Source organism: Mesorhizobium sp. WSM4307 (assembly GCF_007003945.1).
Taxonomy (GTDB): domain Bacteria; phylum Pseudomonadota; class Alphaproteobacteria; order Rhizobiales; family Rhizobiaceae; genus Mesorhizobium.
Map to the genome: position 1 here is coordinate 280,989 of NZ_VFTB01000008.1, position 114,957 is coordinate 395,945.

At 63.8% G+C, this 114,957-nt stretch carries 106 protein-coding genes and 2 pseudogenes (2 of these 108 running past the window's edge); 46 read left to right on the top strand and 62 right to left on the bottom strand.

Annotated features, from left to right (window positions below; translation table 11 throughout):
- From FJV83_RS21085 to FJV83_RS21100, 4 genes are all read right to left on the bottom strand, one after another.
- Positions 1-92 carry the 5' end (the start) of an aminotransferase class IV family protein gene (locus tag FJV83_RS21085; RefSeq protein WP_142884495.1) on the bottom strand. 571 nt of this gene lie to the left of the window's left edge, so only the first 92 of its 663 coding nucleotides appear in the window; it begins with the start codon at positions 90-92; its stop codon lies beyond the left edge, outside the window.
- On the bottom strand, positions 41-1,186 hold the full coding sequence (locus FJV83_RS21090; RefSeq protein ID WP_142884494.1) for an aminodeoxychorismate synthase component I: 1,146 nt from the start codon (positions 1,184-1,186) through the stop codon (positions 41-43). Before FJV83_RS21090 ends, FJV83_RS21085 begins: the two co-directional genes overlap by 52 nt.
- Before the next feature lie 171 nt (positions 1,187-1,357).
- Positions 1,358-2,110: a proton-conducting membrane transporter gene (locus FJV83_RS21095; protein ID WP_142884493.1), complete on the bottom strand. Its 753-nt coding sequence runs from the start codon at positions 2,108-2,110 to the stop codon at positions 1,358-1,360.
- 361 nt (positions 2,111-2,471) lie between these two features.
- On the bottom strand, positions 2,472-4,310 hold the full coding sequence (locus FJV83_RS21100; protein ID WP_185973270.1) for a M3 family oligoendopeptidase: 1,839 nt from the start codon (positions 4,308-4,310) through the stop codon (positions 2,472-2,474).
- A gap of 159 nt (positions 4,311-4,469) precedes the next feature.
- On the opposite strand from FJV83_RS21100, the gene FJV83_RS21105 reads away from it, so the two are divergent.
- Positions 4,470-6,005 carry a sigma-54 dependent transcriptional regulator gene (locus FJV83_RS21105; RefSeq protein ID WP_142884492.1) on the top strand — a complete coding sequence of 512 codons (1,536 nt, stop codon included), beginning with the start codon at positions 4,470-4,472 and terminating at the stop codon, positions 6,003-6,005.
- A 460-nt stretch (positions 6,006-6,465) separates the two neighbouring features.
- Positions 6,466-8,307 (top strand): DUF882 domain-containing protein, encoded by a 1,842-nt coding sequence (locus FJV83_RS21110; protein ID WP_142884491.1) that lies wholly within the window; start codon positions 6,466-6,468, stop codon positions 8,305-8,307.
- Between the two features lie 455 nt (positions 8,308-8,762).
- On the opposite strand, the gene FJV83_RS21115 is transcribed toward FJV83_RS21110, so the two are convergent.
- Positions 8,763-9,656: an AraC family transcriptional regulator gene (locus FJV83_RS21115; protein WP_142884490.1), complete on the bottom strand. Its 894-nt coding sequence runs from the start codon at positions 9,654-9,656 to the stop codon at positions 8,763-8,765.
- A 130-nt stretch (positions 9,657-9,786) separates the two neighbouring features.
- On the opposite strand from FJV83_RS21115, the gene FJV83_RS21120 reads away from it, so the two are divergent.
- A complete protein-coding gene (locus FJV83_RS21120; RefSeq protein ID WP_142884489.1) occupies positions 9,787-10,536 on the top strand; it encodes an SDR family NAD(P)-dependent oxidoreductase in 750 nt (249 codons plus the stop codon).
- Positions 10,537-10,547: 11 nt separating this feature from the next.
- Here the strand turns inward: FJV83_RS21120 and FJV83_RS21125 are convergent, their stop codons facing one another.
- Positions 10,548-11,186 (bottom strand): 2-dehydro-3-deoxy-phosphogluconate aldolase, encoded by a 639-nt coding sequence (locus tag FJV83_RS21125; RefSeq protein WP_095792734.1) that lies wholly within the window; start codon positions 11,184-11,186, stop codon positions 10,548-10,550.
- Between the two features lie 191 nt (positions 11,187-11,377).
- Here FJV83_RS21125 and FJV83_RS21130 point away from each other — a divergent pair, with 191 nt between their 5' ends.
- The 3 genes from FJV83_RS21130 (at position 11,378) to FJV83_RS21140 (ending at position 14,219) form a co-directional block, all read left to right on the top strand.
- Positions 11,378-12,307, top strand: coding sequence for a rhodanese-related sulfurtransferase (locus FJV83_RS21130; RefSeq protein ID WP_095786979.1), 930 nt, complete (start codon positions 11,378-11,380; stop codon positions 12,305-12,307).
- Positions 12,308-12,423: 116 nt separating this feature from the next.
- On the top strand, positions 12,424-13,164 hold the full coding sequence (locus FJV83_RS21135) for a tellurite resistance TerB family protein (RefSeq protein ID WP_095786978.1): 741 nt from the start codon (positions 12,424-12,426) through the stop codon (positions 13,162-13,164).
- Between the two features lie 299 nt (positions 13,165-13,463).
- Positions 13,464-14,219 (top strand): SDR family oxidoreductase, encoded by a 756-nt coding sequence (locus tag FJV83_RS21140; protein WP_010911332.1) that lies wholly within the window; start codon positions 13,464-13,466, stop codon positions 14,217-14,219.
- A 33-nt stretch (positions 14,220-14,252) separates the two neighbouring features.
- On the opposite strand, the gene FJV83_RS21145 is transcribed toward FJV83_RS21140, so the two are convergent.
- Positions 14,253-14,627, bottom strand: a complete 375-nt coding sequence (locus FJV83_RS21145; protein WP_095786977.1) for a YciI family protein — start codon at positions 14,625-14,627, stop codon at positions 14,253-14,255.
- A gap of 152 nt (positions 14,628-14,779) precedes the next feature.
- Positions 14,780-15,964 carry a pyridoxal phosphate-dependent aminotransferase gene (locus tag FJV83_RS21150; protein WP_095772621.1) on the bottom strand — a complete coding sequence of 395 codons (1,185 nt, stop codon included), beginning with the start codon at positions 15,962-15,964 and terminating at the stop codon, positions 14,780-14,782.
- An 83-nt stretch (positions 15,965-16,047) separates the two neighbouring features.
- Here FJV83_RS21150 and FJV83_RS21155 point away from each other — a divergent pair, with 83 nt between their 5' ends.
- From FJV83_RS21155 to denD, 4 genes are all read left to right on the top strand, one after another.
- Positions 16,048-16,734, top strand: a complete 687-nt coding sequence (locus FJV83_RS21155; protein ID WP_142884488.1) for a GNAT family protein — start codon at positions 16,048-16,050, stop codon at positions 16,732-16,734.
- Between the two features lie 32 nt (positions 16,735-16,766).
- Positions 16,767-17,750 carry a cation diffusion facilitator family transporter gene (locus FJV83_RS21160; RefSeq protein WP_142884487.1) on the top strand — a complete coding sequence of 328 codons (984 nt, stop codon included), beginning with the start codon at positions 16,767-16,769 and terminating at the stop codon, positions 17,748-17,750.
- An 82-nt stretch (positions 17,751-17,832) separates the two neighbouring features.
- The gene (locus tag FJV83_RS21165) at positions 17,833-18,045 is read left to right on the top strand and encodes a hypothetical protein (protein ID WP_081295203.1); all 213 of its coding nucleotides are present in this window, start codon (positions 17,833-17,835) and stop codon (positions 18,043-18,045) included.
- Positions 18,046-18,057: 12 nt separating this feature from the next.
- Positions 18,058-19,035, top strand: a complete 978-nt coding sequence (denD, locus tag FJV83_RS21170) for a D-erythronate dehydrogenase (protein ID WP_142884486.1) — start codon at positions 18,058-18,060, stop codon at positions 19,033-19,035.
- A 43-nt stretch (positions 19,036-19,078) separates the two neighbouring features.
- On the opposite strand, the gene FJV83_RS21175 is transcribed toward denD, so the two are convergent.
- From FJV83_RS21175 to FJV83_RS21190, 4 genes are all read right to left on the bottom strand, one after another.
- Complete coding sequence (locus FJV83_RS21175) at positions 19,079-20,317, bottom strand: nickel/cobalt transporter (RefSeq protein ID WP_142884485.1); 1,239 nt, start codon at positions 20,315-20,317, stop codon at positions 19,079-19,081.
- Positions 20,314-20,982: a DUF1007 family protein gene (locus FJV83_RS21180; RefSeq protein WP_095772625.1), complete on the bottom strand. Its 669-nt coding sequence runs from the start codon at positions 20,980-20,982 to the stop codon at positions 20,314-20,316. Before FJV83_RS21180 ends, FJV83_RS21175 begins: the two co-directional genes overlap by 4 nt.
- Before the next feature lie 200 nt (positions 20,983-21,182).
- Positions 21,183-22,082 carry a LysR family transcriptional regulator gene (locus FJV83_RS21185; RefSeq protein ID WP_095772626.1) on the bottom strand — a complete coding sequence of 300 codons (900 nt, stop codon included), beginning with the start codon at positions 22,080-22,082 and terminating at the stop codon, positions 21,183-21,185.
- 3 nt (positions 22,083-22,085) lie between these two features.
- Positions 22,086-23,282, bottom strand: coding sequence for an amidase (locus FJV83_RS21190; protein WP_142884484.1), 1,197 nt, complete (start codon positions 23,280-23,282; stop codon positions 22,086-22,088).
- Positions 23,283-23,823: 541 nt separating this feature from the next.
- On the opposite strand from FJV83_RS21190, the gene odc2 reads away from it, so the two are divergent.
- Both odc2 and FJV83_RS21200 read left to right on the top strand, forming a co-directional pair.
- A complete protein-coding gene (gene odc2 / locus FJV83_RS21195; RefSeq protein ID WP_095772628.1) occupies positions 23,824-24,957 on the top strand; it encodes an ornithine/lysine decarboxylase in 1,134 nt (377 codons plus the stop codon).
- Between the two features lie 152 nt (positions 24,958-25,109).
- Complete coding sequence (locus tag FJV83_RS21200; protein WP_095786968.1) at positions 25,110-25,679, top strand: N-acetyltransferase; 570 nt, start codon at positions 25,110-25,112, stop codon at positions 25,677-25,679.
- Between the two features lie 86 nt (positions 25,680-25,765).
- Here FJV83_RS21200 and FJV83_RS21205 read toward each other — a convergent pair whose 3' ends face one another.
- The 4 genes from FJV83_RS21205 to FJV83_RS21220 all read right to left on the bottom strand — a co-directional run bounded on the left by FJV83_RS21205 (position 25,766) and on the right by FJV83_RS21220 (position 27,865).
- Complete coding sequence (locus FJV83_RS21205; RefSeq protein ID WP_019861010.1) at positions 25,766-26,050, bottom strand: SCP2 sterol-binding domain-containing protein; 285 nt, start codon at positions 26,048-26,050, stop codon at positions 25,766-25,768.
- Between the two features lie 182 nt (positions 26,051-26,232).
- Entirely contained in the window at positions 26,233-26,769 is a 537-nt protein-coding gene (locus FJV83_RS21210) for a hypothetical protein (protein ID WP_095772630.1), read from the bottom strand.
- A gap of 27 nt (positions 26,770-26,796) precedes the next feature.
- Positions 26,797-27,222, bottom strand: a complete 426-nt coding sequence (locus FJV83_RS21215) for a hypothetical protein (protein ID WP_095786967.1) — start codon at positions 27,220-27,222, stop codon at positions 26,797-26,799.
- Between the two features lie 13 nt (positions 27,223-27,235).
- Entirely contained in the window at positions 27,236-27,865 is a 630-nt protein-coding gene (locus tag FJV83_RS21220) for a rod-binding protein (protein ID WP_185973269.1), read from the bottom strand.
- Between the two features lie 322 nt (positions 27,866-28,187).
- Here FJV83_RS21220 and FJV83_RS21225 point away from each other — a divergent pair, with 322 nt between their 5' ends.
- Entirely contained in the window at positions 28,188-29,228 is a 1,041-nt protein-coding gene (locus FJV83_RS21225; RefSeq protein ID WP_095786966.1) for an aminopeptidase, read from the top strand.
- 18 nt (positions 29,229-29,246) lie between these two features.
- Here the strand turns inward: FJV83_RS21225 and FJV83_RS21230 are convergent, their stop codons facing one another.
- Together FJV83_RS21230 and FJV83_RS21235 are read right to left on the bottom strand one after the other, a co-directional pair.
- The gene (locus FJV83_RS21230; protein WP_179301081.1) at positions 29,247-29,804 is read right to left on the bottom strand and encodes a GNAT family N-acetyltransferase; all 558 of its coding nucleotides are present in this window, start codon (positions 29,802-29,804) and stop codon (positions 29,247-29,249) included.
- A gap of 86 nt (positions 29,805-29,890) precedes the next feature.
- A pseudogene (locus tag FJV83_RS21235) lies at positions 29,891-30,271 on the bottom strand (VOC family protein); the annotation flags it as partial.
- Positions 30,272-30,529: 258 nt separating this feature from the next.
- On the opposite strand from FJV83_RS21235, the gene FJV83_RS21240 reads away from it, so the two are divergent.
- Positions 30,530-32,269 (top strand): peroxidase family protein, encoded by a 1,740-nt coding sequence (locus FJV83_RS21240; protein ID WP_142884483.1) that lies wholly within the window; start codon positions 30,530-30,532, stop codon positions 32,267-32,269.
- A gap of 2 nt (positions 32,270-32,271) precedes the next feature.
- Entirely contained in the window at positions 32,272-32,673 is a 402-nt protein-coding gene (locus FJV83_RS21245) for a hypothetical protein (protein ID WP_095772636.1), read from the top strand.
- Here FJV83_RS21245 and FJV83_RS21250 read toward each other — a convergent pair.
- Positions 32,635-34,701 (bottom strand): BTAD domain-containing putative transcriptional regulator, encoded by a 2,067-nt coding sequence (locus FJV83_RS21250; RefSeq protein WP_142884482.1) that lies wholly within the window; start codon positions 34,699-34,701, stop codon positions 32,635-32,637. The two genes, FJV83_RS21245 and FJV83_RS21250, sit on opposite strands and share 39 nt — an antisense overlap.
- A gap of 23 nt (positions 34,702-34,724) precedes the next feature.
- On the bottom strand, positions 34,725-36,035 hold the full coding sequence (locus FJV83_RS21255; RefSeq protein ID WP_246691901.1) for a YcaO-like family protein: 1,311 nt from the start codon (positions 36,033-36,035) through the stop codon (positions 34,725-34,727).
- Between the two features lie 503 nt (positions 36,036-36,538).
- On the opposite strand from FJV83_RS21255, the gene FJV83_RS21260 reads away from it, so the two are divergent.
- From FJV83_RS21260 to FJV83_RS21270, 3 genes are all read left to right on the top strand, one after another.
- Positions 36,539-38,092 (top strand): heme peroxidase family protein, encoded by a 1,554-nt coding sequence (locus tag FJV83_RS21260; RefSeq protein WP_185973268.1) that lies wholly within the window; start codon positions 36,539-36,541, stop codon positions 38,090-38,092.
- Between the two features lie 206 nt (positions 38,093-38,298).
- Complete coding sequence (locus tag FJV83_RS21265; RefSeq protein ID WP_142884481.1) at positions 38,299-39,693, top strand: peptidoglycan-binding protein; 1,395 nt, start codon at positions 38,299-38,301, stop codon at positions 39,691-39,693.
- Between the two features lie 181 nt (positions 39,694-39,874).
- Positions 39,875-42,790 carry a patatin-like phospholipase family protein gene (locus FJV83_RS21270; RefSeq protein WP_095772739.1) on the top strand — a complete coding sequence of 972 codons (2,916 nt, stop codon included), beginning with the start codon at positions 39,875-39,877 and terminating at the stop codon, positions 42,788-42,790.
- 81 nt (positions 42,791-42,871) lie between these two features.
- Here FJV83_RS21270 and FJV83_RS21275 read toward each other — a convergent pair whose 3' ends face one another.
- The 3 genes from FJV83_RS21275 to flhA are packed head-to-tail and all read right to left on the bottom strand — an operon-like array spanning position 42,872 to position 46,093.
- On the bottom strand, positions 42,872-43,255 hold the full coding sequence (locus FJV83_RS21275; protein WP_095786959.1) for a hypothetical protein: 384 nt from the start codon (positions 43,253-43,255) through the stop codon (positions 42,872-42,874).
- 1 nt (position 43,256) lies between these two features.
- Entirely contained in the window at positions 43,257-44,009 is a 753-nt protein-coding gene (gene fliR / locus FJV83_RS21280; protein WP_038649353.1) for a flagellar biosynthetic protein FliR, read from the bottom strand.
- A complete protein-coding gene (gene flhA, locus FJV83_RS21285; RefSeq protein WP_095786957.1) occupies positions 44,006-46,093 on the bottom strand; it encodes a flagellar biosynthesis protein FlhA in 2,088 nt (695 codons plus the stop codon). The genes fliR and flhA overlap by 4 nt, the downstream gene beginning before the upstream one ends.
- Before the next feature lie 116 nt (positions 46,094-46,209).
- Here flhA and FJV83_RS21290 point away from each other — a divergent pair, with 116 nt between their 5' ends.
- Entirely contained in the window at positions 46,210-46,509 is a 300-nt protein-coding gene (locus FJV83_RS21290) for a putative quinol monooxygenase (protein WP_095786956.1), read from the top strand.
- A 25-nt stretch (positions 46,510-46,534) separates the two neighbouring features.
- On the opposite strand, the gene FJV83_RS21295 is transcribed toward FJV83_RS21290, so the two are convergent.
- Positions 46,535-47,014, bottom strand: coding sequence for a MarR family transcriptional regulator (locus tag FJV83_RS21295; RefSeq protein WP_142884480.1), 480 nt, complete (start codon positions 47,012-47,014; stop codon positions 46,535-46,537).
- Positions 47,015-47,076: 62 nt separating this feature from the next.
- On the opposite strand from FJV83_RS21295, the gene FJV83_RS21300 reads away from it, so the two are divergent.
- The 9 genes from FJV83_RS21300 (at position 47,077) to FJV83_RS21340 (ending at position 56,763) form a co-directional block, all read left to right on the top strand.
- Entirely contained in the window at positions 47,077-47,805 is a 729-nt protein-coding gene (locus FJV83_RS21300; RefSeq protein ID WP_095792686.1) for an NAD(P)H-binding protein, read from the top strand.
- A 655-nt stretch (positions 47,806-48,460) separates the two neighbouring features.
- Positions 48,461-50,242 (top strand): chloride channel protein, encoded by a 1,782-nt coding sequence (locus FJV83_RS21305; RefSeq protein WP_142884479.1) that lies wholly within the window; start codon positions 48,461-48,463, stop codon positions 50,240-50,242.
- A gap of 165 nt (positions 50,243-50,407) precedes the next feature.
- The gene (locus tag FJV83_RS21310) at positions 50,408-51,067 is read left to right on the top strand and encodes an XRE family transcriptional regulator (protein ID WP_142875558.1); all 660 of its coding nucleotides are present in this window, start codon (positions 50,408-50,410) and stop codon (positions 51,065-51,067) included.
- 39 nt (positions 51,068-51,106) lie between these two features.
- Positions 51,107-52,183, top strand: a complete 1,077-nt coding sequence (locus tag FJV83_RS21315) for a PotD/PotF family extracellular solute-binding protein (protein ID WP_095792737.1) — start codon at positions 51,107-51,109, stop codon at positions 52,181-52,183.
- A 22-nt stretch (positions 52,184-52,205) separates the two neighbouring features.
- Entirely contained in the window at positions 52,206-53,072 is an 867-nt protein-coding gene (locus FJV83_RS21320; protein WP_142884478.1) for an ABC transporter permease, read from the top strand.
- On the top strand, positions 53,072-53,869 hold the full coding sequence (locus FJV83_RS21325; RefSeq protein WP_095792687.1) for an ABC transporter permease: 798 nt from the start codon (positions 53,072-53,074) through the stop codon (positions 53,867-53,869). Before FJV83_RS21320 ends, FJV83_RS21325 begins: the two co-directional genes overlap by 1 nt.
- Positions 53,866-54,981: an ABC transporter ATP-binding protein gene (locus FJV83_RS21330; protein ID WP_095792688.1), complete on the top strand. Its 1,116-nt coding sequence runs from the start codon at positions 53,866-53,868 to the stop codon at positions 54,979-54,981. Before FJV83_RS21325 ends, FJV83_RS21330 begins: the two co-directional genes overlap by 4 nt.
- A 24-nt stretch (positions 54,982-55,005) precedes the next feature.
- Positions 55,006-56,391: an FAD-binding oxidoreductase gene (locus tag FJV83_RS21335; protein WP_095772650.1), complete on the top strand. Its 1,386-nt coding sequence runs from the start codon at positions 55,006-55,008 to the stop codon at positions 56,389-56,391.
- Positions 56,392-56,394: 3 nt separating this feature from the next.
- Entirely contained in the window at positions 56,395-56,763 is a 369-nt protein-coding gene (locus tag FJV83_RS21340; protein ID WP_095786952.1) for a cupin domain-containing protein, read from the top strand.
- A 24-nt stretch (positions 56,764-56,787) separates the two neighbouring features.
- Here FJV83_RS21340 and FJV83_RS21345 read toward each other — a convergent pair whose 3' ends face one another.
- The 31 genes from FJV83_RS21345 to FJV83_RS21495 form a co-directional block, all read right to left on the bottom strand.
- Positions 56,788-58,431 carry an MFS transporter gene (locus FJV83_RS21345; RefSeq protein WP_142884477.1) on the bottom strand — a complete coding sequence of 548 codons (1,644 nt, stop codon included), beginning with the start codon at positions 58,429-58,431 and terminating at the stop codon, positions 56,788-56,790.
- A 259-nt stretch (positions 58,432-58,690) separates the two neighbouring features.
- Positions 58,691-58,957 (bottom strand): flagellar biosynthesis protein FliQ, encoded by a 267-nt coding sequence (gene fliQ, locus FJV83_RS21350; protein WP_010911298.1) that lies wholly within the window; start codon positions 58,955-58,957, stop codon positions 58,691-58,693.
- Between the two features lie 13 nt (positions 58,958-58,970).
- Positions 58,971-59,378: a flagellar hook assembly protein FlgD gene (gene flgD, locus FJV83_RS21355; RefSeq protein ID WP_095772653.1), complete on the bottom strand. Its 408-nt coding sequence runs from the start codon at positions 59,376-59,378 to the stop codon at positions 58,971-58,973.
- Positions 59,378-59,821, bottom strand: a complete 444-nt coding sequence (gene flbT / locus FJV83_RS21360) for a flagellar biosynthesis repressor FlbT (protein ID WP_095786950.1) — start codon at positions 59,819-59,821, stop codon at positions 59,378-59,380. The genes flgD and flbT overlap by 1 nt, the downstream gene beginning before the upstream one ends.
- Positions 59,818-60,165, bottom strand: a complete 348-nt coding sequence (gene flaF, locus FJV83_RS21365; RefSeq protein ID WP_019860973.1) for a flagellar biosynthesis regulator FlaF — start codon at positions 60,163-60,165, stop codon at positions 59,818-59,820. Before flaF ends, flbT begins: the two co-directional genes overlap by 4 nt.
- A gap of 29 nt (positions 60,166-60,194) precedes the next feature.
- Positions 60,195-61,238, bottom strand: coding sequence for a flagellar hook-associated family protein (locus FJV83_RS21370; RefSeq protein ID WP_142884476.1), 1,044 nt, complete (start codon positions 61,236-61,238; stop codon positions 60,195-60,197).
- A 3-nt stretch (positions 61,239-61,241) separates the two neighbouring features.
- A complete protein-coding gene (gene flgK, locus FJV83_RS21375; RefSeq protein ID WP_095772656.1) occupies positions 61,242-62,696 on the bottom strand; it encodes a flagellar hook-associated protein FlgK in 1,455 nt (484 codons plus the stop codon).
- A gap of 27 nt (positions 62,697-62,723) precedes the next feature.
- On the bottom strand, positions 62,724-63,980 hold the full coding sequence (locus tag FJV83_RS21380) for a flagellar hook protein FlgE (protein ID WP_095772657.1): 1,257 nt from the start codon (positions 63,978-63,980) through the stop codon (positions 62,724-62,726).
- A 79-nt stretch (positions 63,981-64,059) separates the two neighbouring features.
- Complete coding sequence (locus tag FJV83_RS21385) at positions 64,060-64,728, bottom strand: response regulator transcription factor (RefSeq protein ID WP_142884613.1); 669 nt, start codon at positions 64,726-64,728, stop codon at positions 64,060-64,062.
- 223 nt (positions 64,729-64,951) lie between these two features.
- Complete coding sequence (locus FJV83_RS21390) at positions 64,952-65,539, bottom strand: transglycosylase SLT domain-containing protein (protein ID WP_179301078.1); 588 nt, start codon at positions 65,537-65,539, stop codon at positions 64,952-64,954.
- Complete coding sequence (locus tag FJV83_RS21395) at positions 65,469-66,848, bottom strand: flagellar hook-length control protein FliK (RefSeq protein ID WP_142884475.1); 1,380 nt, start codon at positions 66,846-66,848, stop codon at positions 65,469-65,471. Before FJV83_RS21395 ends, FJV83_RS21390 begins: the two co-directional genes overlap by 71 nt.
- Complete coding sequence (locus FJV83_RS21400; RefSeq protein ID WP_142884474.1) at positions 66,845-68,224, bottom strand: chemotaxis protein MotC; 1,380 nt, start codon at positions 68,222-68,224, stop codon at positions 66,845-66,847. Before FJV83_RS21400 ends, FJV83_RS21395 begins: the two co-directional genes overlap by 4 nt.
- A complete protein-coding gene (locus FJV83_RS21405) occupies positions 68,221-69,630 on the bottom strand; it encodes a MotB family protein (RefSeq protein WP_142884473.1) in 1,410 nt (469 codons plus the stop codon). Before FJV83_RS21405 ends, FJV83_RS21400 begins: the two co-directional genes overlap by 4 nt.
- Positions 69,627-70,247, bottom strand: a complete 621-nt coding sequence (locus FJV83_RS21410; protein ID WP_142884472.1) for a hypothetical protein — start codon at positions 70,245-70,247, stop codon at positions 69,627-69,629. Before FJV83_RS21410 ends, FJV83_RS21405 begins: the two co-directional genes overlap by 4 nt.
- Positions 70,248-70,250: 3 nt before the next feature.
- The gene (gene fliF, locus FJV83_RS21415; RefSeq protein WP_142875551.1) at positions 70,251-71,900 is read right to left on the bottom strand and encodes a flagellar basal-body MS-ring/collar protein FliF; all 1,650 of its coding nucleotides are present in this window, start codon (positions 71,898-71,900) and stop codon (positions 70,251-70,253) included.
- A 131-nt stretch (positions 71,901-72,031) separates the two neighbouring features.
- A complete protein-coding gene (locus tag FJV83_RS21420) occupies positions 72,032-73,102 on the bottom strand; it encodes a flagellin (protein WP_095772663.1) in 1,071 nt (356 codons plus the stop codon).
- A 276-nt stretch (positions 73,103-73,378) separates the two neighbouring features.
- On the bottom strand, positions 73,379-74,365 hold the full coding sequence (locus tag FJV83_RS21425) for a flagellin (protein WP_032931520.1): 987 nt from the start codon (positions 74,363-74,365) through the stop codon (positions 73,379-73,381).
- 244 nt (positions 74,366-74,609) lie between these two features.
- Complete coding sequence (gene fliP / locus FJV83_RS21430) at positions 74,610-75,341, bottom strand: flagellar type III secretion system pore protein FliP (RefSeq protein WP_019860957.1); 732 nt, start codon at positions 75,339-75,341, stop codon at positions 74,610-74,612.
- Positions 75,338-75,832 (bottom strand): flagellar basal body-associated FliL family protein, encoded by a 495-nt coding sequence (locus FJV83_RS21435; protein WP_095772664.1) that lies wholly within the window; start codon positions 75,830-75,832, stop codon positions 75,338-75,340. The genes fliP and FJV83_RS21435 overlap by 4 nt, the downstream gene beginning before the upstream one ends.
- Before the next feature lie 20 nt (positions 75,833-75,852).
- Positions 75,853-76,560, bottom strand: a complete 708-nt coding sequence (gene flgH / locus FJV83_RS21440; protein WP_095786944.1) for a flagellar basal body L-ring protein FlgH — start codon at positions 76,558-76,560, stop codon at positions 75,853-75,855.
- Entirely contained in the window at positions 76,557-77,144 is a 588-nt protein-coding gene (locus tag FJV83_RS21445; protein ID WP_185973267.1) for a MotE family protein, read from the bottom strand. Before FJV83_RS21445 ends, flgH begins: the two co-directional genes overlap by 4 nt.
- Before the next feature lie 3 nt (positions 77,145-77,147).
- A complete protein-coding gene (locus FJV83_RS21450) occupies positions 77,148-78,236 on the bottom strand; it encodes a flagellar basal body P-ring protein FlgI (protein WP_245318115.1) in 1,089 nt (362 codons plus the stop codon).
- 149 nt (positions 78,237-78,385) lie between these two features.
- Positions 78,386-78,922, bottom strand: a complete 537-nt coding sequence (gene flgA / locus FJV83_RS21455; RefSeq protein WP_185973266.1) for a flagellar basal body P-ring formation chaperone FlgA — start codon at positions 78,920-78,922, stop codon at positions 78,386-78,388.
- 6 nt (positions 78,923-78,928) lie between these two features.
- On the bottom strand, positions 78,929-79,717 hold the full coding sequence (flgG, locus tag FJV83_RS21460; RefSeq protein WP_019860950.1) for a flagellar basal-body rod protein FlgG: 789 nt from the start codon (positions 79,715-79,717) through the stop codon (positions 78,929-78,931).
- A gap of 10 nt (positions 79,718-79,727) precedes the next feature.
- On the bottom strand, positions 79,728-80,051 hold the full coding sequence (locus FJV83_RS21465) for a flagellar hook-basal body complex protein FliE (protein WP_185973265.1): 324 nt from the start codon (positions 80,049-80,051) through the stop codon (positions 79,728-79,730).
- Positions 80,048-80,464 carry a flagellar basal body rod protein FlgC gene (gene flgC / locus FJV83_RS21470; RefSeq protein WP_095772668.1) on the bottom strand — a complete coding sequence of 139 codons (417 nt, stop codon included), beginning with the start codon at positions 80,462-80,464 and terminating at the stop codon, positions 80,048-80,050. Before flgC ends, FJV83_RS21465 begins: the two co-directional genes overlap by 4 nt.
- 1 nt (position 80,465) lies before the next feature.
- Positions 80,466-80,846: a flagellar basal body rod protein FlgB gene (flgB, locus tag FJV83_RS21475; protein ID WP_019860948.1), complete on the bottom strand. Its 381-nt coding sequence runs from the start codon at positions 80,844-80,846 to the stop codon at positions 80,466-80,468.
- A gap of 65 nt (positions 80,847-80,911) precedes the next feature.
- Positions 80,912-81,736: a hypothetical protein gene (locus FJV83_RS21480; protein ID WP_095792695.1), complete on the bottom strand. Its 825-nt coding sequence runs from the start codon at positions 81,734-81,736 to the stop codon at positions 80,912-80,914.
- A complete protein-coding gene (fliI, locus tag FJV83_RS21485) occupies positions 81,717-83,117 on the bottom strand; it encodes a flagellar protein export ATPase FliI (protein ID WP_095772670.1) in 1,401 nt (466 codons plus the stop codon). The genes FJV83_RS21480 and fliI overlap by 20 nt, the downstream gene beginning before the upstream one ends.
- Before the next feature lies 1 nt (position 83,118).
- Positions 83,119-83,844, bottom strand: coding sequence for a flagellar basal-body rod protein FlgF (gene flgF, locus FJV83_RS21490; protein WP_019860945.1), 726 nt, complete (start codon positions 83,842-83,844; stop codon positions 83,119-83,121).
- A gap of 2 nt (positions 83,845-83,846) precedes the next feature.
- Complete coding sequence (locus FJV83_RS21495) at positions 83,847-84,968, bottom strand: DUF1217 domain-containing protein (RefSeq protein WP_142884470.1); 1,122 nt, start codon at positions 84,966-84,968, stop codon at positions 83,847-83,849.
- Positions 84,969-85,130: 162 nt separating this feature from the next.
- Between FJV83_RS21495 and motA the strand changes: the two genes are divergently transcribed.
- From motA to FJV83_RS21525, 6 genes are read left to right on the top strand one after another with little or no spacing between them, the layout of a single operon-like run.
- On the top strand, positions 85,131-86,006 hold the full coding sequence (motA, locus tag FJV83_RS21500; protein ID WP_095772671.1) for a flagellar motor stator protein MotA: 876 nt from the start codon (positions 85,131-85,133) through the stop codon (positions 86,004-86,006).
- A 32-nt stretch (positions 86,007-86,038) separates the two neighbouring features.
- A complete protein-coding gene (locus FJV83_RS21505; RefSeq protein WP_142875686.1) occupies positions 86,039-86,986 on the top strand; it encodes a FliM/FliN family flagellar motor switch protein in 948 nt (315 codons plus the stop codon).
- Between the two features lie 17 nt (positions 86,987-87,003).
- Positions 87,004-87,390, top strand: coding sequence for a flagellar motor switch protein FliN (gene fliN, locus FJV83_RS21510; protein ID WP_019860938.1), 387 nt, complete (start codon positions 87,004-87,006; stop codon positions 87,388-87,390).
- A 46-nt stretch (positions 87,391-87,436) separates the two neighbouring features.
- A complete protein-coding gene (locus FJV83_RS21515) occupies positions 87,437-88,447 on the top strand; it encodes a flagellar motor switch protein FliG (RefSeq protein ID WP_095772672.1) in 1,011 nt (336 codons plus the stop codon).
- A gap of 3 nt (positions 88,448-88,450) precedes the next feature.
- The gene (gene flhB, locus FJV83_RS21520; RefSeq protein ID WP_019860936.1) at positions 88,451-89,533 is read left to right on the top strand and encodes a flagellar biosynthesis protein FlhB; all 1,083 of its coding nucleotides are present in this window, start codon (positions 88,451-88,453) and stop codon (positions 89,531-89,533) included.
- A complete protein-coding gene (locus FJV83_RS21525) occupies positions 89,530-89,964 on the top strand; it encodes a hypothetical protein (protein ID WP_095772673.1) in 435 nt (144 codons plus the stop codon). The genes flhB and FJV83_RS21525 overlap by 4 nt, the downstream gene beginning before the upstream one ends.
- 159 nt (positions 89,965-90,123) lie before the next feature.
- Here FJV83_RS21525 and FJV83_RS21530 read toward each other — a convergent pair whose 3' ends face one another.
- A complete protein-coding gene (locus tag FJV83_RS21530) occupies positions 90,124-90,894 on the bottom strand; it encodes a helix-turn-helix transcriptional regulator (protein ID WP_095786940.1) in 771 nt (256 codons plus the stop codon).
- On the bottom strand, positions 90,891-91,601 hold the full coding sequence (locus tag FJV83_RS21535) for a helix-turn-helix transcriptional regulator (RefSeq protein WP_095772675.1): 711 nt from the start codon (positions 91,599-91,601) through the stop codon (positions 90,891-90,893). The genes FJV83_RS21530 and FJV83_RS21535 overlap by 4 nt, the downstream gene beginning before the upstream one ends.
- Before the next feature lie 504 nt (positions 91,602-92,105).
- Here FJV83_RS21535 and FJV83_RS21540 point away from each other — a divergent pair.
- Positions 92,106-93,299 (top strand): TMEM43 family protein, encoded by a 1,194-nt coding sequence (locus FJV83_RS21540; RefSeq protein WP_142884469.1) that lies wholly within the window; start codon positions 92,106-92,108, stop codon positions 93,297-93,299.
- Between the two features lie 70 nt (positions 93,300-93,369).
- On the opposite strand, the gene FJV83_RS21545 is transcribed toward FJV83_RS21540, so the two are convergent.
- The 4 genes from FJV83_RS21545 to FJV83_RS21560 form a co-directional block, all read right to left on the bottom strand.
- Positions 93,370-93,876 (bottom strand): DUF4411 family protein, encoded by a 507-nt coding sequence (locus tag FJV83_RS21545; RefSeq protein ID WP_185973264.1) that lies wholly within the window; start codon positions 93,874-93,876, stop codon positions 93,370-93,372.
- A gap of 1 nt (position 93,877) precedes the next feature.
- Positions 93,878-95,062: an XRE family transcriptional regulator gene (locus FJV83_RS21550; RefSeq protein WP_185973263.1), complete on the bottom strand. Its 1,185-nt coding sequence runs from the start codon at positions 95,060-95,062 to the stop codon at positions 93,878-93,880.
- A gap of 103 nt (positions 95,063-95,165) precedes the next feature.
- Positions 95,166-96,197, bottom strand: coding sequence for a histone deacetylase family protein (locus FJV83_RS21555; RefSeq protein ID WP_142884466.1), 1,032 nt, complete (start codon positions 96,195-96,197; stop codon positions 95,166-95,168).
- Between the two features lie 23 nt (positions 96,198-96,220).
- Positions 96,221-96,874, bottom strand: a complete 654-nt coding sequence (locus FJV83_RS21560; protein WP_142884465.1) for a TetR/AcrR family transcriptional regulator — start codon at positions 96,872-96,874, stop codon at positions 96,221-96,223.
- A gap of 260 nt (positions 96,875-97,134) precedes the next feature.
- On the opposite strand from FJV83_RS21560, the gene FJV83_RS21565 reads away from it, so the two are divergent.
- The 8 genes and pseudogenes from FJV83_RS21565 (at position 97,135) to FJV83_RS21600 (ending at position 107,747) form a co-directional block, all read left to right on the top strand.
- On the top strand, positions 97,135-98,814 hold the full coding sequence (locus FJV83_RS21565) for an amidohydrolase (RefSeq protein ID WP_142884464.1): 1,680 nt from the start codon (positions 97,135-97,137) through the stop codon (positions 98,812-98,814).
- A 139-nt stretch (positions 98,815-98,953) separates the two neighbouring features.
- Positions 98,954-100,048, top strand: coding sequence for an ABC transporter ATP-binding protein (locus FJV83_RS21570; protein WP_095792701.1), 1,095 nt, complete (start codon positions 98,954-98,956; stop codon positions 100,046-100,048).
- A complete protein-coding gene (locus tag FJV83_RS21575) occupies positions 100,048-100,968 on the top strand; it encodes an ABC transporter permease (RefSeq protein ID WP_095772681.1) in 921 nt (306 codons plus the stop codon). The genes FJV83_RS21570 and FJV83_RS21575 overlap by 1 nt, the downstream gene beginning before the upstream one ends.
- Positions 100,961-101,761, top strand: a complete 801-nt coding sequence (locus FJV83_RS21580; protein WP_095772682.1) for an ABC transporter permease — start codon at positions 100,961-100,963, stop codon at positions 101,759-101,761. The genes FJV83_RS21575 and FJV83_RS21580 overlap by 8 nt, the downstream gene beginning before the upstream one ends.
- Positions 101,762-101,784: 23 nt before the next feature.
- Positions 101,785-102,819: an extracellular solute-binding protein gene (locus FJV83_RS21585; RefSeq protein ID WP_095772683.1), complete on the top strand. Its 1,035-nt coding sequence runs from the start codon at positions 101,785-101,787 to the stop codon at positions 102,817-102,819.
- Between the two features lie 63 nt (positions 102,820-102,882).
- Positions 102,883-104,079 carry a serine hydrolase gene (locus tag FJV83_RS21590; RefSeq protein ID WP_142884463.1) on the top strand — a complete coding sequence of 399 codons (1,197 nt, stop codon included), beginning with the start codon at positions 102,883-102,885 and terminating at the stop codon, positions 104,077-104,079.
- Between the two features lie 34 nt (positions 104,080-104,113).
- Positions 104,114-105,294, top strand: a pseudogene (locus tag FJV83_RS21595) (serine hydrolase).
- A 128-nt stretch (positions 105,295-105,422) separates the two neighbouring features.
- A complete protein-coding gene (locus FJV83_RS21600; RefSeq protein ID WP_095787123.1) occupies positions 105,423-107,747 on the top strand; it encodes a Tex family protein in 2,325 nt (774 codons plus the stop codon).
- On the opposite strand, the gene FJV83_RS21605 is transcribed toward FJV83_RS21600, so the two are convergent.
- Positions 107,748-108,659: a LysR family transcriptional regulator gene (locus FJV83_RS21605; protein WP_142884462.1), complete on the bottom strand. Its 912-nt coding sequence runs from the start codon at positions 108,657-108,659 to the stop codon at positions 107,748-107,750.
- 102 nt (positions 108,660-108,761) lie between these two features.
- Here FJV83_RS21605 and FJV83_RS21610 point away from each other — a divergent pair, with 102 nt between their 5' ends.
- The 3 genes from FJV83_RS21610 to FJV83_RS21620 form a co-directional block, all read left to right on the top strand.
- Positions 108,762-109,958, top strand: coding sequence for an acyl-CoA dehydrogenase (locus FJV83_RS21610; protein ID WP_142884461.1), 1,197 nt, complete (start codon positions 108,762-108,764; stop codon positions 109,956-109,958).
- Positions 109,959-110,082: 124 nt separating this feature from the next.
- Entirely contained in the window at positions 110,083-113,442 is a 3,360-nt protein-coding gene (locus FJV83_RS21615) for a transglutaminase family protein (protein WP_142884460.1), read from the top strand.
- A gap of 6 nt (positions 113,443-113,448) precedes the next feature.
- Positions 113,449-114,957: the 5' portion of a circularly permuted type 2 ATP-grasp protein gene (locus FJV83_RS21620; RefSeq protein ID WP_142884459.1), read on the top strand. The gene runs 903 nt beyond the window's last position; 1,509 of the gene's 2,412 nt are visible here — the first part of the coding sequence; it begins with the start codon at positions 113,449-113,451; its stop codon lies off the right edge, out of view.

The following is a 114,957-nucleotide window of genomic DNA, read 5'->3' on the forward strand; positions in this document are numbered from 1 at the left end:
CGCACGAAGCCCGTCTCGGGCTGCCAGCGCATGGTCTCGATCAGCTCGAAATCGGCGGTGTCCCCGTCGCGAAGCGGGCTTTGAGCAGACACTCCTGATACTCCTCCTCAGGCGTCGAATCGAAGACGATGCCGCCGCCGACATTGTAGACGGCCTCGCCGCTGGCAAAGAGCGAGATGGTGCGGATCGCCACGGAAAAGCGCATCGTGCCCCCGGGTGCGATCCAGCCGATGGCGCCGCAATAGACGTCGCGCGGCGTGCCCTCCAGGTCGTGCAGGATCTCCATGGCGCGGATCTTCGGTGCGCCGGTGATCGAGCCGCAGGGAAACAGTGCTGCAAACACCTGGCGGATGGTAAGGCCCGGCAGCAGCTTCGCCCTGACGTCGCTCACCATCTGGTGGACGGTCGGGTAGCTCTCGATGCGGAACAGTTCCGGCACTTCCAGCGTGCCGACCTCGCTGATCAGCGAGATGTCGTTGCGCAGGAGATCGACGATCATCCGGTTCTCGGCCTGGTTCTTCTCGTCATTGCGCAGGAAGGTTTTCTGCCGCTCGTCCTCGGTCTTGGTCGCGCCGCGCGGGGCCGTGCCTTTCATCGGATGCGTCTCGATCATCCCAGCCGCATTGATCTCGAAGAACAGTTCGGGCGAGCGCGACAGCACGATCGGATCGCCCAGCGCCACCAGTGCGCCGTACTTCACCGGCTGGCGTTCGGTCAGCGCATCGAAGGCGGCAAGCGGGTCGCCGGACCATTGCGCCTGCACCGGAAAGGTCAGGTTGCCCTGGTAGCAGTCGCCTTGCCTGATGTGTTGGTGCAGCCGCGAGAAGCGTTTCTCATAATCCTCGAATGACCAGGCCGCCCGCGCATCGAAGATCGGGCCGTTCGGGGTTGCCGCATCGCGCGGCGGCACCGCTTCTTCGACCGGAGCATCGAAGACACCGAGGCAGATCAGCGGCGCGCGACGTCCCCGCGGCAGCAAGGGAACGAGTTTCGCTTCGAGCAGATAACCGGCCTCGTAGGAGAAATAGCCGGCCAGCCATTTGCCGGCGTCGTGCGCGGCCTGTGCCGCTTCCAGCGCCGGCCCGAAATCCCTGGCCTCATGCGCGACGATGATATCGGCCGGCCGGTCGAACACGAGCTGACGCGCGCTTTCGTCGTTGCGGAAAATGGCGGCGGGCAGGGACATGGGGACCGGGATCGATGAAGCCGTCGATCGCTCTATATGGGGGGCCGCTCGCGTGCAATCGAGGGAACGGCACCTTGCCCCTCAAAGCCGACCTCGTGGCGGCCTTGCCTGCCAAAAAAAGAAATCGGCGAGGCCTGTGACCCCGCCGGCTTGATGATCTGACTCTGGCGCTCAGGTGTTGCTGGCGGTTCCGGCTGTCGGAAACTGCTTGGCGAATTCCTTCTCGTCGCCGGCGGCGAGCAGCCTGGCTTGGTCGATCCAGCGTTCGCGGGCGATGCGGCCGTCGAAATTCATCACGTCCTCGATCCGCTTGATGTCGGCTGCGGTCCAGGCGGCGATCTGGGCGAAGGTGGTGACGCCCTGCGCCTTGAGCAGCTTCTCGTTGACCGGGCCGATACCGATCAGCCGGCGCAGATTGTCTGATTTGCCAGCCGCAGGCTTGGCTGCCGCCGGTGCGGCCTTCTTGGCGGCTGCCGGCTTGGGCGCGGCCGAACTCTTTGCCGAGGAAGCGGCGGAGGCCGCGGGTTTGGCGGCGGCGGGCTTCGGTGCAGCCGACTTGGTGGCGGTGGCTTTCGCCGGTGCAGCCTTGGCTGCTGGTTTGGCAGGCGCGGCCTTGGCCGCTGTCGGAGCGGATTTGGCGGCCGCCGGCGTTGACATCAGGGCGGCCGGCGGCTGACTGGCGGCCTTTGCTCCACCCGTCTGCGCGTCGCGCAACTGGCGCTCGAGGTCGGCGCGGGTCTTGCCGCATGCATTGAGTTCGCCGGTCAGGCGGTCGCTGTCGGCACGCAGCTTGTCGCGCTCGCCGCGGGTGCGGTCGAGGTCGCCGCGCAAACCGTCGAGCTCACCACGCAGGCGACCCCAGATGAACCAGCCAACCAAAACGCCTACAAGGAACGCCAGGATCACGTAGAAAAAAGTGCCCATTGTCTCTCTCCAGTCAGATCCGTCTGCCGTGGGTCATGACCTTCGGCGATGGACTACTCGGTGAAGGTTCCGCGGGTTCGCAGAACAGCCGGCTTCGGTTCGAGCTGTCGGCGATCGGCTTCTCAAGCCCATGGCCAACGGCCGTTGTCGCGTTCGCCTGAGCGTCACGGCCGGCTGAGATCTTCCCTCGCCGATCCGCGTAGGCTCCGGCTGAGCTTGCGGCGAAGGCTATCATAGAGCTTGTGGAAAGCTATGGGAAAAACTTCCGCCTAGAGTTCTTCAAGAACAAATATTTAGCGAAAGAACAGTGCCGTCCCAACATGCATTGCGGCTAAACTGTTCTTTGCAGGCGAGAGGCGTCTCAGCCGTCGAGCGTTTCCAGTTCATCGATCAGGCCGCTGATGACACCGAGCCCGATCTGCCAGAAGGCAGGGTCGGTGGCGTCGAGGCCGAAGGGCGCCAGAAGCTGCGAATGATGCTTGGTGCCGCCGGCGCGTAGCATCTCGAAATACTTGTCCTGAAAACCGCGCTCGGCATTCTGGTAGACGGCGTAGAGCGAGTTCACCAGGCAGTCGCCGAAGGCATAGGCATAGACGTAGAACGGCGAATGGATGAAGTGCGGGATGTAGGTCCAGAACACCTCGTAACCCTCGCGCAGCTTGATCGCCGGGCCGAGGCTTTCGGCCTGCACTTCCAGCCAGAACTGGCCGAGCCTGTCGGATGTCAGTTCGCCGTTGCGACGCTCGGCATGCACCTTTCGCTCGAATTCGTAGAAGGCGATCTGGCGCACCACCGTGTTGATCATGTCCTCGACCTTCTGGGCGAGCATGGCCTTTCGCTCGCGCCGGTCGGTGGTCTGCTCGAGCAGCGAGCGGAAGGTCAGCATCTCGCCGAAGACCGACGCCGTCTCGGCCAGCGTCAGCGGCGTCGAGGCCATCAGCGCGCCCTGGCCGGCGGCCAGCACCTGGTGCACGCCGTGGCCGAGTTCATGCGCCAGCGTCATCACGTCGCGCGGCTTGCCCATGTAGTTGAGCAGCACATAGGGGTGGGCCGACGGCACGGTCGGATGGGCAAAGGCGCCTGGCGACTTGCCCGGGCGCACCGGCGCGTCGATCCAGTTGCGGTCGAAGAAGGTGCGCGCGATCTCGGCCATCTCGGGCGAGAAGCGCTGATAGGCGGACAGCACGGTGTTGCGCGCTTCGTCCCATCCGATCACCGATTGCGGGGTCTCCGGCAGCGGCGCGTTGCGGTCCCAATGGTTCATGACGTCCATGCCGAGCCAGCGCGCCTTCATCGCGTAGTAGCGATGCGACAGGCGCGGATAGGCCTCGCGCACCGCGGTGGCGAGCGCGTCGACCACGCCGCGCTCGACGCGGTTGGCGAGATGGCGGGAATCGGCAATGTCCTCGAAGCCGCGCCAGCGGTCGGAAATTTCCTTGTCCTTGGCCAGCGTGTTGGTGATCAGGGTGAAGGTGCGCAAATTCTTGCGGAAAGTCGCAGCCAGCGCCTCGGAGGCCCGGCGGCGCACTTCGCCATCGGCATCCTGCAGGCGATTGAGGGCCGGCTCCAGCGTCAGTTCCTCGCCGTCGACGTCGAAGCGAAGGTCGGTCATCGTCTCGTCGAACAGCCGGTTCCAGGCGCCGCGCCCGGTGATCGACTTCTCGTGGAAAAGCTGCTCGACGCGGTCCTCGAGCTGGTAGGGCTTGTCCATTCTGAGGTCGAGCACCCAAGGCCGGTAGTGGCCGAAAGCGGGATCGCTGGTGAGCGCGCTTTCGATCGCGTCGTCGTCGATCAGGTTCAGTTCGAGCGCGAAGAACAGGAGATGCGCGCTGGCGTCCGTCATCTTCTCCTGGATGTCGCCATAGAGCTTTGCACGCTGCGGATCGGCGGTGTTGCCGGCATAGACCAGGCCGGCATAGGAGACGATGCGGCCGATCAGCTCCTCCAGCGCCTCGTAGGCGACCAGCGCCTCGCCCAGCTTGCCGGCGCCGCCGCGCCCGGCCTCGGCGGCGAGCGTGCCCTTCCAGCGGGTCTCGAAAGCGATTGCGTCGGCGGCGGCTTTTACGATGTCACGCTTCAGTTCCGTGGCTTCCATGCCGGCATAGAGGTCGGCAAGGTTCCATTCCGGCAGATCGCCAAGCTCGGCCGCACCCTGACCGGACGCCGGTGCCGCAAGCCGCCGACCAAACATCATGCGCATCGACAATACCTTCTGTGAATTATGAGGTCAGAATCAAGGGGATCAGGCAAGCCGGTCAAATCGTAAGGAATTCGTTCACCGGGTTTTTTGAAACCTTATTTAGAACCCTGTGCCAAGATGATCCATGGGGATTTCGGGCGCGGGCAGTTCAAGACAGTCATGACAGGTTCCATACTCATAGTCGATGACGATCCCGTGCAGCGCCGGCTGCTCGAGGCGGCGGTGACGCGGTTCGGCCACACGGCAATCGTCGTCGACGGCGGGGAGGCCGGCCTCACCGTGCTCGACGGGCCTGGCGACGGCGACATCGCGGTGGTGATCCTGGACCTGGTCATGCCTGGTCTCGACGGCATCGGCGTGCTGAAAGCCATGCGCGAACGCGACATCTCCGTCCCGGTCATCGTGCAGACCGCCCAGGGCGGCATCGAAACCGTGGTGTCGGCGATGCGCCACGGCGCCTTCGATTTCGTCGTCAAGCCGGCGTCACCCGACAGGCTGCAGGCCTCGATCGCCAATGCGCTCAAGGTCGAGGCGGTCGAGGGCGAGGTCAAGCGCACGTCGCGCAAGCGCGGCGGATTGCTGACGTTCAGGGACATGATCACCCACAGCCCGGCCATGGACAGGGTGATACGCCTCGGACAGAAAGCGGCCGGATCCAACATCCCGATCCTGATCGAAGGCGAATCCGGCGTCGGCAAGGAACTGGTGGCGCGCGCCATTCAGGGCAGCGGCGACCGCCGCTCGAAACCCTTCGTCACCGTCAATTGCGGCGCCATTCCCGACAATCTGGTCGAATCGATCCTGTTTGGCCACGAGAAGGGCTCCTTCACCGGCGCCACCGACAAGCACACCGGCAAGTTCGTCGAAGCGCATTCGGGCACGCTGTTCCTCGACGAGATCGGCGACCTGCCGCTCGACGTGCAGGTCAAGCTGTTGCGCGCCGTGCAGGAGGGCGAGGTCGATCCGGTCGGAGGGCGTTCGACCGTCAAGGTCGACATCAGGCTGATCTCGGCGACGCATCGCAACCTCCTGCAGCAGGTCAAGGACGGCAAGTTCCGCGAGGACCTGTTCTACCGGCTCAACGTCTACCCGATCTTCGTGCCGCCGCTGCGCGACCGGCGAGACGACATTCCGCATCTGGTCACGCATTTCATGGAGAAGGTGGCGCCCGCCGACCCGCGCCATCGCCTGCAAGGCATTTCGCCGGCAGCGCTTGCCGTGCTGGAGGCCTATGACTGGCCCGGCAACATAAGGCAGCTCGAAAACGCCGTGTTCCGCGCCTCGGTGCTGTGTGAAGGCGACGTGCTCGATGTCGATGATTTTCCGCAGATCCGCGCGCAGGTGGAAGGCACCGTCAATCTCGAAACGGACGACGTGGCACCTCGCCTGCCATCGCCTCCGGAGCTCCGCGATGAGGGGGGCCCGGCCGGCGATGCTGCTCCAGCCGCCCAGCCGGATCGGCCGGCCCTGCTCCAGCCCAGATTCGGCACGCTGCGGGCGCTCGACGAACGCGGCAATGTGCGCGCGCTGGCCGATGTCGAATTGGAGATGATCAAGCTCGCCATCGACCATTACAACGGCCAGATGAGCGAAGTCGCGCGCCGCCTCGGCATCGGACGCTCGACGCTCTACCGCAAGCTCAAGGAATATGGCATCGACCCGGAGACGGGCCGTGTCGACCGCCTCGCTTCCTAAGGTGCGTTGATATTCGGGTGAGGCCGGCCTGACCTGAATCTCTCCACGCCTTGGGCGCGCTCGATCCCTTCCAAAACCAGGATCACGTCCCCGACGCAAGGCCGGGACCAGCTTGCGATGGCAGGATTGCGCCTCTATCGGGGTTTCGGCTGGAATATGGCATGCCTGTGGACAGCTCTGTTCACGCATTAACGCTAACGGTAACAGATCGTGTTCGGCCAAAGCCGGATTCCTGATCTAAACCAGCGGTTTACCAAGAAACCTTGTGAACGATTTTTGACGGGATATCGCCATGGTGTTACCGCATTTCGGCTTCAATAAGCGATGATTAACCATTAGGATCGATATTCGGATGTGAAAACGACACATCCGTTTGGGCAAATCCGGGGACAAACGGCAGCCTGCAAGGCCTTTTGATTTGAACAGAATCGAACGACTCACAAACGGGCGTCATGATCATTTGAGCGTCTGGCCGAGATGGCTGGCAGCGGTGATTGTCGCTTTTGGTTTTGTTGCCGCGGCGGCCACCGGCGCCAGCGCCGAAACACGTTCGCTGAAGCTCTATCACCTGCACACGCACGAAAAGGCCGAGATCGTCTACAAGCGCAACGGCCGCTACGTTCCCGAGGGCCTGCGCAAGATCAACATCATCCTGCGCGACTGGCGCCGCAATGAGCCGACCAAGATGGATCCGCGCTTGCTGGACCTGGTCTGGGAGGCCTATCGCGAAAGCGGCGCCACCGACTATATCCAGGTCGTGTGCGGCTACCGTTCGCCGGCGACCAACTCGATGCTGCGCAGCCGCAGCCGCGGTGTCGCCGAGAAGAGCCAGCATATGCTCGGCAAGGCGATGGATTTCTACATTCCCGGCGTGCCGCTTAAGAAGCTGCGCAACATAGGCCTGAAGATGCAGGGCGGTGGCGTCGGCTTCTATCCGACCTCCGGTTCGCCGTTCGTTCATATGGATGTCGGCAATGTGCGCCACTGGCCCGGCATCAGCCGCCAGGAACTGGTCAGCCTGTTCCCCAACGGCAAGACGCTGCATGTGCCGAGCGACGGCCGGCCGCTGCCTGGCTATGAGCAGGCGATGGCCGCCTACAAGGCACGCAAGGGTGCTGGTACGCCCAATGTCGAGCTTGCGAGCGCAGGCGGCAGCGGCAAGAAATCCGGCGGCTTCCTTTCCGCTTTCTTCGGCGGTGGCGGCGACGACGAAGCCGACGACAGCGCGGATGTCGAGACCGCTTCGGCCGCTCCCGCGCCCAAGCCCAGAAGCCTGAAGCCGGCGGCGACCGCCAAGAGCGGCAACCTGCCGGGCATCGCCATCGTGGCGCCCGAGAATGCGCAGCGCGCCAACGTTCCGCAGATTGCCGACGAACAGGCACCGGACCCGGAAAAGGATACGCCGGAGACGATCATCGCCGCCTTGCCGGCCAAGGAGATTCCGCTGCCCGATTTCGCGCCGAGGCCAAAGGCCGATGTCGGGGCGCAGCCCGAGAACGTTCCGTTCGCCATGGCGGACGCGACGACGACCACCGAACAGGCCGTGGCGACCGCGCAGGCGCCGGCGAACATGCCGTTCGGCAAGGCTGACCCCGCGGCGCTCGCTGCGGCTGCCGCCGCCGATCCGGCGCAGGTTGCCGTCAACAACATCCCCGTGCCGACATGGCGGCCCGAACGCACGCTGCCGGCGGATCTCGCGCCGCCGCCCAGCAAGGATGTGCTGATGGCGCTGGCGGATACGGCCGAACAGGAGAAGACCGCGACTGATGCGTTCTCGGTGCTGCCCTCGGCACGGCCCGAGCCGGCCAAGCCGGACGCCGTCAAGGCCGTGCTCGACGAGGCCAACGCCCAGGTCGGCAATGCCGACCAATATCAGGTTGCGTCGCTCTCCGAAGAGCCGCGCTCGGCCTTCAACGATCCGTCTTACGTCGATGTCGCATCGCCGCGCCAGGCCGTTGCCGCCCGTCCGGCCGGTTCCGATCCGGCCGCAGCGATCGGCGCCGGCGTGAAGACAACCCGCAAAGAAGCCAGGGCCACCGCCCGCGACCAGAAGCCGGGCCCCAGGGCCATGGTGGTCGCCGCGGCGCCCCAGGCCGCCCGCTGGGCGCTGACCAGCGGCGACAACGTCGCCACCGTTTCGAGCGCGACGACGGCGCCGGGCTACGCCTACAATATCGTGCATACGCCGCCGAGCGAGGTCTATACGGCTGGCTTCCAGACCGACGCCCAGGCGCCGGACCCCAGCCGCTTCACCGGCAATGCCGTCAAGTTCCTGTCGGTCGCCCGCTTCCAGACGAAGTAGCGGCTGGCCAGATACAGCAAAAGCCGCGCTGGGCAATCAGCGCGGCTTTTTGCTTTCAGGATACGGCGGATGCGATGTCGCGATGCTGGGGATCACACATCGCTGAACTTCTCGTGAAGCCGGAAATGCACCCTCATTTCCGGGTTGGCGTGGGTGCGTTCCAACCTGCGGATATTCATGAAGAAGGTTCTACTGGCGTCAGTTCTGGCATTGGTTGCAGCATCTGCCGCGATCGCTCCATCGCAAGCCGAAACCGTGATCATCAAGAATGGCAAGCATCACTGCAGGACCAGGCTGGTCACGCATTGGGTGCACCATCACAGGGTGACCGAGAAGGTTAGGGTCTGCCACTGATCCGGAACAGATAGGATCCGGGAGAATTGGCCCGGTCGGCGGGAGTCGGCCGGGCCTTTTTCGTGCCAGCTGATGCAGCGCGTACGTCCTGATTGCGAGCCTTAGTCGATTTCCAGCGTGGCTGCCTCGCCCCTGGCCAGAAGCCGTGCGGCGTCACGCGCCGGCGGCAATCCGAAATGGCGCGCATATTCCCGGCTGAACTGGGATGTGCTTTCATAGCCGACGGCAAAGGCGACACGCGCGGCGCTGCCTGGCTCCGCGATCAGCAGATGACGCGCCTCCAGCAGCCGGACCTGCTTCTGGTACTGGATCGGGCTCATGGCGGTTGCCGCCTTGAAGTGGCGGTGAAACGAAGCGTTGCTCATATGTGCGAGCGCCGCCAGCTCCGTCACATCGATAGGCTCGTTGTAGTGCGATCGTATCCAGGCGGTGGCGCGGCGGATCTGCGACAGGCGGCCGTCAGCGCGCGCGAGCTGGCGCAGCTTCGCGCCTTGCGGGCCCTGCAGCAGGCGGAACGCGATCTCGCGTTCGAGCATGGGCGCGAGCACCGGAATTTCGGCCGGACGGTCGAGCAGCCGCAGCATGCGGCGCCAGGCATCGAGCAGTTCGTCATCCACCCGGTTGGTCACGAAGTTGTCGCCGTCGACCGCCGGCTTGTGGTCGATAAGCAGGCTGGCGATCAATCCGACATCGAGGGCGAAGGCGATGGCCATGTAAGGAAAGGCGCTGCTCGCCTCGATCAGCTGGCTGGTGGCGGGAGTCTCCACCGCATAGACGAAATAGCTGCCGGCGCCGTAGCGGAGCGTGCGGTCGCCGATCAGCACTGTCTTGGCGCCTTGCAGAACGAACAGCGCCGTCGGCTGACAAAGCTCGGGCAGCGGTGCGGTTGGAACCTCGCTGCGGCCGATCGTGACCCGCGGGATGGCCGTCCTTGTGCGCCGCCCATGCGCATGGCGGCCGGCGATCGCGATCAGTTCCTGCAAGGCGTCTTCCATGTCTTCAGCATTGCCGATCCACGCAGGCCGCGCAACCAGTTGAGAGGATCAGGCAAGAGGACGCGAGTATCCGGCGCGCCAAATCGCTCGACGCACGTCATGTCTGGGGTTCAAAGAAGGAGATGTGGACATGACGACGAAAACGAATGCGCTGATCACCGGAGCCAACAAGGGCATCGGCCTCGAAACCGCTCGTCGGCTGGCAGCCATGGGGTGCAAGGTCTGGCTCGGCGCCCGCGATGCCGAGCGCGGGGAGGCCGCGGCAAGGGCGTTGCGCAATGAAGGGCTCGACGTCGGATGGCTCGCTCTCGACGTCGCCAGCGACGACAGCGTGGCGGCGGCGGCCAGAACGTTGACGGCGCGGGTCTCCAGCCTCGACGTGCTGGTCAACAATGCCGGCATTGCCCCAGGTTATGTTGACGCGCTCGGACCTGACGGCCGCTACGAACGGCCGCCAAGCCGAGAGAACGTTGAGGATATGAAGGCCGCCTTTGACGTCAACGTCTTCGGACCGGTTCGCGTCACCCAGACCTTCCTGCCGCTGCTCCTGGCAGCGCCCGCCGCCCGTATCGTCATGGTCAGCAGCTATCTCGGCTCGATCGCGCGCGCCGCCGGCAACAGCCCGTCGCCCAATGTCATGGGCTATGGCAGCTCGAAGACAGCGCTCAATGCCGTCACCGTGGCCTTCGCCCGGGAGCTGTCGCCGCGCGGCATCATGATCAACGCCGCCGCTCCCGGCTACACCGCGACGGACCTCAATGCGCACAGAGGCGGCCGTACGGTGCAGCAGGCCGCCGGGGTCATCGTGCAGCTGGCGACGCTGGAGGCCGGCGGACCGACCGGCGGCTATTTCGACGAGAACGGTCCGTTGCCCTGGTGAGCCGGGACCGACTATTTCCTGAGCTGGCTGGCAGCGCGTGCGAGCGCTTCGATCTCGTCCCACTTGCCGGCCTTGACCATGTCGTCGGGCGCGACCCAGGAGCCGCCGACACAGATGACGTTGGGCAGGCTGAGGTAGTCGGCGGCGTTCTTGCCGGTGATGCCGCCGGTCGGGCAGAATTTGACATCGGCCAGAGGCGAGGCGAAAGCCTTCAGCGAGGCGATGCCGCCGGACTGTTCGGCTGGGAAGAATTTCAGGAAGCGCAGGCCCGCCTCGCGCGCGGCCATGATCTCGCCGGGCGTGATGGCACCGGGCAGCAGCGGAACCTCGCTGTCGGCGGCGGCTGCCAGAAGCTCGCGCGTGATGCCAGGGCTGACGATGAAGCGGGAGCCGGCGCTGGCGGCCTCGTCGAACTGCCTGCTGTCCAGAATGGTGCCGGCGCCGACAATGGCTTCCTCGACTTCGGCCGCCACCCGTCGGATCGCTTCCAGCGCATCGGCGGTCCGCAGTGTGATCTCGATCGCCGGCAGGCCGCCGCGTGCCAGGGCTCGGGCCAACGGCACCGCATTGGCGACATCATTGATCTTCAGCACCGGGATGACCGGCTGGCCGTCGAGGAGCGACAGGAGTTTTTCGGTCTTGCTGGGCATCTGTCTCTCCATTGCCATGGGGTGATTTCAACCGATTAGCAGACGGGTGTTTGCCTGTCCACGAAACCGGTCGCGTCGCGATGTCACGCGCCACCGGACAGCTTACCGGCTCTTTCCCGACAGGGCCATGACAGGCGCCGAAGCCGGTTTCGCCTTGAATCGGCTTTTACGAGCGTCTAGTTGCTCTGGCAATGACACTGTCCGCTCCATCCCAGCCTGTCCGCGTCGCCGCGCTCTACCGGTTTGCCCGGCTCGACGCCTTCGAGAGGCTGCGCGCGCCGCTCGCGGCCTTCTGCTGCGGACGCGGCATCAAGGGCACGCTGCTTCTGGCGCATGAGGGCATCAACGGCACCGTCGCCGGCAGCGAAGCAGCGATCGCCGAGCTCATCGACCATATCGAGGCCATCGACGGGCTGGCAGGGCTCGAGATCAAATACAGCGCAGCCACGGACATGCCTTTCCATCGCATGAAGGTGCGGCTGAAGCGCGAGATCGTCACCATGGGCGTCGAGGACATCGACCCGGCGACCAGCGCCGGAACCTATGTCGCGCCCGCCGACTGGAACGCGCTGATTTCCGAGCCCGACACGATCGTGATCGACACGCGCAATGCCTACGAGGTTTCTATCGGCACCTTCCAGGGCGCGGTCGATCCGGCCACCGCGAGCTTTCGCGAATTCCCGGCCTGGGTGGAAGCGCACCGGGCGGAACTCGAGGGCCGCAAGGTGGCGATGTTCTGCACCGGCGGCATTCGCTGCGAAAAAGCGACCGCCTACGTGAAATCGCTCGGCTTCGAGGATGTGTTCCATCTCAAGGGCGGCATCCTCAAATACCTCGAGGAGGTTCCGGCCGAGCAGAGCCTGTGGCAAGGCGAGTGCTTCGTCTTCGACGAGCGGGTTTCGGTGTCGCACGGTCTCGCCGAGGGTGACGCAGAACTCTGCCGTGCCTGCCGCCATCCGCTGACGGCAAGTGAGTTGGCATCGCCCAGATATGCCGCAGGCATTTCTTGCCCGCATTGCTTCGACGCTCGTACCGACGAGGACCGTCAGCGCTACGCCGAGCGCCAGCGGCAGGTCGAGCTTGCGCAGGCGCGGGGCAAGGGGCCGCATATCGGGTCCTGATCCGGGAGAGCGAGCCCGGCAAGCGGCGGCCTGTCATTGCAATGTCAGGTTTCGGGACCTACGTCTTCGGCGTTCGAAACCTGCCCGTTCGGCCGGGCACATGCTGGAGGCACTGAATGTTCGATCCCAAGAAGCTTCTCGACGATCTGCTCGGTTCGCAAATTCCCGGCACCAGCGGCACCGTCCGCGACAAGGCGGGCCAGGCCGTGCAGATGGCCAAGGACAACCCGCTGGCAGCGGGTGCGCTGGCCGCCGTGCTGCTTGGAACAGGGGCCGGCCGCGAGGTGACAGGTGCGGCGGTGAAGCTCGGCGGCCTGGCTGCGATCGGCGGCCTCGCCTACAAGGCCTACCAGAACTACAAGGCCGGCAACGCGCCGGAGCAGGCGCCCGCCGCCGGCGAACCGGAATTGCTGCCGCCACCCAAGGACACCGCCTTCCATCCGTCACAGGCGCCGCAGGGCGAGGATGAATTCACGCTGACCCTGGTGCGGGCGATGATCTCGGCGGCCAAGGCCGACGGTCATGTCGACGACGAGGAGCGCAAGAAGATCGCCGGCAAGCTCAGTCTTTCGGGGATCGGCTCCGATGCCGAGAAATTCCTGATGGCGGAGCTGGAAAGCCCGCTCGACCTCGACGCGCTGGTGGCGCAGGCCAAGACTGACGCGCAGAAGCTCGAACTCTACACGGCATCGCGTCTCACCATCGATCCCGACACGCGCGCCGAGCGCGGCTATCTCGACCTGCTCGCCGGTCGGCTCGGCCTGCCGGACGCGCTGGTCGACCATGTCGAGGCGACGGTTTCGGCAGTCAAGGTTCCCGCAACAACGGCCGGGACTTCGCCCAATCCACGCTGGTAGGGTCAGATCGGGACAGGCCGTCTTTCCGGCGTTAACCTTTCGTTAACTCAGGAAGCGCATGATTCTACACAGTCGGATCGGCTTTTCCTCCTCCCAAGCCCGGTTCAGATCAGGGCGGTCGCCAATGACCGCCCTTTTTGTCGGCCCACGCCGGGGCCTGCTCCGCAAAACGAGCGGCATTTTTCAAGGCATGTTCGTGCGGTCCGCTTGCCATCGCTGCCGTCATTTGCGATGCCTTCTGCTGAGCCAAATCCTGAAAATCAGTCGGGCACGCTCGGCGCTGCCGGAGGACATCAGCCATGACCGAAGAAAGAACCGCCATCGTTACCGGCGCCGGCACGGGCATCGGCAAGAGCGTCGCCACGGCGCTGCTCAAGGCCGGCTGGAACACGGTGTTCTGTGGCCGCCGCAAGGCGGTGCTGGATGCCGCGATCGTCGAGGCCGGCCGGACCGAGGCCAAGGCACTGGCGGTCGCCTGCGACATCAGCAAGGCCGGCGAGGTCGACGATCTGTTCGAGACGGTGGCGGAAGCCTTTGGCCGCGTCGACCTGCTCTTCAACAATGCCGGCATGGGTTACAAGTCGACGCCGATCGACGAGATCCCGGTCGAAGTGTGGAACGATATTGTCGGCGTCAATCTCACCGGTTCGTTCCTGTGCGCCCGCGCCGCCTTCGGTGCTATGCGCAAGCAGCGGCCGATGGGCGGGCGCATCATCAACAATGGTTCGGTGTCGGCCTATGCGCCGCGCCCGGGCTCGGTGCCCTATACGGCGACCAAGCATGCCATCACCGGGCTGACCAAGACGCTGGCGCTCGACGGCCGTCCCTACGACATCGCCTGCGGCCAGATCGACATCGGCAATGCGCTGACCGACATGGCGCAGCCGATGACCGTCGGCGTGCCGCAGGCCAATGGCTCGATCGCCGCTGAAGCGGTGATGGATGTCCAGCACGTCGCCGATGCCGTCGTCCACATGGCCAGCCTGCCGCTCGAGGCGAACGTGCTGTTCATGACCGTGATGGCAACCAAGATGCCGTTCGTCGGGCGTGGGTGAGCAGCGGACGCTGGCAGGGCCTCCGCCGCCGACTCATTTGCCCGCCAGCGGTGCGCCGGGCTTGAAAAGCAGAATGGGCCTGATCTCGTAAACGGCGGTCGGATTGACACGGCGAAGGTCGCGGGCGATCGCGATGGCCTCGTCCCGCGTGGCGCAGTCGACGACATAGAGGCCAAGCAATTGTTCCTTGGTCTCGGCGAAAGGGCCGTCGATGACCACGCCGTCGCCTTGGCCGCGCAGGGTGAAGGCATCCTGCGTCGCCCCCAGACGCGCCGACGGTCCAAGTGTGCCTTCCTCACGAAGCCTTGCGTTGATCTTCAGCAGCTCGGCCATCAGTGCCGCATCTTCCTGCGGCGTCAGCGCCTTGATCGCATCTTCCACGTGATAGGCAAGGATTGCATAGAACATCCGAGGAACCTCACTCCGATCCTGATCGTTGGACGGTAACCGTTCCCGACATGCACGCACAGTCTTGGCCGCGAGTCTGCCGACGGATCATGACACCGACATGCCGGCCGACCGCAAACCGCCCGGGAAAGGGCTCCGGCCTTCCTCGAAGCTTACTTGGCCAGGAACGCCCCGATCCTTTCCAGCGCGCGCAAGATGTTTTCCTCGGAGTTGGCGTAGGAGAGCCTGACATAGCCTTCGCCGAGAATGCCGAAATCGGGCCCGCCGATCAGCGCCACGCCGGCGTCGTCGAGCAGCGCGGAGGCGAGCTTCTTTGCCTTCCAGCCGGTCTTCGAGACATTGGGGAAGGCGTAGAACGCGCCCTTTGGCGTGATACAGGAAATGTTGGGCAAGGCGTTCAGCCCCTCGACCACGACCTTCCGGCGGCGGTCGAAGGCGCGCATCATTTTGTCGACGTCATCCTGCGGGCCGTCGATGGCCGCGATGCCGGCGAACTGGCTCGGCGCGTTGACGCAGGACCAGCAATTGACCGCCAGCTTGCGCACCTTGTCGTAGAGATGGGCGCCCTTGTCGCCATTCGGCCAGATCGACCAGCCCATGCGCCAGCCGGTCATTGCCCAGGTCTTGGACCAGCCATTGAGCACGATCAGCCGGTCGCGGATCTCGGGGAAGCCGAGCAGCGAGCAATGCGTCTCGCCGTCATAGGTCATGACGTCGTAGATCTCGTCTGAGAGGATGGCGACATCGGGGTGCTTCTCCAGCCCCTTGACCAGCTTCTCGATCTCGGCGCGCGGCGTGACGCCGCCGGTCGGGTTGGCCGGCGAGTTGAGGATCAAGAGCCTCGTCTTGGAGGTGATCAGTGCCAGCGTTTCCTCGGCCGAAAAGGCAAAGCCGTTTTCCTCGCGCATCGGCACGGGAACGGGTGCGGCACCGGTGAATTCGATCATCGAGCGGTAGATGGGAAAGCCGGGGTCGGGATAGAGGATCTCGACGCCGGGTTCGCCGAACATCAGGATGGCGGCGAACATGGTCGGCTTGCCGCCGGGCAGGATCATCACCGTCTCGGGCGAGACCTCGACGCCGGTGGTGGTCAGCGTGCGCCGCACCACCGCCTCGCGCGTCGCCAGAAGCCCGTTGGCGGGCGTGTAGCCGTGGTGGCCGTCGCGCAGCGCCTTGATCGCGGCCTCGACGATGTGCTGCGGCGTCTTGAAGTCGGGCTGGCCGATGCCGAGATTGACGATGTCGCGGCCCTGTTGGGCCAATGCGGTCGCCCGCGCCAGCACCGCGAAGGCATTTTCCTCGCCGAGACGGTCGAAGGCCGAAATCGTGTGGAGCATTTTTCCCGTCCGTGTGGTTCTTACTGTGGGGTTGCGTTTTTGTGAGCTTCGGCCCGCAAAAGTCAAACGGATTGGAGTCTTCGGTGTCGGAAAATCTCAAAGATTGGCAACCGCGTCCGCGACCCGAGCGCAAGGCGATCGACGGCCGCTATGTCAGGCTCGAACCGCTGAGCGCCGCAAAGCACGGTGACGGGCTCTATGAGGCATCTTCCGTGTCCGATGTCGACGGCCGCTTCGCCTGGCTGCCCGACTATCCGCCGGAAACCCGCCCCGCCTTCCAACCCTGGCTGGACAAGGTCGAGGCGAGCGAAGACCCGCTGTTCTTCGCCGTCATCGACAAGGCCAGCGGCAAGGTCGCGGGCCGCCAGACATTGATGCGCATCGATCCGGCTTACGGCGTCATCGAGATCGGCAACATCTATTGGGGGCCGCTGATCTCGCGCAAGCCGGGCGCGACGGAAGCGCAGTTCCTGTTCATGAAATACATCTTCGACGAACTCGGCTACCGCCGCTACGAATGGAAGTGCAACAATCGCAACGAGCCGTCGAAGCGGGCGGCGGAACGGTTCGGCTTCAAGTTCGAAGGCATTTTCCGCCAGCATCTCATCGTCAAGGGTGAAAACCGCGATACCGCATGGTATTCGATTATCGACAAGGAATGGCCGGCCCTGCGCCAAGCCTATGTAGCGTGGCTCGACCCGGCCAATTTCGACGGCGACGGCCAGCAGAAGCGACGGCTCGAGGATTGTCGCGCGGAATTCGGCGCTTAAGACCGGCTTGGGGCGCATGACAGGAGCTGCCATTGGCGCATTCCCACGACCATAGCGGCCATGATCGCGGCGCCGCCGTCCATGTGCATGGCACGACCGACAAGAAGCGCGTGCTGATCGCGGCCTGCCTGACGGCGGGCTTCATGGTGGCGGAAGCCCTTGGCGGCTTGCTCACCGGTTCGCTGGCGCTGCTGGCCGATGCCGGGCACATGCTTGCCGACGCCATCGCGCTCGGCCTTGCCTGGTATGCGTTCCATCTGGCAAGCCGCCCGGCGACCGTCCGCCTCACCTATGGCTTCGGCCGGGTCAAGACGCTGGTCGCCTACACCAACGGCATCGCCATCTTCGTCATCGCGCTGTGGATCGTCTACGAGGCCTGGAGGCGCCTCCTCACACCGGCGCCGGTGCTGGGCGGACCGATGCTGGTGGTGGCGATCCTCGGCCTGCTGGTCAATATCGGTTCCTTCCTGGTGCTGCACGGCGGCGACCGCGAAAGCCTCAACATGCGCGGCGCCATCCTGCACGTGCTGGGCGACCTGCTCGGTTCGGCGGCGGCAATCGTGGCGGCGCTGGTTATCCTGGCGACCGGCTGGACGCCGATCGACCCGATCCTGTCCGTGCTGGTCTCGCTGCTGATCCTGTCGACCGCCTGGTCGCTGATGCGCGCCGCCGCCCACGTGCTGCTCGAAGGCGTGCCGCCAACCCTCGACCGCGATCTTATCGCAAGGGACCTGGAAACCACGATCCAGGGCGTGCGCGAAGTACACCATATGCATGTCTGGTCGATCGATGGATCGAGCAACATGGCGACGCTGCACGCCTGCCTCGATGAGGGCGTCGATGCGCACAAGGCGGTCAGCGCCGTCAAGAAGCGGCTTGCCAGCGAGCACGGCATCAGCCATGCCACCGTGGAACCGGAATTCGGCCAATGCGCCGACGAGGCCGACGACCACGATCATGAGCATGAGCATGAGCATGAGCATGATGCGACCGCGCATCACAGCCACCATCACTAGGTCCGGTCGGTAACCGGCCCTGCCTCAGGAGTTCCACAGCTTTGAAAGCCAGTCCTACGAATGCTTGCTGTCCCGGTGCGGCATGATGGATCGCGACACCAGGAATGCCGCCATCGCCGCGCTGTGGATCATGCTCCTTTTCGGTATCGCGGCGTTCTACCTGCCGACCGTGATGCTGGCACTGGGCAGCCTTTCGACCGTGCTCGCCGGCATATTCGGCATTGTCTTCGTGCTGGCGTTTTTTCTCGTGTTCTGGCTGCGCGCGCGCAGCCAGCGCAAAAATCAGGGCAAGTAAGGGAATTTTGACATGCGCATTCTGATCACCGGCGCCGCGGGCATGGTCGGCCGCAAGCTCATCGCCCGGCTGGCCAAGGACGGTACGCTGCGCGGCAAGACGATCACCGCGCTCGATCTGCACGACATCGTGCCGCCCCAGGCCCCAGCCATGGAGGGCGTCAGCATCGGCACCCACACCGGCGACCTGGCGGAGGCGGGCGCCGCCGAAAGCCTGGTCGCGTCGCGTCCCGATGTCGTCTTCCATCTCGCCGGCATCGTGTCGGGCGAGGCGGAAGCGAATTTCGAACTTGGCTACCGCGTCAATCTCGACGGCACGCGGGCGCTGTTCGATGCCATCCGACTGGCGGATTTTGCGCCGCGCGTGGTCTTCACCTCGTCGATCGCCGTCTTCGGCGCACCGTTCCCGGATGTCATTCCCGATGACTTCCATCCGACGCCGCTGACCTCCTACGGCACGCAGAAGCACATGAGCGAGGCATTGCTCGCCGACTATACCAGGCGCGGCTTCTTCGACGGCATCGGCATCCGCCTGCCCACCATCTGCGTGCGGCCCGGCAAGCCGAACAAGGCGGCCTCCGGCTTCTTCTCCGGCATCATCCGCGAGCCCTTGAGCGGGCAAGAGGCGATCCTGCCGGTGCCGCGCTCGGTCGTGCACACCCATGCCAGCCCGCGCTCGGCGGTGAATTTCCTGATCCATGCGGCCGAGATCGACGGCGCCACTGTGGGGCCGCGCCGCAACCTGACGATGCCGGGCGTCGCCGTCAGCGTCGGCGAGCAGATCGAGGCGCTGGAGCGCATCGCCGGGCCGAAGACGGCAGGCCTGATCCGCGAGGTGCCGGACGAGACGATCTGGGCGATCGTCAAGGGCTGGCCGACCCGCTTCGAGGCGAAACGGTCACGGGAGCTCGGCTTCAGCGCCGAGAAGAGTTTTGACGAGATCATCCGCGCCCATATCGAGGATGAGTTGGGCGGCAAGATTCCTGGTTAGGAGTTTGCCGGCCCCGTCCCATTTTCAATGGGATAGGACAGACCTAGACGCTGCCCGTCAGGCTCGCCGACAACAGCAGCAATCCGAACAGGAAGACGAAGGCGGCGCCACCGATCTCGACGATCGAATGGATGCGGTTGCCCATGCGGCCGTCACCGGCGAAATACACAGCCCAGTTCTTGGCGGTCACGGCAAGCGTCGCCAGCGCCGAGACGGTGATGGCGGTTCCGATCGACATCGCCAGCACCGACAGCAGGCCGCCGAGCCAGAGCCCGTTGAGCAGCGCGAAGCTCAACACGATCAGCGCGCCGGAGCAGGGGCGGATGCCGACGGCGGCCACCGCCGTCCAGGCCGTGCGCCAGTCGAACCGATCACCCGACAGCAGCGCCGGATCGGGTGCATGCGAGTGGCCGCAGGTTTCGCAGACCTCGCCCGCGGCGTGATCGTGATGCGCATGGTCATGATGCGCGTGATCGTGCGCGCCATGGTCGTGATGGTGGTCATGCGCGGCGTGGTCGTGATGGTCGTGCGAATGGTCATGGTCGTGGTCGCCTTGCCCATGCGGCGCGCGCGAATGGGCATGCGCCGAATGGCTGTGCGCGGCATGCGAATGGCCGGCGTGGGAATGACCCGCATGAGAATGCCCAGCGTGCGCGTGACCCGCATGCGAATGGCCGGCGTGCGCCGCCGACAGGCTGTAGGCGGGCGCTCTGCCAAACAGGCGCAGGACGGACGGCCCAAGTTTGCGCCACAGCAGCCAGGCGCCGAACAGGGTGACGAAGACAAAGCTCATGATCTCCATGAACCAGGCCGCGTCGGTCATCGAGATCGCGGTGCCGCGCAGGACGAAATAGGCGACCGCCATCACGGCGACCGCCGTCAGGCCCTGCAGCAGCGCCGAGACGAAGGACAACAGGATGCCGCGCCGCAGCGCCACTTCATTGGCCACCATGTAGGACGAGATCACCGCCTTGCCGTGGCCGGGGCCGGCGGCATGGAAAATGCCATAGGCGAAGGACAGGCCGATGAGCACCCAGAGCTTGCTGTTGTCCTGGCGCATCGCCTTCATGGCCGTTGCCAGCGCGCGGTAGAATTCCTGTTGCCGCAGGTTGATCCACATCAGGATGTGGGCGAACGGACCGGTGGTGGGCGCCATGCCGTCATTGACGCCGATGCCGAGCGAGGACTGGGCATGCGCCGCGTTGGCGAAATGCATCGCGGCAAAGGTGAGGGCCAACAGGCCGAATGCCAAACGCAGGGACGGTTTCGTCACTGGCTTCATCCTTCTGGCTGACAGGTCAGTTCGAGCTTGGTGGCGAAGATCTTGCTCATGTCGGTGCCTGTCGGATCGTTGAAGAAGGCGTCCGTCAGGGTCTTCTGATTTTCCTTGATCGCTTCGTCCGGATCCGGCCGCACGACCTTGCTGGTGCAGTTCGGCGGCAGGCCTTCGACCGTGATGTTGGAATCCTCGGTGAAGTCGATCGCCGTGTAGAAGGTCGGGTCGTAGACGCCGATATCGATCTTGCCGGTCAGCTTGATCGGCGCCTTCGGCTCGGACTCGAACAGGATGATCAACTGGTCGTTGTCGAAATTGGCCATCAGGTGCGGCGGTGGCGTCATTGCCACGTCCTTGCCGTCCTGCGTGACGAGCTGGAAATAGTTGAATTCGGCGAGCGAGGCATGAACGGTGTCGGCGACCTCCTTCAGCTCCTTGTCGTCAAGCTTCAGGTCGGAGTTCTTGTCGAACTCCATCATCACGGTACTCGAAAACAGGTCGTCGAAGCGCCAGAGATGACGCAGCGCTTTCACACTTTGGTGATCCGGGGACAGGATGACGTCCAGGCGTGCCTCGGCGAAGACGTGCGGATGCACGTAAGCCGGCTCCGTCGCGGCAAAGGTCGCCGCCAGGGCCGAACCCAGTATGATTGCGTGCCGTTTGAGCTGCATTCCCGGTCGCGATTCCCTTGGCCTTGGAGAGGAACCGAAGGTTACCAGAAAGGGGGCGAAAGTGGGACCGCCGGTGCGTGTCACCCAAAAGTGCGTGGCGGTTTTGGGATTTATGACACGCACAAACCCAAAGCGTGTCAGCCAAAAGTGCGTGGCGGCTTTGGAACTACGACACGCACGCAACAGAAGCCCTGGACAGGTCAAGCGACCTCACGCGTCTTGAACCACTGCACCAGGAAGTCGACGAAAACACGGACCTTGGCCGGCAGATAGCGGCGGTGCGGGTAGACGGCGAAGATGCCGCCGCCGGACAGGATGCGGTCGTCGAGCACCGTCACCAGCCGGCCGCTGGCAAGATCGGGTCCGGCGATGAAATCCGGCAGGACGCAAAATCCGAGTCCCGACACGGCGGCGGCGCGCGCCGCCATCGGGCTGTTGACCTCGATCGGACCTGACACGGCGACGCTCAGCTGATCGTTGTTGTCGCCCTTGAACGGCCAGTTGTTCAGCCCGCGGCCATTGGTGTCGACGATGCAGGGCATGTGGCCGAGATCCTGCGGCCGCGTCGGCATGCCATGCTTGGCGATCAGTTCGGGAGAAGCGCAGAGTTTTATCGAAAACGGCGCCAGGCGTCTCGCGATCAGCGACGAATTCTCCAGGCGTGAGATGCGCACGGCGAGATCGAAACCTTCCTCGACGAGGTCGACGAAGCGGTCGTCGAGCTGAATGTCGAGCACGATGTCGGGGTGCTGCTTGGCGAAGTCGATCAGCGATTGGCCGATCGGCGCGTCGGCAAAGGTGCGCGGTGCCGACACCTTGATCCTGCCGCGCACGTCGCCGGAAGATTCGCGCACGGCGTCCGCCAGGCTGTCGACCTCGCGCACGATCTCCGAGGCGCGCCGGTAATAGGTATGGCCGGCCTCGGTCATCGAGAACTGGCGCGTCGTGCGGTTCAGCAGCAGCGCGCCGAGTTCGTCTTCCAGCTCGCGCACATATTTCGACAGCAGCGCCTTGGAGCGGCCGATCTTGCGCGCCGCCGCCGAAAAGCCCTCGGCCTCGACGACGTCGATGAAGGCGCGCATGCGGGTCAGTGTGTCCATGGTTCAGGCCTTTTGTGCTGCGTCGAGAAGTTTTCGGCCGAGCCGTATCAGGGCAATGTCGCTGCCGGAAGGGCCAAGCAGCGAAAGGCCGAACGGTGCGCCGGCGACCGAGCCGATGGGCAAGGTGATCTGTGGAAAGCCGGAAAGCCCGGCGAGGCACAGAAGATGCAGGGCGCGCTCGCGATAGGCCTGGAACTGCTCCGGCGTCGAGTCGACATAGGGCGCCGGACCCGGCACGGTCGGCAGCACAAGGACGCCGTGCTTGCCGAGCAGGGCGCTGAGTTCACCGCGGAAGGTCAGCCGGCGCACTTTTTCGGCCTGCGCCGTGCGGTCATCGACGGCGCGGCCGAAGCCGAAACGCTCCTCGACGCCGGGACCAAGGTCACGTTCGCCGCTGGTGATCCATTCGCCATGCACCCCCCACGCTTCCCTGGCCTGCAGCCGACGAAAGCACCAGTAGAGTTCATCGGGGGAAGAGCTCAAGCGCGTGGTCGAGGTCGCCGGCGTACCGAAAACCGCACCCGCCAGCGCCTTCATCCTGGCATATTCGGCAAGGGCGGGGCGAGCGACCATCTCGTCCAGCCAGGTGAGCGATATCGGGCGGTCCAGCGAATGCTGGTGCGGGTCGCGGCCAAGCAGTAGCTTGCCGACGGTCTCGTAGGTCTCGATGTCGTCGGCGAACCAGCCGAACGTGTCGAAGCTCGGCGCCAGCTTCATGGTGCCATCGAGCGCGATGCGGCCATGCGTGGTGCGCAACCCGATCAGGCCGCAAAAACTCGCCGGCGCGCGGATCGAGCCGCCGGTGTCGGAGCCGGTGGCGATGTCGGCCAGCCCGCCAGCCACAGCCGCTGCCGATCCGGACGACGAGCCGCCGGTGACGCGGTCGGGCGCCGCCGGGTTCACCGGAAAGGGAAAATGCGCGTTCTGGCCGAACAGCGCGAAAGCCAGTTCGTCGGTCTGCGTCTTGCCGACGAAGCGCGCGCCAGCATCCAGAATCATCTGCACGGCCGGCGCCGTGCTCGAGGCGGCATTGCTTTCGGCGAATTTCCTGGAATTGCCGCAGCCGGTACGGTAGCCGGCGACGTCGTAGATGTCCTTGACAGCCAGCCGCAGGCCGGCGAGCGGGCCGAGGTTGGCATGGGCCACCGGTATCTGGCGAAGATCAAGGAAGGCGTTGTAGGGGCCGTGCGTGCCTGTCATCGTTCGATATCCGGATACGGTTGAACCTACATTGTTCGATGCCGGAAATTTTACAACCTGCGATACGATTTTTATTGATTGTGAAATCCTTCGCCCCTATATCGCGCTTGCCCAAAGTCGCACGTGCCTGTGGGTGTCCGCCGATCCTCGAATGGTGAGGGAAATCGGTAAGGTAACTGGAGCCAACCCCTCCAGTCGGTTTAGCGGCCAACCGCCAGACCGAGGACACCTTGAAGCAACGACGGTGCGGGCCTTTCTGGTTCTCTGCCGGTTGTCCAAAGACCGGGGTTACTGAAGAGGCACACCTTCATTGCCTGCAGTGCGGAACGGGGTTCTCCCAATCCAAGCCAAGGCAGACAAAGCGGACCGAAGCCGGGCAAGGCCGAGGTTCATCGCCGCGAGACGGCGTTTCATGGTTCCGGGGTCTCCACCGGCTGGTTCCATGGATTTTCCGTCCCGCCTTTGTCCACCGCGTGTTCGCGAGGCCGACAGCCCGCGTCCGCACCCTTGTGCGCGCCGAAAGGCGTGTTTGGAGAACCCGATGGCTACCCAGCGCATCCTCGATTTCCTCGCCACCCGACGTCCGTCCGGCCCTTGCCTCGTCGTCGACCTCGATGTCGTGCGTGACAATTTCCGCGCCTTCGAGAAGGCGTTGCCCGATTCCAAGATCTACTATGCGGTGAAAGCAAACCCGGCGCCGGAAATCCTGCGCCTCCTTGCTGCGATGGGCTCGTCCTTCGACACCGCTTCCGTTGCCGAAGTCGAGATGGCGATGGACGCGGGTGCGCCCGCGGACCGCATCTCCTTCGGCAACACCATCAAGAAGGAGCGTGACATCGCACGCGCCTACCAGCTCGGCATCCGGCTGTTCGCGGTCGACTGCGTCGAGGAGGTCGAGAAGATCGCTCGTGTTGCTTCCGGCGCGCGCGTGTTCTGCCGCGTGCTGACCGACGGCGAAGGCGCCGAATGGCCGCTGTCGCGCAAGTTCGGCTGCGTGCCCGCCATGGCCGTCGACGTGCTGCGCCATGCCAAGGCGCTCGGCCTCGACGCCTATGGCGTGTCGTTCCACGTCGGCTCGCAGCAGACCGACCTGACCGCCTGGGACCGTGCGCTGGCCGACGCCAAGAAGGTGTTCGCGACGCTGGCCGAGGAAGGCATCGTCTTGAAGATGGTCAACATGGGCGGCGGTTTCCCGACGCGCTATTTGCGTGACGTGCCGGCGGCCCAGGCCTATGGCCAGGCGATCTTCTCGGCGCTGCGCAAGCATTTCGGCAATGCCATTCCCGAAACCATCATCGAGCCGGGCCGTGGCATGGTCGGCAATGCCGGCGTCATCAAGTCGGAAGTCGTGCTGATCTCGAAGAAGGCCGACAATGACAATGTGCGCTGGGTGTTCCTCGACATCGGCAAGTTCGGCGGTCTGGCCGAGACGATGGACGAGGCGATCCGCTATCCCCTCGTCACCCGCCATGACGGCTCGGAGACCGCGCCTTGCGTGCTCGCCGGCCCGACCTGCGATTCGGCCGACGTGATGTACGAGAAGACGCCGTATCCACTGCCCCTGTCGCTGACGATCGGCGACGAGGTGCTGATCGAAGGCACCGGTGCCTACACGACCACCTACTCGGCGGTCGCCTTCAACGGCTTCGAGCCTCTCCGATCCTACGTGATCTGACGGTTCTTTATTTGGCGCATTTTCGGACGGCGAACCGGATACCACTTCGCCTGAAAATGCGCTGAGAGCCGATCAGATCATCCCAGGTGGGCGCTTGCCGCCCGCCCGGGCTCGCTTGTGGAACAGATCTCCGCTTGCCAGGGATTGCGGAAATGGAAATGTCAGTTGAAATCGTAGCTCATGCGCCGGCCTTCTCCATGGTCGCCGAAACCGTCGCCGACGTAGCGGCACGCGAAGCCTTGCTCGATCGTGCCATGGGGCCGATGCGGCGGAAAAAATCGTCGGAGAAGCTGCGGCGTGGCCGCCGGCCCTCGGAAGGCCTGGCTTTCGTCGCGCGCGACGCGTCGGGCGGCGTCGCCGGCACGGTGCGGCTGTGGGATGTCAGGTTGGGCGAGGGCGGCCCGCCGGCATTGCTGCTTGGCCCGCTCGCCGTCGATCCGTCACTCAAGAATGCCGGCATCGGCTCGGCGCTGATGCGCCACGCCGTGGCCGAGGCGGCGCGTCTCGGTCACGCGGCGATCCTGCTGGTCGGCGATGCGCCCTATTACGGACGCTTCGGTTTCTCGGCCGACAAGACGGGCCGGCTGGCGATGCCAGGCCCCTATGAGCGGCATCGCCTGCTGGCGCTGGAACTGGTGGACGGTGCGCTCGACGGCGTGCACGGCACGCTGAAGGCCTGCGGCCGCAAGCTGAAGGCCCAGGCGCCGACACTGGCCGCCTGAGGCATCGACCACGCTATTCCTCAAACAAACGCCGCCTGAAAGGGCGGCGTTTTTCATTCATCGACCCATCGGGTGATCGTGCGTGTTCAGCCAATCAACTGGCTGAGCGCCATGGCCACCGTCATGTCGCCTTCGACTTTGATCTTGCCGGTCATGAACGCCATGGTCGGGTTCAGGTCGCCGGCGATCAGTGAATCGAGATCATCGAGCGAGAGCTTGATGGTGCAGTCGGTGGGGGCATCGGTGTTCGAGACGGTTGCGCCGTCGATGACGATGACGCCGTCGCCGCCGGTGTCGAACTTCACGGAACGATCAAACCCGCTGCTGGCCACGCGCGACTTGATCTTCTCGGCAATCTCCTGAACGCTCACGCTGTTCTCCCTGTCTGGTTGCACCTGTCGCGCAGGGCATTTCGGTCTGGCCGAAGTCCATGCGGCATCTCTGGCGATCACGGTCGCTGCCGCATATAGCTTCTGGTTGACGTTTACGTCAACGCAAATCCTGGAGGCTGGTTCCTATCGCCGCACCAGGTAGCCTGTCGGGGCACCGGTGGTCAGTGGGCTGGCGGCGCGTCCGCTTCGGCCGGCTTGACGGTCCCGGCAGCCGCGGTGTCGGAATCCTGCCGACGGCGTAGCCAGTTGTCGCGGATCTCGTCCTTGCTCAGGAAATTGACCTGATCGATCAGAACCTCATGCACCAGGTTCGCGCCGACGCGGGCATTGACGGTGTCGCGAATGGCGGCGCGAAAGGCATCGAGGTCGATCGTCGCCTTCTTGGTGAAGTCGATCTGGGGATTGGCGTAGAGGTAGCTGTAGACCTGGTCGGTAATGAGCGCTTCGGCCGGAATCGACAGTTTCTTTATCTGCTCCGGTTCGACGGTATAGACGAGCTTCGCCAGGAAATAGCCGCCGATCTTGGAATCGCGGATCAGCGGCACCGAAATGACGTCGGTCTTGACGTAGTCCAGCCCGCCCAGCATCGGCTTGGGTTTCTCGCCGACACCGCGTTCACCGGCTGCCTGGAACGAATAGAAGACGGCGCCGAGCGTGGCGGCGCAGACCCAGACCGCGATGGCGATGATCTTGATCATTCAGAGCCCGAGCCCGAGATCATCGCGCTAACCTTTCATCCGGCCGAACTCGCCGGCGGAGTAGGTGCCGTCGGTTTCGGCGCGCTGGATGGCGCTGCGCAGCAGGCCGGCGACCTCATTGACGGCGCTCAGATGCGCCAGGATCGCCGCCTCGTTCTTCGCCAGTTTCTGGCGCAGCCGGGTCAGGCCCTCGCGGTGCTGTTCGAGGAACTCAGCTTCGCTGCCGCCCTTCATGGCGCGGGTCAGCTCGTAGAGATAGCGGCTCTTGCGGGCGTTCGACGCCTTGAGATCATAGCCGGTATCGCTGCGGATGCCGGCGGTCTCTTCCTCGACCACCTCCTCGATGCGGCCGATGATGGCGGCAAGGTTTCCGGGCCGCGCGAACGGGATCGGAGCCTCCGACGCGGTCGTGCGCGCCGGCAGGTTGGCAGTGAATTCGGAAGAATCGGCCATGGTGTTTCCCAGTCTAGATCTTGATGTCTGTTTTTATGGTTGTCTCGTCGCCGGTCATCGACCTGGCGGCCTTGCGCTGCAATTCCTGGACGAGCGAGCTGGACAGACGGGTCTGCTGATCGATCTCGGTCTTTTCCGGTCCGTTTGAAACCGGGCCGATCGGCACCCTGCGCTTGCCGTCCATATAGTGGTCGGCAAGCAGCGACTTGGCGATGCCGATGCCGCCGCGCTCGGCCATCACGTCGGCGACGCGCTCGGCGAGCTGCGACTTCCACATGTCGCCGGCCAGACCCGTGCCATAGACGCCCTCCGTGTCCTTGGGCAGCATGTTCTGAATGAAGGTCTGCAAGACCATCGCCTCGAACTTCTTGAATTTCCTGGCCGGATCGGCTGTCGCCGCCGCCTTGTCAGCCGTGGCGCGCGACAGAATCGAGCCGGCGTCGACCGACGCCGCGGTATCCAGCGAACCGGAGGTGTCGACCGAAAAGGCACCGGCCGCGCCACCCGCGCGCCTGGTCAGCGCGGCACGGGCAGCCTCGATATCCATCGGATCGGCAGCTCGGGCGACATCCATAACGATGTCGCTGGGTGGAGAAATCGCCAAGAAAGTCCGCCTTTTACCGGTTTTCCTTGGCCAGACCATGCCTCAACAAGCTTGTGGCAGGCTTGCGCGAGGGGAGGGCGCGGAATGTGGGGTGGAGACGAGGTGTCGGCTTCGGGCCGGAAGCGGGCATCCGCCGCCGTTCTCGAATGACCGCGGCAGCCCGCAAGCTGACGACAGCCAGGGGGACACGGCACGCCGTAGGCGAATGGCCGCATCGCCAATCCTGCCAACGTCGAAAGTCCGGCCCGCTGCCCCTGTACATCTTGACGGGAATTGGTGCGCCTGTTTGAGAACGGGATCGAGACATTTGCTGCATGGGAGATGGGCAAGCGGTGGGCAAACAGTGAAGCGCGTTCTTCGAATGCTTGCCGCTGTGATTGTGGCGTCCGGCCTGGCCGGGTGCACCAGCATTTCCTACTACGCGCAGTCGGTGGAGGGCCACGTGCAGATCATGGCCGCGCGGAAAAATGTCGGAAGGCTCATCCGTGATCCCTCGACGCCCGAGGCATTGCGCGCCAAATTGACGTCGGCCAGCGCCATACGCCGCTTTGCCACGGAAGAACTGGCGCTGCCCGACAACAGCAGCTATCGCAGCTATGTCGACATCGGCCGGGCCGATGTGACCCTTGCCGTTTTTGCCGCGCCCCGATTCTCGCTTACGCCGATAACATGGTGCTTTCCGGTCTTCGGCTGCGTTCCGTACCGGGGTTACTTTTCCCGGAAATCAGCGGCTGAAAGCGCCGCCGAACTGCAGCGGCAAGGACTGGACGTTTATGTGTCAGGCGTCACCGCCTACTCCACGCTGGGCTGGTTCAGCGACCCGCTGCTCAGCACCATGCTGCGTCAGGACGACACCTATATCGCCAGCCTTGTCTTTCATGAGCTGGCGCATCAGAAAATCTATGTGAACAACGACTCCGCGTTCAACGAGGCTTTCGCGGTCTCCGTCGAAACCAGCGGTGTGAGGAGATGGCTCCGAGCTGCCGGCGATCGCGCCGGGTTGCGCCGCTACGAAACGAACCGCAAGCGCCAGGCGGATTTTCTCGGACTGATCGCGAAAACGCGGGATGAGTTGCGGCAGGTCTATGGAAGTCCCCGCGCCCCTGAGCAGATGGCGGCTGCCAAGGCAGCCACGATCGACAGGCTGCGGATGCGCTACCGACAGATGCGCGACAAAAGCTGGGCCGGATACCGGGGATACGATGCCTGGTTCGATGCCCCGATCAACAATGCAAAGCTCGCCGCGACTGCCGTCTACGGTGAACAGGTTCCGGCGTTCCTTCATCTGTTCGATTTGTGTTCCGGCGACTATCCAAGGTTCTACGCTGCTGTCCGCCGGATCGCGGATTTGCACGAACCCTCCCGTGCCGAAGCGCTTAAGGCCGCGAATACCTGCAATTGAATCGAGCAAGCACGGGACCTAGCGGTCGCTCGTCGACAGTGGCGATCCGATATCCGCGTCGAGTGCGAAACGCTCGCAGCGCTCGCCATCGGACTCATCGATGAAGCTCTCGATATGCCTGAAGCCGAGCTTCGCCAATATCCGCAGCGACGCGAAATTGCGCGCCGCCGCCTCGGCCGTCACCTGTTCAAGCGCCAGGGTTTCAAAGGCGTAGCGCAGGACTTCGCGCACCGCCTCGCTACCCAGCCCGTGCCCCCAATGCGCGCGTGCCAGCACAAATCCCAATGCGGCTGCCTTGGCATCGGTTGCGCCGAAGGTCAGGGTTATCGTCCCGATCGCGTCCGATACTCCCGTCTGGTCCATCGACCACTGGATCGCCTTGCCGTCGGCGAACCGCTGACGCGAGCGGGCCAACCATCGCTCGCCCGCGCTTATGTCGCCGGGAATGGGATCACCGGCGAGGGAGGCGGATTCGACATCCGTCGCGCGCGCAAACCATGCCGGGACATCCCTTTCGCTGGGCGCCCGAAGCACGAGCCTTGGTGTCATGAGTTTGGGAAATCGGACTGCTTCCATGGGGGCATTTTCGACCCGAGGCGGCGCCAATGCAACGGCGCGGGCAGGCCGCGACCGGCATGGTGGCGAAAGCGTCCCGTTCCTTGTGGGACTTCGCAGAGTTCCAGCGGCAATCCATCCGGGTCGCTGAAGAAGGTAAACCGTTGATCTGTATATGGGTCGATGCGGATTGGCTCAACGGCGACGCCGGCGGCTTCCAGGCGCATGATTACGGGATCGAGATTGGCCACGGCAAATGCCAGATGCCTCAGGCCCGTCGCCTCTGGATAGGACGGCCTCGTCACTGGGGCGGGGAAGGAGAACAATTCCAGCTGGACGGACCCGATCCGCAGATCGGCCTTCCATGACTGTCGCTCCTCCCGATAGACCTCCCGGATCAGATCGAGGCCGAGGAGTTCGACGTAGAACCGTCGCGACCGGTCGTAGTCGGTGCAGATGAGCGCGACGTGGTGAATGGCGTTCAGCATGTCGTGAACTCTAGCGAAGCTTGGATTCGAGGCCAAGGTCACCAGCGGGCACGAAGCACTTTGTTTATGTCGCCGTTCAAAGATACAGTACGGCAGCTTCCAGGCTTGGCGGGGATCGGCGGACGGCGACCATGCGGCGCATTGCTGACCGGCAGATTTTGGGCCGTCAACTTTCCTCGCGCGCCGCGAAATTAGTAGCATTTCACGCTGGTTTCACGACACGTATGGAATACGGTCCAAGGGACGGGGAGAACCGGAATGAACGCTCATCGCGGCACGACTACCGCCGGGCTGGCCGTGTCGGGCGGTGTTCAAGGCATCGCCGGCGCTGTCGATCCGCGTCAGGTGCAGTTTCGCAACTTCGGCAATGCTGCCGGCGCGGACGAAGCCAAGCTCTATCATGGCCTGGAGACACCTTGGGCCACTCAGTGCCTGTTTGCCAAGCTGCTGCGCAGGATGAGTGTGGCATCCGCCGGAGGTGGCAACAAAACCAACGAGCGGATTCCGGCAGGATACACCTATCTTGCCCAGTTCGCCGCGCACGACATTATCCGCAATTCCTCGCTCAGTCCCTTGTTGGCGGCCCACGAGGCAGAGCGCCGCAACGAACGCGAGGAGGCACTCCTGCTCGACGTGCTTTACGGCGGAGGACCGTTCTCGAACCCTGGCATGTATGTCGTGGCCAAGCCTGGTGAAGTCGTCAGGTCGCTCATGCGTACCGGGCCGATGGCACCGCCGTCACCGAACGCCATGGCGATTCCCGCGGGCGCCTGTCCCTTTGCCATACGCGACTTGCCACGCTTTCAACAGGCCGATCTGAGCGATGGAGTCGAAAGGGGTCGGACGGATGTCCTGGTCGCAGACCAGCGTAGCGACGACAACGCCAACATTGCGCAAATGACGGCGCTTTTCCTGCACCTGCACAATGCCGTGGCCGGTGCACTGAGCAGCAGCGGAATACCCAAAAAGGACGTCGAACTGCCGGCAGGCGCGTATCTTTTCGACCGGACACGCCGCGTCACGACGGCGATTTACCGGAATGTGCTGCAAAATGATTTGCTGCCGCGCCTCATCGCCAAGCCGATATGGGACCTCTACAACGCGAACGGGTTCAGACCACTGGTCGACATGCCGCAAGGCATCCCGATTGAGTTTTCCCACGCGGCATACCGCTTGGGCCATTCCATGGTCAGGCTTTCCTATGTCTTCAATGACCAGCATCCGGAAGGCGAAGGGCTGGAGAACGTGTTGCTCAACCGCTCCTCGTCACGCCCGCATAGATTCCCGGTCTCCGAACACTGGATCGCCGATTGGTCGCATTTCTTCCAGATCGCCGGCTCGACGCCGCAGTTCAGTCGGCGGATCGGACCAACGGTCAACGACGTGCTGCTGAGTGCCTACAGCATGCCGATCCTGTGCGTCGGCCCCGATTCAAAGCCACTTGACCCCGCCACAGCGGGGCTGTTGAGCGAAGCAGACAGCGCTGCACTACCCGATCCGAATGCGTCGGGACTTTTGTTCAGCGATTTGGTCCGAGGAACCATTGGTGGCCTGCTAAGGCTCGATGCCTTGATCGAACAATTGCCTCAGGCCGCTCTCGCGACCGCGCCGTTACTCGGCGATGCCGGGAAACGGCACCAGGCTATTCGATCCTGGCTTCAAGGATCGACCGTTGCCTTCACCGCGGCCGAGGCGACTGAGCTGGCAGAAAATCCGCCTTTGCTGTTCTGGCTGTTGTTGGAGGCCGCGATCGAACAGGACGGGCTGTGTTTCGGTACCATCGGATCGGTGATTGTAGGGGATGTCTTCATGGCAAGGCTCGCGGCCTCGCGCGCCATGATCGAAGACGACCCAATTACGCAGGACCTCGTCGCCAGACTGTTCCCCACCGGCATCCCGCGAACAATGGCCGACCTGATCCTTTTCGTCGCCAGCGCGCTCAATCTGGGCGACGCCTGGCCCCGGTTTATCACCCCGCCTACAACTCCTGGAGCTTGAACATGGCTGACCCCGTCGACAATTTGGACGCCTTTCCCGAACCGATCCGAACCCTTAACTTCGAGGCGACCGGCCGCAAGGTGGTGCAATGGGCACAGGACCCCAGCACGCGTCCGCGCGACTTGGCCGAGTTCAAGGCCCAACTCGATGGGCTCGTCGTCGTGCCGGACCGCTATAAGGAAATCCAGATCGTTCAGGGATACGACCACGTCTTCTTCCTGCGGTTACCGCCCAACAATCAAGTGACGCAATCGCAAAAGAAGCTCCAGACCGAACAAGGCGGCATGGCCGACTATGGCATTCCGGAATTCTATTTCGATGCGATTCTCGAAACGGTGCCGTTCAACCGCGACAGTTTCTTCTACTCACGCATCGCGGACTACACCATTCGGGGCTGCCGATAGAACGGGCTCTGGCAAAGGTATCTGGCTGACGACAATGCCGGCCCCGGCTAGCCCTCGGCGCAGCGCCTCGAGGGCGTCTGGACTGTAGATCGGAAAGCTGTCCATGAGCCATGTGCCGACGTTGCCCGGCTCCGGTGACTCATCTCCAAACCACGTCGTCTTCAGCTGCGCTAAAAATCGGTCGGCCTCTTGATGCGCTGCTTGCTCATTGCCGAGCAAGGCGAGCGCCGCAGCCTTCCAGCCGCCGATGTACGACACGCTATCGGCGGCGCGCTCGGCCGCCTCGACGCAACCGGCATAGTCGCCCAGCAGGAACCGCACGCCCGCCTGATAGCTCCATTGCAGGCGTGAAACGCCGAGTCCGGTCTGCAACGCCAGAGTGGCGATACGCCGCGCGTTCTCGCGATCGTCGCAATAGGCAAGCCCGAGAGAAGCGGAGACCAAGGTCCAGGGATCGTTGCCATTGAGTTCGCAGGCCAGAAGGAAGCTGATGGCCGCCTGCTGCGGGATGCCGTTCATGGCGTAGGACCACGCCAGATGCAGTTGGCTTCGCGAATCGATCGGATCGATCTGGGTCGCCTGCTTGGCAAACGTCAGCGCTTCTGCGTGGCGTTCGCGTCGCCGGCCGATGCCGGGAAAGATCAGATGCCGTGAATTGATGATGCCGGCCAACCCGGCGTAGGCGGCAGCGAACCGCGGTGACTCCGCGATGATTGATCTGAACAGAGCCTCGGCCCTCTCCTCTGACTCCGGGCGCCACTGAAAGATCAGTTCCTGCGCCCTCAGCCAGCGGTCGAACTGCTCCAGCGACAGGTCCGGGATGCTGGCGATCTGAACCAGCCGTTCGGACGACATGCTGACACCCAGCGCGACAGCGATGCGGCGGATGAGCCTCTGCTGGGTCTGGTACCACTGGCTGTTTTCGATGACAAACTGCTCGCTCCAGATGTAGCGCCCCGATGCAAGCTGCTTAAGCGTCATGCTGAGACGCAATGCCGGCCCGTCGACAAATCCGGTCGCCTCGATGCAATAGGCATTCTCGGTGAAGCGGGGGGGATGCCCTTCCCATTCCATTACCGCCCAGTCGCGGAACCGCACCAGCGACGCGACCAGTTCACTGCGGAAGATTTGCACCGCGTTCCGCGCGCGGACGGAACCGCTCACCAAATCGAACTCCCGCACGAACAGCAGCACGCCGGCGGCGGGCTCTTGCAGCCGTTGCGCCTGGGACCCGAATGCCTCGGCGGCAATCGCGGTTACCGCCCCCCTGTCCGTGGCCCCGATCGTACCGAGCTTGATGTCACTGACCAGAGCCTGCGTGGCGGCTGAAGGTTCGCTGTCGAACTCTGTTTCAAGCAGGTCCCAAAGCCCCTTATAGGCCCTCAAGGCCGTTGCTTGGTCGCCCATCCGAGCCGACGCTTCCATGACTGCTCGGCACCCGATCTCGTTGGTCGGATCGAGATTGAGCAGGGCTTGTCCGGCTCGCTTTAGCGCTGGCCAGTCTGCCGCGGCCTTGGCCATCGCTTCCAGACATGAGATAAATTCGTCCTGAAGGCATTGCCGCTGGACGAGGACCCAGTTGCGAAACGAGGGGTCGATGTCGTCCAGGCCATTGAGAAAGCTTTCTGCGACACGTTGCCTCTCCAGAAGGACGGGCGGAATCCTTCCAGCTTTCAGCTCGTGCCTGATCTCACTCACATCCACTGTGACGAGCGACTGCTTCAGCGTCACGTTGAGCCGGTCTCCGAGGAAGACCCCTTCGACTTCAGCCAGGCAGGTCTTGAGATCGACTACGGTTTGCCTAAGCGAGGCCCTCGCTCGTGCCTCGTCCGATTCACTCCAGAGCAAGCCGCAGATGCGCTCGCGGGTTTCAAAACCATGAGGGCTCAGTGCAAGATAGGCAAGGACGGCACGCGATTTGCGGTTTCTCACGGCGACGTCTCGCCCAAATTGGCTCAGCGCTACCTTGTCAAGCGTCGTGACACTGATCAGCGGCGCAGTCCTCGTTGGGGAGTTGTGCCCGATCATCGTTGTCCCGCAACTGCCTCCGTCTACATAAGATCGGCGCGGCCGCTCGGGCCGGCCTGGTCAATGAGGGAACGAAGCCGACGCGACTGGAACGGCGACGGAAATGGCTGCAGCCCTGGGACGAAGACTTTGGCGACGGGAATGTCAAACATCGGCGTGGTCAGATCCGCTGCGTATATGCGGTATTGCTTCTTAAGCATTTCGCCAACCAAGGATACGAAATTCAAGTCCCTTTCATCATTTTTGTGCATCAGCACGCCACTGGACAGGTGTGAGACGAGGCCCGTGTCGATTGCGCCAGGGGTCTCGGCGCGCTCCGCCTGCAGGCGGTCGACCTCGTCGAGCCTCTCACCCCCCTGTTCTGCGCGTTTCATTGCCGCCAGATCGAGAGCCAGTTCCATCTGGCACATTTCCAGCAGCGCCGCCCTCAGGGCGTTGCCCGCGTCCAGCCTGCAAGCCAGCCCGACTGCCAGGCCGCGACCATCCGCGTCGAAGGATAGCGCCGCGATTACAGGCGCGGGAAACTCACCCGATATGTCGAGAAACTGGGTGCATCTGCCGAGCTTCTCCTGCCTTATCCGCGCAAGCAGATCGAGCACGCCCGCGCCAGCAAGCGCTTCCAGTCCGATCAACCGGCCGCCGCGCCTGCTGCGCCACCAGGCGGCAGCCGCATCGCGCTCGATTGCTTCCAGCAGCGCCGAGGTCAGGGCAGCCTCGTGGGTTATCCCTGCGGCGCATCCGCAACTGGTTACCCAGGCGCTTCGGTTTGCGCCGCGAATGAAAAGTGTCTCGGGCAGATAGCCCTGCCGACCGTCGTCCAGCCGGTGCACGGGCACCCATCGGTCACTTTCACCGAAACCGGATTGCACCTGGAAATCGTCGAGGTGTTCAGCCAGCCGAATGTCCTGCCAATGACTTACACCATCTACTGGCGTGCCGTGCGTCGTCCCGTGCGGCACTTGCCATTCGCTATGATATTCGATGCCCTCGCCGATGCAGGCCTCGAATGCGCGCCCCGGGGTGAGGCCGACACCGCTGAAGCTCGCCGAAGTGGGTGAGGCCGAATCTCTCCAACTGCGATGTACCTGCGCACCAAAAAAGTGCAGCCCCGGTGCGTAGCGGGCGTGCAAGCGGAACAGATTGCCAAAATTCGCTGCGGCCAACAGTAGTCCTTGGCGGTTGTTGACCACCACCGGGTCGGGATCTGTGTCGCGGGAGCCAAAGTACCCAAGTGAGGTGAGCAACCCGCGTGCCATTGCAGCCTGGTCAGGTGCCAAATCTTGCGGCTTTGAACAAAATCGCGCTGCCAGTTCAAACGCATTCGCGGCGGTCAATTCACCATCCTCGCTGTTGAAGAAAGCCTTCTCACTCCTGGCTGCCACTTTCGCCTTACGATTTTGATCGGGTCAACAAGCGTCGCAGGCAAGGCAAAGCGATCTCTGAAAGACGCGAGAGCCGAAGATGGCGGTCATCTCACGCTGATTTCACGCTAGCTGGTCTAATGGTTGTTTCCGAGACGTCATCTCGACTGCCCCGGAGCTGAACGACCCGCACCGGACGAGACGATGGAAAATCGGCGCCAATTCATTTCCTCCCGGGAGCGGCGCCGCGGGGCCATGACCGGATGGGGCCGGTCTGTGCCTCGCGGCCCACTGGGAAGGGCGAAGCGGCTTCTTCGACACAAGGCCCATTCCGGGTTTCCTCCCGGGAGCGGCGCCGCGGGGCCATGACCGGATGGGGCCGGCCTGTGCCTCGCGGCCCACTCGGAAGGGCGAAGCGGCTTCGTCGACACAAGGCCATCCTCGGATCAGAAATTCGACAAGACAGGAGATCAAAAATGGCAGCGCATGGCACCCCGCCCCGTGGCATTGATGCGACACGATCGCCGTTGTTCGAAGGCCGCTTCGGCCGCATGTTCCGAAATCTGGCACCCGCAACGTTCGGGGCAAACGACGATGACAACCGTCGCAACCTCAAGGCGCTCGGCGCCGCCATGTCTGCTGATATTGACGAGCCGAAAGATGGGCTCGACGCCGAGGAAAGCGGGATTCCTGCCCTCTATACCTATTTTGGCCAGTTCGTTGATCACGACATCACCTTCGATCCCGTCAGCACCTTGCGTAAATCGCTGGATCCCGATGGGCTGGTGGATTTCCGCACGCCGAGCTTTAATCTGGATAATGTCTATGGCCGGGGTCCCGCCGACCAGCCTTACATGTATACGAAAGAAGGCCGCTTCCGCCACGGCGATGCAATGACAGGAGCCGGTGGCCAGCCCGGACACGATCTGCCGCGCTTCGCCGGACGCGCAATCATCGGCGACCCCCGCAACGATGAAAACAGTCTGGTTTCGCAACTGCAAGGGCTGATGCTCAACGTGCACAACCGGATGGTCGATGACAATCCGGGCCTGGATTTTGAAGCGGTCCAGCAGCTCGTCCGCTTCCACTACCAGTATGTTGTCGTGAATGACTTCCTCGCCAGGATCGTTTCGCAACCGATCCTTGACGCACTCAAGACGGACGGCCGCTTCGATCAAAAGCGATTGCGGTACTATCACTGGCGCAACCTGCCGTTCATGCCAGTCGAGTTTTCGGTCGCCGCCTACAGGCTTGGCCATTCGATGGTAAGGCCCGGTTATCGGCTGAACGACGACAAGCTGCTGCCGATCTTCCCACGCGCCGGCAAGCCGCATGAGGAGGCGCTTACCGGCTTCCAGACGATGAAGCCGGGTCGCGCCCTGGACTGGGGTCGATTTATCGACATTGACAAGCGCGCAGGGGGATCGGATCCCGAGACTGGAGATCCTGCCAACGTGCGTCGGCTGCAATTTGCCTACAGGATCGACACATCCCTCGTCGGTTTCCTGCACGATCTGCCGAAAGCTGTGGCGGGTGACCCGCCGGCCTCCCTCGGCGAGCGCAATCTCTTGCGGGGCTGGCTCCTCGGCCTGCCGTCCGGCCAGAGCGTCGCACGTGCCATGGCCATCGAGCCCCTGGCCGATGCGGACATCATAATCGGCAAGGCTGTGGACGCTCCCGAGGATGGTGATGTCGTAGGCCCGATCATCGATGCCGTCACAGCCAAGGGTGGCGACGGCAAGGCCTTCGCCGACAACTGCCCACTTTGGACCTATGTCCTTGCCGAAGCGGCAACACACAAGACCAACATGGCTATCCCGATTACAGGCGGCGGCACACGTTCCACGCCGCAGCTTGGACCGGTGGGCGGCCGGATTGTGGCGGAGGTCTTCCTCGGATTGCTGTTTGGCGACGGCAGGTCTTACCTGTCGCTCGATCCTTTGTGGAAGCCTGTGAGCGGGGCAGGCTTCAGACTGAAGGACCTGGTCTCCTACGGGCTCGGCATGGGGCCGCCGCTTCACTACCGGTGACAACCAGTCCTTGGCAGCGGGTGAAGTCAGGGGACGACCGGATATGTCGTGACAATCTTCGACAATTCGGCGGGGGCGAAGCAGGGCGGAGATTCTTGAGATGTCCGCCCCTGCCGGCGCCTGACAAAGGTGTCCGGCTTTCCAGTTTGGCGGAGGTTTAGCGCAGTCGAATTTGGTCAATCACAACTCGAAGGGGGATATGGGCAATGGGACTCTTTGATGAATATAAAGAGGGATATGAGCGCAACTGGGAGAGGCTGGAAATCCGATCCAACCGAGCCAGCGTCGTCAAAAAGGAAGCCAAGCGCATTCTGGATGGCAAGACGATCTATACTCAGATCGAAAGCCGGACGGGTGTTCCATGGTGGTTTGTCGGCGTCTGTCACTACCGTGAGTCTTCGCTGAATTTCGGCACTTATCTCGGCAATGGCCAGCCACTTGGCCAACGTACCACCATTGTTCCGAAGGGCCGTGGGCCATTCACCGGGCCGAACGCTTTTGTCGACGGAGCGTTGGACGCTTTGCGGCTGGAGGGCTTTGTCGGCGCCAGCGATTGGGGGATTGCGCGAACTCTGTTCAGGCTCGAGGGGTTCAATGGTTTTGGCTACCACGGAAAAGGTGTGAATTCTCCGTACCTTTACGGTGGTTCCACCTTGTACGGGCCGCCCGAGGCGCGAGCCGGCAAGTATGTCAAAGACCATGTTTTCGACCCCAATTTTGCGGATACGCAGCTCGGGACGGCAGTGATCTTGAAGGCTCTCCTCAGCCTTGACCCAACGATCAGCATCGGTTCAGACGGCGGTTTGCCGGGCTTGGAACCAGACGATGAGATGGCAAAGAATGTTGTCTGGCTTCAGCATTCGTTGAACGCTCTGGGAGCAGACCCGCAATTGGTCGAAGATGGGCGGAGCGGACCTTTGACCAGGACAGCTCTGTCGCGCTTTCAACAACAAAACGGACTGGACGATACGGGGTTAGCAGATCCCCTTACGATTGCGGCGATTGACCGGCAGCTGCAGCCCAGCTCGGATGGCGCCGCAAGTGATATTCGCGAGAAGCTCGAATCTTTGCAGGCCGCTATTCGCGCCTTGACCGATAGATCGGACAAGGTGCCTTCACCTGTCCATGTAAATACGGTTGGCGTGAACAGCGACCTCGCGGGCATTGTCAGTGCGTTGGGAGGTGCAGTTCAGCGCGTGGCGAACACCGTCCCGCCAGTCAATCAGGGCGGTAGTCAGCAAGATCGCTTGCGAAGGGCGATCGACCTGGTCTCGGCCATCTTGCTCCCTGGCCAAGCCAAGGATGCGCCGTTAGGCCCAGTGAACGGTGCGCTCGGTCAGACGATCGGGAATCTGCTCGACGGAAAGAAATCGGCGATTGGTATTGGCGGGGCGATAATTACGCAGCTGCTTTCCAAATTGGCGACTTCGCCTGGCGTGTCGGGTGATCTGACCGCGGTAGGCACTGCACTGTCCAATATCACGCCAGCCATGGGGTTAAGCCCTTTCGCAATGCCGTTATTTCTTGGCCTTGCGGCGTGGGGCTTCTTGGGAAAGCTTGAAAAGTGGAACCAGGGAATGCCTACAATCCCACTAGATTGACCTGCATGAACGGGTCGCCCTACTCAAGTGGCCCGGCTGAGTGTTCCCCATGGCAGTTGCGTGTCGGCTGGCCCGGCCGCGCTAGGGCCAGAAGCCGCATTGAGCCATGGGGCTTCCAAGAACACCCAGCTTTCGTACTCGCGTCCTCACGGTGGATGGCACAGCAATGGGCAATCCAGACATGACGAAAGCCAAGAGGTTTGCTGTGGATCAAGCTGCTACCGCGAATGACCAACCAGGCCTTTACAATTGGTTGGGTGCCAAGACGAGGAGTTTCGTTCGTTGGTGGCGAAGGTTTGATGGTTTTGTGAACCAGCCGTTGCCAACGGGCAGAGCGTGGTATTGGAGCTGGATTGCGCCCGATGGCTACGCCTGGTTCGTCCCGGTCCTGTCTCTCATGTTAATCGTCGTTATCGCGCTCGGCTGCCCGACATTCCACTTTACGTTGGCCACGATCGGACTGTTGATATTCGGGCTTTCACTGTTGCTGGCGCTACATATCGGAGCGTGGTTGCAACCATGGGTCCAGCGATACCTTCTCGCTGGGCAGCTTGCGATCCTGGGTGTCTTGATCGCCCCAATGCTTCTCTTCACCCAACCTGAGACCTACGACGATCATTCAGGATCACTACGCCTGCACATTGGTGTCGCGATTGTCATCATCTTGGCGATCGCACTCGGCATGGCCTGGTGTGTAGCCGTGCGATTGTTCAATCCCCAAGGACGAAGTGAACTTGCGCAGGCGCTTCCCGCAGTCGACCTGTTTCCACCGACGAATCGCTACGACTTCATGGGGACCAGCCCTTTCGCAGCGCTGGTTTCCGCCTTGCTCATTGTGCCCGTCCGCTACCCGGTCGAGCTGCTTTTGCCTGGATCGCTATTGGTGCTCTTTGTACCGGATCGATTTCTTTGGTGGGTGTTTGCAATTGTCGGCGTTCTCTGCTGGGCAGTGCTCTTCCTCGGCGTGCTTTTCGAAAGATTGATGGAAGTTCTTAAAACTATCGGTCGTCTCTTCTTCATAGGCCCGCAACTTGCCATAAGCTTGCTGGTGATTGTCGTTGCCCTGGCGCGCTTGGGTGACGTGCACTACATCACTTATCTGTTCAACGCAGGCAGCACCGGATACGGCAATACCAAGATCATGGGCTACCTCGCTTTTTTCTATTTGGCGGCGTGGTACTACGCGTTCTGGTGCGATCAATTCGCGGCGCGGAGAATTCTCCATCTACTTGGTGGCAGTGTTGCCGCTGGGCCTCCCTTTGAGCTGCGATACGACTACATCGGTAACCAGCCTACCAGCCCCATCAAGCCGAACGGTCGCCTGGTAGCGCTGCATGGGGCGGGACGATTGAAAATTCAGGGCGAGTATAAGAAGGGATACGAAGCCCAGGGGGCAGCCTTACAGTTCCAGACTCCATCGGAACTGCTGTCCACTTTTCGCCGGCAGATCGAACAGATGCCGGCATCAAAGAGCGTATTCCCCGACCCACTGCCGAGCTTGCGCGACTTTCAACGTTCCGCACTGGTCTTTCCGGTAATCACAAGCACCTTGGCCTTCATTTTGATAGCCGGGCCGTCTTGGGTCTCGTTCTTCCACGCGGCTCAGCCTGCCGAACTGGAAATCCATTCGATGGCGCCCAAGAACCTCGACCCCGCCAGCTTTTTGCGGTCTGAGACCGGGCAAACAGGCGCTTGCCCGCCCTTAGGCCCGAGCGATGCCAGAATTGCCATTGCCGCTTCTGGCGGTGGCACTCGCGCCGCCATCTACACGGCATCAGTCCTTCACGGGCTCGCACAACAAGGCAAGATCTGTAACGTCGTCCTCGTCAGTGGTGTATCCGGTGGCAGTGCCGCTCTAGCCTACTTTGCCTTGCATGAGCGCGAACTGCGGCGACCCGGTGATCCAGACAATGACGCTTGGGGGAATTTTTCGAAGGTCATGGCGGATCCCTTCATCGAGGACGTTCTCGAAAGAGCCGGTGATCTGCGGACAACCTTTGGACGGCGAAGCTGGCAGCCGGCTGTGTGCGGTGAAAATCCCCTGAAAGATGAGCACGTGGACGGATGGATCCCGGCGCGAACCCGTTTGGGCAATATCCTTGCAGAGTCGTTCGTCTGCAACATGGGTGCGGGAGTGATGGGATCGCCGCCTTTCGGCTTGATGTTCAACACGTCGTTGCTGGGTTCGTTTGAAGCCAAGCCAACAACCTGTACTGATGACAATCTTTCATTTCCAGAACTCGCCGCGAAATGTCCAAAACTGCTTGACGGCAGCGTTGCGGGCGGGCGGCTGGTGCTGACGAACCTCAAGGCGCCCAACCAGGGGGCGGCGGCGAATGAACCGGCCGTGATGAAAGTCGTCCCTATCGATGACGTAAACCTCTCAATCGCCCGCGCCGCCGCCCTCAGTTCGAATTTTCCGCCCGTTTTCTCCGACGCAGCCATCGATGTATTGCCGGATGGAACAGACTCTGTCCGACAGCGCTATTGGGTGACGGACGGCGGCGCGGTTGAAAACCGCGGTACAATGACGCTTTACCTTTTTGTTCGAGACGCCCTGAAATCGTTGGACAAGTCCGTGCCTCTGGCACCGCTTCACATCGTCATTGCCGACGTATCTGCTTCGGCTGGAGGCTATACTGAGAGCTTTGGCTTCAATTCGGTGCTGCAAGCGGGTGGGCAACTCGGCTTGGGAATGGAAGGTGAAGTGTTCTCCGACATACACGACATCTATTGCGAGCACCGATCGATCGCTACCCGGCATGAGCTCGATATGCCTCGGGTGTTGCGCGACGGCATCGGCACGCACTGGCTGCTGCCGGGATCACTCACCTTCACGGAGCCGACGCAGGGATCGGTGACGCTATATTCGGCTGACCTCAAAAAGCTTGTCGTTGCTTTGTTCAGCAGGGACATTCCAAAGTTCGATGACCAGAAGGACGCGAGTAGGGTTTTTGACTGGGCGAAAGATCCCGCGTTAGAGCACCCTACTTTGGAGTCGAGATGGAACGAGCTTCTTGCCGTGATCTCAAACACCAAGGCGACTTCCAATGACTGTGTCGATCGGAGCAAAGGCGGTGCCGCCTTCGTCCAGTGATGTCAGCTGGGGTGCCGTTGGAGGCACGAACGCGCACATTTGTCGTTGAACGAATCGTAGCGAGGGAAGCGATTCCCGCAGCTATTCCTCGTTCCGCTTCTGCGCGATCAGATCCAGCCGTTCGCGGTCGGAGCGTTCGCGCTCGTCGCGGTTGCGCACCTCCTTGTAGGCGCGCTCGACCATGTTGGTGCGGGCATTTGCCGTGGCGATGAGGCCGGCCTCCTGCCTGGCGCGTTCCAGGCTCTTCTCCTGGCGCACCACCGCCTGGGCGATGCGGCGGTGATAGAGATCGGGGAACAGGCCGGAGAGGGAATTGTCCTGGTCGAAATGGCCGATCAATTCCCTGGCCTCGGTCTCCGCCGCGTTTGCCGCGGCGAGAAAGGTGGCGTGGCGGGTCTCGTGCAGCGCCTTCAGTTGCTCCTGCACCTTGACCAGTTTCCGCAGACGGTCCTTGCGCGTGCTCATCTCACCTCGCCAAAGTCAGGTCGACGAAGCCGTCGACGAACAGCGACAGCATGGTGCCGATGGCGAAATAGAAGATGATCATGCCGCCGGCGATGACGAAGGGCTGGGAAATGAAATAGATCGGGATCTGCGGGGTCAGCTTGTTGACGAAGCCGATCGTCAGATTGACCAGAATGGCATAGGCGACAAACGGGCTGCCGAGGCGGATGACCAGGAAGAAGGTGTCCGACACGGTGTCGGTGATGTCGACCAGCGCCGCCTGCGGGTTGAAGAAGACGTTGACCGGCGCGACCGTGTAGGACGCCACCAAAGCGCGGACGATTTCGTGGTCGAAGTCGAAGACGAACAGCATCAACAGCGCCGAGAACGAGATGATGGCGGCAAGGGCTGCCTGCGGTTCCGGTTCCTCGATCGCCGGCCCGCCCGAGCCGCCATAGCCGATCAGCATGGCGATGGCCGAGCCCATGAAGCGCAGCGCTTCCATGTAGAGCCTGGTCATGGCGCCGATAAGCCCGCCGACCAGGAGTTCCGAGATGATCATCGGCACCAGGATCTGCGGGCGCGGATCGACGAAAGGAATGATGCGGTCCCACAGGAACGCAAGCAGGCCACCGGTGGCGGCGACCGCCACGAACAGCCTGACCTGCACCGGCACGCGGGCGCTGGACAGGCCCGGCATCAGCATGAAGCAGGCGCCGATGCGGCAGAAGGCGAGGAACGCCGCGATGACGACGCTCTGCGAGAGAACGCTCACGATATGGTCCCGAGCACCCTGATCTCGACGCCCTTGGCGATTTCGACATGGGACAGCACCGGCAGCGTGGTGAACAGCCGCTCGATGATCATGCGCACATAGGGGCGGGCGTCCGGCGCGGTGACGAGAACGAAGCGCTCGCCGGCCTCGAGGAATTTCTTGATCGCCTTGGTGGCGTCCTGGCCGAATTCCTCGAGCTGGCGCGGATCGATGTCGAACTCGCGCACCTCGCCCTTGGCGTCGCGCTTGAGGCTCTGGTGGAAGGCGAGGTCCCAGCGGTTGCCGAGCCGCAGCACCTTGAGCACGCCGCCTTCCGAGAGGTCGCCGCAGATCTGCTGGGCCATGCGGATGCGGACATGCTCGACGATCTGCTCGGTGCGGCGCACATGCGGCGCGATCTCGGCGATGGCCTCGATGATCAGATGCAGATTGCGGATCGAGACACGTTCGGCGAGCAGCAGCTTCAGCACCGCCTGCAGGCCGGGATAGGAGATGTGCGTGGTGCAGATCTCGTCGGCCAGCTTGCGGTATTCCTGGTCCTGGCGCTCGAGCAGCGCCTTCATGTCCTTGTAGGACAGGAGCTGCGGAAGGTTGTTGCGGATGACTTCCGAGAGATGGGTGAGCAGCACCGACATGTTGTCGGCGAAGGTGTAGTTCTCGCGTTTCAAATCCTCGGCGAAGGTTTCCATGACGGAATAGGCACGCATTCCGAAGGCCGGCTCGCGGATCTCTTCACCGGGGATTTCGGGAACTTCGCGGCTGCCGAGCAGAACCATGATCTCACCGACGCGCATCGAATATTCGGCGACCACCGTGCCATGCACCTTGATCTGATAGCTCTTCGGCGGGATGGCGAAATCGTCGGCAACGCGCACTTCCGGCACGACGAAGCCGTATTGCTGGGCGAACTTCTTGCGCATCTTGGCCATGCGGAAGACCAGCTCCTGATGTGACACGAGCAGCCGGGTCGACAGCTGCTTGCCGATCAGCAGTTCTATCTCGGCGGTGGCGAGCGAGGCCTTGACCGAGTTCTTCTCTTCCTCGGCCTTGGTCGCCTTTTCCTGGGTCTTCAGCGCCTCGGCCTCGGCGAGGACGCGGTTGGCGCGCATCGGGATGACGTAGCCGAGGCCAGCCATGCCGCCGGCCAGTGCGAAGAAGGGGAACAGCGGCAGGCCGGGCATCAGGCCGAGCAGCACCAGCAGCGCCGCCGCCACGTAAAGCGCGCGCGGATGGGCGCCGAGCTGGCCGAACACGGCCTGGTTGGTCGAGCCGCGGGTGCCGCCCTTGGAAACCAGCAGGCCGGCGGCGAGCGAAACGATCAGCGCCGGGATCTGGGTGACGAGACCATCGCCGACCGACAGCTTGATGAACACGTCGGCGGCCTCGCCCATGCCCATGCCGTGCCTGATGTAGCCGATGGCGATACCGCCGACGATGTTGATGGCGGTGATGATGAGGCCGGCGATGGCGTCGCCGCGTACGAATTTCGAGGCGCCGTCCATCGAGCCGAAGAAAGAGCTTTCTTCTTCCAGTTCGCGGCGGCGCAACTGCGCGGTCTTGTCGTCGATCATGCCTGCGGAAAGGTCGGCGTCGATCGACATCTGCTTGCCGGGGATGGCGTCGAGGGTGAAGCGGGCGCCGACTTCGGCGATACGCGTGGCGCCCTTGGTGATGACGATGAAGTTCACCACGATCAGGATCATGAAGACGATGAGGCCGATGACGAAGTCGCTGGCCATCACCAGCTTGGAGAAGCCGGCAATGACATAGCCTGCGGCGTGCGTGCCCTCATTGCCATGCGACAGGATCATGCGCGTGGTGGCGATGTTGAGGGATAGCCGCAGCATCGTGGCGATGAGCAGCACGGTCGGGAACGAGGAGAAGTCGAGCGGCCGCTGGATCCACAGCGCCACCATCAGGATCAGCACCGAAAGCGCGATCGAGAAGGCGAGGCCGATGTCGATAAGGAAGGCCGGGATCGGCAGGAACAGCACGGCCAGGATGATGACGATGCCGAGCGCGAAGAAGATGTCGCGGCCGTTCTTGGCCACCGCGCCGGGCTGGATGCTTTCGCTGATCGCCATATAAGTCCTCGAACCATAGACTGCCGCGCATGGGACAGCCCGGCGAGGGTAGCTGGCCAAGCTTGCGCGAGGGTGGGAGAGTGGCCAGCTCGACGATCCCGCAAGGAGGAAGACCCATGCTTCTCATCATCGGCACGATCCGCTTGCCTGCAGGAAAGCTGGAGGAGGCAAGGCCGGCGATGGAGCGCATGATCTCGGGCAGCCGCGCCGAGGATGGTTGCCTCGAATATTCTTACGCGCGGGATGTGCTAGATGCGGGGCTGATCCGGGTTACCGAGGTGTGGCGCGACAGGGCGGCGTTCGATGCGCATTTCCGCTCGCCGCACATCGCCGAATGGCGCGCGAGCTGGCCGGCGCTTGGCATCGGCGAGCGCAACCTTGTGCTCTACGAGGCCGGTGAGCCCATGCCCACCTGATCGGCTGGTCAGCAACCGGCAATAATCAGGACTCGGCTGTTGCGGCCATGGCGACGCCGACCAGCCAGCGCCTGACGACGCGTTCTTCCGCTTCCGACAACCCCTGCGTCAGCTCGCTCTCGATCGCCCGCACGCGCTGGCGGCAGGCGTGCAGCAGTGCGCGACCGCTGTCGCTGAGATCGATGTGCTGGATGCGGCCGTGAACGGCATGCGGCTTGCGCACCAGCGAGCCGGCCCGCTCGAGATTGGCGACGATGACGCTGAGCGTTTGCGGGGTGAGCAGCGCCAGCCGGGCCAGATCGGCATTGGAGAGACCGGGATAGGCCGCAAGCATGGTCAGCGTGGCAAATTGCGGCTGCGTCACGCCGAGATCGCCCAGCGCACGGTCCATTCTGAGCCGATGCGCGCCGGCGGCCTGGCGCAGGAGATAGCCGAGATAGCCTTCCTCGCCGCGTTTGCCTTCGCCGGGGGCGGGTATCGATGCGTGCGGATTCGGCTTGTGCATAATGTAAGAGCTCTTATATATTGTTCGTGCACTGATACTAAGACAATGCGGAGTCCCTGACGATGGGTCATCGAATCTTTCTTGCCGGCGCCTCCGGCGCCATCGGCCAGCGACTGATCCCGCAACTTCTGGCCGCCGGTCATCAGGTAACGGGCACCACGCGCAATGCGGACAAGGCCGCGACATTGCGCGCCCTCGGAGTCGGGCCGGCGGTCGTGGACGTCTTCGATGCCGAGGCGCTGTCGCGCGCGATGCTCGCCGCCCAGCCCGACATCGTCGTCCATCAGCTGACCGACCTGCCGCCAGGGCTGGATCCGAGCCGGATGGGCGAGGCGGTCGTGCGCAATGCCCGCATCCGCGACGAAGGCACGCGCAATCTGGTCGCGGTCGCCCTCGCGTCCGGTGTCCGGCGCATGGTGGCGCAAAGCATCGCCTGGGCCTATGCGCCGGGCTCGGAGCCGCATGGCGAGGCCGACCCTCTGGATGGTGGCGCGAGTGGCAATCGCGGCATCAGCGTCAGTGGCGTCATCGCCTTGGAAAAGGCCGTTCTCAACGCGCCATTCGCCGGCGTCGTGCTGCGATATGGCCAGCTCTATGGGCCGGGAACAGGAACCGACACGGCCGCCGGCGCATCGCCGCTGCATGTCGATGCGGCCGCCTATGCCGCGCTGCTCGCGCTCGACAAGGGGGCGCCTGGCGCCTTCAACGTGGCGGAACCCAACCCGGCAGTCTCGACGCAAAAGGCGGTCGAGGAGCTGGGTTGGCGAGCGGACTTCCGTTTGCCTGCCTGAATTCGGAGACGTCGATATGATCGGCAATCAAGCTTGCTTGCGCACCGGCCAATCTCTTATCGCCTAGCAGGCGTTGACCTGCCTGCAGGACCAACCTCCGCCATCGGTATCGTGGCAATCTTCATAGCTGCCGTAACACGTGTTCGTTGAATTACGGTACCAAGGATAACCGCCAGGACAGCAGACATCCTGCTGTGCGGTCCGAAGAAGTTCTTCTGCAGGCCGGCTCCGTTTTTCCGTATTGCCTCCCGCAAAAGGAGACATTGGGTATGAAATACTCAACTTAACTGGCATGTCTATGTCTGAATGGCTCATTGCAGACGAGCTCAAAAAAATCGTGCAAGCAGCCAATGAAAACAATCCCCGCGCAATCATGTTCTCCTCCTGGAGGGAAATAGAGACGGGCCAAAATACCACTTTTCAGGCCTTGCGTCGATTTCGCAGGCGAGGGGGAGGAGGGCCTTTGCCGCGAATCCGGTGTCCGATTTCAGATGCCCAATTCACTTATGCCTTTTTGGCTCCGGGTTGATCAAAGGAAGCCTCCAGACTGTTCGAAAGCGATCCTGGCATTCGGGGAGCCGGCATCGCGGTTGCCATGCGGTATCCCTAGGCGTATCAGCCTTCCACGTCCCTTTTGATATCGGCGAGCCGCCCGGTGCTTTCCAGAAACCAGCCACAAGTCTACGCCCGCCGGCTGCGTGCGGTGCTTCTGAGGTCAATTCCGCTGCTCGAGGCGCGCGGCATCGCAGTGGTCATGCTGGCGGGCGCCGTCGGCATCATGGCGGGTATACTGGTCACCGCGATGAGCCAGATCGTGCAGGATCTGCACGGGTTGTTGTTCGGCGTTCAGCCCGGCGGCCGGCTTTCGGGCATGTTCTCGCTCGCCAATCCCATGCAGGCGCTGATCCCGCCGGTCGGCGGCGCCCTGCTCGGCCTGACGGTGATATGGCTGCGGCTGCGGAAATTCCGCACACCCGTCGATCCGATCGAGGCCAACGCGCTCTATGGCGGTCGCATGTCGCTGACCGACACCTTCATCATCGCCGGCCAGACGATGATCTCCAGCGGCTTCGGCGCTTCGGTCGGCCTGGAAGCCGGCTACACGCAGGTCGGCTCCGGCCTGGCGTCGCGGCTGGCGCGCATCTTCAGGCTGCGCCGCAATGATGTCCGCATCCTCGTCGGCTGCGGTGCGGCCGGGGCCATCGCCGCCGCCTTCGACGCGCCGCTGACCGGGGCCTTCTATGGCTTCGAACTGGTCATCGGCATCTACTCGGTCGCCAATGTCGCGCCTGTCATGACGGCCGCGATCTCGGCCTCGCTGACCGCGGAAATGTTCGGCGGCGTGCCGTTTCCGCTTGAGCTTTCTGGGCTGCCGCAACTGACCCCCAGCCAGTATGTGCCGTTCCTGCTGCTCGGGCTGCTGGGCGGCGCGGCCTCGATCGCCATCATGCAGCTGGTGACGCTGATCGAGCGCGGTTTCAACAGGCTGTCGGTCGATGCCTCGCTGCGTCCCGTCGTCGGCGGTGTCATCGTCGGCCTGCTGGGGCTGATCACGCCGCAGGTCCTGTCCAGCGGCCATGGCGCGCTGCACCGCGAATTCGCGATGAACTATGGGCTGACCGTGGTGGCCAGCGTCTTCGTGCTGAAATTGGCGGCGTCAGCCATCTCGCTGGGCTCGGGCTTTCGCGGCGGCCTGTTCTTCGCCTCGCTGTTCCTCGGTGCGCTGCTTGGCAAGGCATTCGCCGGTGTGATGGCGCTGGTCTCGCCGGCGACCGGCATCGACCCTTCGGTTGCCGCCGTCGTCGGCATGACCTCGCTTGCCGTCGGTGTCGTCGGCGGTCCGCTGACGATGACCTTCCTGGCGCTGGAATCGACCCGCGACCTGACGCTCACCGGCGTCGTGCTGGCCGCCTCGATCATGGCGGCGATCCTGGTGCGCGAAACCTTCGGCTATTCGTTCTCGACATGGCGCTTCCATCTGCGCGGCGAGACGATCCGCAGCGCCCACGATGTCGGCTGGATGCGCAGCCTGACCGTCGGCTCGATGATGCGCAAGGACATCAAGACCATCGATGCCGCGACGACGCTGGCCGACTTCCGCAAGCAGATCCCGCTGGGTTCGGCGCAGCGCGTCATCGCCGTCGACCCGGGCGACCAGTATGTCGGCGTGCTGATCGTGGCCGAACTGCACAGCGATCCCGCCGGCGGCGAGGCGCCGGTGCGCGATCTCGCGCAGTACAAGGATGCCGTCCTGGTGCCCAGCATGAACGTGCAGGCCGCCGCCGAGACGTTTCAGCGCGCCGGCGCCGAGGAACTGGCCGTCGTCGAGGATTTCACCGACCACATCGTGCTCGGTCTGCTGACCGAGGGCCATCTGATGCGGCGCTATGCCGAGGAACTCGAAAAGGCGCGCCGGGACCTGTCGGGCGAAGGATAAGGCTTCTCCCTACGCGCCCCCTTGTCAATCGGCGGCGCGGCTTGCTCTCGTGACCCTTCCGACTTGCAGCCTGGCCCAGCGACTGGCCCTGTTCTGGCGCCCATACATGGCTTGTCAGTTGTACAGTGGTACTGTACATCTTGTTAAGTGCGGTGAGGAGACGGCATGAGCAAGGGGTCGGACAAAGCTTCGTCGAAAACGGGCGAGACACCGGTCGCGACGCACGCCCACCAAGTGCTGGGCATGCGCCTCAAAAGCCTTCGCCTCGCCCGCAGGCTGTCCCTGCGCGAGCTTGCGGAAGCAACCGGGACGAGCGCCAGTTTCATCAGCCAGCTCGAACGCGGCCTGACAGGGGCCAGCACCGCCTCGCTCAACCAGATGGCTTCGGCGCTCGGCGTCAGCGTCGCCATGCTGTTCGAGGAAAGCACGGCGCAAAACCATGGCGTTCTGAGACGAAGCGAGCGGCCGAGCCTGCCGCCCAGCGACGGCTGCCGCAAGATGCTACTGTCGCGCCCGCCGCTGAGCGACATGGAGGTCTATGTCGGGGAATTCGACATTGGCGGCTCGACCGGGCCCGATCGCTACACCCATGGCGACGCGCACGAGATGCTCGTCGTGCTGCGCGGGGTCGTCGAGGTCTCGCTCGGCGACGCCCGTCACGTCCTCGAGGAGGGCGACAGCATCGAATACACGACTTCGACGCCGCATCGCTCGGAGAACATCGGCAGCGGCCGAGCCGAAGTGATGTGGATCATCGCGCCGCCGACCTCGGTGCGCGCCGAGCTCGATCAATACACGGCCTGGAAACCGCTCGCGGCCAGGTAGCTCCAATCCAATGCGGGCATCAATGGGAGAATGACAATCATGCAGAAAACGAAAGCTTTGTATCTCAGCGCCGTGATGGCGCTTGGCGTGCTGGCAACCGCAGCGTTCGCGCAGGAGAAGCCGGTGGCGGGCGAAGTCAAGGAGGGGTCGCTGAAGGGCAAGACCCTGACGTTCGTCTCCTATGGCGGCATCTACCAGGACGGCCAGGCCGCGGCGCTGAAGGAGTTCGTCGACAAGTCCGGCGTCAAGTTGCTCAATGACGGTCCGACCGAGATCGCCAAGCTGCAGGCGCAGGTCGAGTCCGGCAATGTCACCTGGGACGTTGTCGATACCGACGACCTGCCGCCTTACGTCTATTGCGGCAAGCTGTTCCAGAAGCTGGATCTGACGAAGCTCGACGTCTCGAAAATCCCGGAAGGCCAGGTTGGCGAATGTTCGGTGCCGGCGATGAACTACGGCGTCGTGCTGATGTACAACAAGGAGAAGTACAAGGATAACCCGCCCAAGAGCTGGGCCGACTTCTTCGATACGGCAAAGTTCCCGGGCGTGCGCGGAATCGACGGCTCCGGCAGCCCGACGGGCGGCTTGCTGGAACAGGCGTTCAAGGTTGCCGGCGGCGATCCGAAGGCGATGACGGTGGCCGATATCGACAAGGCCATCGATGTGGTCCGCAAGCTCGGCCCCGATACCATCTTCTGGAAAACGGGCGCTGAATCGCAGCAACTCGCCGAATCCGGCGAGGCCGACATGCTGATGATGTGGACGGGCCGCGCCATGACCGCGGTCAAGAACGGCGCCAAATACGCGCCGGCCTGGCAGGATTGGCTGGTGGTGATGGACCAGATGACGATCCCGGTCGGCGTCAAGGATACGGATGCATCCTACGCGCTGCTCAATGCCTATCTCGGCAAGCACGCACAGGAGGTCCTGGCGGAGCAGACCTCCTACACGCCGATCAACAGCGATGCCCAGCCCAAGGTCGACGCTTCCGTCTCCGCCTTCCTGACCAACACGCCGGAACGCCAGAAGCAGGGCTACAAGCAGAACTTCAAGTTCTGGGTTCCGAACTTCGCGGTGGCGCAGGAAAAGTGGTCGGCGCTGATGGCCGGCAACTGACCGGCTGACGGAGGCAAAGCCCGTGAGCGCGCTCGAACCGACAACGCCTTCCGTCGCGAAACGGGGTTGGGTATCGCGGCCGTTCGCGCTCACGCTGCCGGCGCTGATCCTGCTGGCAGCCGTCATCGGCTATCCGCTGCTCACCATCATGGTGCGCAGCCTCTCGGAACCGCAATGGGGCGTGCAGAATTACCTCTGGTTCTTCGGCGCGCCCGTCAATCTCACGGTGCTCCAGCGCACCTTTGTCATCTCGGCGTGGGTTACGGTCGTCTGTGTGGTCTGCGCATATCCCTATGCCTATCTGATGACCGCCGTCGGGCCGCGCGTGCGGCTTGTCCTGGTGCTTTGCGTACTGATCCCGTTCTGGGTGAGCGGGGTCGTACGCACGCTCTCATGGGTGATTCTGCTGCAGGATTCAGGTGTCATCAATTCGCTGCTGCGCGCGGCCGGGTTCGATGGCATCCGTCTGATCCGCACCCAGATTGGCGTGGTCATCGGCATGGCGCAGGTGCTGCTGCCCTTCATGATCCTGCCGCTCTACTCGGTGATGAAAGGTATCGACCTCAGGCTGATGCGGGCGGCGCAAAGCCTGGGCGCCCGGCCTTCGCGCGCGTTCTTCACGGTGTACCTGCCGCTGTCGCTGCCGGGCGTCTATGCCGGCGCGATCATCGTCTTCATCCTGGCGCTGGGCTTCTACATCACGCCGGCACTGCTCGGCGGCCCGCGCTCGACCATGCTGTCGACCCTGGTGCAGACCCAGGTGCTGAGCCTTTTGCAATGGGGCCGCGGCGGTGCCATGGGCGTGGTGCTTTTGGTCACCACCTTCGTGCTCCTGGCGCTGGCGGCCCCGGTGATGCGCTCTCGCTATCGGGAAGCGGGGCGGCGCTGATGGAAATGAAGCCGCTCACACGCGTCATCCTCGGCCTCGTCTGCCTGCTGGTGGCGATATGGCTTGTCGCGCCGACGCTGGTCGTGGTGCCGATGTCGTTCAATGAGAACAAGTCGCTCGCCTTCCCGCCGCAGGGCTTCTCCTGGCAATGGTACCTGAACTTCGTCACCAATCCGGACTGGATGTCGAGCTTCCTGAACTCGGTGAAGGTCGCCTCGATCGTGGCGGTGCTGGCGACAGTGCTCGGGACGCTTGCCGCCTTCGGCCTCGACCGCATGAAAGCGCGGCCGGCCAACCTCCTGCGCATGCTCATGCTGACGCCCATGGTGGTCCCCGGCGTTGTGCTGGCCATCGGAATCTACGCGGTCTATCTCGACGCCCATCTCGTCGGCACGCTGACCGGCTTTGTGCTGGCCCACACCATCCTTGCGCTTCCCTTCGTGCTGATCGCGGTCTCGGCCAGCCTCGAAGTGTTCGACAGGCGCCTCGAGACGGCGGCGGCGAGTCTCGGCGCGGGAGCGCTGACCGCGTTCCGCACGGTGACCTTGCCGCTGATCCTGCCCGGCATCCTGTCCGGCCTGCTCTTCGCCTTCGCCACCTCCTTCGACGAGATCGTCGTGTCGCTGTTCATCACCAACCCCTATCTCAAGACCTTGCCCGTGCAGATATTCTCTTCCATCACCCGCGACGCCGACCCGACCGTTGCCGCCGTCGGCACCATCTTGCTTTTCGCCACCACGATCCTGATCGGCGGCGGCATGCTTCTTCTTGGCCGCGAGCGGAAAGGATCCCAATGAAGCCGGGACAGGAGAGCAAGGGCGCGGCGATCGATCTCGAATCGATCAGCAAGGCCTATGGCGGCTTCAAGGCGCTGGACGGCGTGTCGCTACGCATCGAGCCCGGCGAGTTCATGACGCTGCTCGGCCCGAGCGGTTCCGGCAAGACCACGACGCTGAATGTCGTGGCCGGCTTCACCGACCTGACGAGCGGCAAGCTGCTGGTCGGCGGCAGGAACGTCGTCGGCGTGCCGGCGCACAAGCGCAATATCGGCGTCGTCTTCCAGCACTACGCGCTGTTCCCGCATATGAGCGTCGGCCGCAACGTCGCCTATCCGCTGACGCTGCGTGGCGTCGATCAGGCAGAGCGAAAGGCGCGCGTGGCCAGGGCGCTCGATATGGTCAAGATGGGCGACTTCGCGCATCGCTATCCCAGTGAGCTGTCAGGCGGTCAGCAGCAGCGCGTGGCGCTGGCCCGCGCCATCGTCTTCGATCCGCCACTGTTGCTGATGGACGAGCCGCTCGGCGCGCTCGACAAGAAGCTGCGCGAATGGCTTCAGCTCGAGATCAAGCGCATCCATCGCGAGCTCGGCACGACCTTCGTCTATGTGACGCACGACCAGGAAGAGGCGCTGGTCCTGTCGGACCGCATCGCCGTGTTCAATCGCGGGCGCATCGAGCAGGTCGGCACCGGCCGCGAGCTCTACGATGAGCCGACGACGCTGTTCGTCGGCCGCTTCATCGGCGACTCCACGGTGCTGCGCGGAGAGGCGCGCAGCGACGGCGTGAGCACGGCGCTGCGTATTGCCGGCGAGACGGTGACTGCGCCGCGCCGGATCGCGGGCGAAGCCAGCCCGGTCATGCTGCTGCGCCCCGAAAAGCTCGCCATCCGCCGGCCCGGTCAGGACGCGGCGGGCACCTCCAACCGGCTGCCGGGGACGATCGCGGAAGCCATCTATCTCGGCTCGGGATCGAAATACGAAGTCAGGCTCGCCGACGGCTCCATGGCGATCGTGCGCACACCGCTGACCGGCGACAGTTTCGGCCTTGGCGACAAGGTGGAGCTCTGCTTCGACGGTGCCGACGCCAAGCTTCTGGCCGATGACAGCTCGGCCGATGCGACGCTGACCTGATCCAATCAATTCGAAAGTCATCCCATGCAAGCCAAGCGCAACGGCGACATATCGTTCTGGTATGCGGATCTGGGAGGGGTTCCCGCGCCCCGGCCGCCCTTGCCTGGCGATATCGAGGCCGATATCGCCATCGTCGGCGCCGGCTATACCGGCCTGTGGACCGCCTATTATCTGAAGAAGGCGAGGCCCTCGCTGCGCATCGCGCTGATCGAACGCGAATTTGCCGGTTTCGGCGCTTCGGGCCGCAATGGCGGCTGGCTGTCGGGCGGCTTCTCCTGGTCGCGCGAAAAATATCTCAAGACCTCGACCCGGCAAGGTGTCAGCGCCATGCAGGCGGCCATGGCTGGCTGCGTCGACGAGGTGATCCGGGTGGCGAGCGCGGAAGGCATCGATGCCGATATCCGCCGGGTCGATAATCTGACGGTGGCCACCAACCTGGCGCAGCTCGAACGCGCGCGCGAGGAGTGCGAAACGATCCGCGCCTGGGATGTCGATCCGACCCGCGTCGAAATGCTGGATCAAGCGGCGACGCGGGCGCGCATCAACATCCGCAATGTCATGGGCGGCTTCGTCGTCCACGGCCAGGCGCGGGTGCAGCCGGCCAAGCTGGTGCGCGGGCTTGCCGCCGCCGTCGAGCGCCTGGGCGTGCCGATCTACGAACAGACGACGGTGACGGCCATCGCCGAGGGCCGCGTGACGACGAACCGCGGCACGGTGCGGGCGGAAACCATCATCCGCGCGACGGAGGGGTTTACATCAGGCATTCCCGGCGAGGAACGGACCTGGCTGGCGCTCAACAGCGCGCAGATCGTCACCGAGCCGCTGTCCGAGGAGCTTTGGCGCCAGATCGGCTGGGAGGGTCACGAGCTTCTCGGCAACGCCGCCCACGCCTATTGCTATGCCCAGCGCACGCGCGAGGGGCGCATCACCATGGGCGGGCGCGGCGTGCCCTATCGCTACGGCTCGCGGACCGACGTCAATGGGCAGACGCAGCAGGCCACGATCGACCAGTTGCATCAGATCCTGACGACGCTGCTGCCGCAGACGGCGAACTGCCGCATCGAGCACGCCTGGTGCGGCGTGCTCGGCGTGCCGCGCGACTGGTGCACGACCGTCGGGCTCGATCCCGCGACCCGCATCGGCTGGGCCGGCGGCTATGTCGGGCTTGGCGTGTCGAGCTCCAATCTTTCGGGGCGTACGCTGGCCGACCTGATCCTCGGCCAGGATACCGAGCTTACGAAGCTGCCCTGGGTCAACCGCAAGGTCAGGCCATGGGAGCCGGAGCCGTTCCGCTGGCTTGGCGTGCATTCGATGTACCAGCTTTATCGCATCGCCGATGGGCGCGAGGCCGCTGGGCTTGCGCATACGTCGAAACTGGCCGCGCTCGCCGACGGCATTACCGGCCACTGACTGATGGAGACCAGTTTGATCGACCTTTCGACCTTCCACGATCTCGCCAAGGCCGACATCGGCGCGTTCTCACCCAAGCCCACCTCCATCGAGGGGGACCAGGTCGAGGCCGTGCGCTCGCTTTTCCAATCGCCGGACGGGAGCGTCGACATCGGCATCTGGGAATGCACGCCCGGCCGCTTCACCGCCGACCGCTCGGCTTCGTCGGAGATATGCCATATCATTTCGGGGCGGGTCGAGGTGAGCCGCGCCGACGGCGAGGCGCGCGAACTGGGACCAGGCGACCTGCTCGTGCTGCCGCAGGGATGGAAGGGCGAATGGCGCATCCGCGAGACCACGCGCAAGCTCTACATGATCCAGTCGGCCGGCTGATCGACTGATACCAGCTACCCGGGATCAGTGCTCGATCGGCCCCCTGGCCATCACCAATGCTGTGCCGGCGGTGGTCGGACGCTCGATGACGCGACGCACGCGCGGCGGCTCGTCGCCGCTGTGCAGCGCCCGCAGGCGCTCGCCGACCATGGCGTCGGCATGGGTGATGCGGCCGTTGTGGCGCACATATTCGAGCCAGGTCGGCGTGTGGTAGTGCTCGATCCATATCGAGGGGTTTTCGAGATCGCGCGCCAGTGTCCAGTTGCGGGCGCCGTCGCGGCGGCGGATGCGGCCGCGTTCGGCCATGGTGGCAAGGAACTCCGCCTCGTCCTCGTGCCGGATGATGTATTCGATCATGATGGCAATGGGACCGCTGCGCGGCTTCAGGTCGAGCGCCAGATGCGGCTCCTTGAAGCGGTTGAGCGGGTCGAGGTTCAGCACCTGCTGCTGCGGCAGCGGCAGCACGAGGCCGATGGCGCCGCCGGCCAGCATGGCGATGGCGGCGGCGATCAGCGCCGTCTCGGCGCCATGCGCATCGGCGACGACGCCCCAGATCCAGCTGCCCAGCGCGATGCCGCCGAAGGTCGCGGTCTGGTAGACCGACAGCACCCGGCCAACCACCCAGCGCGGCGTCGCCATCTGCACGGTGACGTTGAAGTGCGAGAGCGCGATCACCCAGCAGGCGCCGCCAACCAGCAGGCCGAGCGAGGTCTGCCAGGCATGATGGCTGAGCGCGGCATTGAAGGCGCAGACGGCGAAGCCGGCAAAGGCACAGCGCACCATCGTCTCGCTGGAAAGCAACTGCCGCAGCCGCACGCTGATCAGCGCGCCGCCGACGGCGCCGATGCCGAAGGAGCCCAGCATGATGCCGTAGGTCAAGGCATCGCCCTTGACGACGTCGCGCGCGACGAGCGGCAAGAGCGCCAGGACGGCGCCGGCTGAGAAGCCGAAGGCCGCGCCCCTGACCAGCACCTTGCCGATATTGGGGGACATGGCGACATAGCGCAGGCCGGCCCCCATGGCCGCACCCAGCGACTCGCGCGGCAAGGTCGACACCGGCACATCCGGCTTCCAGCGGGCCATCACGATGATGAGGCCGATATAGCTCACCGCGTTCGCCGCGAAGGCGGCCGCGGCGCCGGCGGCCGCGACGATGATGCCGCCGATTGCCGGACCGACGCTGCGTGTCAGGTTGAAGCCCATGGAGTTCAGCGCAACGGCCGCGGGCACCTTGTTGCGGGGGACCATGTCGCCGACGGACGCCTGCCAGGACGGGCTGTTGAGCGCCGTGCCGCTGTCGATCAGGAAGGTGAAGGCAAGCAGCGTCCAGGGCGTGATCAGGCCATACCAGGTGAACACGGTCAGAAGCACCGAAACGACCAGCATGAAGGTCTGCGCCACCAGCATCACCTTGCGCCGGTCGAAGCTGTCGGCGATGGCGCCGGCGACAAGCGCGAACAGCATGATCGGCAAGGTCGTCGAGGCCTGGACCAGGGCGACCTGATAGGGCGAGGTGGCGATCGTGGTCATCATCCAGGCGGCGCCGACGCCCTGGATCAGGCCACCGAAATTTGAAACGAGACTTGCCGACCAGACGGCGCGGAAAATGCCATGCCGGAACGGCGCCAGCGCCGAAACGCCTTCGCTATCCGGTTTCTCGTCAATCATGGATGGGTTCCTGCCAGAACGTGCTGATCCTTGCGGTTTCTCCGCATCGTTTGCCGAAACTATGGCATCGCGCCGCAAAGGGCGAACGTCATGCGCGCAAGATCATGGTCCAACAAGAGGATAGAGGAAGGCCAGCTTTGCTGCGAGGGCCGGGGTCGCCTTCGCGCAGCACGCCTTGCATGCCCGCGGTGAAATCGGCCGATAGCCGGCGCCGGCTTTTCGAGCCATTACGTTCTGAAGCGGTTTTCCGCGACTTTCTTCAGAACCCGTTCTGGATGCGCTGGAAGATGACGTTGGTGAAGGCCGATATCTGGCCGCCAATGAACGGGCCGGTGAGCGCCACCACCAGCATGATGGCGACGATCTTCGGCACGAAGGTCAGGGTGATTTCCTGGATCTGCGTCAGCGCCTGGATGAGGGCGATGCCGATGCCGACCGCCATGGCGACCAGCACCACCGGAGCGGACGCGGTCAGCACCGTCCACACCGCGTACTGGACGATGTCGAGGGCGTCGGCTTCGTTCATGCGGGCGGCTGGCCTAGCTTGCCGGCTTGACCGACACGCCTGGGCCGACGGGGACCTTGGTGCCATCTTGCAGCACCGCGATCAGTCCGCTGCTGGCGAGCGTCACCGAAGCCACTATTCCGGTGGTCTTGCCGTCGGCCGAGGTGATCGAGCGGCCGATGATCGCATCGGCCTGCGACAGTGCGGAGGACTGCATGATCTGGTCGAGCTTGGTGTTGGACTGCACGGATTGCTCGACCTGCGAGAAGGTGGCGAGCTGGGCGACGTACTGCGTCGAATCCATCGGCTTGGTCGGATCCTGGTTCTTCATCTCGGCGATCAGAAGCTTCAGGAAGGACTGGTAGTCGACCGCCGTCTTGGAGGTCGACTTGGTGGTCGAATTGGCGCCAACCGGTATCGTCGTCGTCATGTCCACGGTCATCAGTAGCTTGCTCCCACGGCCAGCGGGCGCGGTGCGCCCGGAACATCGTCATTGCCGCCAAGCGCGCGGCGTTCGAGAGGATAGAGCGAACGGATCGCCTTCAATGCCTCGTAAATATGATCCTCGCCGACCATACGGTCGATCTGCTTCAGTGCGCCGCAGATCTCGGCATCCTCGAAACTTGCGATGAGCAACGGCAGCGAGCGGCGGAACATCTCGCGGGCGTCATCGGCGCCGGCCGGGTTGATCAGCATGACCTGCACGATGAAATAAAGCTGCCTGAGCGGCGTCGATGCCTGGTCGGCCTGGATCACATGACCTTCGAGCAGGAACTGCACGTCGTTCATCAGTTCGATGGTGACCTTGCGGTCGACGCGGATGACCGCCCCGTTGATGTAGATCTTCTCGTTGGGCTTCAGCGATATCTTCAGTGTGTTGGTCATTGAATGCCGTCGCGGATGATCTGGGACACTTCGATCAGCCCTTCGAAATTGTTGGTGCGGCCCTGGCGGATGTCCTCCGCCTCGCGCAGCAACCAAAGGCCGATGGAAATCAGGTTGGCACGCAATTCCTTGGGAAGCGCATTGTCGCTGGAGCCAAGATCCTCGACGAAGATTGTCCACACGCGGTTGGTGAAATTCAGCGCCTCGATCGCCTCCATCGAATCCTGGCCGGCCGTGGCGGCCGCCGACAGCATGTCGATCGAGCGGGTCAGGAGTTCGCGCTCACGGTCCTTTGCGTCCGAGACGGAGGTGCTTTGGACGTCGGCGTAGGAGAATTGGTACATCGTCGGCTCTACCGTTCCGCTGGAAGTTGTCAGGTCAGGTAATTCAACAGGCTGAGCTGCTGCAGGCGCGCTGTCAGGGCGAAGGACGTCTCGATATGCTGTGTCAGATCCGCGACTCTGGTGGCGGCCGTGGCCGGGTCGACGGCTTCGAGATCGAGGATATGGCGTTCGAACAGATCGATCTGCGTCTTCATGCGGTCGCTGGCATCGGAGACGCGCTTCTGCACGATGCCGGTCTCCGACTGGACCTGGGCAATGCCGCTCAGCGCTTCGCCGACCAGTGTCTGCGAGTGGGTGACGATGCTGTCCTTCGCCGCCCGGCTGATGTTGGTGGACATCAGGCTGGAGACCATTGCCGCGGCCATGGCGAGCTTCCTGATGCCGTCGCTGTTGGCGCTGGTCGAGGTCTCGGTGGTTTCGTTGAGCGCGATGCGGCTGACGATCTGCTGGTCGGTGGCGTTAGACATGTTGGTCTGCCAGCCGGCGCCGAGGAACTGCGGCGCAACGTCGTTGGTGATGAAATCGTCCATCTGGGCGGCGGTGATGTTGGCCGCGGCCGGATCGTTGGGCGTGAAGCCGAATTTGGCGACGAAGGAGGCGTCGAAGGCGGCCTTGGCCGGTGAGCCGGCGGCCGTGAAATCGTTGATCGGCTTGACGTCGGTGTTGGTGCCGGCAAACAAATATTCGCCGTTGATGCTGGTGTTGAGGATCGAGGTCAGCTGCTGGAGGGTCGTCTGGCCGGTCGACTGGGTCAGGCTGTTGGAGTTGTCGCCGGACGACGCGGTGGTCAGGGCGGACAGGAAGGTCTGCGCCACGCCGGAGAGCTGGGCGAGGGACGTCTGCGTCGACGCAAGCCTTGCGGTGACCAGCCCGTTGGAATCGACGATCACGTTCAGCCGGTCGAGGTCGCGCGAGAAAGTGACGGACTGAGCGGTGCGTCCGCCCAGTGCCAGGCCGACATCGGCGACCCTGCCGGTCGAGGATTCTTTCGTGGCTTTGACGAGGTCGGCCTGCATGCGCATCTGCTGATAGCGCATGGCGTTGGTGAGGGCGGCCGAAGAGACTGAAGTCATGGATTATCCCACCGCGTTCAACAGGGCCGTCATCATGTCGTCGACGGTCTTCATCATCCGGGCCGATGCCTGATAGGTATGTTCGAGGTCGAGCATCAGCGACATTTCCTGGTCGACATTGACGCCGGTCGCATTGGATAGCGCCTCGGAGCTGCGCTGTGCCAGCGCTTCCTTCGCGTCGGCTGCGGTCGAAGCCTGCTGGCGCATGCCCTGCAGCCAGCCGATCGAATTGGCAGCGTAGTCGGAAACGCTTGATGTTGCCGAAATGCCAGCGGCGGGGTCGAACGTCATCGGCTTGTCGAGCCGGTCGCCATAGGCAATCAGTAGGCTGGAATAGGACGGGCCGCCGGTGGTGTTGGCGACGTAGGCCGCGCCGTTGGCGCCGCCGTCGCGCAGCAATGTCGGATTGCCGCCGGCGCTCGGATCCATCGCGGCATTGATGCTGATCGTGCCGGCCAGTCCGTTGACCAGCGTGCCCGCGGCCGGCACCGCCGGCGCGCCGGACCAGGTGAACAGGCCGGCGGCGTTGGGCATCGAGGGCGCGGTTTCGGCAAAGGCCGTGATCAGGCCGCGCGCGGTCTCGTCGAGCTGGCTCTGCATGGTCGAGGCGACGCCGTCGCGCAACTGCAGCAGGCCGGCGAGCTTGCCGCTGGCGGTGGTGTTGCCGCCGCTTCCCGCCGAGACCGGCACATTGTCGATATAGATGGTGTTGCCGGGGACGCCGGCGGCATAGCCGGCCGCCGGCGTGAAGCTTACCGTGCGCGGTATCGTCTCGAACAGCGTGGTGCCGTCACCCGTGGTGATGACCATGTCGTTGTCGCCGCGCGTGAAGGTCGATATCGGAACATAGTCCGCGATCTTCTTGAGCAGCGCGTCGCGCTGGTCGAGCGCATCGGAAACATCGGTGCCCGAACGGGTTCCGGAAATGACCGCCTGGTTGGCGTCCTGGAACTGGCCGAGCAGCGCGTTGAGGTCCTTGACCGCCGTGTCGATCTGGCCGTCGGTCTGGGTGCGGAAATCCTGAATGGCCTTGGAGCCTTCATTCAGGGAGCGCACGACCTGCTTGGCCGCGTCGATGACGCTCGAGCCGAGATTCTGGTTGGACGGCGAGGTGGCGTAGAGCTGCAGCGCCTGCTGCAGATTGGCGATTGCCGTCGAGGGCGAGGAGGCATTGTCGACGCCATTGACCGAAACGTCCAGCTGATCCATGCCGCTGTAGAGCGCGTTCTGGCCGCTATAGGCCGACAAGGCACCGAGATTCTGCCGGAAGAGCAGGTCGTTGGCGACGCGCTGGATATCAACCGAACGCGCGCCGGGCGCCGTGCTGGTGACGACGGCGATGCGGCGCGCATAGTCCGGATTGGAGGCGTCCGAGACGTTGCGCGTGACAACGCTGGTCTGACGCGCGGTACTCATAAGCGCAGATTGGGCGATGCTCAATGCGGAAGATAACGACATGCTGGTCTTTCACGGGCCGCGCCCGGTTTATCTCTTCAGGTTGACAAGGACGTCCATCAGGTCGGAACCGGTCTGGAAGACTTTCGAATTGGCGGTGTAGCTGCGCTGCGCCGCGATCATGTCGGTCAATTCCTCGGCGATATCGACGTTGGAATTCTCGAGCGCGCCGGAGATGATCGAACCGGCCTTGCCCTCATTGGCAAAGCCGACACGGATCGCGCCGGAGTCGGTGCCTTGCGCATAGACGTTGCCGGGCAGGGCCTTGAGTTGGTCCGGGCTTTGCACGTCGGCCAGTGGAATTTTATAGAGCGGCTTGGTGGAACCATCCTTGTACTGGGCGTAGATGGTGCCGTCCTTGCTGATCTGGACCTTGTCGATGGTGCTGGGCGCGTTGCCGTTGACCTGGGCGTCGGAAACCGTGAAGCCGGTGCCGAGCTGCGTCAGCTTCGACAGATCGAGATTGAGGCTCGCGCCGCCCGGCACGGTGAATGAAACGCTGGTGGTCGCGCCAGTGAGCTTGCCGGTCGTGGTGTCGAAGGTCAGGTTGGCCGTGCCGAGCGCGCCGCCGGTGTAGGGGAATGATGTTCCCGGCGTCGCCTTCGACTGATCGAAAACCGCGACCTGCCAGGTGCCGGTACCGGTGTTGGTGAAATAGACGTCGAGCAGCTTCTTGTTGCCGAGGTTGTCATAGGCGACCATCGACGATTTCGAGGTGTACTGCGCGGTGGCGGCGTTGGCACCTGGCAGGTTGGCTGCGACGACCGGCGTGGCACCTGCCGGCAGATTGCCGCTGTAAGTACCCAGGGTGCTCGGCGTCGCGGTTAGGCCCTGGTCGGAGATGACGACCGGCTGCAGACCCTCGAAGCCATTCACCGTCGCCGCCGGCGTGCCATTGGCGTAGCTGTAGGCCATCAGTTGGAAACCGGCCGCGTTGACCAGCCTGCCCTGTGCGTCGGGAACGAAGGCGCCGGCGCGGGTCAGGAAAGGCGTGCCGCTCGGATCCTGGACGACGAAGAAACCATCGCCGCTGACGGCAAGGTCGGAGACAGAGGTCGTGTACTGCAGCACGCCCGGATCGCTCACTGCCTGCCGGATCGTCGTGGTGACGCCGCCGGAATTATAGGCGCCGCCCGTCGACGGCATGATCAGGGTCGAGAATTCGGCCGAGGACCGCTTGTAGCCGGTGGTATCGGAATTCGCGATGTTGTCGGCGGTTGTCGACAGGCGGTTGGCCTGGGCGTTCATGCCGGAAACGCCGGTCCGCATCATTCCGTAGAGGCTCATCGAGATGTCTCCGCAATATCCATGCCACTGGCGGCGAGGCTACGCGTCCTGTCTTGCGCGAGGCTGGCGCGGCGCGGCATCAGAAGACGAGCCGGTAGCCGAGGAAGCGTTTGGAATCGATCGGGTCGGTGCCCAGCTTCTGGCGCAGTTTCTTGCGCAGTTTGCTGATGTGGCTCTCCACCACGTTCTCCTCGACCTCTTCGTCGAAGATGCCATAGATGGCGTTGAAGACCTGGGTCTTGGTTACGCGCCGGCCGCGGTTGCTCGCCAGATATTCGAGGATGCGGCGTTCGCGGCGCGGCAGGGGCAGCGGCTGGCCGTCAATCTCGGGGTCGCGGCCGTCCATGAAGATGCGCATGGCGCCGATCTCGGTGTAGGCGACATCCTCATGAGCGCGCCGGCGGATGGCGGTGATGCGGGCCAGGATCTCTCTGATGTGGACGGGCTTGCGGATGACGTCGTCGACGCCGCTCTCGAACAACCGCAGCGTGTTTTCCAGGGAATGCTGCTCGCTGAGCGCAATGACAGGAGCGCCGGTGCGGTCGCGGATCTGGCGCGGAGAGATGGCGCCGTCGCGGCAGTCGCCGATCAGGAAGGCCCGCACCGATCGCAGGTCGGTGTCGGCGGCCGAGTTGACCCACTCGCCGAATTCGCCGGGCGCGAAGCCCGCGCAGGCGACGCCCTCGCGATCAAAAAGTGAATTGTATCCCTCAGTTACGAGCTCTCGCTCGTCAACGATCACGATCATCGGCCCCGCCTCCGAATCAACACATTTGCCCCGTGGGGAAAGGCCTAACCGTTGGCGGGAATCCTGAACAACCGTCATTTCTTGTAACTAGTTTCTTGGGAGTCTGGAATCGTGCCGGTTGCATTAGCGTGCAGCCAGATATGCTTACGGGGGGAAGTTCTGGGTAAGTCAAAACGGCAAGCCCTGAGCAGTGCCACGGGCGTATTAGGAGCAGAAGATACGCTTACGGGTTGCAGAAGGCGCGGGCGTTGGTTGTCCATTTGCCAAAACCGGCGGCAACCATATTGGCGATCACCCTGCAGACATAGACCTTCTGCGCCGGGTCGTTGTCGGGGCCGGCATGGTAGCGGGCAACGGCCATCGACCAGGTCTCGTGGCGGGCGTGGAGACTGGCCAGGAAACGCGCCGCATAATCGACGTTCTGGCGCGGGTCGAGCATGTCCTCGACGCTGCGGAAGTGCGAGGAATGATAGTGGTGGTTGATCTGCATGCAGCCGAGATCGATCAGCGTCTTGCCTTCGCGCCGGGCATTGGCGAAGGTGGCAAGCGCTTCGGCCCGGCTCCTTGGAAAGATCGCTTTTCCTTCTATATTCAAGGCGTTAGGCTGAAGGCTGCCCTTCTTGCCCGTCTCGGTCAGGCCGACGGCATAGAGGATGCCGGCGGGCACGCCATAGCGATCGGCGGCGCGCAGGATCTCGGGCTCGCAGGGATTGGTGGCGGCGAGGGCGCTGGTTGCGAGGCTAGATAAACATATCGCCGCCAGCGTGCTCGCGAGATGGCGAAGCGGCGCGGCCGCGGGCTTGCGCGTCATCATGATTACCCCTTGCGGACTGCTGGCCCGGTTGCTGGCCGCCGGCTCCACCGTTGCCGCCACTGGAGTTTCCGGGCTGAAAGGCGGATTGGTCGCGGCCAGGCGCGGCGGTAAGCGAGGCGGTCGCATCCGTCCGGGTTGCAACTGGAACTGCTATCGAAGGTTGCATGATGGTGACCTTATCAACCTCGAAACCCAGCCCGCGCAGCGACTTGACGATTGCCTCGCTGTCGCTGGAAAGCCGGCGGTAGGCGTCGTGTGTTTCGGGCTTCAATTCAATCGAGAGTTGTTCTCCCGAGAGGCGAAGATGGGCGGTGACCATGCCCAGCTCGGCCGGGTGAAGTTCGATCTTCAACACATGTGTCGGAACGGCAACAGAGCCGGCCATGTGGGTGGTCGCGGCGGCTGTCGAAAACGCCTGCTGCGGGCCAACATCGGCCGCTACGGCGTTGATTACGTTGAGTGCTGCCTGGCTCATCGGCGCCTGCGGCGGGGCGGGGAAGCTGCGCTCGGAAACCACGTCGACGCGCGCCTGGGCCGAGGGCTGTTTTCCTGGCTCCGACCGCAACGAGGACTGGACGTCGGCGATCGACTTCAGCTGTGGCGCCGCCTGCTTCTGTTCGACGCCCGGCACATCGGCGGTTGTCGTCTCGGGCAGCGGGCCGGCGGCGGTTGCATTGTCACGCCGTGGCGCGCCAGTGCCGGCGCTCGCGTCGCGGCCGGATTGGCCGTCGAGCTTCTTCAACGGCCCGTCGACGAGTGCGACCCGCTCGGGCTTCGGCATAGGTTCGAGGTCGTCTTGCCCAGCGACGGACGCCGCGCGATAGGCTTTCGACAGGAGCTGCCCGTCGAGCGCCGGTTCCTGTCCGGCCTCGCTTGCATCGGCTGACTTGGCCGATGTCGAGAAATGGCGCAGGTCATGAAACGCCATCAGCAAAGGCAGATGATCGTCGAGCGGCGTTGCACCGGCGTCGGTCGCCGGCTTTTCGGTATCGGCGTCCTTGTCCGCCTCAACGCCCTTGCCGTCCTTCGTGGATTTCGCTGCCGTCGATCCGGTGGGCGCGGTCCTCACCCTGCCGGCCGGCATCGGCTCGTCCTCGCCTGCCTGTGCCGCCAGGCCGGCGGCAAGCTTGCTCCAGCGCGGATCGCGCCCGCCTGCCTCGGTGGTTGGCTGCTTTTCCGCATGGCCTGCGCGGCCATGCACCATCTTGCCGAAACCGGCATCATCCTTCTTGCCGGGGGCGGCCGGCTGCTTCGCCGTGCGCGCGGCGGTGAATCCTGGCAGGGCCGGGCCGAGACTGGGGGTCATTTCGGGGCGGCTCCAAGCATCTGGTCGATCAGGTCGAGCTGTCGACGGGTTTTCATCATGGCGGCGTCGGTCGGGTCGGTTGTGTCGAGACCGGCAGAAGCTGCCGGCGCCGATGCCGGCAGGACCGTCGCCGAATCGGCTGATGGCGGCGGCGCGCTCGTCGCGGCCGCCGTCCTGTCGGATGGCTGGGATGGCGAGGCGGCGGGCTGTTCGGAGACGGCACCCTCGACGGGCGGCAATCCGGCCGCGTCGGCGGCCTGCGTGGCGGCGACCTCGGATTTGGGCTGCGGCGCTAGGGGTGCAGACGCCGGAGTTGTGGCCGGAAGGGAAGCAGGCGGCGCCATGACCTCACTGGCGATCGCCTGAGCGGCGTCGAGCAGGGCACGGTCACCGTCCGACAGTTTGCTGCGGTCGATCTTGCCGAGCTTGGTGCGCACATCCTCGATCGTACCGGAAGTCACCGTGGACAGGCTCGAGTAAAGCTCGGCGCGCGGATCGCCTTGGTTGGTGTTGCCGTCGCGGCCCTGCTCGGCCCGCGCGGAGGCAAAGGCCGACAATTCACTGAGGCCGTCGATCGCGGCGCGGCGGGCGATGCGCAGATAGATCACCTTCTCGCGCTCGGGATCCATCATCGAGGTGATGTCGGCGAGCTTGTCCTGGCTGATCGACATATGCAGGGTGATGACGCCGGAGACGAAGGAATCGGCGAACTGACTGGCATAGGGCGAATAGAGGTAACGCTCGACATATTGGGTGGAGGCACGCGCGAACCGTGCCGCATCGCCTCGGCTCACGGCGATGCCGACCGAACGCCGCAGGGCCGCTTCCTCGACCAGTGTGCCGGGGCTGAGCAGCTTGGCCTCGTCGAGCAGCGTGAGCGCCATCACCGGGTCGTCCGTCGCCATCAGCGATCCTTTGACCAAGGCAAGAAAGGCGCCGAGGTCGCTGGGCAGCGTCATAGGATCGATTGGCCTCAGGACTTCGATCGCACCGGCGGGCCGGCCAACCAGATAGTTTATGACGCCCTTGGCGATTGAGAGGTCTTCGGCATCCACGGACTTGGCACGGGAAACCGCCGCCTCGACGGTCACCGGATTGCCGCCGCTCATGCCGTAGACCAGGAGTGCGCGAAAATTCTTGGGGTCCTTGAAGTCCTCCGCATCCGCTTCGCGCAAGCGGGTATCGATCATCTCGAGCAGCTTGGCCTGCATCGGCATCGCGGCGTGATCGCCGGCGGCGATGCGGTCCTGGACCAGCTGCAGCGAGCGCACCAGCTGGTAGGGCTGCAGCGTGTCCTGGGCGAAGCCGGCCGACGGATATCCGGCTGCCAGCAGCAACAGGCCCATCAGCCGGCTGGTGACGGCCGCCCGCTTCATCCGCCGGTCGCCATCAGGATCTCAATGCGGCGGTTGGCCGCCGACAGCGGATCGGCCGGATCCTTCGGCTGCCGGTCGGCGAAGCCGGCGACCTCGGTGATGCGGCGCTCGTCGACGCCGCCGCGCACGAGCATGTAGTAGGCGGAATGCGCGCGCGCCGTCGACAGCCGCCAATTGTCGTAGCTGGCGCTGCGGAAGGGGCGCGCATCGGTGTGGCCGTTGATGCTGATCGTGCCCTTCTGGCTGTTGACGATGCGGCCGATCTTTTCCATCGCCAGCACCAGTTCGCGGCTCGGCACCGCCGATCCAACTTCGAACATGCCGAAGTCGAGCTGGTCGGTGATCGAGATGACGACACCCTTGTCGGTGGCTTCGACCGAGACGCCGTCATGCAGCTTGTCGCCAGGCTTGAACGCTTCAGCCAGCTGCCGCTTGACGTCGGCCGCGGCCTTCACGGCAGCGGCGGTCGGCTGCTTTTCCCCGGCTTCAGGCGCGGTCGTCTCTTGCACGGCGGCCGCGGTATCCGCCTTGGCGGCAGCCACGGCCTTGCTCTCGCCCGTCTTGGCGTCACCGGCCTTGGCATCGCCGGCCTTGGCGCCGCTGGCCTTGGTTTCGCCGGCCTTGATTTCGCCGGCCTTGGCCATCGTCGCGGCGGCGTCCTTGCCATCCTCGGCCAGGGGCTCGAGTGGGGCTTCCTTGACGGGCGACGCCGGCGGCACGGCCTTGACCTTGGCGACCTGCGTTTCGGCGGCCTTGTCACCTGGTTTGAGCGGATCGCCCTCGATCTTGGGGCGCTGGGCACTCGCCTCGGCGGCGGGTGTGGCCACCTGCTGCGACCAGAAGTCCGGCTCGAAGGGATCCCTGTAGGACGCGCCGCCCGAGGCGCCCGTCGCCGGCCCGGCGCTTTGCGCGCCGCCGTCGCCCTTCTGGCTGACATTCTGCATGACGCCGGTGTCGGTGGCGATTTCGGAGAGCACGGCGTAGGGGTCGGCGAACAGATGCTCATCCGACTGTTCAGCCTTGTTCGGCTCCTGCTTGTCCTGCTTGCGGTTGGATGAGCCCGCCGCACCGATGCCGTCCTGTCCAGACTTTTTTGTCGCCTCCTGCGGGTCGTCGGTCGTCATCCCGACCGCGCGCGGCCCATTGCCGAGGTCCTCAAGGCCCTTGCGGCTCGACTCACGGTCGACGAGCTTGACCGGGTTGAAGTAGCTGGCGACGGCCGCCTTGGTCTGTTCGTTGGCGGCGTTGATCAGCCACATCACCAGGAAGAAGCACATCATGGCGGTCATGAAATCGGCAAAGGCGATCTTCCAGACGCCACCGTGATGGCCCTCGTCGTGGTCGTCATGACCCCGCCGCACGATGATGATCTCGTGCCTGCCGTGATCGGCCTCGGCGACACTCATGACAAGACCTCGGAAAGGGTGGCCGACCATTCGGCGATGCGTGTCTCGAACACGGCCTCGTCAATGGTCACGGTCAGGTCGAAACCTGGTGCCTCGATGAAGTCGAGATTTGCAATGCGTGGTCCAAGCGATGCCTTCAGCGTTTCGAACAGCGACAGTGGCCCACGGACGGCGATGCGCACCGCTTCGCCATCGCCGACGGCTTCGCGAACCGCGCCGGCGAGCGCTTCGAGCGAGCGCTTCTGCAGATCGTCGCTGACAATACCGCCGATGATGCGTGCGACCGTGGCGGTGACAAGGTCCGTTACGCGCGCCTCCATGGCGTCGATGCGCAGCGAGACCGCCTTGCCGATGTCGCCGCCGAAGCTTTCGAGGAAAACCCTCGCTTCCTCAACATGCGCCTGGCGCTCCGCTTCCAGCGCAGCGTCGTGGGCGGCGACAAGCCGTTCCGTCAGCGCTGCTTCTGCCTGGGCAACCGCCTCGGCGATCAGCGTGCCGATATCGGCCTGCGGTGCGGATGCTTCCGGCCTGTGCTCGGATGCGGCCTGGGGCTGACTGACACGCGGCGCGCGCGTACCGAAATCAGGGAGAAGATCGAAAAGGGCTGCGGAGGCCATGGTTTACGCCGCGACTTCCTGGGCCGCCCATTTGCGCAGGATCTGCGCTGTGCGCTCCTCGTTGAGGTCGACCATGCGGGCAAGCCGCTCCTGTGGCGCCGGCCTGATCTTCTGGCGAAGATCATCGAGCGGATTGGTGCCCGGCCGCGAGCCGGGCAAGGCGCCGATGGCGGCACCCGCATCGGCGGAAGCAGCCGCCTCGGGTGTCGGCAGCGACCGCTGGACTTCATCGAAATTCGGGCCCGGCAAAGCGGGCATCGCTTTTGCCGTCAGCGCGGCCGCCATCGGCCGCAAGCCGAAGAAGGCCACCAGGAACACCACGACGATGAAAGCGCCGGCGTTGATCAGCGTGCCGGCGTGCTGGCCGATGGAATCCAGCATTCCAGCCTGCGGGATCGCTTCGCCGTCGAGCCCGTCGATGAATTCGACCGCCGAGACGTCGATGACGTCGCCACGCTTGTCGTCGAGGCCGGTGGCCGACGTCACCATCTTCTGGATCTCGGCGACGCGCTTGGCGATCTGCTCCGGGGTAGCGTCCTTGCCCAGGATCGCCTTCAGCCGATCCTGGTTGACGACGACGGCGATCGACATCTTGGTGACGGTGTAGCCGTTGGAGACGGTGGCGATCTTCTTGGAGTTGATCTCGTAATTGGTGATCTCTTCCTTGCGGTCGTTCGCCGAGGTCGTTTGCGGACCCTCGGTGCTGGTCGCCTGGGTCTCCGGCAGGTTCTGCTCGACGCTGGCCGGGGTCGAGGCCTGCTTCTGGTTGCTGTTCTCATTGGCGCGCACCGACTGCACCGAGCGCTCGACGCGCGAGTTCGGATCGAAAATGGTTTCTTCCGTCTGGCGGGTGTCGGTGTTGACCTCGGCCTTGACGCTGGCGCGGAAATTGTCAGGGCCGAGGTATGGCGCCAGCGCGCGGCGGATGTTGTCGCCGATCTGCGCCTCGACCGTCTGCTCGACGCCGAGCGTGCGGGCCGCACTGGTGTTGGAGGGATCGTCGCCGGCGGCCAGCAGGTTGCCGTTGGAATCGAGCACCGTCACCTTGTCGGCCGACAGGCCAGGCACGGCGGCGGCGACCAGGTGGCGGATCGACTGGGCGCTCTTCTCTGCGTCGATGCCGGCATAGCGGATGACCACCGATGCCGAGGGCTGCTGTTCGTCGCGGCGGAAATTGGCGCGCTCGGACATGACGATGTGGACGCGAGCCGCCTTGATGCCTGATATGGACTGGATGGTGCGGGCAATCTCGCCTTCCAGCGCCCGCACACGGGTGATCTGCTGCATGAACGAGGTCAGGCCCATCGCCCCGACATTGTCGAACAGCTCGTAGCCGGCATTGGCGCTGGTCGGCAGACCCTTTTCGGCAAGCAGCATGCGCGCCTGTGCCGTGGTGCCGGCCGGCACCAGAACCGAGGTTCCGTCGGCGCCGACATCGAAGCCGATGCCCGCCTCGCCCAGCACCAGGCCGATCTGGTTCACGTCGGAGCGGTCGAGCCCGACATAGAGCGTGTCGTAGGCCGGGCGGTTGAGGTAGACCGAGGCGATGCCGATGACGCCCATCACCAGAACGGCGATGCCCGCCAGCATGGCGAGGCGCTTCACACCAAAACCGCGGAGATTCGAGATGATGCTCTGGATCTGTTCCGGCACGATAGAGCGACTCCCAGCATGATTGTCCGCCGGAACACTAGCCCTCGAAGCTTGTGCGAAAATGAAATCGGGCCGCGCTTGCGGCGCGGCCCGTGAATTGGAGGGAGGGGTATCTGTCGGCTACAGCCGGATTAGCCGTTCTTGAACAGCGACAGGATCGACTGCGAGGAGCTGTTGGCGATCGACAGCGACTGGATGCCGAGCTGCTGCTGGACCTGCAATGCCTGCAGGCGGGTCGATTCCTTGTTCATGTCGGCATCGACGAGCTGACCGACGCCGCGGTCGATGGAGTCCATCAGGCTCTGCGTGAAGGTCTTCTGCAGGTCGATGGAGCTCTTGGCGGCGCCGAGGATGGTGGCCTGGTCGGTCAGCTGGCTCATGACCTTGTCGATCTTGCCGATCATCTGGGTGATGATGTCGTCGGTCACTCCCGCCGCCGTGATGTCGAGATTGAAGGCGGAAACATTGTCAATCCTGGGGACCACCGCGCCCGCGGCCGTCTGGCCAGCGGTGTTGGCGGCGATGTCCGTGCCACCGCCAGCGATCGTAGCCGCATAGGCTGTGTCGTACAGGTTCTGGGCGGCCGCTGTCGCGTATACGGACGTCTGGCGGTCGAGCGTGCCCTGGTTCTTGACGGCGGTGGCAAGACCGTTGTCGAACAGTTTCGTGCTCTCGACATCGATGTCGATCGTTCCGAGCGAGATGGCGCCGGAGGAGGAGCGGTTGAAGGACGCGACGATCTTGGCGTCGGCCTGAACGCCGTCATTGGGGGCAGCGACCTGCGTTGACGTCACCGAAAGGTAGTTCGAGCCCGAGAAGGTGGCGGCATCGGCAAAGGACTTCATCTGCGCCTGAAGCGTGGTGATTTCCGTCTGCGTCTTTGCCTTTGCGGCAGCTGTCTGGCCAATGGTGGAGAGCAGCTTGGTCTTGAGCTGGCCGATCGACGTCAGAACATTGTTCATGCCGGTATAGGCGGTGTCGACTTTCGAGGCGCCGAGGCCGAGCGCGTCCTGCACCGTCGACAAGGCTGCGTTGTCGGAGCGCATCGTCGTGGCGATCGACCAGTAGGCGGCGTTGTCGGAGGCCTCGGAGACCCTGTAGCCCGTCGAGATTCGCGACTGTGTCTGCTCAAGCGATTTGTTGGTGGCGTTGAGGCTTTGAAGTGCGGTCAACGCCGCGGCGTTTGTCATGATGCTCGCCAAGAAACTCGCTCCTTTTTCCCAGGCCGGTCTTTCTCAAAAACCGGCATTGCCCTCGCGAGCCGCTGGCCCGCCCGTCGATTGCCGTCGCCCCGACCGGGCCGATTCGCCAATCCGTTGTAAGCTTTGGTTAACCATGACTAGCGCGTTATGGTTAACGGCCTGTTAAAGGCTCGCTTTCGAGGGTTAAGAAACGAGGGTTGCGCGGGGCTGGAGCAAACGCAAAACGGGCCGCGCTTTTGGCGCGGCCCGTTTTCTTGGTTGGTCGGTGTAGAGCGATCAGCCGCGGAAGAGCGACAGGATCGACTGCGACGAGCCGTTGGCGATCGACAGCGCCTGGACGCCGAGCTGCTGCTGGACCTGCAGCGCCTGGAGGCGGGTCGATTCCTTGTTCATGTCGGCATCGACCAGCTGGCCAACGCCGCGGTCGATGGAGTCCATCAGGCTCTGCGTGAAGGTCTTCTGCAGGTCGATGGAGCTCTTGGCGGCGCCGAGCTTGGTGGCGGCGGTCGTCATGTCCTTGAGCGCGGCGTCGACGACGGTCATCATCTGCGAGATCTGAGCGTCGCTGGCGGCCGTGGTGCCCGAGAAGATTTTCAGCGAGGCGACCGAATAGGTATCGCCGGCAGCGGGAGCGGCACCAAGGGTCGGGTTCTGTGCCGTGGTGGTTGCAGCGCCAGTGGTGCCGAGGCGGGCCGTATCCAGAAGGCCCTTGGCGGTCGGCGCGGCGCCGGAGTCATAGAGCTTGATGCTTTCCACGTTGACATCGATCGTCGAGAGCGAAACCGCGCCGGTCGAGCTGCGGTTGAAGGCCGAGACGATCTTGACGTCGGCGGCCGTGCCCGTGGCGGTGGACACCGACAGCATGTTGGTGCCGGAGAAGGTGGCGGAGTCGGCGTAACCCTTCAGCTGCTGCTGCAGAGCGGCGATTTCGACCTGGGTCTTTTCCTTCGCGGCATCGGTCTGACCGTAGGACGCGGTCAGCTTCTGCTGGATCGCATTGATGGTGGTGATCGCGCTGTTCATGCCGGTGTAGGCGGTGTCGACCTTCGAGGCGCCGAGGCCGAGCGAGTCCGAAACGGTGGACATGGCCTGGTTGTCGGAACGCATCGTGGTGGCGATCGACCAATAGGCGGCGTTGTCCGAAGCCTGGGAGACGCGGTAGCCCGTCGAGATGCGGGCCTGGGTGGTGGAGAGGTTGTTCTGGGTGGCGTTAAGGCTCTGCAGGGCCGTCAATGCGGCGCTGTTGGTCATGATACTGGCCATGGCTACTCGTACCTTGTTTTTACAGGTGTTTTTTTGACATACCGGCTTTTCCGGTATGACGGAGCGGCATCATGCCAATGATCGTCGAGAGATCACCCGCCATCTGCGAGCGACTATGGCGGCGAGTTCCTACCAAAGGGCTAAATCGGACGGTTAATCGAAAATAATTCGAGAAAAAATCGACGATGTCCGGCGCACTGCCCGGTCCTGTCGGGCAGACGCGGCCTCGGGCCGGAGAGCAGGGTCAGGTGAAGGAGCGCACCAGGCTGCCGACGAGCAGGTTCCAGCCGTCGATCAGGACAAAGAACAGGATCTTGAACGGCAGCGAGACAACGGTGGGCGGCAGCATCATCATGCCCATCGCCATGGTGATGGTGGCGACGATCAGGTCGATGACCAGGAAGGGCAGCACGATCAGGAAGCCGATCTCGAAGCCGCGGCGGATCTCGGAGATCATGAAGGCGGGCACCAGGATGCGCAGGTCGACCGTCTCCTTGGCGACGACCTGGCCGCGCTCGCGCGCGAGGTCGGCGAAAAGGTCGAAATCCTTGTCGCGCACATTGTGCAGCATGAAGGTGCGGAACGGATCCGAGATCTTCTCGAAGGCCTCGGTCTGGCTGATCTGGTTGTCCATCAGCGGCTTGACGCCGGTGTTCCAGGCCTGATCGAACGTCGGCGCCATGACGTAGAAGGTCATGAACAGCGACAGCGAAATGAGGATGAGGTTCGCCGGCGTCGACTGCAGGCCGATGCCGGCGCGCAGGATCGAGAAGGCGATGACGAAACGGGTGAAGCTCGTCACCATGATCAGCAGCCCGGGCGCCACCGACAGCACGGTCAGCAGGCCGAACATCTGGATGATGTAGCCGACGGTGGTACCGTCGGCCTTTCCGATGCCGCCCAGGTCCAGCTGCTGCGCCGCCGCGACGGAGGTGGCGGCGCCGATCAGCGCCGCGGCGAGAAGGAACTTCTTCATTCGAGCAGCAATGTCCTGATGAGAACCTGTTTGGCGTGCCCCTGGCTGCGGATCGAGGCGCGTTCCTCGATATCGGCTTTCAGGTGCTGGTAACCGCTGGCGCCCTCGACCTGATGCATCTTCAGCGTACGCACGAAGGCCAGAAGGTCCTGATGGATGTCCTCCGTCATCGCCGGCGGCTGCGGCGCGTCGTAGACCACGGATGCTTCCATCCGGATCCAGGTGTCGGCGGGTGAGGCGATATTCGTGGTGATCGGCGCCAGCGCGACAAGCGTCGGCCCCGTGCCAGGCTGTTGCGCAGCAGAGGGTTCGGCAACCTTGCCCGCATTTTCAGGAGCAGCCGGCACCGATGGCGGTGCGCCGGCGCCCTTGAGATAACCTCCGGACATCCAGCCCATGCCGATGGCGGCGACCGTCACCACCAGCAGCATGGCGCCCTGAACCACAAGGGATGGACCCTTGCGAGGCTGGAGTTGTTCGACATTGGCCACGGCGCTCTGTTCTCCAATCCCTAGAACGGAAGAACCTGGTCGAGGATCTGCTGGCCGTAGGCCGGCTGCTGGATCTCGGTGATGCGGCCGCGCCCGCCATAGGAAATGCGCGCCTCGGCGATCCGTTCGTAGGGGATCGTGTTCTCGGCGCCGATATCGGCCGGCCGCACGATGCCGGCGATGGTCAGCACCCTCAGTTCGGCGTTGACGCGCACTTCCTGCGACCCCGTGATCATCAGATTGCCGTTCGGCAAGACATCGGTGACGATCGCCGCGACATTGAGTTCAAGCGTTTCCGATCGTTTGATCTCGCCATCGGCCGTCGTGTCCGTTGCGGAGTTGAGCGTGCCGGCGCCCTTGCCGGCGGTGCTCCACTTGTCCCATTGCGCGCTGAGGTCGAAGCCGAGCTTGCGGTTGGCGGTGCGGCTCCTGTCGTTCTGGTTCTTGAAATTGGCGCGGTCGTTGACCTTGATCGTGACGGTCAGGATGTCGCCCTGTGAGAGCGCCCGGGGATCGGTGAAGAGGCGGCTCTGGCGATCGTCCCACAGCGAGAACTTTTTCACCGGTGCCCGAGGCGGCTCGGGGTATCTGTACAGGGAAGACGTGTTGCCGCCGTCAATGCCCGAGCCGACCGGCGACAGCGACGGTTCCTTGCCGACTTCCCTGAGGTTGGTGCCGCAGCCGGACAGGGCTGCCACCGCGCACAGGATGAGCGTTCTGCGGATCATGACGGATCTACCCTTCGGGCTGCGCTGGCCATGATGCCGGTGAGAGTCGCCGCCGCCTTCTGGTCCATTTCGTTGAGAATGACCCCGGCCTTGCGTGAATCGAGCTTCATCAGAATGGCCGCGGCCAGGTCGGCGTTGACGATCGCCAGGCGTTCGGCCGCCGCATCGGGCTTCATGCCGGCGTAGATCTTGACGACGCCGTCCTCGGCCTGGGCCAGGAACACTTCACGCCGCTTCAGCCAGGTCTCGTATTCGGCCTTCTTCGCGTCCAGCGCTTTCATGCGCTCGTCGATGCCGGCCTGCAGCTGCTTCAGTTCCTCGGCCTGCAAGGCGTAGCGGCGGTCGCGGGCGGCGTCGGCGATGTTGGAGCAGAAGCGCTCGATCTCGCTCTGGTCGGGCGCCTTCTCCCGGGCCAATTGCTGCGGCGCCACCGCGGGCTGCGCTCCGGGCAGAACCTGGCGAACGACATCCTCGCCATGTGCGCCGCCACTGGCAACGGCCATGGCCGCGAGAGCCGCGGCCGCGGACAGGATTGCGCGGCAGGAGCGTCTTTCGTGGGATAGAAGGGAGGGGATCATCGGCATCGCCTATTGGAGGACCAGATCGGCTTGCAGGGCGCCGGCCGACTTGATGCCTTGCAGGATGGCAATGATACCGTCCGGCTTGACGCCGAGGCGGTTGAGGCCGGAAACGAGGGTTTGCAGGTCGGGTCCGTCGAGCACCGCGACGCGGGCATCGGGCCGGCTGGCGTCGATGGCGGTGAACGGCTCGACAGCGGTTTCGCCCTTGGAGAAAGGTTCGGGCTGCACGATGCGCGGCGCTTCGGTGATGCGCACCGTGAGCGTGCCGTGGCTGATGGCAACGCGCGAGATCTTGACGTCGTTGCCGATGACGATGGTGCCGGTGCGCTCGTCGATGACGACGCGGGCCGGCGTATCGGATTCGACCACCAGGTTTTCGATCTCGGCATAGAAGCGCGCGGCCGAAACGCCCTTTGGCCTTCTGATCTGCACGGTGCGAGAATCGCGCTCACCCGCGACGCGCATGCCGAAGCGCTGGCTGGTATAGTCGTTGATCGCGTCGGCGATGCGGATGGCGGTCGAGAAATCGGGATTGCGCAATTGCAGCGTCAGCGTCGACTGGTCGTCGAATTCGGCCTTCACCGAACGCTCGACGATGGCGCCGTTCGGCACCCGGCCGGCGGTCGGCACGCCCTGCGTCAATTGTTCGGCCTGGCCCTTGGCGGTGAAGCCGGAAACGATGACCGCGCCCTGACCGACGGCATAGATCTCGCCGTCCGCCGCCTTCAGCGGCGTCATGATCAGCGTGCCGCCGGCAAGCGAGGTGGCGTCGCCCATAGAGGAGACGTCGATGTCGATGCGGGCGCCCGATTGCACATAGGGGGGCATGTTGGCGGTGACGATGACGGCGGCGACGTTCTTGGCGCGCGCGCGGCCGCCTTCGGTGGCGATGCCGAGATTTTCGAGCATGGCGCGGATCGACTGCTCGGTGAACGGCGAATTGCGCAGACTGTCACCCGAGCCGGCGAGGCCGATGACCAGGCCGTAGCCGACCAGCTGGTTGTCGCGCGAACTCTGCAGCTGGGCGATGTCCTTGATGCGCGAGGCGACCTGGCCAGGCGGCAGCGAGCTCGGTCCGGGCGAAACGCGGAACATGCGGGTGGTGGTCGCCGGATCATATTCCGGATCGTCGTAGACGCCGCCGTTCTTGGCGGCGAGTTCGCGCTTCGCCTTGGGTGTCAGGCCGTCGGCCAGCGCCGGCTGCAGGCCGAGTACGGCCGCAAGCAGAAGGGCAAGCGGGCGCATCATGAAGCGCTGACCTGGATGGTTCCGTCGGCCATCACTGTGCCGGAGAGGATCTTGCCGCTATCGCTGTTGCGAACCTTGATGAGGTCGCCGGCTGAACCTGGCTGCAAGGTTACCGCGGTGGCCGATATCGTCAGTCCGCCGGCGATGAAGAAGACCTGCACGGCTGCACCCTGTTCGACCAGCCAGGCCTCGCGGATGGCGGCGGCCGGGATGTAGCGACCGGGCAGCAGCGTGCGCTTGGCGATCTTGCCCTGAAGCTCTTCGGCGCGGGTCACCATCGCATCGGGCTTGTGTTTGCCCGCGATGAGGGTCACCTGTTTCAGGGCGGCGAGTTCGATGGTCTCGCCGGGGTAGATGACGCGACTGGGGATCAGCACGACCTCGCCGGCAGGCTGATCGCTGGCGATCTGCGTTGCCGACTGATTTGTCGATTGATTTGCCGATTCCTGTGCGAAAGCCGGCAAGCCACCGACTACCAGCGCAAGGATCAGCGCGGTGCGGCGGAATGCGGAGCAGGAGATCGGCATGGCCATCATCCCTTACCTGATGTTCTTGGAGACGACCGAGGCCATGTCGTCGGCGGCCTGGATCACCTTGGAATTCATCTCATAGGCGCGCTGCGCCGAGATCAGCTCGGTGATTTCCTTGACCGGGTCGACGTTGGAGGCCTCGAGATAGCCCTGCTGGATGGTGGCGAAGCCGGGATCGCCGGGCACGCCGGCATTGGCCGGGCCGGAGGCGGTCGTTTCCTGGAACAGATTGTCGCCGAGCGGCGCGAGGCCCGCCTCGTTGGCGAAGTTGACGATCTGGAGCTGGCCGAGATTCTGCAGGTCGGTCTGGCCGTCGATGCGGGCAAACACCTGACCGGTCTTGTTGACGATCACCTCGACCGCGTCGGTCGGCACGGTGATCGCCGGAATGACATTGGCGCCATCCACCGTCACCAGCTGGCCGGTGGCGTTGGTGTTGAAGGCGCCGGCGCGGGTGTAGAGCGTGCCGCCATCGGCGCCCTCGATCTGGAACCAGCCCCTGCCGGTCAGCGCCATGTCGAAACTGTTGCCGGTGCTGGTCAGTTCGCCCTGGGTGTGCACGTTGCGCACGGCCGTCGTCTTGACGCCGAGACCGATCGAAACGCCTTCCGGCACCAGCGAGGCGTTGGAGCGGTTGGGTACGCCTTGCGTGCGGTCAACCTGGTAGAGCAGGTCGGAGAATTCGGCGCGCGCCCGCTTGTAGCCGGTGGTGTTGATGTTGGCGATGTTGTTGGCGATGACTTCCAGATTTGTCTGCTGGGCATTCATGCCGGTGGCGGCGATGGAAAGTGCTTTCATGACCTATTCCTCAGATACCCATGCGACTGACTTCGAGGTAGGCCGAAACGACCTTGTCGCGGATGGCGACGGCGGTCTGAAGCGCCTGCTGCGCGCTCATCACGGCATCGACGACCTGGCGGGTGTCGGCATCGCCCTTGAGCGCCTGGAGCGACACCTGTTCGGCATTCTGCAGCGTGTTGACGGTCTTGGAGGCTGCCTGGCTCACCGCTTCGGCAAAGGAGCTGCCAAGGTTGCCTGATGTCGCCGGCGCGACACCGCCCTGAAGCAGGTCGGTCGCCGTATCGCCCAGCCCGGGCTTCAGGTTGAGCGCGCCGATGCCGTTCACGATCATTGGTTCCTCATCAGGTCGATGGTCATTGAAATGAGGTCGCGCGCCTGCTTCACGACTTGCAGGTTGGCCTCGTAGGAGCGGTTGGCCTCGGTCATGTCGGCCATTTCGATCAGCGCGTTGACATTGGGCATCTTGACGTAGCCCTTCTCGTCGGCGGCCTCGTTGCCAGGCTGGAATTCGACGGGGAAGACACTTGGATCGCGGTCGATCGAGTTCACTTCAACCGTTGAGGCGCCGGACGCCCGGTCAAGCTCGGAGACGAAGCTGATGGTCTTGCGGCGATAGGGGTCAGCGCCGGGCGTCGTGCCGGTCGACTGGGCATTGGCGAGGTTTTCAGAGACCACGCGCAGGCGCTCGGACTGGGCGCCGAGGCCGGATGCCGCGACTTTCAGGGCTGCGGTCAGTGCGTCCATGTCAGCTCTTCACCGCCATCATCATCATCGAGTGGAAAGCCTTGACGATCGCCGTGTTGAGCTCGAAGGAACGGCGCACCTCGCCGGCCTTGAGAAGCTGGTCCTCAAGCACGACGGTGTTCTTGGACGGCATGACCACGCCGTCATCTTCCTGCGGCTTGATGGTGAAGCCGGCATTGGTCGCCGCGCTGCCGAGATGGCCGGCCTCGGTGGTCTGCAACGACACAGCCGTGCGGTCGAGCACCTTCTCGAAGGGCTCGACATCGTTTGCCGTGTAGCCCGGCGTGTTGGCGTTGGCGATGTTGCCGGCGATCGCCGACTGGCGCACGGAAAGCCACTGCGCTTGCTTGGCGGCGAGATCGAAAAGGGAAACGGGCTCCATGGGAATCTCCGGGCATGTGCCCAAAGACTAGGCCGCCAGTCTTGCGCGGACCTTGCGGGCAGCCGCTACCTGGAAAGCTGGATCAGCTGATTGGTGCTGGTCAGCATGACCCATTTGCCGTTGCGCTGCTCGATCGACGACACGGTGCTAGAGTCCGGCAGTATCGAGCCGCGCTGGACGATCCACAGGCCGGTGTCGTCCTCGATCATGGCACGGCCGTTGGCGACATGGACCATGCGGAATTTCGCGACATCGGCCGGGAAGGGCTGGTCGCCGGGCGGCTGCGCCGGGGTGGCGTCATCCTGCACCGTCCCGGTGGCGAGCAGGTCGATGCTGGTGTTGGGAAGGTCCTTGGCCGTCAGCGGCGCGCTGCGCGAGGTCACCACGCCGCCACCCTCGCGTCCCGAATTGGTGCCGGTGCCGCCAAACTTGATCGCCTGAACGCCGAACTGCTCCTGGTTGAAGAAGATATACCAGGGAAACAGGGCGCAGATCAGGCCGAGCGTGACGCCGAGCGCGGCGATGACGAAGTCGCTGCGCCGGTCCGCCTTCTTGCTTAATTTTGGAAATTGCGCCTTTGGCGGTTGCGGCCATTCGGTGACGGGAAACAGGCCATCGATCAGCGATTCGCGGCTTGCCTGCGTGATCTCGGCGGCCTCGACGCGGGGAACCACGGGCGCGGCAGCCCGAGCGACAGGTTCGGATCGGGGCAGGACCGGCTTGACGGCTCTGGCCAGAACAGCCGCGGTCTTGGCTGCGATGGCGCTGGCGGCCTTTGCCTTGGCCCTCCTCTCCTCCTCGGCTTGAGCCTCCTCGGCGGCGTTCGCCGCGGCGATCATCTCATTCAGGATGCGCTCGGTGTATTGGCGTTCAGTCTCCTGATTCGGCATTCAGCTTTCCCTTGAGATGGCGGGCGAGATCGGAGAACGGATCGGCTGACGGGCGGTCCCTGGGCGATTGCGTCAGCGCCTCGTAGATCAGCGGCACCTGGCGCACGGCGATGTCGAGCTCGGCGTCGGCGCCACCCTGATAGGCGCCGAGCAGGCGGATGTCGCGCGTGTCCTCGAAGCGTGCGATCATCGACTTCAGCCGCGTCACCAAAGCGCGCTGTTCGACGCTCCAGGCCTTGCCGGCCAGGCGCGATATGGATGACAGGGGATTGACCGGCGGATAGCGACCCTGTTCGGCGATCGCGCGGTCGAGCACGACATGGCCGTCGAGGATGCCGCGCACGGAATCGGCGACCGGATCATTGTGGTCGTCGCCGTCGACCAGCACGGAAATGATGGCGGTAATCGACCCCTTGCCTTCGGCCCCCGGTCCGGCGCGCTCGAGCAATTTGGGAAGTTCGGTGAAAACCGAGGCGGGATAGCCGCGGGCAACCGGCGGCTCGCCGGTTCCCGTCGCCACCTCGCGCAAGGCATGCGCGAAGCGGGTGATCGAATCCAGCACCAGGAGCACGCGATGGCCCTGGTCGCGAAAGTGCTCGGCGACCCGCATGGCGGTGTCGGGCGCGCGCCGGCGCATCATGGCGCTCTCGTCGCTGGTGGCGACGACGGCCACGGTCTTGGCCATGCTGTCGCCGATTGTGTCCTCGAGGAATTCGCGGACCTCGCGGCCGCGTTCGCCGATCAGCGCGACGACGACGGTGTCGAACGCGTCGGCGCCGGCGAGCATGGCGAGCAGCGTCGACTTGCCGACGCCCGAACCCGCAAAGACGCCCATGCGCTGACCGAAGCACAGCGGCGTGAAGATGTCGATGACCTTGACGCCGGTCATGAAGGCGGTACCGACGCGCTGCCGCGCCATGGCGCCTGGCGTCGTGGCGCCGCCCGACAGGTCTTCGCCCCTGATCAGCGGCGCACCGCCATCGATCGCCCGGGTGAGCGCGTCGATGGTGCGGCCGCGCCATGAATCATGCGGCGCCACCGCGAGTGGACCCCTGCGGAACACCGCATCGCCGATACCGGCATCGGCGCTGCGTTCGAAGGGGGCGACGACGACTTCGTCGCGGCTGATCTTGACGATCTCGCCGCGGCGCGCGCCGGACTGGCCGCGCTGCTCGACGATGTCGCCCAGCCTGGCGAAATCGGAAAGGCCGCGCACCTTGTAGTGCGTGGACGTGACTTCGGTGACGAGACCGCCACGCTTGACCAGCCCGTCGGTGTTGCTGAAACGCCGAATTACCCGTTCCAGTGCGGCGAGCCGATCTTCGGGCGCCGGTGGGAGCTGCCTTTCGGGTGCACGGATGGAGGACCGGTCGAGCGACATGCTACGACTTCGAGCCGAGCGTCTTGATCGCCTCGTCGGTGGAAGAATCCGTTTGACGCATCAGCGCGGCGGTGTTCTCGAAGGCGCGCTGGACCATGATCAGGCGGGTCATCTCCAGCACCGGATTGACGTTGGATTCTTCGACGAAACCCTGCGCGATACCGACATCGGAGCGGTCGGTGACCGGCTCGGGGGTGCGCGCCGGCACGATGCCGGAATTGCCGTAGCGCACGAAATTCTCGCCCGGGTCGAAATTGTAAAGGCCGATCGAGCCGACAAGCTGGTCGTTCTGGCGCAGCGAGCCGTCGGCGCCGGCCTTGGGCGGACCGTTGCGGGGGTCGAGCTGGATCGGCGCGCCGCCGGCGTCGAGCACCGGATGGCCTTCGATCGACATGAGTTCGCCATTCTCGTTCATCGAGAAGCGGCCGTCGCGCGTCATGACGGTGCCGGCCGGTGTGTCGATGGCGAACCAGGCGTCACCCTGGATGGCGAAATCGAACGGATTGCCGGTCTCGGTCAGCGAACCGTGGGCGCCCGAAAGATAGGTCTTGCCCGACGAGGCGAAGGACACCGATTTCTGCCCGGTGCCCGACACCATGTCCTCGAATTTCACGCCGGTGGCGCGAAAGCCGACAGTGTTGGCGTTGGCGACATTGTCGGCGATGGTGTCGAGCCGGCGTTCGAGCGCCATCTGCGCGGATAGGGCGACGTAGAGACTGTCCTGCATGATCAGAACTTCAACTTCTGCATGGCCATCATCAGGTCGGTGGAGATGCCCGCCGTGACCGGCTGGGCAAAGAGCACGCTGACTGACGTCACGGCCGTCGAGGTCGGATTGTTGATCTCGTACATGCTGGTGAAGCGGGTCAGGAACTTGCCGAGTTTCACGGGGTCGGTGAAATCCGAGATGTCGAGCTTCTGTTCGAAGAGCTGCGCCTGCTTGTCGATGTCGGCGGTGGCGAAGGAATCGGGGAGCCCGAGCGCGGTGCGCACGACACTGGCAAGGGCCGTATCGGCCAGCACGTCGTACCAGCTGGTGATGTCGGGCGCCTTGCGCTGGAAGTAAAGCGCCAGCCGCACGCCCTCATTGGTCTTGCCGGCATCCACCTCCAGCGTCTGGCGCATATACTTGTCGACAGTCGGCTGCTGCGCCGGATTGATGGTGGTTGCGGCTTCGCCGTACTGCTCGAAGTTGAAGGCCGAGGCCAATGCCGCGTAGGCCGGGTTCGTCTGCTTGTTGGCGACGCTGTTGGGGTCGCGCACGCCACCCTGCAGGACCTGTTTGATGAGGTCCTTATTCTCCGTCGCCGAATCGAGACCGAACGCGGCCAGCGCGTAGGTGTAGAGCCGGCTGTTCGACATCAGGTCGTCGACCGATTTCACCTTGGTGATGTTGGCGAGGTAGTAGGTCGTCTCGCCCTTCACATAGTCCGAATTCGGATCAAGGCCGGCGATCGTCGCCTGCGTGGCGTAATTCTTCGTCACCAGCTGCTGCGCCTTGTTGTAGATGGTGGCGTTGGCGCCATTGGCGGCGAAGTTGAAGGCGCTGACGAACTGGGCGTAGCGCTTGTCGGTCAACTTGTTGGCGAAACTGTTAGGGTCGGTGACGCCTTCCTTGAGCGCCTTGACCATGAAGGCCTTGGCGTAGTCCATGTCCTCCAGCCCGTAGGCCTTCATGGCATATTTGAACAGCCGGTCATTTTTGACGAAATCGTCGATCGATTTCACCTTGGTTATGTTGGCCAGGTAATATTTGGTATCGCGATCGACAGTCGGCTGCTGCTCGATGCGGTCGATCGACTTGTTGATGTCCCTGGTGATCAACTGGTAGCTGGTAAAGGTATTGAGCAACGTCACGCCTCCGGCCGAAGCTTAGTGTCGCGACAGTAACCTCACTTCCTTGCGCGAAACTGAATCGCCCAACATTCGGTTCCGTAGCGGCCCGGATTCAAGCCTCACACAAGGCACGGGGACTATCCGTTGGGTCTGTCGTGAAATGCGGAAGGACCTGTCGTGGGCATTCTGATTGGACTTGTGGTGACGCTCGGCTGCGTCCTTGGCGGCTTCATGGCCATGGGCGGGCATCTGCACGTGCTGGTCCAGCCATGGGAAGCCGTGGTCATCTGTGGCGCAGCACTGGGCACTTTCCTGGTCGCCAACCCGATGAAGACGGTCAAGGATACCGGCAGGGGTATTATCGAGGCCTTCAAGCAGGCGGTGCCGAAGGAACAGGATTACCTGGAAACGCTCGGCGTGCTGCACAGCCTGATGCGCGAATTGCGCTCGAAGTCGCGCAGCGAGGTCGAGGCGCATATCGACAATCCGGAAGAATCAGCCATCTTCCAGGCCTTTCCGACGGTGCTCAAGAATCACGATCTGATGAATTTCATCTGCGACTACTGCCGCATCATCATCATCGGCAATGCCCGCTCGCACGAGATCGAGGCGCTGATGGACGAGGAGATCCAGACCATCAAGTCCGACAAGATGAAGGCCTATCACGCGATGGTCGCGGTCGGCGACGGCCTGCCGGCGCTGGGCATCGTCGCCGCCGTGCTTGGCGTGGTCAAGGCGATGGGCGCACTCGACCAGTCGCCGGAAATCCTCGGCGGCCTGATCGGCGCGGCGCTTGTCGGCACCTTCCTCGGCATCTTCCTGTCCTACGCCGTGGTCGGGCCTGTCGCCACCAAGATCAAGACGGTGCGCGAGAAGAAGAACCGCCTCTACATCATCGTCAAGCAGACGCTGCTCGCCTACATGAACGGCGCGCTGCCGCAGGTGGCGATCGAATTCGGCCGCAAGACCATTTCGTCCTATGAGCGGCCGACCATCGACGCCGTCGAGCAGAGCACGATGAACACCGGCAGCGCCGAGAAGAAGGCCGCTTGAGCGATGCACGACAGATCGGTGCCGACACGGTCATGACCAGCCCAGGCAGCCCCGCGCAAGCGCGCTCGCTGATCATCGAGCGCCTGGTCGGCGACAGCGGCGAGGCCGATCAGGTCATCGATGCCGGCCGCGCCATGGCCGAACGCGCCGTGCCGCTGCTGCAGAAGGGCCTTTCGGGCGAACTCGGCGTTCCCGTCATCGTCGACCTCAAGTCCGTCGAGGTCAGCCGCGTCCCCGAGGCGCGTTCGCGCGCCGGCGACAATTTCGCCATGACAGTCGTTGGTTCGCCGGCATCCTCGGATGCGATGACGCTCGTCATCGACGCTGCCGCGATCGCGATCATGGTCTCGACGCTGTTTGGCGGCGATCCGGATATGCCGGCGTCGCCGATCGAGCGCGACCTGTCGCCGATCGAGGCCGATGTCTCGACCATGGTGTTCCAGGAGGTGGCGCAGGCGCTGAACGGATCCGGGCGGCGCTCGCTCGACCTGCGGCTGCCCGTGCCGCGGGCGATGTCGGGTACCGAGGCGAAACGGCATGTGCTGCGCGACGGTGCCGCCATCCGCATCGTCCTTGGCATCTCGACGCCGGTCGACAGCGGCTCCATCACGGTGACGATGCCGCAGCGTGTCGTCCTTGCCGGCCGCGACGGCACCACCGGCATCGGCGAGGACGATCATGGCACCAGTTGGCGCGCACGCTTTTCGGAAGAGGTGATGCGCTCGACGGTGGCGCTCGAAGCCACCATGCCGCTGACGCGGCTGACGCTTGGCGACCTTGCCAATCTCCAAGTGGGCCAGGTCATCGACTTCGACGAAACGGCGCAGTCACGGGCTCGCCTCAGCGCGCGCGGCCAGACGCTGTTCGTATGCGAGTTCGGCAAACTGGGGCAGAATTACACCGTCCGAATCAAGCATCCCTTCGATGCCGGGCAGGATTTCATCGATGGGCTCATGCCGGCTGGTGCCGGGCGCGCCTGAGCTTTTGGAGACGATTCATGGCCAAGACCAAAGTGGAAGCAGAACTCGACCAGCCGGACGAGCAGCTCGACCGCGCCATCGAAGAATTGCGTGGGGTCCTGCATGAAGAGGAGCAACGCCCAGATGCGGCTTTCAGGGCCGCCGCGGGCGCCAATTCGAACGTCATCATGAACATCCCCGTCGATGTCCAGATCATCCTGGGAAGCACCGAGATGGCGGTGGCCGACCTGATGGCGCTGCAGAAGGGCTCCACGGTTGCACTCAACCGCCGCATTGGCGAGCCGGTCGACGTCGTGGTCAATGGCCGCAAGATCGCCCGCGGCGAGATCACGGTGCTCGAAAGCGATCCCTCGCGCTTCGGCATCAGGCTGACCGAAATCATCGCCGGCACGAAGGGCGCCTAGACATGGCTGGTGGGGCTTGCCGGTTGCAGCGGAGGCGAGAGGCAGCATGACGCCGCTGACGACCCTGACGCGCGCGCAGAAGGCGGCCGCCATATTGGTGGCGATGGGCAAGCCGTCCGCCAGCCGCCTGTTGAAATTCTTCAAGCAGGAAGAGCTGAAGGCGCTGATCGACGGCGCCCGGCTGCTCAGGACCATTCCGCAGAGCGATCTCGAGCGCATCGTCGCCGAGTTTGAGGCCGAGTTCACCGAGGGTGCCGGCCTGCTCGATTCCGCCGACAGGATGGACACCATCCTCAACGAATCGCTGTCGCCCGAAGAGATGAACGCCATCATGGGCAACAAGAAGCCGGAGGCGGCACCCGAAGGGCCGCCACCGATCTGGCCCGATCTCGAAAAACTCGAACCTTCGCGGCTGGGCACCTTCCTCGCCGGCGAACATCCGCAGACGGCGGCCATGGTGCTGTCGAAGCTTGCGCCGCAGGCGGCGGCGAGCGTGCTTTTGACGCTGACGAAGGAGATGCGTGGCGAAATCATCAAGCGCATGGTGACGATGGCCAATGTTCCGGCCGCGGCCACCAGGATCGTCGAGAACCGGTTGCGCACCAGCGTGCTTTCGGAAACCTCGACCAAGGACACTTCGGCCGGGCAGGCGCGCGTCGCCAGCGTGCTCAACGAGCTGGACAAGCCGCTGCTCGAGGAGGTCATGCAGGACCTGGAAGCCGCCGGCACGCCCGACCTCGATGGTGTGCGGGCTAGGCTTTTTGCCTTCGACGACCTGCCGCTGCTCACCCAGAAGGCACGCGTCCTTCTGTTCGACGGACTGTCGACCGAGCTTGTCACGCTGGCGCTGCGCGGCACATCGGCGGCACTCGCCGAAGCGGTGCTCTCGGCAATCGGCGCGCGGTCGCGGCGCATGATCGAAGCCGAACTTGGACAGGGGTCGGAGGGGGTTCCGGCCGCCGACATACTGGCGGCGCGCAAGACCATCGTGACGACGACGATCCGGCTGTCGCGCGAGGGCGCATTCGAACTTCCCGCGACGCAGAACGCCGCCTAAGGCATGTCCGACGCCGCCGACAAGGACTCAAAAACCGAAGAGGCGACGGAAAAGAAAGTCCGCGACACCATCGAACAGGGCAAGCTGCCCCATTCGAGGGAAACCGCGATCCTCGCCTCCTTCGTCGCCATACTGGTGTTCACCGTCTTCTATGCCAAGGACGCCGTCATCAACCTCGGCATGTTCCTGTCGATGTTCCTCGAGAAGCCCGAGGCCTGGCCGATGAACACCGAGACCGATGTCATCGATCTCTACAAGATCGTCATGCTGGAAGTTGGCCGCGCGGTCGTCAGCCTGCTGGTGCTTTTGACCGTCGCCGGCATCGGCGCCTCGGTGCTCCAGAACATGCCGCAATTCGTCGGCGAGCGGATCAGGCCGCAGCTGTCGCGCATTTCGATCACCAAGGGCTGGAACCGGATGTTCGGTGCCCAGGGCTGGGTCGAGTTCCTGAAATCCCTGGCAAAGGTCGGCTTCGCCATTGCCGTGCTCACCTTCACGCTGTCGGAGGATCATCGCAAGCTGCTTGCCGGCATGATCACCAATCCGGTTGCTTTCGGCCTCGTCATCCGCGGCATCGCGGTCGACATATTGGTGGCGATCGTCTTCGTCATGGGGCTGATCGCGGCGATCGACATCGTCTGGTCTCGCTTCCATTGGAAGCAGGACCTGCGCATGACCAAGCAGGAGGTGAAGGACGAGTTCAAGCAGTCCGAAGGCGACCCGATCGTCAAGTCGCGGCTGCGCTCGCTGGCACGCGACCGCGCGCGCAAGCGGATGATGACGGCGGTGCCGCGCGCGACGCTGATCATCGCCAACCCGACCCACTTCTCGATCGCGTTGAAATATGTGCGCGACGAGGATTCGGCGCCGCTCGTGGTGGCCAAGGGGCAGGATCTGGTGGCGTTGAAAATCCGCGAGATCGCGAAGGAGCACAACATTCCTATCTTCGAGGACGTGACGCTCGCCCGCTCCATGTACAAGCAAGTTTCGGTCGATAATGTGATCCCGTCGCAATTCTACCAGGCCGTCGCCGAACTGGTGCGGATCGTGTACTCGAAAAAGGCTGAGCGCAGACAGATTTCATGAACCGCCAACCACACGCAAAATCCCGCGAGATCATCGTCGCCAGCGCCATCGAGCAGGTGGTCGGCGAACTGAGATTGATCGATGTCGCCGACTACATCGCCTTCATCCGGCTGGAGCATTTCGCCTGCCTTTCGGATCTGGTCGATTCAGCGGTGGAGCTGTTCTTCATGCCGGGCACGCTCAAACTCGGTCATGGCGGCGAGGCGCATGTCGACTGGAGCGGCAGTCCGCGCATCGTGCTCGACCTGGAGCTCAGGCCACCCGGTGTGACCGTCTATTTCCAGCTGACGCTGAGCGAGGCCGGCAATTCGGTCGTGGTCAATTATGTGTCGTTCGAAAAGCCCGGCGAGGACCCTGAGCACAATACGGCGCTGCTGGAGGCGGTGATCGAACAGGCCCGGATCCGCAAGGTCGAGCCTATGGCGTTCTGAGGTCCGTTGATATTCAGGTGAGGCCGGCCTGCAAATGGCTGACACCTGCGCTTCCGGTGCTCACGTACGAAAAGTACGCTCCGCTCCGGTTCTCGGTATCAACCATTTTCGACTCGGCCTGACCTGAATCTCGACAAACCTAAGCGGCTCATCGTTTGGTTACTCGATCAGGCCCAACCGCAGCGCCTTGGCGACCGCCTGGTTGCGGTTGACGGCGTTGAGCTTCTGCGTCGACTGGGTCAGGTACTGGTTGGCGGTATGCACCGACAGCTTCAGGAGCCGCGCGATCTCCTCGCTGGTGTTGCCGTTGGCGGTCAGCTTCAGGCATTCGAGTTCGCGCTTGGAGATGGCTCGCATCCTGCCGGCATCGCTCGGACGGATGCGCGCGACAGCGGCGAACAGGGAAAAGCAGCGGGCGTGGATTTCGTAGAGCATATCCTGCGGCAGCGCGATCTCCGATCCCAGGAAGACGACAAGGCCGCACTGACCGCGATCGGCGTGGACGGGAAAGGCAATGCCGCTGGTGCCGGGCGCCAGGGGGGATATCTGCGCGGTCCAGGCAAGGCTGCCGAACATTTCGGCCATGGCCGCGACGCCGTCATCCGTCCACCAGCGTGGCTCCGTCGAGTTGTGGGTGTGGCGCACGATCTCCTCGCCATTGGCGCCCGAGATGAACTTCGTCGCCACGGCCAGGCCGGGATAGTCGGAATCGAAGCACGGCACCAGCCGCGCCCGTTCCGGCGACGGGCTGACGAAGTACAGGCCGAAGGCCGAGGCGTTGATGTCGACCGATACCCAGCGACAGCGGCGCACAGCATCGGGAATGGTGACGGCGTGATGTGTCTCGGAGCTGAGCGAGAAGGCACCGAAGGGGCTGCGCTGCTCGTTGAAAAGGGCCTCCGCGGCGTCCTTGATGTCGGCGTGTTTCAAATGATGCCACTCCTGATCGCCGTGGCGATGGCCATCGCGCGGTTGCTGGCCGCGAATTTCTGGATGGCGTGGGTGATGTAGCTGTTGACGGTGTTGGAGGAGACGCCAAGGATGACCGCCACCTCATCGGTGGTCTTGCCTTCCGAGACCCAGAACAGGCATTCGCGCTCGCGATCGGACAGCGGATCCTGCATGGCGGCGGCGGCGATCAGCTGCGGGATATGCGAGAGAGCGTAGCAGCATTTCAACTGCGCCTTCATCAGCGCCGGCTGGTCGATATGGCCTGCTGTCGCCGCCGAGAACAGGGCGAACAGACGCTGGCGGCCGACATTCAGCCGCAGCGAATAGATCTCGGCATGGCCGAGCACGTCGAGCAGGCGGGCCTCTTCGCCGGAGACCAGCCCGTCGGCATCGGGCGCCTGCGCGGCCACCAGTGGTCTAGGCCGGATGCCGGGCGCGACCGTGAGGGCCCCTTGGGCAAGGCTGGCGATCAGCCGCTTGCCGATCAGCTCAATGGCGTCGAAGATCCAGTTCGAGGAGACAATGCGCGCGTCATTGCGGTCCTGGTCGTGGACGATGGCGACCAGCATGTAGCTGTCGGCGCCGATCTCGGCGGTCAGCTCCATGAAGAAGCTGGTCAGATCGCCGCGCGACGTCAGGCGCGAGCCCAATGTGTCGGATTGAAGAAGCGCGGCGGAACTGCTCATTTGCTGCTTTTGGCCGGAATCGTTTCTGCCGTCCGGATGCTGGAGGCCAGCCGCCGAACCCGAAAACGCGTTACTTTTACGAGACACACACGAGGCGCGGGGTCGCGCCCAACCAGACGGAATCCATCAGGGGAACGCGAAAACATCCGCGTCTGGCGCCGGAAAATTCCGGAACGTGAGACTTTGGGTGGTCGCCGCGCCCCCCGAGGACCGGCTGATTCGGGTCTAATCTACCTGCAGATGAATCCGACATCAAACGCGATTTGACAAAATCGAATCCGACGGACTCGCGTGCGACTCAGAGGTCGATTTTCGCCGCCTTCGAGCGTGCGAAAATGCCGGGACTGCGCAAGCGGGCCATATCCGCGCTCGGCCCGATGCGATAGATTCGCAAGTGTCGAAGGGGTGGGCACCTTCGGCAAGGGAGTTCGTAGCTGCATTACGGCCGCGGTCGTCGCGGCAGTGCCATGCGGGCTCCTGGCATCTTTTGTTTCGGGGGAAACGATGAGCGATTCATTTCGGGAAGTTACTTCCGTCTCGTGGTTCGGGCGGATCAAGCGCGCGGTCGGCGGGGTCATCTTCGGCCTGCTCTTGATCGTGCTGATGGTGATCGGGCTGTTCTGGAACGAGGGCCGCGCGGTGCAGACGGCGCGCTCACTGGCCGAAGGCGCCGGCGCCGTGGCGTCGATCAACGCCGACAGCGTCGATGCCGGCAATGACGGCAGGCTGGTGCATGTCAGCGGGCCGGTGACGGCCGATAGCGGCCTGTCGGATCCGGATTTCGGCATCGCCGCGCAAGGACTGCGGCTGTCGCGCAGCGTCGAGATGTACCAGTGGAAGGAAGAGTCCAGATCCGAAACCACCAAGAAGCTTGGCGGCGGCGAGGAGACGGAGACCACCTACAGCTATTCGAAAGTGTGGGACGACGGCCAGATCGATTCGTCGGACTTCAGGAAGCCGGACGGCCATCAGAATCCACCGATGGCGATCCACAGCCGCGCCTTCCAGATCCCTGAAGGCAAGCTCGTCGCCTTCGATCTTGACACGCCGGTGCTGGATCGCATCGACGGCGACAAGGCGTATTCACTGTCGGCCAATCAGTCGGGCGCGATAAAGGCCGCCTATACCGGCACGAAGCCGCTCAGCATCGTCGATGGCAAGATCTATCTCGGCAGCGACAACACGACGCCCGCATTGGGCGATTACCGCATCGGCTACGAACTTGCGCCGCTCGGCGTGGTCAGCATTGTGGCGCGGCAGGCCGGCAGCCGCTTGGAACCGTACCAGACGCAAGCGGGCGACGCGCTGCTGATGGTCGATACCGGCAATGTGCCGGCCGACAAGATGTTCGCCGAGGCGGTGAGCGCCAACACGCTGATCACCTGGCTGCTGCGCGCCGCCGGCCTTCTGCTGCTGACCATCGGCTTTGCCCTGTTCCTCGGCCCGATCGGCGTGATCCTCGACGTCATCCCGTTCCTTGGCAGCATGGCGCGGATGGGAACCGGCATCATCGCCTTCTTCCTGGCGATCCTGGCCGGCACGACGACGATCGCGATTGCGTGGTTCTGGTATCGGCCGGTTCTGGCGGCAGGCATACTGGCGGCGGGCGCCATCGCGGCGGCGGCGGTCTATTATCTGGGCCGCTCACGCAAGGCAGCCGCACCGATGGCCGCGCCGAGCGCCGGCGCCGCAACCTGATCGCGAGCCGGGCGGCGTTGCCGCCCGGTCCCTCGTCTTTTTTCGCGGATGGCTTGGGAAATTGACAACGTCATATTGATATTCCCTCGGCCCTCAGGAACTCGTTAAACGATAGGTGGTGTACGTCTTCGATCTTGCACACATCCGGAATACGCATTTTCTTGACGCTGGGTTGATAGGTGTTGGGCTTCTCCATACTGACAATGGGAAGCTTCAAAGTCATCGCCAGAGCAATAATCGAGATGTCATTCAAGCCGACTGTGCCTTTGCGGTTTCCGTTGTACTCGGAAATCACAGACTCGTATTTAGCTTTCAGCTTCTCGACGCAATCAAGGTACTCCGCCCATGGCCATTTGTCGTCGCCGATCTCGTAACACATTGATTCAGCACACGACTTTAGGCACTCTCCGAGCTTTCCTTCAATCGAGCCAAGTTCGGTGAGGATTTCGGTGTTGCAGCAAAGCTTGCCCGCCTCAACCACCTTCATAACTTGCGCCCACAGGGACGCGAAGATGTCCTCCGGAAGGTTTTCCAGAGGGTTGCTGAAGCCAGACGTGTCGAGGCAATAAGCAGCCACTCTAGTCCCCGAAATGGTTCCTTATATCGTATAGGTGCGACAGGCTCTTGATTCCCATGAACTCTGCCGCATTGTGGTTTGTAATTCGTCCGCTATTCCAAGCCTCGATAACTAGCCCCGTATAAAAGTCGCCACGGCTGGAGCGATAACGCTGGCCGTAATACTTGGATCGCCCTCCGCCCGTGTATTCCTCTTCCTCTTTGATGAACTCTGGGCGTTTGACGAACCAATAAAAAGCTGGCTTCACGAACCCTAGCCCTACCAGCCGGATCAGCATCGCGTGCCGACTTACTGCATAGCGATTTGCTAGCGAGCGGAGTTCTCTTTCTCCAATCTCATCCCGGGGCGGTTTCTCGCCGCCCATGTCCCTGACGATGGCCTTCTTCGGCATAAGGAAAGCGGCTGCAAATCGATTGCACCATGCCTCGATTTGCTTGAGGCCTTTTGCCCTCCCAAACCTGGGTGGGCCGCTAATCGCGCTTTGCCTGAGTAGAATATGGGCGAACTCGTGCGAAAGCGTAAACGCTTGCGCACTTGGTGCCTCGCCGCCGTACACAATAATTGGAAGTGGTTCTGCGAACAGACAAATTCCCCTTGTCCGCAGCTTTGTCAGTCCATTTTGACGGAGAACGAGAACACCTATTTCCTCAAATTTGTGCCTGAGAAAACTTGGAAATTGGTCACGCTTGTCTGATCGGATCGCGAGTTGCTTTTCGATGCTGAATTGAATGGCATCGCGAACCTTCTCGGCGGCCGGTTCGACGTCATCGTTCACCGACGAAAATAGATGCGCCGGAAACTTTGGCGGATCGTCGCCAATGATTTCTAGTAGGTCTAGCGCATTTAGCCGTTGCTCCTCCGCCCAGCGCTGAACCTCCTCCAGATCGGCCAGTTCCTGCCCCGGCGTACCTCCGCGATGGAAGCGGAAATCAGGTACAAGCTCCGTCGCTGGTACGGGAGGGATTTCCTTGGAAAGGAACTCCAGAAACGGCCGATCATAGATATCGGCAAGCCGCCTTGCCTGTTTAACCGTGGGCGACCTAGCGCCCGACTCCCATTCCGCGAGCCTATCTGGGCTTACGTTGATCCGCCGCGCGATGTCCTCGATATCGCCATGCACACGGTGACGCGCCCAGCGAAAAACCTCGCTGTTAAACGGAATCCTTTCCTGCGCTCCCCCGGCCATACGTTGCATCCTTACCTAACCATTAGGACAAATCCACGGCCCCATCGATAGTTGCGCAGATTTTTGTTAAGGCGCGCTTATACTTGCCTGCAGGGATAAATTCCTATCGGTCCTCGAAACCGGTCAGCACGCCGACGGCGTTGATGCCGATCTCCTCGACGGCATAGCCGCCTTCCATGACGAACAGGGTCGGCAGGCCGAGCCTGGCGATGCGGCGACCGATCTTGGGATAGTCGGGGCTTGTCAGCTTGAACTGGCTGATCGGATCCTTCTCGAAAGTGTCGACGCCGAGCGAGACGATGACGATGTCGGGCGCGTAGGCGGTAAGCCTGGCGCAGGCATCCTCAAGCGAGGCGTTCCAGGCGTCCCAGCCGGTGCCGAACGGCATGGGGTAGTTGACGTTGAAGCCTTCGCCGGCCCCGGCGCCGCGTTCATCGGCATGGCCGAGGAAGAAGGGATACTCGACCATCGGATCACCATGCAGGTTGAGGACCTGCACGTCGGCGCGGTCATAGAAGATTTCCTGCGTGCCGTTGCCATGGTGGTAGTCGACATCGAGGATGGAGATGCGTTTGGCGCCCTGGTCGAGGAACCACTGCGCGGCGACGGCGGCGTTGTTGATGTAGCAATAGCCGCCCATGAAGCCGGCGCCGGCATGGTGGCCTGGCGGGCGGCAGAGCGCGAAGGCCGCCCTCTCGCCGCCCTTGACCAGGCCGGCCGCGGTCAGCGCCACGTCATAGGACGATTTGATCGCGGCCCAGGTGCCTTCGACGAAGGTGGCGCCGGCATCGAATGAATAGTAGCCGAGCAGCGCATCGACACGCTTTGGCGGCACGTCGCCGCGCAGGCCGCGCGTCGGCCAGGTGAAGGGCATGGCCGTGCCCTCATGACCGGAAGCGACCCATTGCGGCCAGACCGTCGGCAGGAAGTCGATATAGTCTGATTTGTGGATGCGCTTGGCGGCGGCAAGATCGTGCTCGAGCGGCAGGACGATCGGACCGAGCTTCTCGCTTTCGACCCTCGCCTTGATGAATTCGGCCCGCGAGGGTTTTTCAAATCCCGGCACGATGGCCGAGGTGACCAGTTCCATCTGGCCTGCATGGCCAGCATGAAGCGGCGAATAGACAGTCTTCATGAAATTCCTCTCGAAATGCGCAATCAGTCAAGGTTGAGATAGGGGCTCACCAGAGCCAGCCACATGGCTTCGACATCGTCCTCGATGAGGTTGTATGTCCTGCGATCTCTCTTCAGTCCGACCAGCCGGCAGGCGTGCCCGACCTCCATCATCACAAGGCCGAGCCGTTTGGCGATCTTGTCTTCGAGAGCAGGATTCACATGCCGCAGCCAGGCGGCGTAAAGCGCGATGATCTGCTCGTCATATTCGTCCTGGATAGGCCTGAGATCGGCATTGCCTGAAATGGCCTCGATCACCGGCATCAGGGTGGCGTTTTCGAGATAGATACTGGACGTGTCGATGAAGAGCTTGCGCACTTCGCGGCGGAATTCGTCGCGGTTGGTGGGCCGGGGGGCCTTGATGCGCTTCTCGATCACTTCGGGAAAGGAGGACAGCCAGCGCCGGGCGAGGTCGAGAAGAATGGCTTCCTTGTTGGGAAAGTATTGATAGACCGAACCGACCGACAGGCCCGCGCGCTGCGCGATGGCGAGCGTCGTCGGCGTCCTGGTTCCTTGCTCCCGCGTCAGGATCAGCGCCGCGTCGAGAATGCGGTCGACCACCTTGCTCGACCGTTGCTGCCGAGGCTGCTTGCGCGGCTCGAGCGCTATCCTGATTTTGCGGTCGAGACTACGCTTCACTGCTCTATGCCCTCGTTCCCCGCTTGGTCTGAAGCCAGGCGCAGGGTGCTGTCCACAATACATTCTAAATTCCGCATGTTGACAAACGCGAATAATCAGTCGCATTCTTTATCCACGCTGTCCCTAGGGATAACAAGGGGAATTTCGAAGGCAGCGGACTGGCATCGTTTTTTGTTCCGTGGCGCCGCTCCGGTGGAGTTGGCAGGTCGTTGAGCGCAGGGCTGTCGGTCTCAGTCGGTCATCAAAAGCGCGGAGTCGCGATGTCTGTTACGGGTGCGGGTCACAATGCGGATCTGGTCGTCATCAATGGTCGTGTGCTGACCATGGACGGTGGCAATCCCGCAGCCGAGGCCGTAGCCGTCAAGGACGGCGCCATCATCGCCGTTGGCAGCCGCGCCGCCATCGAAGAACTCAAGGGAACGGGCACACAGGTGATCGACGCCAAGGGCGGTTCGGTCCTGCCCGGTTTCATCGAAGCCCATATGCATCTGTTCTCGGGAGGGGCCGAGCTCGCGCATCTTCAGCTTGGCGGGGTCCATGGCTTCGAGGCGCTGAAAAAGGCGATCGGCGACTACGCGTCGACCAAGCCCGACGCGAAAATGCTGGTCGGGCAGGGCGTCGACTACACCGTGCTCGGCGACGAGCGGGTGACGCGCCACCATCTCGATCAGATCCTGCCCGATCGCCCGTTCTGCATGGCCGCGCCCGATCACCACACGATGTGGGCCAACACCAAGGCGCTGGAGATGGCCGGCATCCTGCATGGCCGCGCGCTTGGTCCAGGCAATGAAATCGTCATGGGCGAGGATGGCCTGGCAGCCGGCGAATTGCGCGAGGGCGAGGCCTTCGGCCCGGTGCTCGATCTTGCCGGCGAGGGCCGGGTGCGGCTGGGGCTGGCGACCGGCGGCGAGCCGGATCCGATGCCGTCCGCCGCCGAACGCGCCGCCGACCGCGACATCATGCGGCGCGGCCTCGCCTGGTGCGCGCGTCACGGTATCACCTCCATCCAGAACATGGATGGCAATCTCTACCAGCTCGAACTGCTGGCGGAGATCGACGCCGAGGAAGGCTTGCCCTGCCGTGTGCAGATACCCTTCCACTACAAGAATTTCATGACGCTCGACATGCTCGACAAGGCATCCGTCATGGCCGAGCGCTACAACAGCGAGTGGCTGTCATCGGGCATGGTCAAGGTGTTTTATGACGGTGTGCTCGATTCCTGGACGGCTGTGATGATCGAGCCCTATGCCGACCGTCCGGACTGGGTGGGCGAGCCGCTGTTCACACCGCAGCAGTTCATCGATCTCGCCGTCGCCGCCGACAAGCGTGGACTGCAGATCGCGGTGCACTCGATCGGTGATGGCGCGGTGCGTGCGGTGCTCGACGGCTACGAGGCGGCACAAAAGGCCAATGGCAAGCGCGACGGCCGTCACCGCGTCGAGCACATCGAGGTCACCACCGCATCGGACGTGCCGCGCTTCGCCGAACTCGGCGCCATCGCCTCGATGCAGCCGCCGCATCCGCCCGGCGCCATGGATTTCCCGCTCGAACCGACCGTGTCGCGCATCGGGCCGGCCCGCTGGCCGCTGAGCTATGCCTGGCGGACCCTGAAGAATGCCGGCGCGCACGTCGTCTTCGCCTCGGATTGGCCGGTGTCGCCGATCGACCCGATCCTGGGCATTCAGGCGGCAGTGATGCGCAAACCATGGGCAGACAGCGACCCGGACCAGAGTTTCTCGCTGCAGGAATCGATTGCCGCCTACACGGTCGAGGGCGCCTATGCCGAATTCGCCGAACACCGCAAAGGCACGCTGAAATCAGGCTATATGGCCGACCTGGTGGTTCTGTCGGCGGATATCGAGAAGACGGCGCCGGCCGATCTGCACAAAGTGCACCCGGTGACGACGATTTGCGGCGGCAAGATCACCTATCATGCCTGACAATGGCATGAGGCTTGCTGGCTAAAGACGGACTGAACTGTGATTCAATGCCGGGCTTGCCAACCTACCGGGCGTGTGGTCACATCGAACAGGGGAACAGCTCCGCCAGCAAGAGCGGGGTCAACAGTGAGGCGTAATCGTGCCGGACAAACCGGATCGAAATGCGATTGAAGTAGTAAACGTCAGTAAAATTTTCGGATCGGGTGAGGGGCAGGTCGCTGCCCTCGACAAGGTGTCGGTATCCATTCGCGAGAACGAGTTCTTCACGCTGCTGGGACCGTCCGGCTGCGGCAAGACCACCCTTTTGCGGCTGATCGCCGGCTTCGACTTTCCAACCGCCGGAGAAATCCTGCTCTACGGCCAGGACATCGCGCCGCTGCCGCCCTTCAAGCGGCCGGTCAACACCGTCTTCCAGTCCTACGCGCTGTTCCCGCACATGACGGTTGCCGACAATATCGGCTTCGGCCTGGAGATGCTCGGCAAGCCCAAGGGCGAGATCAAGGCGCGCGTCGCCGAAATGCTCAAACTGGTCAAGATGGAGGCGCTTGCCGGTCGCCGCACGGCCCAGATTTCCGGTGGCCAGCAGCAGCGCGTGGCGCTGGCCAGGGCGCTGGCGCCACAGCCGAAAGTGCTGTTGCTCGACGAACCGCTCTCGGCACTCGACTACAAGCTGCGCAAGGAGATGCAGATCGAGTTGAAGCGGCTGCAGCACGAGACCGGCATCACCTTCATCTTCGTCACCCACGACCAGGAAGAAGCGTTGACCATGTCGGACCGCATCGCGGTGATGTCGTCGGGCAAGATCCTCCAGGTCGGCTCGCCCTGGGATATCTACGACAAGCCGGCGGAACGCTTCGTCGCCGACTTCATCGGCGAGACCAACTTCCTCACCGCCGCCATATCGGGCACCGGCAACGGCAAGGCCCGCGCGACGCTCAAATCCGGCACGACCATCGAGGCGACCGTCGCCGAAGGGTTCCAGCCGAAGGACAACGCCACCGTGGTGGTGCGGCCCGAGCATGCCAAGCTGACCAAGGACAAGGGAGACCTGTCGGGCACGGTCGAAAACATCGTCTATTTCGGCACCGACACGCATATCCACGTCCAGCTCGACGGCGGCGAGGCCTTCACCGTGCGCCAGCAGAACACGCGCAGCGCAGGCTGCGGTTTCGAGCGCGGCGACAAGGTCGGCATCCTGATCGGCAACGACGCCGCGCAAGTGCTGAGGGACTGATGGCCGCCGCGGAAGAAGTCGCCAAGGCAGCGGAACGGCGTGATGTCCGTGACCGCTGGCTTTTGTCAGCGCCGGCGCTGCTGGTCATCCTGCTGGCCGCGACCGGCCCGCTGCTGATCGTGCTCGTCTACTCGTTCCTGACGCCCGGCGCCTATGGCGACGTGAAATGGCAGTTTTCGCCCGACGCCTGGATATCGGTGTTCATGGAACGTGACATTTTCGACGACACGCTTTCGCTCGCGGCGGCGCATGTCACCATCTTCTGGCGCTCGATCAAGCTTGCGGTGGTGACGACGCTGGCCACTTTGGCGCTCGGTTTCCCGACCGCCTATTTCATGGCGACGCGCAGCGAGAAGACCAGGGATCTCTGGCTGTTCCTGATCACCATCCCGTTCTGGACCAACCTCCTGATCCGCACCTTCGCGGTGCTGCAGATCATCCGCAACGAAGGCATCATCAACACGATCCTGCTCAAGCTCGGCATCATCTCGGCGCCGATCCAGATCCTCTATACCGACACCGCGATCCTGATCGGCATGGCCTATGTCTACCTGCCGCTGATGGTGCTGCCGATCTACGCCAGCATGGAGAAGCTCGATTTCCGCCTGGTCGAGGCCGGCTATGATCTCTACGCGACGCGCTTCAAGGTGCTGCGGAAGATCATTTTCCCGCTCGTCAAACCCGGCGTCATTGCCGGCTCGATCCTGGTCTTCATTCCGGCACTCGGCGCCTATGTGACGCCGGTCGTGCTGGGCGGCGGCAAGAACATGATGCTGTCCAACCTGATCGAATTGCAGTTCGGACAAGGCCGCAACTGGCCGCTTGGCTCGGCGCTGTCGATCACGGTGATGGTCATCGTCATGCTGGCGTTGCTTGCCTATGTGCGCAACGCCGGCAAGTCAGGGGTGCGTCATGGCTAGCAACTTCTCCATCAAGCACCAGCCGGGCTTCACGACGATCGCGGCGACCTGTTTCGTCGTGCTCTATTTGCCGATCATCGTGCTGGTCCTCTACGCCTTCAACGCGGCGAGCTCGACATCCGAATGGGGTGGCTTTTCGCTGCGATGGTTCCAGTCGGCGTACCAGAACACGCAGGTCATCGACGCAACGCTGCGCTCGTTCCAGATCGGTGCCATCGCGGCGGTGCTGTCGACCATCTTCGCCACGATGGCGGCACTCGCCACCACGCGCACCGCCCCCTATCCCGGACTCACCTTCAAATATGCGGCAATCAACCAGCCGCTGATGGTGCCCGAGATCGTCACCGGCGTGGCGCTGCTGATCTTCTTCTCGCGCATCAAGATCTTCACCGGCTATTCCGGCCTCGGCTACCTGATCGCCGCGCATACGGCATTCTGCATTCCGTTCGCCTATCTGCCGATCCGGGCGCGGCTGGAGAATATGGATCTGACCCTCGAGCGCGCCGCGGCCGATCTCTACGCGACCCCGTGGAAGACCTTCCGCCGCATCACGCTGCCGCTTTTGTGGCCCGGTATCCTGGCCGGCCTGATGCTGGCCTTCGTCATCTCACTCGATGACGTCGTCATCACCGAGTTCGTCAAATCGGGAGGCCAGGACACGCTGCCCACTTACATGCTCGGCCAGATCCGCCGTGGCGTCACACCCGAGATCAACGCGATATCGACCGCTTTCCTGCTGCTTTCGGTCGCGATCGTCACGTTGTTTTTCTTCGTCAGCAGGAAACGAGACTGAACCTGAAAATGGGAGTTAGAACGATGAACTGGAAGACAACGGCGACCGCCATGGGGTTGGCGCTGCTCGCTTCGACGGGCCTGGCCCGCGCCGAGGGCGTGCTCAACATCTACAATTGGGGCAACTACACCAGCCCCGACGTGATCAAGAAGTTCGAAGACAAATACAAGATCAAGGTGACCATCACCGACTACGATTCCAACGACACCGCGCTCGCCAAGGTCCGGCAGGGCGGCACCGGTTTCGACATCGCCGTGCCGTCGCAGACCTACGTGCCGATCTGGATCAAGGAAGGGCTCCTGCTCGAAACCGATCCGGGCAAGATGGAGAATTTCAAGAACGTCGCGCCGGAATGGGCCAATCCCGAATTCGATCCGGGCCGCAAATATTCCGTGCCGTGGGCCTGGGGCACGATTGGGGTCGTCGTCAACACCGATGCCTACAAGGGTCCGGCCGATACGTGGGGCATCGTCTTCAACACGCCCGACGAGCTGAAGGGTAAGGTCAACGTCGTTCCCGAGATGGGCGACGTCATCTTCGCGGCGATCAAATATGTCGGCGGCCAGCAATGCACCGACGACAAGGCGGTGCTGAAGAAGGTGCGCGACCTGCTGGTAGCGGCCAAGCCGAACTGGATCGCGATGGAGTACAACACCATCGAGAAGATGGGTGCCGGCGACTTCAAGGCAACCAGCGACTGGAACGGCTCGGCGCTGCGCCAGCGTCTGGCCAATGCGGCCATCCATTACAACTATCCGAAGGAAGGCTTTGGCCTGTGGAGCGACAATGTCGTCGTCCTGAAGGAAGCCAAGAACGTCGAGAACGCCAAGCTGTTCCAGAACTTCATCATGGATCCGGAAAACGCGGCCGGCCTCTCGGCCTTCCACCGTTACGCCAACGCCATCACCGGCTCGGACAAATACATGCCGGCCGACATGAAGGACGCGCCGGAAGTCGTCATTCCGGCCGACGCCAAGCCGAAAGGCGAATTCCAGAAGATGTGCGCGCCGGAAACGCAGGAACTCTACACCAAGATCTGGACCGAACTGCAGAAGTAATCGCTGCATGCCAGACCCGGCGGCACACACCGCCGGGTCTTTTCTTTTCCGGGAATGCCTTTCATGGACTCCTATCGCAACAGCGATCCGCGGCCGCCGATCATGCGGGGCTCGCCGCCCGCCATGGTGCCGCCGAAGCTCGACTGGGACCGGCCGCCATGGAACCGCTGGGCGTTCCAGCACATCCGGGAAATCCTGCCGACCGCCGAAGTCTGGCGCGGCAACGGCCACCGCCATCGTCTCGAACGCGCCGAGGTCGATCTCGACGGACTTGCAGTCGAGGACAGCCAGGGCAGGCCCTCGACGCTCGCCGGGTTGCTCGACGAGACCTATACGGACGGCTTCCTGGTGCTCAAGCACGGCAGGCTCGCCTATGAGCGTTATTTCAACGGCATGGACGTGCGCACGCTGCATCTGTCGCAGTCGATGGCCAAGTCCATCACCGGCTCGGTGTTCGGCATATTGGCCGGGCGCGGCCTGATCGATCCGGCCAGACCGGTCACGGATTACCTGCCTGAACTCGGCGCGACCGGCTGGGCTGGCGCCAGCGTTCAGCATGTGCTCGACATGACGACGGGCGTGCGTTTTTCCGAAGAGTATACCGACCGCTATTCCGATATCGGCCAGGTCGATGTCGCCACCGGCTGGAAGCCGGTGCCGCCGGGCAGCGATCCGGACTTCCGCTGGCCCTCGCATATGTTCGAGCTGATCCTGGGCTTGAAGGACACGGTCCGGCCGCACGGTGCGGCGTTCGAATACCGCTCGATCGAGACCGACGTGCTTGCCTTCATCATGGAGCGGGTGACGGGCAAGCGGCTGGCGCAGCTGGTGTCGGAGGAACTCTGGCAAAAGCTCGGCGCCGACGAAAGCGCCTGCTTCACCGTCGACGGCGCCGGCTATGCGCTGGCCGACGGCGGCTTCAACGCGACACTGCGCGACTATGGCCGCTTCGGCCAGATGATCCTCGACAATGGCGGCGGCATCGTGCCGGCCGCCTGGATCGAGGCGACACGCAATGGCAGGCATGGCCCTGATTTCTCCCCCAGTCTGCCGCAGGGCAGCTACCGCAACCAGTTCTGGATCGAGAACCCCAGTTCGCGCGCGCTGATGTGCCGGGGCGTGTTCGGGCAGATGATCCATATCGACTGGAACACAGGAACGGTCGTGGTGAAGCTTTCGACCTGGCCGGATTTCAGCAATCTCGCCTACTCCACAGCGACGCTGAAGGCCGTGCACGCCATCGCCGCCGCACTGCTCTAGGCTCCCACAAGAAACGACCTGGAAGGAAAACGCCATGACCGGCAAGTCCGCGTTCGAGATTCGCCACGGCTTCCGCCGCAACGAGGTGCTGCTTTCCAACTGGCGCGAAAGCCCGTTCAACCGATGGTCGTTCCAGAACCTTGGCGAACTGGTGCCCACGGCGCGCGTGGCCGCGGCATCGGCTGGTGCCGAGGCACCCGCCAAGGATTTCGGTGGTTTGCTCGGCGAAAAGGTGTCGGTGGCCAGCGCGCCGGAGACGGTCGCCGAATTCCTCATACGCTCCAGCACCGATGCGCTGACGGTGATGAAAGGGGGCAAGGTGATCGGCGACTGGTTCGCGCCGCACATGGAATTCGGCGCCCGCCACATTGTCTTCTCGATCAGCAAGTCGGTGACCGCGATCATAGCCGGCATATTGCAAGGCGAGGGGGTGTTCGATCCGGAAGCGCGGTGACGACCTACATTCCGGAAGCCGCCGGCTCGGCCTATGGCGATGCGAGCACGCGGCATGTGCTCGACATGAGCGTCAGCCTCGATTTCGAAGAGGCCTATCTCGATCCGGAAAGCGCCTTTGCCCGCTATCGCCGCGCCACGCTGTGGAATCCGGGTGGCGGCACGGAAAGCCTGCGCGAATTCATCCTGACCCTGCAGCGGCTTGCCGAGCCGCATGGCCAGGTTTTTCGCTACCGTTCACCCAATTCCGACCTGCTCGGCCTGCTGCTGGAGCGCGCGTCCGGCCAGCGCTTCAGCGACCTGATGCGCGAAAAATTGTGGCTCCCGCTTGGCGCCGTCAGCGAAGCCTCGATCGGCGTCGACATGGAAGGCACGGCCCGCACCGCCGGCGGCATTTCGGTGACGCCGCGCGACCTGGCGCGCATTGGCGAGATGATGCGGCAAGGCGGCACCGCCAATGGCCGCCGCATCGCGCCGGAGGCCTGGGTGCGTGACACCGTCAGCACCGGCGGTAGTGCAGAAGCCTGGCAGCGTGGCACCATGCTGCCGCTGTTCCCGCAAGGCCGCTACCGCAACAAATGGTACCAGTCAGGCAAGCCAAACGGCGCCTATTGCGGCATCGGCATTCATGGCCAATGGCTCTATGTCGACCCGAAGGCGGAAGTGGTCATCGCCAAGATGTCGTCGCAGCCGGAGCCGGTCGACGATCCGCTTGACCTCGAAATCGTCGCCTTCTTCGAGGCGCTGACCCAACTGGTCTGACCGTCCGTCGCGGCCTCGTTGCCGCGTGCTTTCCTGTGGACCGCCCGCGACCGTTGAAAACGTCGCGGTTGGCGAGGCAGGTGTCTGCGCCTATGGTCGCCGCTCTTTTCGATGAGAGCAGGAACGACATGGCATCCGACATCAAGCGCATCGCAGCCATCATCGCGGCCGAGATCAAGGCGCGGCCCGAACAGGCGGCGGCGGCCATCGAATTGCTCGACGAGGGTGCGACCGTGCCGTTCGTGGCACGGTATCGCAAGGAGGTGACCGGCGGGCTGGACGACACACAGCTGCGCGACCTTGCCGAGCGGCTCGCTTACCTGCGCGAGCTCGACGCCCGCCGCGACACCATCCTCGGTTCGATCCGCGAGCAGGGCAAGCTGACCGAGGAGCTGGAAACCAAGATCGCGGCGGCGGCCACAAAGGCGGAACTCGAAGACATCTATCTGCCCTACAAGCCGAAGCGCCGGACCAAGGCCGAGATCGCCCGCGAGCGTGGGCTGGGACCGCTGGCCGAGGCCATCCTTGCCAACCGTTCGCTCGTGCCCGCCGAACTGGCGCTCGCCTATGTCACCGAGGAAGTGGCCGACGCCAAGGCAGCCCTTGAAGGCGCGCGCGACATCCTGTCGGAACAGTTCGCCGAGAATGCCGACCTGGTCGGCAAACTGCGCACCTACATGCAGGACCGCGCCTTCATGCGCGCCCGGGTGGTCGACGGCAAGCAGGAGGCCGGCGCCAAGTTCTCCGACTATTTCGACCATGTCGAGCGCTGGGCAACCGTGCCGAGCCATCGCGCGCTGGCCATGCTGCGCGGCCGCAACGAAGAGGTGCTGTCGCTCGACATCGAGGTCGATGCCGACGACGCGTCTCCGGTGAAACCGGTCGAACGGATGATCGCCAACGCCTACGCGATCGGCGCCAGCCTGCCCGGCGACCGCTGGCTGATGGAGGTCGCCGGCTGGACCTGGCGCATCAAGCTTTCGCTGCACCTGACGCTCGATCTGATGCGCGATCTGCGCGAGCGGGCCGAGGAAGAGGCGATCCATGTCTTCGCCCGCAACCTGAAGGATCTGCTTCTGGCCGCACCGGCCGGTTCGCGGCCGACGATGGGCCTCGACCCCGGCATCCGCACCGGCGTCAAGGTGGCCGTGGTCGACGGCACCGGCAAGCTGGTGGCGACGACGACGGTCTATCCGTTCCCGCCGAAGAACGATGTGCGCGGCACGCAGGCCGAACTCGCCAAACTCATCCGCTTGCACAAGGTCGAGCTGATTTCGATCGGCAACGGCACCGGCAGCCGCGAGACGGAAAAGCTGGTGGCGGACATGCTGTCCGACATGCCTTCCGACGGCGGGCCGAAGCCGCTCAAGGTGATCGTCAGCGAAGCGGGCGCTTCGGTCTATTCGGCGTCGGCGACGGCGGCGGCCGAATTTCCCGGCCTTGACGTGTCGTTGCGCGGCGCGGTGTCGATCGCGCGGCGCCTGCAGGATCCGCTGGCCGAACTGGTCAAGATCGAACCCAAGTCGATCGGCGTCGGCCAATACCAGCACGATGTCGACCAGTACCGGCTCGGCCGCTCGCTGGAGGCGGTGGTCGAGGACGCGGTCAACGCGGTCGGCGTCGATCTCAACACCGCCTCGGCGCCATTGCTGGCGCGGGTTTCGGGCCTCGGCGCATCGCTCGCCGACGCCATCGTCGCGCATCGCGATGCGACCGGCCCCTTCGCCAGCCGGAAAGATCTCCTCAAGGTGCCACGGCTTGGACCTCGCGCGTTCGAACAATCCGCCGGCTTCCTGCGCATCGCCAATGGCAGCGAGCCGCTCGACGCCTCGTCGGTGCATCCGGAAGCCTATGGCGTGGCCAAGAAGATCGTCGCCGCCTGCGGCCGCGACGTCCGCTCGCTGATGGGCGACAGTGCCGCGCTCAAGGCGCTCGATCCACGCGTCTTCGTCGACGAGCGTTTCGGCCTGCCGACGGTGCGCGACATCCTGGCCGAGCTGGAAAAGCCCGGCCGCGACCCGCGCCCCGGCTTCAAGACGGCGACCTTCGCCGACGGCGTCGATGACATCAAGGACCTCAAACCCGGCATGCTGCTGGAAGGCACCGTGACCAATGTCGCGGCCTTCGGCGCCTTCGTCGATATCGGCGTCCATCAGGACGGGCTGGTGCACGTCTCGCAACTGGCCGACCGCTTCATCAAGGACGCGCATGAAGTGGTCAAGGCCGGCGATGTGGTCAAGGTGCGCGTCGTCGACGTCGACATCAAGCGCAAGCGCATTGCGCTCTCCATGCGCAAGGATGGCGGCGAGGGTGGTGCGCCGCGTGGTGGGCCGCGCGACAATGGCGGCGGCAGGCCGGCGCCGCGCTCGCCGGCGCCGCAACGCCAGCCGGAACGGCCGGCCCAGCAAGGGGCCTTCGGTGCGGCACTGGCGGATGCGCTGAAGCGGAAGTAGCTACCACGCCAGAACAGCCGGCTCCTTTTCGAGTTGGCCGAGCAGCCAGTCGCGAAAGCTGGCGACGGGGGGATGGTCGCGCTTGTCGTGCGGGACGACGAGGTAATAGGCGCTGCGGCTTTGCATGGGCTGGCCGGGCGCCGGCACCAACTGGCCGCGCTGCAATTCGCCCGCGATGAGGAGCAGCGGCAACAGCGCGACGCCAAGTCCCGCCATGCACGCCTGGGCGGCCGTGCCGAACTCCTCGAACTGCATGCCGGGTCCGGCCGGCGCGCTCAGGCCCTGATGCTCGAACCATTCGGTCCAGGCGTCGGGGCGCGTCGCCATGTGCAGCAGCGGCAGGCGGCCGATATCGGCCGGCGTGGCGATGGCGCGGCCGGCGAGGAATTCCGGCGACGCCACCGGCGCCACGGTTTCGCGCACCAGCAGCGTCGAATCGGCCCCCGGCCAGTCCGGCAGGCCGTAATGGATGGCGGCGTCCAACCTCTCCCTGGCGAAGTCGAAGCGGCCGACGCGGGTGACGAAGTTGATGGTGATGTCGGGATTGTTCGCGACGAAATCCGGGATCATCGGCATCAGCCAACGCGTGCCGAAGGTCGGCAAAATGGCGAGGTTCAGGATGCCGCTATGCCGATTGCTCATCAGTCCAAGGGCTGCGTCGCGCAACTGACCGAGGGCTGAACGGACCGCTTCGGCGTAGATTTCCCCTGCCGTCGACAGCCGGACATTGCGGCTGTCGCGCTCGAACAGCCGGCGCCCGAACTGGTCTTCGAGCAGTCTGATCTGCCGGCTGACCGCGCCCTGGGTCAGGTCCAGCTCCTGGGCAGCGGCAGTAAAGGACCCAAGCCGGGCCACCGCCTCGAAGGCGGCGAGGGCGCTGATGTTGGGCAGAAGGCGACGCTGGACACTCATGACCCATTCCTAATGCTCATTGATCCGTGAAGCAATTTCGTTTGATTTTTTAAGACCACGGGCCGATAAGCCGGGCTTCACCCGTTTGAGGATCGACAAGCCATGGCCGCCGACAAGAATGCATTCGTCTGGGAAGACCCGTTCTTGATCGAGGACCAGCTTTCGGAAGAAGAGCGCATGGTGCGCGACGGCGCGGCGGCCTTCGCCGCCGACAAGCTCGCGCCGCGCATCGAGGATGCCTATCTCAATGAAAAGACGGATGCCGGCATCTTTCGCGAGATGGGCGAGGCCGGGCTGCTCGGCATTACCGTCCCGGAAGAGTATGGCGGCCTCGGCGCCAATTATGTGACCTACGGGCTGGTCGCGCGGGAAGTCGAACGCGTCGATTCCGGCTATCGCTCGATGATGTCGGTGCAGTCGTCGCTGGTGATGTATCCGATCCACGCCTATGGCTCGGAAGAGCAGCGCAAGAAGTACTTGCCCAAGCTTGCCAGCGGTGAGTGGATCGGCTGCTTCGGCCTGACCGAGCCGGATGCCGGCTCAGACCCGGGCGGCATGAAGACGCGCGCCGAGAAGACCGCGAACGGCTACAAGCTCTCCGGTTCCAAAATGTGGATCTCCAATGCACCGATCGCAGACGTCTTCGTCGTCTGGGCCAAGCTGAAGGGCGAGACCGGCAAGGACGAGATCCGCGGCTTCGTGCTGGAAAAGGGCATGAAGGGGCTGTCGGCGCCTAAGATCGGCGGCAAGCTGTCGCTGCGCGCGTCGATCACCGGTGAAGTGGTGATGGAAGGCGTCGAGGTCGGCGAGGACGCGCTGCTGCCCAACGCCAAGGGCCTTGGCGGCCCGTTCGGCTGTCTCAACCGGGCTCGCTACGGCATCTCCTGGGGCTCGATGGGTGCGGCGGAAGATTGCTGGCACCGCGCACGCCAGTATGGTCTCGACCGCAAGCAGTTCGGCAAGCCGCTGGCCGGCACGCAGCTTTACCAGAAGAAGCTCGCCGACATGCAGACCGAGATCGCGCTTGGGCTGCAGGCATCCTTGCGCGTCGGGCGGCTGCTCGATGCAGGCAAGATGGCGCCGGAGATGATCTCGATCGTCAAGCGCAACAACTGCGGCAAGGCGCTCGATATCGCCCGCCAGGCCCGCGACATGCATGGCGGCAACGGCATCCAGATCGGCTACCACGTCATGCGCCACGCGCAGAATTTGGAGACGGTAAACACCTATGAGGGCACGCATGACGTGCACGCGCTGATCCTGGGACGGGCGCAGACCGGGATCCAGGCTTTCTTCTAAGCCGTGCCTTAAGCCGACTTCGGCTGCTTAAATTAGGTGCACCGCAACATCTGTGCTTGGAGAATGGCCAGCAGATGTGTCAGGGTTCGGCGAATTCGTTTGAAACGCCGATCTCCGGGGCCCCATGGCAATTCTGGCAGCCGTCTACCATCTGACCCATTACAAATACGACCGGCCGGTGGTTCTCGGGCCTCAGATCGTCAGGCTGCAGCCGGCGCCGCATTCCCGGACAAAGGTGTTGAGCCATTCGCTCAAGGTCGAGCCGGCGAACCATTTCGTCAATTTGCAGCAGGATCCCTACGGCAACTTCCTTGCCCGCTTCGTCTTTCCCGAGCCGGTGACGGAACTGAAGATCGAGGTCGACCTCGTCGCCGACATGACGGTCTACAATCCGTTCGATTTCTTCGTCGAGCCGTCGGCCGAGACATTCCCGTTCGAATATCCAGAAGAGATCAGGGACGATCTCGCCATCTACCGGACACCTGAGCCGGCCGGACCGCTGCTGTCGGCCTTCCTGAGAACCATCGACACCAGCGCGAAAAACACCGTCAATTTCCTCGTCGACCTCAATGCCCGGCTGCAGCGCGAGATCGCCTATATCGTGCGCATGGAGACCGGCGTGTTCTCGCCGGAGGAGACGCTGGCCGCCGGCAAGGGCTCGTGCCGGGATTCGAGCTGGCTCTTGGTGCAGATCCTGCGCAATCTCGGCATCGCCGCGCGTTTCGTCTCGGGCTATCTGATCCAGCTGAAGCCTGATCTCGTCGCGCTGGACGGGCCGGCCGGCACATCGGTCGATTTCACCGATCTGCATGCCTGGTGCGAGGTCTATCTTCCCGGCGCCGGCTGGATCGGCTTCGACCCGACCTCGGGTCTCCTCACCGGCGAGAGCCATGTGCCGCTTGCCGCCACGCCGCATTTCCGCAATGCCGCGCCGATTTCCGGCATGGCGAGCTTTGCCAATGTCGAGTTCGGCTTCGACATGCGGGTCGACCGCATCGCCGAGCATCCGCGCATCACCAAGCCGTTCTCCGACGAAAGCTGGCAGGCGCTCGATGCGCTCGGCAACAAGGTCGATGCGACACTTGCGGCCGGCGACGTGCGGCTGACGATGGGCGGCGAGCCGACCTTCGTGTCGATCGACGATTTCGAGTCCGCCGAATGGAACACCGCCGCCGTCGGTCCGACCAAGCGCGAAAAGGCCGATGCGCTGATCCGCAGGCTGCGCGAGCGCTTCGCACCGGGCGGCTTCCTCCACTACGGCCAGGGCAAATGGTATCCGGGCGAAAGCCTGCCGCGCTGGACCTTCTCGCTCTACTGGCGTGCCGACGGCCAGCCTGTGTGGAGCGATCCGTCGCTGATCGCGCGGGAGAAAAGCGAAGCCAAGGTTGGCCCGCAGCAGGCCGAAAGCCTGCTGACGGCGATCGCCGGCGAGCTCGGCATCGACAAGGCCATGGTCAGCGAAGCCTATGAGGATCCGGCCGAATGGCTGCTCAAGGAAGGCAAGCTGCCCGAAAATGTCGATCCGTCCAATTCGAAGCTCGAGGATCCGGAAGAGCGCAGCCGCATGGCACGAGTGTTCGAGCGCGGACTGACCAAACCGTCGGGCTATGTGTTGCCCGTGCAGCGCTGGAACAGCCATGCTTCGGGACCGCGTTGGCGTTCGGAAAAATGGAAGACGCGGCGCGGCCGGCTGTTCCTGGTGCCGGGCGATTCACCGGTCGGCTACCGCTTGCCCTTGGGCACGCTGCCCTACGTGCCGCCGGCACAATTCCCCTACATCGTGCCGGTCGATCCGTCGCTGCCGCGCGGTCCCTTGCCGGCCCGCGAAGCGATCCTACCCACCGCGACGCCAGCCGAGCTTGAAGGCGCCGACGAGATGGCGCGCCGCCAGCAGGCGGCGTCGTTCACTGCAGCGACCGGTCAGCAGGACCGGGTCGAACAGGAGATCACCGAGATCGGCGGCGCGGTGCGCACCGCACTTTCGGTCGAACCGCGCGACGGAAGGCTGTGCGTGTTCATGCCGCCGGTCGAGGCGCTGGAGGATTATCTCGAACTGGTCGCCGCCGCCGAGAATGCGGCGCGTGCCGTCGGTCTTCCCGTGCATATAGAGGGTTACGGGCCGCCGCATGACCCGCGCCTCAACGTCATCCGCGTGGCGCCGGACCCCGGCGTCATCGAGGTCAACATCCACCCGGCTTCCAACTGGCAGGACTGCGTGGCGACGACCACGGCGATCTATGAGGAAGCGCGGCTGACGCGACTTGGCGCCGACAAGTTCATGATTGACGGCCGCCACACCGGCACAGGCGGCGGCAACCATGTCGTGGTCGGCGGTGCGACGCCCAATGACAGCCCGTTCCTGCGCCGGCCCGATCTGTTGAAGAGCCTGGTGCTGCAATGGCAGCGGCATCCGTCGCTGTCCTATCTGTTCTCCGGCCTGTTCATCGGCCCGACCAGCCAGGCGCCGCGCTTCGACGAGGCGCGTCACGATTCGCTTTACGAACTCGAAATCGCCATGGCGCAGGTACCGCATCCGGACCAGGGCGCGGCACCCTTGCCGTGGCTGGTCGACCGGCTGTTCCGCAATCTGTTGACCGACGTCACCGGCAACACGCACCGCTCGGAAATCTGCATCGACAAGCTGTTTTCGCCGGATGGCCCGACAGGGCGGCTGGGATTGGTCGAATTCCGCGGCTTCGAGATGCCGCCCAATGCGCGCATGAGCCTGGCGCAGCAACTGCTTGTCAGGGCGATCATTGCCCGTGCGTGGAAGAACCCGCTCGACGGCCGCTTCGTACGCTGGGGCACTTCCCTGCACGACCGTTTCATGCTGCCGCATCATGTCTGGGCGGATTTCCTCGACGTGCTGGACGACCTCAAGCTCAATGGCTTCGAGTTCCGTCCCGAATGGTTCGATGCGCAGCTCGAATTCCGCTTCCCGTTCTGCGGCGAGGTTCAGCATGCCGGCATCAAGCTGGAGCTGCGGCAGGCGCTGGAGCCATGGCATGTCATGGGCGAACAGGGCGCGATCGGAGGCACCGTGCGCTTCGTCGATTCCTCGGTCGAGCGGTTGCAGGTCAAGACCGAAGGCCTCAATCCGGAACGCCATGCCATCGTCTGCAACGGCCGCATCGTGCCGATGAAGGTGACCGATAACCGCGAGGTCGCGGTGGCCGGCGTGCGCTTCAAGGCCTGGCAGCCGGCTTCGGGCCTGCATCCGGCGCTGCCGGTCAACACGCCGCTGGTGTTCGACATCTATGACCGCTGGTCAGGAAGGGCGGTCGGCGGCTGCGTCTACCATGTCGCGCATCCCGGCGGCCGCAATTACGACACCTTCCCGGTCAACGGCAACGAGGCGGAGGCGCGGCGGCTCGCCCGCTTCGAACCGCGCGGCCATACACCATCGGCCTATGTGCTGCGCGAGGAACAACCGGCGGAAGATTTCCCGATGACCCTTGACCTCAGGCGACCGGCAAGACTCTGATCAGCGATGGCAAAGGGGAATCACAAAAGGATACGCGGCAAGCCGCAGATCCATAGCCTGCTGGAGCACTACCAGCCCATCGACGGCGTCGTCGACGAGATGGTCGACGCCGCAGGCAATCCCCGTCCGGTCTGGAAGCATTTCATCGAGGCGCTCGACGATCTCGGCGCCGAGAAGCTCGGCCAGCGTTTTGCCCGCGCCGACCAGTATCTGCGCGATGCCGGCGTCTACTACCGCGTGTATGACAAGGCCGGCGCCAATGAGCGCGAATGGCCGCTGGCGCATGTACCGCTGCTCATCGAAGACAGCGAATGGGCCGCGATCAGCGCCGGTCTCGTGCAGCGGGCCGAACTGTTCGAGGAAACCATCGCCGATATCTATGGGCGCAACCTGCTGATCAAAAAAGGCATCCTGCCAGCGGGATTGATCGCGGCCAGCCCCGAATATTTGCGGCCTGTCGTGGGTACCACGCCGGCCGGCGGCCATTACCTGCATATCTGTGCCTTCGAGCTTGGCCGTGGGCCTGACGGCCAGTGGTGGGTGCTGGGCGACCGTACGCAGGCGCCGTCGGGCGCAGGCTTCGCCCTGGAGAACCGCGTCGCCACGACGCGCGCGCTGTCCGATATCTATGGCGAGATGCATGTGCATCGGCTCGCCGGCTTCTTTCGACGTTTCCGCGATGCGCTGATCGGCATGGCCAGGGAAAGCGATGGCCGCGTCGCCATTTTGACGCCGGGACCACTCAACGAAACCTACTATGAACACGCCTATATCGCCCGCTATCTCGGCATCATGCTGCTCGAAGGCGAGGACCTGACCGTTTCCGGCGGCAGGCTGATGGTGCGCACCGTTTCCGGCCTGATGCCGATCAGCGTGTTGTGGCGGCGTCTCGACGCGGCTTTTGCCGATCCGCTCGAATTGCGGTCGGATTCGCAGATCGGCACGCCGGGGCTGGTCGAGGCGATCCGCCAGGGGGCGGTAGCCACAGTCAATGCGCTGGGTTCAGGCCTGATGGAAACGCGGGCGCTGCTCGCCTTCCTGCCCAAGATCGGGCGCGAATTGCGTGGCGAGGAGCTGCTCTTGCCGAGCGTCGCGACATGGTGGTGCGGGCAGGCGACCGAACGCGCCCATGTGCTTGCCAATATCGACCGCATGGTGGTCGGCCCGGCGCTGTCGACGAGACTTGCCTTCGAGGATGATGGCCAGACCACGCTCGGTTCGGCGCTGTCGGCAGGCGAACGGGCCGAGCTGGTGGCGCGCATCGAACGCGATGGCGGCGCCTTCGTCGGCCAGGAAGCCGTGACGCTGTCGACGACACCGGTCTTTGTCGGCGGCTGGCTGGAGCCGCGGCCGGCGAGCCTGCGCGTCTACCTGGCGCGCACGCCCGATGGCTGGACGGTGATGCCGGGCGGGTTCGCCCGTGTCGGCCTGTCGCTCGACCCGACGGCGATCGCCATGCAGCGCGGCGGCCAGGCGGCCGACGTCTGGGTGGTCAGCGACAGGCCCGTCGAGCGC

Bases quoted from the DNA above. Each gene is read 5' to 3' on its own strand.
- FJV83_RS21215 (WP_095786967.1), bottom strand. From the start codon at position 27,222: ATGGCCGATTCTTCCGAATTCACTGCCAACCTGCCGGCGCGCACGACC.
- FJV83_RS21210 (WP_095772630.1), bottom strand. From the start codon at position 26,769: ATGATCAAGATCATCGCCATCGCGGTCTGGGTCTGCGCCGCCACGCTC.
- flhB (WP_019860936.1), top strand. From the start codon at position 88,451: ATGTCCGACGCCGCCGACAAGGACTCAAAAACCGAAGAGGCGACGGAA.
- FJV83_RS21525 (WP_095772673.1), top strand. From the start codon at position 89,530: ATGAACCGCCAACCACACGCAAAATCCCGCGAGATCATCGTCGCCAGC.
- FJV83_RS21105 (WP_142884492.1), top strand. From the start codon at position 4,470: ATGACAGGTTCCATACTCATAGTCGATGACGATCCCGTGCAGCGCCGG.
- FJV83_RS21140 (WP_010911332.1), top strand. From the start codon at position 13,464: ATGACCGAAGAAAGAACCGCCATCGTTACCGGCGCCGGCACGGGCATC.
- FJV83_RS21230 (WP_179301081.1), bottom strand. From the start codon at position 29,804: ATGGAAGCAGTCCGATTTCCCAAACTCATGACACCAAGGCTCGTGCTT.
- FJV83_RS21390 (WP_179301078.1), bottom strand. From the start codon at position 65,539: ATGACGCGCAAGCCCGCGGCCGCGCCGCTTCGCCATCTCGCGAGCACG.
- flgB (WP_019860948.1), bottom strand. From the start codon at position 80,846: ATGGAGCCCGTTTCCCTTTTCGATCTCGCCGCCAAGCAAGCGCAGTGG.
- FJV83_RS21515 (WP_095772672.1), top strand. From the start codon at position 87,437: ATGACGCCGCTGACGACCCTGACGCGCGCGCAGAAGGCGGCCGCCATA.
- odc2 (WP_095772628.1), top strand. From the start codon at position 23,824: ATGGCTACCCAGCGCATCCTCGATTTCCTCGCCACCCGACGTCCGTCC.
- FJV83_RS21095 (WP_142884493.1), bottom strand. From the start codon at position 2,110: ATGGGCACTTTTTTCTACGTGATCCTGGCGTTCCTTGTAGGCGTTTTG.
- flbT (WP_095786950.1), bottom strand. From the start codon at position 59,821: ATGACCAACACACTGAAGATATCGCTGAAGCCCAACGAGAAGATCTAC.
- FJV83_RS21125 (WP_095792734.1), bottom strand. From the start codon at position 11,186: ATGCCCAGCAAGACCGAAAAACTCCTGTCGCTCCTCGACGGCCAGCCG.
- FJV83_RS21380 (WP_095772657.1), bottom strand. From the start codon at position 63,980: ATGAGCCTCTACGGAATGATGCGGACCGGCGTTTCCGGCATGAACGCC.
- FJV83_RS21445 (WP_185973267.1), bottom strand. From the start codon at position 77,144: ATGCCGATGATCCCCTCCCTTCTATCCCACGAAAGACGCTCCTGCCGC.
- flgD (WP_095772653.1), bottom strand. From the start codon at position 59,378: ATGACCGTGGACATGACGACGACGATACCGGTTGGCGCCAATTCGACC.
- flgH (WP_095786944.1), bottom strand. From the start codon at position 76,560: ATGATCCGCAGAACGCTCATCCTGTGCGCGGTGGCAGCCCTGTCCGGC.
- FJV83_RS21115 (WP_142884490.1), bottom strand. From the start codon at position 9,656: ATGGAAGACGCCTTGCAGGAACTGATCGCGATCGCCGGCCGCCATGCG.
- FJV83_RS21120 (WP_142884489.1), top strand. From the start codon at position 9,787: ATGACGACGAAAACGAATGCGCTGATCACCGGAGCCAACAAGGGCATC.
- FJV83_RS21345 (WP_142884477.1), bottom strand. From the start codon at position 58,431: ATGATTGACGAGAAACCGGATAGCGAAGGCGTTTCGGCGCTGGCGCCG.
- FJV83_RS21240 (WP_142884483.1), top strand. From the start codon at position 30,530: ATGAACGCTCATCGCGGCACGACTACCGCCGGGCTGGCCGTGTCGGGC.
- FJV83_RS21480 (WP_095792695.1), bottom strand. From the start codon at position 81,736: ATGCCGAATCAGGAGACTGAACGCCAATACACCGAGCGCATCCTGAAT.
- FJV83_RS21600 (WP_095787123.1), top strand. From the start codon at position 105,423: ATGGCATCCGACATCAAGCGCATCGCAGCCATCATCGCGGCCGAGATC.
- FJV83_RS21260 (WP_185973268.1), top strand. From the start codon at position 36,539: ATGGCAGCGCATGGCACCCCGCCCCGTGGCATTGATGCGACACGATCG.
- fliP (WP_019860957.1), bottom strand. From the start codon at position 75,341: ATGAAGAAGTTCCTTCTCGCCGCGGCGCTGATCGGCGCCGCCACCTCC.
- flgG (WP_019860950.1), bottom strand. From the start codon at position 79,717: ATGAAAGCACTTTCCATCGCCGCCACCGGCATGAATGCCCAGCAGACA.
- FJV83_RS21505 (WP_142875686.1), top strand. From the start codon at position 86,039: ATGACCAGCCCAGGCAGCCCCGCGCAAGCGCGCTCGCTGATCATCGAG.
- FJV83_RS21135 (WP_095786978.1), top strand. From the start codon at position 12,424: ATGTTCGATCCCAAGAAGCTTCTCGACGATCTGCTCGGTTCGCAAATT.
- flgF (WP_019860945.1), bottom strand. From the start codon at position 83,844: ATGCAGGACAGTCTCTACGTCGCCCTATCCGCGCAGATGGCGCTCGAA.
- FJV83_RS21090 (WP_142884494.1), bottom strand. From the start codon at position 1,186: ATGTCCCTGCCCGCCGCCATTTTCCGCAACGACGAAAGCGCGCGTCAG.
- FJV83_RS21150 (WP_095772621.1), bottom strand. From the start codon at position 15,964: ATGCTCCACACGATTTCGGCCTTCGACCGTCTCGGCGAGGAAAATGCC.
- FJV83_RS21465 (WP_185973265.1), bottom strand. From the start codon at position 80,051: ATGATCGTGAACGGCATCGGCGCGCTCAACCTGAAGCCCGGGCTGGGC.
- FJV83_RS21425 (WP_032931520.1), bottom strand. From the start codon at position 74,365: ATGGCCAGTATCATGACCAACAGCGCCGCATTGACGGCCCTGCAGAGC.
- FJV83_RS21585 (WP_095772683.1), top strand. From the start codon at position 101,785: ATGAACTGGAAGACAACGGCGACCGCCATGGGGTTGGCGCTGCTCGCT.
- FJV83_RS21335 (WP_095772650.1), top strand. From the start codon at position 55,006: ATGCAAGCCAAGCGCAACGGCGACATATCGTTCTGGTATGCGGATCTG.
- FJV83_RS21310 (WP_142875558.1), top strand. From the start codon at position 50,408: ATGAGCAAGGGGTCGGACAAAGCTTCGTCGAAAACGGGCGAGACACCG.
- flgA (WP_185973266.1), bottom strand. From the start codon at position 78,922: ATGGCCATGCCGATCTCCTGCTCCGCATTCCGCCGCACCGCGCTGATC.
- FJV83_RS21370 (WP_142884476.1), bottom strand. From the start codon at position 61,238: ATGACTTCAGTCTCTTCGGCCGCCCTCACCAACGCCATGCGCTATCAG.
- FJV83_RS21540 (WP_142884469.1), top strand. From the start codon at position 92,106: ATGAGCGATTCATTTCGGGAAGTTACTTCCGTCTCGTGGTTCGGGCGG.
- FJV83_RS21275 (WP_095786959.1), bottom strand. From the start codon at position 43,255: ATGAGCACGCGCAAGGACCGTCTGCGGAAACTGGTCAAGGTGCAGGAG.
- FJV83_RS21325 (WP_095792687.1), top strand. From the start codon at position 53,072: ATGGAAATGAAGCCGCTCACACGCGTCATCCTCGGCCTCGTCTGCCTG.
- FJV83_RS21270 (WP_095772739.1), top strand. From the start codon at position 39,875: ATGACGAAAGCCAAGAGGTTTGCTGTGGATCAAGCTGCTACCGCGAAT.
- fliN (WP_019860938.1), top strand. From the start codon at position 87,004: ATGGCCAAGACCAAAGTGGAAGCAGAACTCGACCAGCCGGACGAGCAG.
- FJV83_RS21580 (WP_095772682.1), top strand. From the start codon at position 100,961: ATGGCTAGCAACTTCTCCATCAAGCACCAGCCGGGCTTCACGACGATC.
- FJV83_RS21535 (WP_095772675.1), bottom strand. From the start codon at position 91,601: ATGAGCAGTTCCGCCGCGCTTCTTCAATCCGACACATTGGGCTCGCGC.
- FJV83_RS21550 (WP_185973263.1), bottom strand. From the start codon at position 95,062: ATGGCCGGGGGAGCGCAGGAAAGGATTCCGTTTAACAGCGAGGTTTTT.
- FJV83_RS21180 (WP_095772625.1), bottom strand. From the start codon at position 20,982: ATGCAGCTCAAACGGCACGCAATCATACTGGGTTCGGCCCTGGCGGCG.
- FJV83_RS21265 (WP_142884481.1), top strand. From the start codon at position 38,299: ATGGGACTCTTTGATGAATATAAAGAGGGATATGAGCGCAACTGGGAG.
- FJV83_RS21100 (WP_185973270.1), bottom strand. From the start codon at position 4,310: ATGCGCATGATGTTTGGTCGGCGGCTTGCGGCACCGGCGTCCGGTCAG.
- fliI (WP_095772670.1), bottom strand. From the start codon at position 83,117: ATGTCGCTCGACCGGTCCTCCATCCGTGCACCCGAAAGGCAGCTCCCA.
- FJV83_RS21245 (WP_095772636.1), top strand. From the start codon at position 32,272: ATGGCTGACCCCGTCGACAATTTGGACGCCTTTCCCGAACCGATCCGA.
- FJV83_RS21145 (WP_095786977.1), bottom strand. From the start codon at position 14,627: ATGTTCTATGCAATCCTTGCCTATCACGTGGAAGATGCGATCAAGGCG.
- FJV83_RS21190 (WP_142884484.1), bottom strand. From the start codon at position 23,282: ATGACAGGCACGCACGGCCCCTACAACGCCTTCCTTGATCTTCGCCAG.
- FJV83_RS21185 (WP_095772626.1), bottom strand. From the start codon at position 22,082: ATGGACACACTGACCCGCATGCGCGCCTTCATCGACGTCGTCGAGGCC.
- FJV83_RS21555 (WP_142884466.1), bottom strand. From the start codon at position 96,197: ATGAAGACTGTCTATTCGCCGCTTCATGCTGGCCATGCAGGCCAGATG.
- FJV83_RS21605 (WP_142884462.1), bottom strand. From the start codon at position 108,659: ATGAGTGTCCAGCGTCGCCTTCTGCCCAACATCAGCGCCCTCGCCGCC.
- flgK (WP_095772656.1), bottom strand. From the start codon at position 62,696: ATGTCGTTATCTTCCGCATTGAGCATCGCCCAATCTGCGCTTATGAGT.
- FJV83_RS21385 (WP_142884613.1), bottom strand. From the start codon at position 64,728: ATGATCGTGATCGTTGACGAGCGAGAGCTCGTAACTGAGGGATACAAT.
- fliQ (WP_010911298.1), bottom strand. From the start codon at position 58,957: ATGAACGAAGCCGACGCCCTCGACATCGTCCAGTACGCGGTGTGGACG.
- FJV83_RS21130 (WP_095786979.1), top strand. From the start codon at position 11,378: ATGACACTGTCCGCTCCATCCCAGCCTGTCCGCGTCGCCGCGCTCTAC.
- FJV83_RS21225 (WP_095786966.1), top strand. From the start codon at position 28,188: ATGCTTGCCGCTGTGATTGTGGCGTCCGGCCTGGCCGGGTGCACCAGC.
- FJV83_RS21400 (WP_142884474.1), bottom strand. From the start codon at position 68,224: ATGAAGCGGGCGGCCGTCACCAGCCGGCTGATGGGCCTGTTGCTGCTG.
- FJV83_RS21565 (WP_142884464.1), top strand. From the start codon at position 97,135: ATGTCTGTTACGGGTGCGGGTCACAATGCGGATCTGGTCGTCATCAAT.
- FJV83_RS21410 (WP_142884472.1), bottom strand. From the start codon at position 70,247: ATGGCCTCCGCAGCCCTTTTCGATCTTCTCCCTGATTTCGGTACGCGC.
- FJV83_RS21165 (WP_081295203.1), top strand. From the start codon at position 17,833: ATGATGGATCGCGACACCAGGAATGCCGCCATCGCCGCGCTGTGGATC.
- FJV83_RS21220 (WP_185973269.1), bottom strand. From the start codon at position 27,865: ATGGTCTGGCCAAGGAAAACCGGTAAAAGGCGGACTTTCTTGGCGATT.
- FJV83_RS21200 (WP_095786968.1), top strand. From the start codon at position 25,110: ATGGAAATGTCAGTTGAAATCGTAGCTCATGCGCCGGCCTTCTCCATG.
- denD (WP_142884486.1), top strand. From the start codon at position 18,058: ATGCGCATTCTGATCACCGGCGCCGCGGGCATGGTCGGCCGCAAGCTC.
- FJV83_RS21450 (WP_245318115.1), bottom strand. From the start codon at position 78,236: ATGTTCCGCGTTTCGCCCGGACCGAGCTCGCTGCCGCCTGGCCAGGTC.
- flaF (WP_019860973.1), bottom strand. From the start codon at position 60,165: ATGTACCAATTCTCCTACGCCGACGTCCAAAGCACCTCCGTCTCGGAC.
- FJV83_RS21610 (WP_142884461.1), top strand. From the start codon at position 108,762: ATGGCCGCCGACAAGAATGCATTCGTCTGGGAAGACCCGTTCTTGATC.
- FJV83_RS21395 (WP_142884475.1), bottom strand. From the start codon at position 66,848: ATGACCCCCAGTCTCGGCCCGGCCCTGCCAGGATTCACCGCCGCGCGC.
- flhA (WP_095786957.1), bottom strand. From the start codon at position 46,093: ATGGCGATCAGCGAAAGCATCCAGCCCGGCGCGGTGGCCAAGAACGGC.
- FJV83_RS21250 (WP_142884482.1), bottom strand. From the start codon at position 34,701: ATGATCGGGCACAACTCCCCAACGAGGACTGCGCCGCTGATCAGTGTC.
- FJV83_RS21295 (WP_142884480.1), bottom strand. From the start codon at position 47,014: ATGCACAAGCCGAATCCGCACGCATCGATACCCGCCCCCGGCGAAGGC.
- flgC (WP_095772668.1), bottom strand. From the start codon at position 80,464: ATGGACGCACTGACCGCAGCCCTGAAAGTCGCGGCATCCGGCCTCGGC.
- FJV83_RS21575 (WP_095772681.1), top strand. From the start codon at position 100,048: ATGGCCGCCGCGGAAGAAGTCGCCAAGGCAGCGGAACGGCGTGATGTC.
- FJV83_RS21175 (WP_142884485.1), bottom strand. From the start codon at position 20,317: ATGAAGCCAGTGACGAAACCGTCCCTGCGTTTGGCATTCGGCCTGTTG.
- FJV83_RS21300 (WP_095792686.1), top strand. From the start codon at position 47,077: ATGGGTCATCGAATCTTTCTTGCCGGCGCCTCCGGCGCCATCGGCCAG.
- FJV83_RS21405 (WP_142884473.1), bottom strand. From the start codon at position 69,630: ATGAGTGTCGCCGAGGCCGATCACGGCAGGCACGAGATCATCATCGTG.
- FJV83_RS21290 (WP_095786956.1), top strand. From the start codon at position 46,210: ATGCTTCTCATCATCGGCACGATCCGCTTGCCTGCAGGAAAGCTGGAG.
- FJV83_RS21315 (WP_095792737.1), top strand. From the start codon at position 51,107: ATGCAGAAAACGAAAGCTTTGTATCTCAGCGCCGTGATGGCGCTTGGC.
- FJV83_RS21590 (WP_142884463.1), top strand. From the start codon at position 102,883: ATGGACTCCTATCGCAACAGCGATCCGCGGCCGCCGATCATGCGGGGC.
- FJV83_RS21615 (WP_142884460.1), top strand. From the start codon at position 110,083: ATGGCAATTCTGGCAGCCGTCTACCATCTGACCCATTACAAATACGAC.
- FJV83_RS21340 (WP_095786952.1), top strand. From the start codon at position 56,395: ATGGAGACCAGTTTGATCGACCTTTCGACCTTCCACGATCTCGCCAAG.
- FJV83_RS21330 (WP_095792688.1), top strand. From the start codon at position 53,866: ATGAAGCCGGGACAGGAGAGCAAGGGCGCGGCGATCGATCTCGAATCG.